Here is an 83,814-nt window from a genome sequence, read left to right as displayed (position 1 = left end):
GGCTCCGACGACACCGGCTCCGACCACACCGGCTCCGACCAACCCGGCCCCGACCACCCCGGCCCCGGTGGCTGCTGGCGCCCTGGTCGAGTCCGCGCGCGGACCGGTGTCGGTGCCCTCCGCAGCGAAGCCGGGGAACACCATCACGGTCACCGTCGGCCGCGCCTTCGCCGGTGACCCGGTGAATGTCTGGCTGCACTCCACCCCAACGCTGCTGGCGTCCACGACGGTCAGCGCCGCGGGTACCGTGCAGGTCGTCATCCCGGCCGGCACGGTGCCGGGCGCGCACCGCATCGTGGTTGTGGCCGAAGACGGCACGCTGATCGGCTGGGACGACATCCTCGTCAGCGCCGCTGGGTCGCAGGCCGCGTCCGGCACGCTGGCGAGCACGGGCGTCAACCTCGCCCTGCCCGGACTGCTCGCGCTGCTCCTGGTACTCGCGGGCGGCACCGTGCTGGTGCTCCGTCGGCGGGGTGCGGCCGGGTAACGACCCGCTCCGCAGCAGCATCAGTCCGGCGGTCGCACCCACGAGGGTGCGACCGTCGGACTCCCTCTATATCGGCGCAGGGGCATCCGGCACCGACTTGCAGATACCCCGAGGGGTATAGCAGACTGGGGTCATGACCCAGAACCGATACGTCATCATCGGCGGCGTCGCCGGCGGTATGTCCGCCGCCACCCGCCTCCGTCGCCTCGACGAGAACGCCCGGATCACGGTGTTTGAACGGGGCGGCCATGTCTCGTTCGCCAACTGTGGCCTGCCGTACTACCTCGGCGGCGTCATCGAGGAGCGGTCCAGCCTGCTGCTGCAGACGCCGGCCTCGCTCGCCGGCCGGTTCAACCTCGATGTGCGGGTGCACACCGAGGTCATCGGCATCGACAGCGCGGCCCAGACCGTGCGGGTGCGCGACCTCACCACCGGACGGGAGTCGACCGAAGCCTACGATGCCCTCGTGCTCTCACCCGGCGCATCGTCAGTGCGACCGCCGCTGCCCGGCGGCGAGCGGATGCTCACCCTGCGTGACATCGACGACGTCGACGCTGCCATGGCCGCCCTGACCGTGGCGCCGCGAAGCGCCCTCGTCATCGGCGCCGGCTTCATCGGCCTTGAAATGGTGGAGAACCTCGTGCACCGGGGGTTGGACGTCACGCTGGTGGAGCTCGGCGACCAGGTGCTGCCACCGCTTGACCCCGAGATGGCCGGCCCGGTCGCCGAGCGGCTGCGGGCCGCGGGCGTCAGTGTGCGCTTGGGCACCCAGGTCGCCGAGCTCGGCGCGGACACCGCCACCCTCAGCGACGGCAGCGTCGTCGCCGCCGACTTCGTGCTCGCCGCGATCGGCGTGCGGCCCGACACCGCTCTGGCCCAGGCCGCCGGGCTCACGATCGGCGACCGCGGCGGCATCGCGGTGGATGACCAGTTGCGCACCAGTGCCCCCGGCATCTACGCCATCGGCGACGCTGCGGAGAAGACCGACGCGATCTCCGGCGAACAGCGCCTCGTTGCCCTCGCCGGCCTGGCCAACCGGCACGGCCGTCTGGTCGCCGACGTGATCACCGGCAAGACCATCCGGGTGCGCCCGGCCCTCGGCACCGCCGTGGTGGGCATGATGGGACTCACCATCGCCGCCACCGGCTGGAACGAGAAGCTGCTCGTGGCCCGCGGCCGCACCATCCGGGTGATCCACACCCACCCCGCCTCGCACACCGGCTACTACCCGGGAGCGGAGTCGATGGCGCTCAAACTCGTTGTCGATGCCGACACCGACGCGATCCTCGGCGCCCAGGGTGTGGGCGGCGACGGTGTTGACAAGCGCATCGACGTGATCGCGACGGCCATGGCCGGCGGCATCACGGCATCCGAACTCGCCGACCTCGAACTGGCCTACGCGCCGCAGTTCTCCTCGGCCAAGGACCCGGTGAACATGCTCGGCTACGTGGCACTGAACGCCGCCGAGGGGCTGACCCCGTCGGTGCAGTGGCACGAACTCGACGCGGCCCGCGCGGCCGGCGCCACCCTGATCGACGTGCGCACGGCGGCGGAGTACGCGGAGGCCGCGATTCCCGGTTCGGTCAACATTCCGCTCGACGACCTTCGTGCCCGTCAGGCCGAGCTGCCCGAGGGGCGGCTGATCGTGCACTGCAAGGTGGGCCAGCGCGGCCACACCGCCGTGCGGCTGCTCGCCCAGCTGGGCCGCGACGCCGTGAATCTGGACGGCGGCTACCTCACCTGGGCCGCGGGCACGGATGCGGCGCGCACCGACCGCGACAGCGCCGCCGCGCTGCTGCCGGCCTGAGCCGCGACGTGCCACTTGAGTCCCCCTCCCGGCGCCTGAACGGGCCCCAACTGGCACCTCACTGATGCGTGACGCAACGAGTTGCCGCATTCGGCCCTTCCCGGGCACGCGAAGGGGCTGTTATCGGCAATTCGCGGGTGTGTGATCCCGCGAGTTGCGCACAAGTGCCCCTCGGCGCTCCTGCAGGGGGCGTTTGCGGCAACTCGCGGCGGGGATGCCCGGCTCAGCCGGCGGCGGACCAGCGCACCGGCACCGCCAGCTTGGCCTGCGCATCGTCGCCCGCGGTGCCGGCCGGGGCGCCGATCTGCTCGAGCAGGCGCTGCATGGCCAGGCGGCCGAGCTCCTCGCCGTCGACCTCGATCGAGGGCGCTCCCTGCAGACCGAGGGCGGCCACGACACCGTCGTCCGCGCTCACCACTACGTCGCCGGGAACCGTCAGGCCGCGAGCGTTGAGCCCGAAGATGAGCCCGAGCGAGATCGACGCCGCATAGGAGATCACGGCGGTCGCCCCCGAGGCGACGACGGCCTCTGTGGCCTCCACTCCGGAGGCGACGGTGGCCGGGTATGGGCCGAGCACGGTGAGCGAGCAGCGGCCGGCTGCCGCATCCTGCACCGCCGTGATGCGTTGCGCATTCTGCCAGGACCGGTCCGGACCGCCGACGAACGTGATCGAGGTGTGCCCCCGGTCGATGAACCCGCGGGCCAGCGCGCCGAACGCCGCGGCGGTGTCGGCGGAGACCGAGGGCAGGCCGTCGATCTCACGGTCGATCAACACGCTCGGGATGCCGGCCGTTGCGGCGGTGACGACGTCGTCTTCACCGCGGGGTGCCGCGATGAGAAAACCGTCGACCTGCCTGGACAGGGTCTCCAAGGCGGCGACGTCGGTGGGGGAGTCCAGGCCGTGCACGGCGATGGTCAGGTGCAGGCCGGATGCGGCCGCCTGCTCCTGCGCGCCGCGGATGATGGGGGTGAAGAAGCTGTTCTCCAGGGTGGGCACCACGATGGCCACCAGCCCGGTGCGGCCGCCGGCCAGGGCCTGGGCGGTGCGGTTGGGTACGAAGCCCAACTCCCGCGCCGCGTCGAGGACCCGGGCGACGGTGGCCGGCGACACCAGCGAAGGCTTGCTCAGGGCACGCGACGCGGTCGCCTTGGAGACTCCAGCGTGCTGTGCGACGTGGTCCAGAGTTGCCACTGAGGTTCTGCCTAACTGATCGAGGTGACCACGGAGGTTTTACGTGGTCGTAACATTCGTGGCCCGAACGGGGGCGCTATCTGCCCTAGGTTGGAATGAAACCGGTTGCACAACCGGTTTCATTCCCTCCTAGTATGCCGAAGGTTATCCCTGTATGTCTCGAAAACCAGCACTACTGCTCATACCGGGTCTGGTGTTCATTCTGTTCGGTTTTGCCATCCCATCGGCAATCATGCTGCTGGCGCCGCCGTCGACCGACACTGCTGACGTCTTCGCGCGGTTCGGGGCGATGCTCACCGATCCGTATGACCTGGCGATCATTTGGCGCACGGTGCGGATCGGCGTCATCGTCACCGTCGCCTGCGTCGTGCTGGGCTTCCCGATCGCCTACCTGCTGGCTCGCTCCACCTCCCGCTTCGCCGGGATGTGGCTGGCCCTGGCCATCTTCCCGTTGCTGCTGAGCAACGTGGTGCGCACCTTCGGCTGGCTCGTGATCCTCGGCAGCCAGGGTGCCTTCGGCCAGCTGCTCGTGGTGCTCGGCATCACCGACCAGCCGCCGCAGCTGCTCTACACCGAACTGGCCATCGTGCTCGGCCTCATCCAACTGTTCCTGCCGCTGGCCGTGATCTCCTGCTATTCCGCCGTGGCCCAGGTCGACGCCGGTCTCGACCACGCCGCCAGGGGCCTGGGCGCCACCAAGTCCCAAACCCTCTGGAAGATCGTGATCCCCCTATCCCGGCCCGGCATCCTCATCGCCGGCACCCTGGTCTTCGCCGGTGCGACGACGGCGTACACCACCCCCTACCTGCTCGGCGGCTCCAGCCAGCGGATGCTCTCCACCCAGCTGTTCTCCTACGCGAGCGTCAGCGTCGACTGGGCCGCGGCATCCGCCACGGCGCTGATGATGACCCTGCTGGTGTTCATGGTCTCCGGGCTCTCCTCGTTGATCTCCCGTAAGGCGGGGGTGACCTCGTGAAGGGCCGTCCGATCCTCGGCACCCTCGCGGTGCTCGGCTACATCATCATGATCGTGCCGATCCTGTTCGTCGTCTCCACCGCCTTCACGGCCGGCGACGCCCTCACCTTCCCGCCGCAGGGAGTGTCGCTGCGCTGGTTCGGCGAGGCCCTGGCCTATCAGCCGTTCGTCGGCGCCCTGCTGTCGAGCCTGCAGCTGGCCGTGGTGTCCACCGCGCTCGCGCTGCTGCTCGGCGTGCCCGTCACCCTGGCCATCCAGCGCGGCAAGATCCCCGGCAAGTCCCTCGTCGAGGGCCTGTTCCTGTCACCGCTCGTGGTGCCGGAACTCGTCGTGGGCCTGGCGCTGTACCAGCAGATCATGATCGGGCTGCACCAGACCTCGTTCGTAGCGCTGCTGGTCGGCCACACCGTGCTGTTGCTGCCATACGCGGTGCGGGTCACCGGCGCCTCACTCGCCCTCGCCGACCCGGCCGTGGAGGAAGCCGCCCGCGGCCTCGGCGCTACGCCCCTCCGCACCTTCTTCTCCGTGACGCTGCCGCTGCTGCGACCGGGCATCTTCTCGGCCGGCCTGCTCAGCTTCGTCACCTCGTTCAACAACGTGCCGCTGTCGCTGCTGCTGCAGAGCCGCCAGTTCCGCACCCTGCCCGTGACGATGCTCGACTACGTGCAGCAGTCCTATGACCCGATGATCGCGGCGATGTCCACGCTCATCCTCGCCGGCACCGTCGTCATCGCGATCGTCGCCGAGAAAACACTCGGATTTGCCAAGATCTTCGGAGGAATCAACAAATGACCACTGCGGCCGAATTCACCGGGGTCACCCAGGCGTACGGCGACACCGTCGCCGTGGACAACCTCAACCTCCAGATCGAACAGGGCAAGCTCACCACCCTGCTCGGCCCCAGCGGCTGCGGCAAGACCACGACACTGCGGATGCTGGCCGGGTACATCACCCCGAGCGCGGGCACCATCACCATCAACGGCGCCGACGCCACCCGGCTGCCGCCGGAGAAGCGCAACCTCGGCATGGTCTTCCAGTCCTACGCCCTGTTCCCGCACCTCACGGTGGCCGACAACGTGGGCTTCGGGCTGAAACTGCGCAAGGTCCCCGCGACCAAACGCCGCGAGCTGGTGATGGCGAACCTCGACCTGGTCGGCCTCGCCCACCTGGCCGACCGCAAGCCCAAGGCCCTCTCCGGCGGCCAGCAGCAGCGGGTCGCCCTGGCCCGTGCCATCGCCATCAGCCCGTCGCTGCTGCTGCTCGACGAGCCGCTGTCCAACCTTGACGCCAGGCTCCGGGTGCAGATGCGCAGCGAGATCCGGCGCATCCAGGGCGAAACCGGCCTCACCGTGGTGCTCGTCACCCACGACCAGGAGGAAGCCCTGGAGATGAGCGACACCATGGTCGTGATGCGCGCCGGCAAGGTCATGCAGACCGGTGCCCCCGCCACGGTGTTCACCGCTCCGGCCAACCGGTTTGTGGCCGACTTCCTCGGCTACGAGAACTTCCTCACCCAGAGTGACGGCAGCCTGCTCACTGTGCGGCCAGAGCACCTGCGGGTGGCCGCCGCCGGCGTCGTGCCGACGACCCCTGGCCTCACTGTCGCGGCCGTGGTCAGGGAGTCTGTCTACCGCGGGGTCGACCACATTGTCACCATGACGGCCACGGATGCCACCGGCACACCGATCACCCTCGTCTCGACCACCCGGCGGGACACCCTCACCGCCGACGCCGGCTTCCAGCCCGGCGACCTCGTCACAGCTCAGGCGCGCGACCACGAAATCGTGCGCCTGACCAGCGAGAACTAACTCACAGCCCCCTTGCACCACCTCACCAAAGGAATCCCTATGTCCCACGCATTCCCTCGCCGGCGCACCGCGGTTCTCGGTCTCGCCTTCGTCGCCACGGCCGCCCTGCTGGCCGGCTGCTCCGCGACCCCCGCCCCCACGGCCACCCTCGAACCCGGTGAGGCTGCCAGCGGCACCATCGTCGTGAGCACCTTCCCGTTCGGTGTCGAGGAGTTCCAGCAGGCCATCGTCGACCCGTTCGAAGAGGCGACCGGTATCACCGTCGAGCTGGACACGGGCAGCAACGCCGACCGGCTCTCCAAGCTCGAACTGAACGGCGACGCCTCCGGCATCGACGTGATGCTCATCTCCGACTACTACGCCGCGCTCGGCCAGTCCAAGGACCTCTTCGCCGAGGTCGACGAAGCCGAGGTGCCCAACCTCGCCGCGATCAGCGACTTCGCCAAGGAAGCCCAGTACGACGGCCCCGCCTACAGCTACCAGCTGAACGGCACCCTGTACCGCACCGACCAGATGACCGCGGCACAGGCTGCAGACTGGGAGACCTTCGGCGACCCGGAGTACGCCGGCAAGATCGCCATGCCCGACATCTCGGTGACCGCCGGGCAGCTCACGGTCTCCGGCATCGCGGATGTCTTCGGCTCTGACCCGTATGACGTCGACGAGGCGTTCAGCACGATGGCCTCCTGGAACGACAACGTGCTGCAGTACTACACGTCCTCGACCGAGGTCTCCAGCCTGCTCAGCCAGGGCGAGATCGCCGCGGCGCCGGCCCTGAGCGGCTTCGCCACCAGCCTGGTCGCATCCGGGGCCCCCATCGCCTGGACCGCCCCGGCCGAGGGCAAGTTCATGGCCACCAACCGGGCCATGATCCCCGTCGGCGCGCCGAACACCCCCGCGGCGAACGCGTTCATCGACTACCTGCTCTCGGTCGAAGCGCAGACCTCCTCCGCCGCGATCGTCGGTGACCTGCCGGTCAACCCGGGCGCCACGGTTCCGGCCGAGCTCACCGAGATCGCCGGAGAGGCCGCGACCGACCCGATCGGCGACGGCTACAGCACCCTCGACATCGACACGATCGTCAAGAACCGCACCGCGTGGGTCGACAGGTTCGCCCGCGAGGTCTCCTCGCTGTAACCGGCGACACCCTAAGCAGCGGCGGCCGCCCGACCCCCCGGCGGGCGGTCGCCGCCCCCATTTTCTGCAGAACCGCCCGATCACCCCGTTTCAGTAATCACCGTGAAAGCCATGACGCTCATCGACACCCCCGCAGCCACCGCCAGCTACCTCGCTCGCGTGCCCAAAACCGACCTGCACTGCCACCTGATCGGTACCGTGCGAGCCTCGACCTTCGCAGAGCTCGCCCGCCGCGAGAAGCTCGTGCTGCCCGACAGTGCCGAGGCGATCTTCCGGGACATCAACTCCCTGCCGCCGGACCCGTCGCTCTACGCCGACACCCGCATCCCCGTGCCGATGGGGCGCAGCGCCGACGAACCGGCCACGTCCTACTCCCTGTTCAAGGCATCCGAGTGGGTGGTGTCGGTGCTGCAGAGCGCCGAGGACCTCACCCGGATCACCTACGAGGCGTTCGAGAGCGCCCACCGCACCAGCGCCACCCGGCACCTGGAACTGTTCTTCGACTACCTGCCGCCGCACCTGGAGAAGCTGGGCTACCGCGGCGCCGTCGAGGCCTACGCCGACGGCATCCGGATGGCCGAACGCGACTTCGGCATGACCGGCCGCATGATCGCCGGCATCGACCGCAGCAAGAGCGGCGAGCACGCCCTGCACCTTGTGCAGCAGATCGTGGACAACCCGCACGAATACGTGGTGGGCATCGGCCTGGACAACCTCGAGACCGCCGGCCCGCCGGAACGCTTCATCGACGCGTACAGACTCGCCGGGGCCGCCGGGCTGGGGCGCACCGCGCATTCCTCCGAGCACGCACCGGTCGCTGCGAACACCATCACCTGCCTGGATGCCCTGGGCTGCGACCGCATCGACCACGGCTACTTCGTGCTCGAAGATGACGCCGTGGTGGAGCGGGTGCGCGCCGACCAGACACCGTTCATCGTGGCGTTCACCACCTCGCGCCGGTCCTGGCGGCCGTGGCGCCAGGCGTCGATCAAGGCCATGGTGGATGCCGGCCTCAACGTGATCCTCTCCTCGGACGACCCGGGGATGTTCCCGACGACCCTGGCCCAGGAGTACGAGATCGCGTCGACTTCGCTGCAGCTGGACAACGCCACGCTACGCTCCATGTCGCTGGCCGGGGTCGAGGCCTCCTGGCTGCCGGAGCCCGACAAGATGCTGCTGCGTGAGCGCTTCGTGCGCGAGTTCGACGCCCTCGACCAGGAGCACACCCACTAGCTGGCCCCCTCTATCTCCGCGAGCTGTGAGATAAGCCCCAAAAATCTCCAGGTTTCGGTGCTTTTCTCACAGCTCGCGGCCGTTAGGTGAGGTCGCGGAGGCGGGCGGAGAGGCCGCCTCCCGCGGCGCCCTTCCGCTCGGAGGTGATCGCAATTACGAGCATCACCGCGCCGATGGTGGCCAGGGTGATCCACCACAACAGCGGATTGATCGTCTGCCCGATCTGCACGGTGAACACCACGATGACCTCGATGGGCAGCACCGCCAGGCTGATCACGAACGGGGCGGCCAGGCGCCGGGTCGAGCCGATCAGGATCGCGGTGAGCGCGAGTGACATCACCAGGATCGCCCGCCAGGTCTGCGGGTCGGTGCCGGTGGCCAGGACCGACGGCAGGAACGTGATGATGATGCCCGGAGCCAGCAGCCGCCACGAGCCGGCGAAACCGGCCGGCCAGGAGCCGAGCGTGGCCGGGACGGCGCGCGCGCCCGGGCGCATCCCGATGATGCCGGCGCCGAGCAGGGCCAGGCCGAGGGGAAGCGAGAACGCCTCGACGCGCAGCTCCCGTTCGCTCCAGCCCGCCACAGCCGTGCACCAGGCCAGCACGAACAGAAACCACACCGGCGGCAACGACACCGCGCCGGTGCGGGCCCTGGCCGACACCACGAGCATGAAGCCCAGCATCGCCACCATGAGCAGCACCAGGGTGCCGATCGAGAAGGCGTCGGGCCGGATGGCGGTGATCGGCCCGGCGACCAGGAACGCCGTGGCCGCGGCGTACCGCCACCGCGACGGGGCCGTCGGGGACGGGGCTGCCGGGGACGGCGCCGCGTCGCCCGGGAACAGGAGCCCGGCGACGACCGCGAGCAGCGTGGCCGTGGCACTGATGAGCAGCACGGGAAGCATCACACCGGTCTGTGGGGTGGCGGTGAGGTCGTCCATGCCGAGGCCCCAGCGCATCGCCTGCACGGCACCCGCCGCCGCGGCCAGGGTGGCCACCACGGCAGTGGAGCCGATGAGGCTGCGGAGCCCGATCAGGCCGGTCGGTACTGTGCCGGTCGGTACTGTGCCGGTCGGGGACGTGTAGGTCGGTGCCGTGCCGGCCGAAGCCGTGCCGCTCCCGGCGGTGGCGCGGACTATTGTGAACCCGATCACCACGAGTATCAGTGCGGCGGCCAGCAGGCCATAGGCCCGCCACGGCGTGACCGCCCCGAAGCCCGCGGACCCGTTGGTGCCCAGCACCAGCAGGCTCGGCACCACGGCCAGGGCCAAACCGGTGGTGGCCAGCATCTGGCCGGGCCGCCCCCTGGCCACGAGGATCGCGCCGACGATGACCATCGCGAGCGCCGGCGGCAGCACGTACGGTTCGATCACCTCGATGCCGCGGATGGCCCACACGCACCAAAGCGCGCCGGTCCAGCTGGCGCCGGCCGCCCACCAGGCGGACCGGCGGCCGGTCTGCAGCGCGTTGACGGCCGCTCCCACTCCGAGGATCACGAGCACGAGCACCGTGGTGGACAGGCCGGCCGCGGTGCGCACGAGGGCGAGCAGCACGGCCAGCACGCCGGTAACCGCGGCGGAGGCCTCAATCCAGCGGCGGCAGGCATCCGCCTCGAGGGTCGCCAGGCCGCGTCTCTCAAGCGCGTGCGTGATCGGGCCGGTGGCCGCGAAGGTGCCGGCGACGATCAGGGCGATCAGCGGCAGGACCACCGGTGAACCGCTGGTGGCCAGCAGCTGCGCACCGAGGCAGACCACGACCACCGCGAGCGAGGGCACCAGCAGGCCGGCGGCGAAGGATCGCAGCGGCAACGTCAGGCCCAGCCGCCGGCTGGTCATCAGGGTGAGGGCGAGGGCGAAGGCCACGCCGGTCGACAGCGCCGTCCAGCCGCTGCGCACCAGCAGCACACCCACCACCCCAGCGACGAACGGCACCGCGCTGACCAGGAGCACGGCGTACCAACTGCGCGGGGTGAGCCACGTGGTGAGAGTGGCGGCGAGGGCGCAGAGCAGGCCGAGGGTGGCGGTGAGGCAGAGCACCGCGATGCCGTCGACCCGCGCGAGCGTGAGAGCGGTGGCCACGATCACCAACGCATACGCGTAGCCGAGGCCGAGGTACACCGGCCGCCACCGCGCGGGCAGGGTGCGGGCGAGCGCGGCGACGGTGAGCACGGCGGCGGCGCCGACCCACACCGTGGTCGCTTCCTGCATCCAGCCGGTGACCGCCGCCAGCAGCAGCAGTAGGTGGGCGCCGACGCCCACCACACGTCTGATCGCCGCTGGTGCCGCGGCGAGCGCGGGGACGAACAGCAGACTCCCGATGAGCACGCCGGCGAGAACGAGGCCGACGACGGCCTGGCCGGTCAGCGAGAAACCGGCCCAGCCGGCAATGGTGAGCAGGGTGAAAACGCCCATCCACAGCGCCAGGCGGACCGGCGTCGACGGCGCCGCCGTCAGGGTCGGTCCCGGTACGGATGCCGGTGCCGCAGCGCTCTCGCGGCTCACCAGCGCGACCGCCCAGGCCGTCAACGCGAAGGCGGCAAGCGCGACGATCGAGGCCAGGCCGAGGTTCTGGGCGACGAGTCCAGCACCGTAGCCAGAGGACGTGGCCGAGCCGGCGCCAAAGGCGAAATCACCGCTGGCCGGATACGGCGAGTCACCGACCGGGTAAGCGCCGCTGACATGACCGGCCCAGCGCAGGGGCGCGAACAGCGCGCCGGACAACTGCGTGACCGCGGTCACCAGGGCGGGGGTCGCGACCAGAACCAGCACCGTGACGGCGCCGGATGTGAGGGCACGGCGGCGGGCAACGGGGCTCGAGCGCAGTGCGGCCAGCCCCACCAGGGCGACCCCGGCCGCCACCGGGATCAACGCCAGGTACCAGGCGGAGTCACCGAAGGTCACGGCCAACGGCAGGATCGCCACCGCAGCCACCGCGAAGGAACCCGCCGCGAAGCTCCAGAGCCGCGGCAGCCCATACCGGCTGCCGAGGGCCGCCACCACGGCCAGCACGGCCAGGATGCCCGCGTATCCAACGATCTCTGAACTGGCGGTGGTGAGCGACAGCGACAGCAATTGCAGCAGAGCGGCGAGCACGGCCACCGCCTGCAGGGTGGTCATCGTGTGGCGTTCGGCCCCCAGTGCGGAGCCCAGCCGGGGGGAGAGGCGCGCGAGCACGGGGTGCAGGCCGAGCGCCACGACGGCCACGCCCAGGCTGCCGAGCATCGCGCTCCAGGTGCTGCCGCCACTGCCCAGCAGCCCGGGGGACAGGGCCAGGCCCACGACCGCCGCCCACAGCCAGACCCGCACCCCGGAGCGGGCGCCCAGCCCGAACAGCACCGCGGAGCCGGCCAGGGTGCCGAGAGCGGCGAAGGTCCACCCGCTCGCCGGCGTCGGGGCCAGCTGCACGAACGCCCAGACGTCGAGGGCGAGGAACACCACACCCAGGGCCGCCACGGACTCGGCCGAGAAGCGCAAGCCCCGCCGGGCGAACAGCCAGGCTCCGCCGAGGAAGACGACCGTGATGGCGGCGGTGATGCTCGTGCGCACGGCGAAGCTGGTGAGGTCGGGATTGAGGAAGGTGAAGACCAGAGCGGCCACGGCGAGCAGGGCCGCGCCGGCGAAGGCGAGCACCGACTGCACGCTCACCTGGGCACCCGCATCCGGAGCGGCCGAGAGAACCGCCGCCGGCACGCCGAGTGGTGAGCCCGAACCGGACGGTGCCGCATTTCGCTGCGGCACCGTCTCGCTCTGTGGCGGGGGAGTGCCCACCGCAGGCGTGCCGGCCGGCCACACCGTCGGGATCCGCTCGATCAGGCGGTCACGCCCCCGCAGCGCTTTGACCACCCGGCCGCTCGCCGACACCAACTCGCCGCCCAGCGGACCGCTCAGATCGGCCCCGCAGCCCGGGCACCACTCGTCGGTCAGCCGAGCGTCACATCGGGGACAAATCCGCCGGTCCTGCAGATATCGAACGGCAGCATCGTTCCAGATTTTCCCCATGGCCGCAGTCTAGGTGGCCGCTATTCACTAAAATGAGCGTGTGACGGATGCGACGCAGCACGCCCGGGTGCCGATTACGCGCATCGTCGATGAGGGGTTGCTCATCGCGCTCTCCTCGGTTCGGATGGCCGTCAAGAACGACATCATCGTCGCGGGCCTCGCCGAGCACGCCGATTACGACCTGGCCAGGTTCGCCGATTCGGCCCACCGCGAGCTTCTCGCCCTCGCCCGGGAGAACCGGGAGTCCGGCGAGCGGGTGCGGGCGCAGCGCAAGGAACTGACCTCGATGACCTGGCGCTTCGACCTGACCCAGGACCAGCTGATGGACCTGCGCAAGCTCAAGCTGCGCCGGCAGGTGCACAAACGCCTGGCCCTCGCCCTGGCCGCCGTCGCCGACGACGAGGAACAGGTCGCCCGCCTCGTGCTGGACGCCCAGAAAGCCGCCAGCAACGAGCTCCAGGACGCCATGCACACCCGCCTGATGCGACTGTCGATCGACCCGCTGGACCCCGAGTATCAGCGTCGCCGGGCCGAACGCACCGAAATGTTCGTACTCGTCGACCTGGCCCTGCTCAAGCTCAAGGCCGACGAAGCAGCCGGTCAGGGCCCCGGCGACTACTGACCGTTTGCGGATGCCGCGTACGGCGACGCCGCGGCAGGTCACGGCCGCCGTTTCCCGGTCGCCGGGGCGACTACGGTTGAGGAGGTCCGGGGACGGGCCGGCGAGAGAGGAACAGGCACGAGTGAGTGACATTGCGGGTGAATTAGCGCGGGTGCGGGGCGCCTTCGACCGACCCACCCTGAGGCTGCTCGACCGCAAGTGGGCGCCGTTCGTGCTGGCGGTGTTCAAGTCCTCGTTCAGCCGCGACCGCCGCAGCGTGCAGGCCGACAGGCTGCACACCCAGGTGGACGCCTACCTCGCCGACCTCCGCTCCATCGGCAGCGAGGTTCCCGGCAAGAACGGCCGGGCCCTCTGCGTGCAATGGATGAACGACCAGTGGCTCTACCGGGAGACCGGGGACGACGACGAGGAGCAGTACTCGCTCACCTCCCACGCCCTCGAGGCCCTGCTGCTGGTGGACGGGCTCTCCCGCGACCGGGCGCTGATCAGCGAATCCCGGCTCACCACCATCGTCGACACCGTGCGCCACCGCGCCACCCAGGCGAACCCGGACCGCGACGAACGCATCCGCCGGCTCGACCTGGAAATCGCCGAAAAGACCGCCGAACGCGACCGTCTCGCCACCGGCGGCGAGATCGCCGCGGCCTCGAACGATGCGATGCACGAGGGCTACGCCAACCTGATCGACCTGATCACCCAGCTGCCCAGCGACTTCAAGCGCGTCGAGGAGTCCGTCGCCGGCATGCACCGGCAGATCGTGAACGACTTCCGCGCCGAGGAGCGGCCGATCAGTGAGGTGCTCGACGAGTACCTCTCCAAGACGGATGCGCTGATGTCGTCGACCGCGGAGGGCCGCGCGTTCGAGGGCGCCTTCGTGCTGCTGCGCAACGATGCCCTGCTCGCCGAGCTCAAGAACGACCTCGAGTCGATCATGCTGCACCCGTTCGCCCTCCAGCTCAGCGCCGCCGACCGGCGCAGCTTCATGGGCACCGTCAGCCTGATCCGCAAGGGTGTCGACGACGTGCTCACCCAGCGCAACGGGCTGACCACCACCCTGCGCGAGCACATCGTGAACCACGACGTGGTCAAGGACCGCGAACTGGAACGGCTGCTGCGGGAGATCAACAAGGAACTCGCCGTCTGGATGGAAACCGCCGGGCCCCGCTCCACGGTGACCGCCGAGCTGATGCCCGGCACCCTGGAGCTTGAGCACCTGCGCGAACGCTTCTACGACCCCGGCGCCCACAAGGCGCCGCCGCCGCTGGAAGACGTCTCGGCGTTCGCTCCGGAACCCCCCACCCTCGATGCGATGCGCACGCAGGGCGGCCCGCTGCTGGCCGAGCTCCGCGACGCCATGGTGACGGCCTTCACCGCCAACGGGGCCGCATCCGTCGGCGACGCGTTCAACAGCCTCGAACCCATGATGCGCCGGCCGGTCGAGATTCTCGGTCTGCTGCAGATCGCCACCCAGGTCGACGCCGTCGACCGCACGGATGACGCGGCCGCGACGGAGAGCGCCGGGACCGGGAACTTCGAGACCGAGAACTTCGAGACCGTGCGGCCCGATGGCTCCCGCCGCACCTTCAGGGTGCCGCGCATCACTTTGACCGACGACGACACCGCGGCCCTGGCCGCCCTGAACTATGGATCTGATCATGACTGACAACGTGACCGACGACGTGACCGCCGAGCCCGCCGAGGAGCAGGGCGGCGCCCCGAGCTTTTCGCTCTTCGAGGGCGACGAGGGCGGCCTGACCGTGGAGCAGCGCCGCACCCTGGTGCTGCTGCTCAAGCACCGCTACATCTCCGCGGCCCTGCAGCCGGCGGAATGGCGCACCCTGCTGGCCTCGCAGAGCCTGCTCAAGTCCCGCCTCAACGACCTGTTCCTCGATCTGCACGTCGACCTGCACTACGAGGTGGCCTTCAAACGCCAGGCCGTCGGCGAGGGCGGCGACAGATTCCCCACCCTGCTGCACGACGTGGCGTACACCCGCGAAGAGACCATCCTGCTGGTGCTGTTGCGCCAGCGGTTCCGCAGCGAACGCGCCAGCGGCGTGGACATCGTCATCGTCGACCGAGACAATCTGGTCGAGAACGTCGCGCACTTCCGGCCGGAGCACGCCACCGACAGGTTCGGTGACGCCCGTCGCGCCGCCGCGGCCGTGGACAGCCTCGCGAAGGCGCGGGTGCTGCTCAAGACCAGCGACCCCGACAGGTTCCGGATCTCGGCCGTGATCGAGGTGCTGCTGCCCATCGAGCGGCTCGGCGAGCTGTGGGAGTGGCTGGTGGAGCAGAACGGCCAGGAGTTCCTTGAGCCGGAGCCCGGGTCATCCGAACTCGCCGACCCCGCCCTGGAGGCCGTCTCATGACCGATTCCCCGCTGTTCCACATGGACGGTGCCACCGAGGGAACCACCCAGTGGCGCGCCGAGTCCTTCCAGATGGTCAACTGGGGCGGCTTCCAGGGCCACCACGAGGTGGACTTCGCCGCCAGCGCCACCCTGGTCTCCGGCGCATCCGGCACCGGCAAGTCGAGCCTGCTCGACGCCTACCTGGCACTGATGATGCCCTCGGACACCCCGTTCAACGGTGCGTCAAACGACGCCGGCTCCGGGCGCGCCCGCAGCGTCGACCAACGCAACCTGATGACGTACCTGCGCGGCAAGACCGACTCCAGCCGTGAGGCCGACACCGGAGCGATGCACGACCAGGTGCTCCGCGGCGCCGACTCGGCCACCTGGGGCGCGATTGCGATGACCTTCATCGACGACAACCAGCGCCGCTTCACGGTGCTGCGCGCCTACTTCGTGCCCCGCGGCGCGACCAAGTTCGCCGACGTGACCATGAAGATGGCCACCCGCGACGGCCGGCTCGACCTGCGCGAACTCGCCGACGTCACCGAGGCCCGCTTCGACAAGCGCGCCCTGAAGAACCGGTTCAGCGACATCGACGTGTTCGACACCTACGCCGCGTTCTCCCAGACCCTGTACACCCGGCTCGGCATCGGCGCCAACGGTGAGGGCGGCAAGGCGCTGCGGCTGCTGGCCCGCATCCAGGCCGGCCAGCAGGTGAAGACCGTCGACGGCCTCTACAAGTCGATGGTGCTCGAAGAGCCCGCCACTTACGCCGCCGCCGACAAGGCCGTCGACCACTTCGAAGATCTGGAACGCTCTTACGGCGCCATGGTCACCGAGGCGCAGAAGGCCAAGGTGCTCGAACGCCTGCCCGAACTGCACCGCGACTACGAGACCGCGACCGAGAAGGCCGACCTGATCGATCGTTTCGGCGTGCACCGCGAGGGCGACACCCCCTTCGTGCTCTGGCAGCTGCTCACCGAGCACGGCCTGCTCGATACCGCCGCCGACACCAACCGCGCCCGCCGGCGCGACAACCAGGCCCAGCACGGCGCGGCACGGGATGCCGAGACCGAGTTGAAGGTGCGGATCGCCGACCTGGTGCACCAGCAGCGCGACAACGGCGGAGACGCTCTCGCCGGCCTGCAGACCGACCTCGACGTGCTCGCCAGCAAGCGTGATGACGTGGCCGCCGAACGCGCCAGGTTCGACGAGCGCATCGCGCTGATCGACACGCCCATCGAAACGGCGGATGCCTTCGCCGCCGCGCAAACACAGGCCGAGACATTCCTCGCCGGGTTCGCCGCCACCGAACAGGAGCTCGACCTGCAGCGGGTCGGCCTGCAGCGCACCGCCTACCCGCTCGAGGAACAGATCCGTACCCTCAAGGGGGAGCACAGCTTCCTCAAGGGCCGGGCCAGCCTGGTTCCCCAGCACCTGCACAACGCCCGAATGATGATCGCCGAGGCTGCCGGGATCCCCGCAGAGGAGCTGCCGTTCGTGGCTGAGCTCATCGACATCGCCCCCGGCGAGGACTCCTGGCGACAGGCCGCCGAGGTCACCCTGGCGTCGGTCGTGCGGGTGCTGCTCGTCGACGAGACGCGTCTCGCCGCGCTCGGCGCGGCCATCGACCCGCTGCACATTCCCGTGCGTATCCACTTCGAGGGTGTGCCGCTGCACCCGCACCAGCAGGTGCACCCCGACCCCCGCAACGTCTCCGGCAAGCTGGTCTTCAAGGACTCCCTGTTCAGCCGCTGGGTGCAGGACCGCGTGCAGACACCGAGCCTGGACGCACTCTGCGTCACCGGCCCCGCCGACCTCGCCGGCGAGGGTTCCAGGGTCACTCAGAGCGGACAGACCCGCAACGGCAAGCGCGGCGCACACGGTTGGAACAAGGACCAGCGCTCGATCATCGGCTTCTCCAGTGGGGTGCGCCTGGCCGAGATAGCCGAGGAACTCGCCGCGCTCAAGGAACGCGCCGACGACCTGGCCGGCCAGGCCTCCGCCATGGCCGGGCGGATCATCGCCCTGCGGCGCCAGAAGGATGCCCACCAGCACGTGCTCGACACCGCCTGGGCGGCCATCGACGTGGCCGGAGCCCAGGCGCGCATCGGCGCCAAGGAGGCCGAGCGGGAACGCCTGCTCGCCGGCAGTGACGTGCTGCGCGGGCTCCAGGACGAAGAGGCGCGCCTGTCGGCCGAACTCGAGACCGCCCAGAAGCACAAGCACGAGACCGAGCGGGAGGCCGCGGTGCTCGGCGAGGAGCACGCCGCGATCGTGGACCGCCAGGACGTCGTGAACGACAGGCTCGAACGCATCACCGCCGACGAATCGGTCACCCTGCCGGACGACCACGCCGCCGTCCTCGACGCGCAGTTCGCCGCCGTCAGCGACAGCGCCGAGCTGGCCACGTTCGCGAACGGTGTGAAGCGCCTCCGTGAGCGGCTCACCGAGCAGTCCAGCCAGGACCGTGACACCGCCCGCAGCGCCAGGGACACCCTGATCGGCATCTTCGAGACCTTCCAGAGCCGCTGGCCCGACCCCAACATCGGCGTGGCAATGGAGTCCTACTCCAGCTACAGCGACATCCTCGACGCCGTGTACACGCTCGGCCTCTACGAGCGCCGGCAGGAGTGGAAGCGGCGACTCTCCGCATGGAGCGGGCAAGACCTCGTTCCGCTGGTCGGCGCCTTCACCACCTCGATCGAGGAGATCGAAGACCGGCTGCGGCCGATCAACGACATCCTCAGGACGCTGCCGTTCGGTGCCGGGCGGGACCGGCTGCAGATCTCGCTGCGCCGACTGCACCAGGACGACGCCTCGGCCTTCCGCAAGGAGCTCAAGCTGCTCTCCTCCGGTTCCACCGAGGAGTTCACCGACGAGCAGACCGAGAGCCGGTTCACCCGGCTGCAGGCGTTCATGAACCTCATCCGCCGGCCGGACGAGCTCGACATCGCCGGCCCGGGGCGTGCCGGCGCCGCCCGGCACGCCGCCAGGGCCGACTCGGATCGCGACCTGCTCCTCGACGTGCGCAGGCACGTGGAGATCACCGCCGTGCGCACCACTCCGGACGGGGTGGAGGTGAGCACCTATTCGTCGCTCGGCGGCAAGAGCGGTGGTGAATCGCAGGAGCTCGTCGCGTTCGTCGTCGGAGCCGCCTTGCGGTTCCAGCTCGGCGACGAGAGCCGCACCCGGCCGCGCTTCGCCCCGGTCTTCCTCGACGAGGGCTTCGTGAAGTCGGACTCCGAGTTCGCCGGCCGGGCCGTCGCGGCCTGGAAGGGCCTCGGCTTCCAGCTCATCGTGGGATCGCCGCTCGACAAGGTCACCGCGCTGGAACCGCACATGGACCTTGTGCTGTCGATGACCAAGAACACCACGACGGGCTTCTCCTACATCACCCCGCTGATGTCGCCGGAGCCGACGGACGCCGAGCAGGCCGAACTCGACAGAAGCGTGGCCTGACCCGCGCGCCGTGCTGGCCGGGCGCCTGAATTCGGCTTACGCTGGCCCGATGGTGTCAGTGCAGGATCTGCGACGCTCCGATGGCCGAGTGCTCCGTGTGCACGACAGCGCTGGGAGCCCCGGCCTCGCCGGGGATTCCGGGACGACCGGCTACGACGGCGGCGGGTTCGGAGACTCCGGCACGCCGGGCGAACCGTCGGCGGCGCGGCTCACGGTGCTCTGGCACCACGGTTCGCCGCAGACCGGGGCGCTCCTCGAACCGTTGCTCACGGCGGCGGCCCGGCGAGGCATCCGTCTGATCTCGTACGGACGGCCCAGCTATGGCGGGTCGACGCCGCTGCCCGGCCGAACCGTCGGGTCGGCGGCGGCGGATGTGGCGGCCATCGCCGACGCCCTGAACCTGGGACGGTTCGCGGTGATGGGCGCCTCCGGCGGCGGCCCGCACGCCCTGGCCTGCGCGGCGCTGCTGCCCGAGCGGGTGATCGCCGCCGCCTGCCTGGCCGCGATCGCGCCCTTCGACGCCGACGGCCTCGACTTCTTCGCCGGCATGGCGTCGGATGGCGCGCTGCGCGCCGCCCGCGCCGGCCGGCCGGCCCGCGAGCACTACCAGGCGACCGCGGAGTTCGATCCGGCGAGTTTCGTGGAGCGGGACTACGCCGCGCTGAAGGGCGATTGGGCGCCGCTGGGAGCGGACGTGGGGGAGGCTTCGGCGGCCGGCCCCGACGGGCTCATCGATGACGATATGGCGTTTGTGGTGCCGTGGGGATTCGACGTGGCGGCGATCTCGGTGCCCGTGCTCATCGCTCAGGGCGGCCGCGACCGGGTGGTGCCGCCCTCGCACGGGGCCTGGCTGGCCCACGCGATCCCGAACGCCGAACTCTGGGATTGTGCCGACGACGGCCACATTTCGATCCTCACTGAGTGCGCGCCGGCGCTGGACTGGCTTCTCGCGCACTCCTGAGCCCGGGGCGAGTCCCGCAGGCCGTAATCTGTGCAGATGATCGGTCGACGAGGCAGCGATACTCAGGCGTGGAACGCGAACGTCACCGTGGACGGTGTCGACGCCGTGATCCAGGGCCCGCACGGTCCCATTCCGGTGCGCCGGTACGCGCCGTCGGCCGGCACCGCTCCGATGGGCACGGCGCTGACGGGGACCGCGCCGATCGTCTGGGTGCACGGCGGCGCTTTCGTCAAGGGCGGCCTCGACCTACCGGAAACCCACGAGGTGGCCCGGGCCCTGGCCGGCGCCGGATTCACCGTGATCACCGTCGACTACCGGCTCGCGTCGTTCCCGGGGCTGAACCGGTTCGGGCGGGTGTCCGCGCCGGCCCGCCGCATCCACTATCCGGTGCCGGTCGACGACGTCGTCGCGGTCGTAAGGGCAGTGCAGGGCGAGTTCGGCGACGGGGTGATCCTGGGCGGCGCGAGCGCGGGCGCCTGCCTGTCGGCCGGCGCAGCGCTCCGACTGGCCGACGACGGCGCCGCGCCCCTGTGCGGTGTCTTCTTCACCTACGGCCTCTTCCACGCGAGCCTGCCCGCGCGCTCGCGCGAGGTGCGCAGCCGGCTGCGCGGCCGACGCAAGTTCACGCACACGCCACTGCTGCTCAACGCGGTGAACCGCAACTACGCCGGAAGCCGGGCCGCGCTGGCCGAGGCGCACGCGTTCCCCGGCGGCCACCAGCTGCCCGGCTTTCCATCCGCGCTCGTGATCGACGCTGAGAGCGATTCGATGCGGGCCTCCGGCGAACAATTCGCCAGGGAACTCGTCGCGGCCCGGGTGCCCGTCGAGTACCACGTGCTGCCGAACACGTCGCACGCCTTCCTCAACCGGCCGCTGGACCCCGGCTTCGCCGAGGGCATCCGCTTGATCGCAGCCTGGGCCCGCCTGCTTGAGCGCGGTCGGTCGGAGGGTTAGAGGTTCGGCAGCACGCTCACAGCCACGACGAGGACGACGATGAGAGCGTGGATCGCCGCTAGCGAGGTCAGCACGATCTGCGTGACCCAAAGGCCGAGCGAGCGCGCGGGGAGCACGAGCAGGTAGGCGAGCAGGGTGAGGAAAACCCCCACGGCCGTGAGCGGGAAGATCCACACCATCCAGTAGACCAGAGCCGCCATCGGTGCGGCCGGTCGGCTGCCCGAATCGCTGTTTGCCACGTTGAAAGCATTGGCACCGGCGATGCCGGCGATCACCAAGACCAATACGAAGACAACGGCCGGCACCGCGTGGACCCAATAGCGGGATCGGCGGGCAGGGTGGACGACTGGCGGAGAGGGGTGGGTCATGATTCCTCAGGCTAGTGGCACAGCCCATCGCCAGAATCTAAGTAAAAAATACTAGACATGATGTCTGGTTGGGCATACATTCATCGTGTCAACAATCTTTCACACGCCGGACGCCGTCCGACGTCGAGGCAGGGAGCCGCAGATGGCAAGCGAAGAGCAACGCGCCTGCATCATGGCCGTCGTCACAATAGTGGCGTACGGCATCTATCTGGTCCTGGTGCTGGGCGCCGCAGCAGGTGCCCCACTCGAGGAGGCGGCCTACATTCCCGCGATGCTGTGGACAATCGTCGGCTCGATCGTCGCGGGGATCGTACTGAACATCCTTGCGGCTATCCTTTCGCCCCGCGAGGCGGGCCGGAAGGACCAGCGCGACAAGGAGATCCACCGGCTCGGCGAACACATCGGCCAGTCCTTCGTGATTCTCGGTGCCGTGCTGGCGCTGGTGTTCGCCATCACCGGCCTGGATGCGTTCTGGATCGCCAATGTGATCTACCTGGCCTTCGTGCTCTCGTCGATCCTGGCCTCCGTCGCCAAGATCATCGCCTACCGCCGGGGATTCCAGTCATGGTGAAGGCGACACGCGTGACCAACAACATCCGCGGCCTGCGCTTCGAGCACGGCGAGATGACCCAGGCCGCGCTGGCCGACCGGGTGGGAGTGACCCGGCAGACCATCATCGCTATCGAGCAGGGACGATATTCGCCCTCTCTCGAGGTGGCGTTCCAGATCGCGCGGGTGTTCAATCGACCACTCGACGACGTGTTCCAGTACCCCGCAACACCCATCCCCACTCGACCTGGAGGCACATCATGAGGGCCATCGTCCACGACACCTACGGCTCGGCCGACGTTCTGCACCCCGCCGAGATTGAGCGGCCGGTCGTCGGCGCCGACGACGTGCTCCTGCGCGTGGAGGCCTCGAGCCTCAACATCGGGGACTGGCATCTGATGGCAGGACTGCCCTACCTGGTGCGCCCCGCCGTCGGCCTGCGCGCCCCGAAGACCCGGGTACGGGGCATGGATGTCGCGGGTCGCGTCGAGGCCGTCGGGGCCAACGTCACCCGTTTCACGCCTGGGGATGAGGTGTTCGGCGTCTGTGAGGGATCCCTGGCCGAATACACGATTGCCCAGGCCGACAAACTCGAGCCCAAGCCGCCTGCCCTGAGCTTCGAGCAGGCCGCGGCCGTGCCGACCTCGGCCGTCACGGCGTTGCAGGCGCTCGCCCCGCTGCGGGCCGCCGGCCCGGGGGAGCGGGTGCTCGTGATCGGGGCATCCGGGGCCGTCGGCGGCTACGCCGTGCAGCTGGCCAAGACGTTCGGCGCGCAGGTGACGGGCGTCGCCAGCACCGCCAAGCTCGACTACGTGCTCTCGCTCGGGGCGGATGTGGCCGTCGACTACACCCGCGGCGACATCACCCGGTCTGGCGAGCGCTACGACCTCGTGCTCGAAACCGGCGGCAACCGGTCGGTCTCGTCGCTGCGCAAACTGCTCGCGCCCCGCGGCACCCTCGTGCTGGTCGGCGGCGAAGGCGGCGGCCGGGTGACCGGCGGTTTCGAGCGGGCCCTGCGGGCTCTGCTGCTGTCGCCGTTCGTGACCCAGAAGCTCACCGGCCTGGTCTCGATTGTGCGCCAGGACGACCTGCACACCCTCGCGGGGTTGCTCGAGAGCGGGGCGATCGCGCCCGTCATCGACCGGGTGTATCCGCTCGCCGAGGCCGCCACGGCCATGCGCCGCCTCACCGACGGCAGCATCCGGGGCAAGGTCGTCGTCACTCCCTGAGGCACAACGCGTATGATCCGGCACCATGGACATGCGACTGGAATTAGTGCCCCTGCCCTGCGCCGATGTCGACCGCAGCAAGGCCTTCTACGCGGATCGAGTCGGTTTTCACATCGATCACGACGTGGAGCCGGGTGACGGCATGCGCGTCGTGCAACTGACTCCGCCCGGATCTGCCTGTTCCGTTGTGATCGGTGTGGGCATCAGCGCCCCGGATGCGCCGCCGGTGCAGAACCTGCACCTGGTCGTGGATGACGTCGAGGCCGCGCGAACCCTGCTCCTCGGCAACGGCGTCGAGGTGTCGGACGTCAGCGACATGGGCGGCGGCGTTCGCTACGCCTTCTTCAGCGACCCCGACGGCAACTCCTGGGCTCTGCAGCAGATTTCGTCGACGGAGCAGGCTTCGAGCAGGTCGCAGCGGGCCGAAGCCTCCTAGGCCGCACCGCCGGGGACGCCGAGCAGCCCCGCGGCCCTGCGCAGTTCGGTGCTCGTGTCCTGAGCCCACCGGTCGAGTACGCTCTGCGCGCGGCCGCGCGCCGGACCGGTCAGGGCATCAATTAGCGGCCGCACCACATCGATCGTGAGCGGGTCGAGGAGGGCGGGCAGCTGCGCGGTCCGCAGGAAACCCTCGATGCGGGTGAGGTCGGAGGCGCGCAGCATCCGCACCTGGGATTGCAGCAGCACCACGGCCGCCAGCCGGCGCTCGTAGACCGGCACTGCCCAGAGCTCGGAGCTCAGCGCCGTGATGTCGTCGTGGCCGAGGCCGGGATAGCGCCGGCCGGCATCGCGGACCGTGCCGCGCACCGCGCCCACTGACGCGCCGTAGAAGGCGAGCGTCCCGCCCAGCCGGGCCCGATCGGCGTCCGCGCGCTCCCAGGAGCTTTCTCGCTGCAGGGTGGCGTCGATGAACTCGCCGGCAGCACTCATCTGTCTATTCTCGCCGATCCGCGCCGAGGAGATCGTTGTGCACGCGCCCCGCGATCTGGGAGGCTGGTCGGCATGACCGATGCCGACATAAAAGCAGACCTCCGCCGCTACCTCCAGGAAGGCCGGGAAGCACTCGTCTGGAAGCTTGAGGGACTCAGCGAGTACGACATCCGGCGGCCCCTCGTGCCGACCGGCACCAACCTGCTGGGACTGGTGAAGCACATGGCCGGGGTCGAGGCCGGCTACCTCGGTGCGACCTTCGGACGGCCGTTCCCGGAGCCGCTGCCGTGGCTGGACGACGACACCGAGGACAACTCCGATATGTGGGCCACCCTCGACGAGTCTCGCGACACGGTCGTCGACCTGTACCGGCGGGTGTGGGCGCATTCCGAGGCCACCCTCGACGTGGTGCCCCTGGATGGCATCGGCCGGGTGGCGTGGTGGTCGGAAGGCCGCGATGTGGTCTCCCTGCATCTGATCCTGGTGCACCTGATCAGCGAGACCCACCGGCACGCCGGCCATGCCGACATCGTGCGGGAACTGATCGACGGTGCGGCCGGACTGCGAGCCGGTAACGACAATTTGCCCCCGGCCAGCCCGGACTGGTGGGCCGGCTACCGGGACCGTCTGGAGCAGTCCGCCCGCCAGGCCTGAGGCGATTCGTCCGGGGGACTCGACTGCGGCGTTCGCCGTTCGGACGCCTAAGGTGGACTGCGCCTGAAAAGGCAGCGCTGAACCGCGCCCGAAACCGAAGGACGATGCCACCCGTGTCGAGAATCTCTGCCCGCCGGACCCTCCTCGGCGCGAGCGCCGGCCTCGCCCTGCTCGCCCTCACCGCCTGCACCGGCCAGCCCGTCGCCGGAGCCGGCTCGGGAGCCGGCGCCGCACCGGCGGGCGACTCCGGTCGCACATACGCCCTCGTGGTGCACTCGGTGCCCGGCGACGCGTTCTGGGACGTCGTGAAGACCGGAGCCGAGGCCGCCGGAAACCGCTACGGCGCCACCGTCACCTACCAGGGTGACCCCGACGTGCAGAAGCAGAGCCAGCTGATCGAGACCGCGATCGCCGCCAAGGTCGATGGCATCATCGTGTCGATGGCCAACCCCGAGGGGCTTCGCGGTGCCATCACGGATGCCGTCGCCGCCGATATCCCGGTCATCACGATCAACTCCGGCGCCGAAGAGTCCGCCGCGCTCGGCGCCATGACCCACATCGGCCAGGGCGAGTACCTGGCCGGTCAGGGAGCCGGCAGCAAGTTCACCGAGGCGTCGGCGAAAAAGGTCATCTGCGTCATCCACGAAGCCGGAAACGCCGGGCTCGAGGACCGCTGCTCCGGGGCCGCGGACACCCTCGACGGCAGCCTGACCAACCTGCAGGTCGACATCGCCAACGTCGCGGAGGCCCAGAGCACCATCACGAGTGCCCTGCTGGCCGACCCCAGCATCGACGGCGTGCTCACCCTCAACTCCGCGGTGGGAGTCGCCGCCGCGCAGGCCGTGGCCGAGGCCGGCAGCGATGCCCAGATCGGCACCTTCGACGTCTCGGCCGACGTCACCAGCCTCATCACGGACGGCAGCATCCTCTTTGCCGTGGACCAGCAGCCCTACCTGCAGGGCTACCTCCCGGTGGACTTCTTCGAACTGTTCTACACGAACGGCAACGTCGTCGGCGGCAGCCAGCCGGTGTACTCCGGGCCCGGTTTTGTGACGAAGGAGAACGCCGAGCAGGTGGCGACGTTCGCCGGCAACGGCACCCGATGACGATGTTGACCACGCCGGGTGCCGCCGCGGAGTCCACCGCGGACGAGCGGCTGGCGCGCACCCATCCGGTGGTGCGGCTGCTGCGTCGCCCCGAGATCGGCGCTCTCGTCGCGGCCCTGGCGATCTTCGTCTACTTCTCCGTGGCGACGGCGTCGTTCCTGTCACCGGCGGGCGTGGCCACCTGGCTCTACTCCGCGTCGCTGTTCGGCATCATGGCCGTGGCTGTGGCGATGCTCATGATCGGCGGCGAGTTCGACCTCTCGGCCGGCGCCATGACCGGCACCACCGGACTGCTCGTCGGTGCGTTCACCACCCAATGGGGCATGAACCTCTGGTTCGCGATGCTGCTCGCCCTGCTGATCGCCCTCGCGGTCGGCGCCTTCAATGGATTCCTCGTCGTGAAGACCGGCATCCCGAGCTTTATCGTCACGCTGGGCACCTTCTTCATCCTGCAGGGGCTCAACCTCGCCGGCACCAAGCTCGTCACCGGCCAGGTCGCCATCCAGGGCATGACCCTGGTGCCCGGCTTCGAGGCCGGCAAGGCGATCTTCGGCTCGACGATCCCGGTTTTGGGCGTCAATCTCAAGGTGTCGGTGTTCTGGTGGCTCGGCATCACCGCCGTGGCCAGCTGGATGCTGCTGCGCACCCGGTACGGCAACTGGATCTTCGCCATCGGCGGGCAGCTGCAGAGCGCCGTGCAGACCGGTGTGCCGGTCAAGCGCACCCGGATCGGGCTGTTCATGGGCACCGCGGCGGCCGGCTGGCTGGTGGGCATGCTCTCGCTCTTCGACGTGGCCACGGTGCAGGCCACCACGGGCATCGGCCAGGAGTTCATCTACATCATCTGCGCCGTCGTCGGCGGCTGCCTGCTCACCGGCGGCTACGGTTCCGCGATCGGCGCCGCCCTCGGCGCCCTGATCTACGGCATGATCCTGCAGGGCATCGTGTTCGCCCAGTGGGACAACAACTGGCTCAAGGCCTTCCTGGGCGGGATGCTGCTGCTCGCCGTGCTGGTGAACCTCTCGGTGCGCCGCCAGGCGGGGGTGCGCGCATGAGCGCCGCAGGAGCAACCCAGGCAGCGCCCATCCTCGAGGTGCGCGGAATCGGCAAGGTCTACGGCTCGGTGATCGCGCTCAGCGACATCTCCACCTCGGTCGGCGCCGGGGAGGTGCTCTGCGTTCTGGGCGACAACGGGGCGGGCAAGTCGACCCTGCTCAAGGTCCTCGCCGGCGTGCACCCGCATTCCTCGGGCGAGGTCCTGCTCGACGGAGCCGCCGTGCGCTTCACCGGCCCGCGCCTCGCGCTCGACGCCGGCATCGCCACGGTCTACCAGGACCTGGCGATCGTGCCGCTGATGCCGGTCTGGCGCAACTTCTTTCTCGGGGCCGAACTCAGCGCCGGGATCGGCCCGTTCTCCCGCCTCAAGGTTGCCGAGATGCGTGCGATCACGCTCGCGCAGCTGGGCCGGATGGGCATCGACCTGCGTGACGTCGACCAGCCCATCGGCACCCTGTCCGGCGGGGAGCGGCAGTCCGTCGCCATCGCCAGGGCCATCTACTTCGGCGCCAGGGTCGTCATCCTCGATGAGCCCACCTCGGCGCTCGGCGTCAAGCAGGCCGGCGTGGTGTTGCGCTATGTGGCGCAGGCCCGGGACCACGGTCTCGGTGTGGTGTTCGTCACCCACAACCCGCACCACGCGTACCCGGTGGGGGACAGGTTCCTGGTGCTCAACCGCGGGGCCAGCCTGGGCGAGTTCGACCGTAAGGGCATCACCATCGACGAACTGACCCGGCTGATGGCCGGCGGTGCCGAGCTGGACTCACTGGCCAGGGAGCTCGAGCGGAGCTGACCCTGCCCCGGGCCGCCCGCAGCCGCGCGGCCTCATCCGTTTCGGACGATTCCAGAGCGGCGCCATCGGCTGGACGCGGATTGATTGCTACCGTCTGCGGCGTGAGGCCGACGTGCCGAAGAGGTGCGCCTGCCGAACATGAAGAAACCGGAAACTCGAACACCAACAGGGCCCAGCCCTGGAAATGGAGCGATACCTATGGCCACAGGAACAACACCGGTACTGGATGCGGCGGCCGAGATCAACGCTGTCTCGCTTGACCGCACCGACCTGGACCCGCGCACGCTGATGATCGCCCGGATTGCGGCCCTGGTGGCCGTGGATGCACCGGTCGGATCGTACTTCATGCACATCGGACCGGCAGCGGAGGTGGGACTCACCGCCGAGGACGTCGAGGACGTTCTTGTCGCCGTTGCCCCGATTGTGGGCACGCCACGGTTGCTGTCATCGGCGCGCAAGATCGTGGAGGCCTTCGACCTCGCGATCCAACTCGACTCTGAGGGCGACACCCAGTAAGACAGAGTTCACCGATCCAGTGAGGAGCACCACCAGTGAAAAAGCCCATCGTATTCATGGCCCTGCTGGTGCTCCTTGCCGGATGCGCGCCCGCTGACGACGCCGGTCCGTCGCCGAGCAGTACCGCGCCATCGGCCACCCCGACAGACGGCCAGACGGCATCGCCGCCGACCGATGAGCAGGTCACCTGGGCCGGCAAGGTCTGCAGCGACGTATCGACCGTGCAGACCGACGTTCAGGGGCTGGCGACGGCGGCGGTCACCGGCGGCGATTCGGTGGGGACCGCGGTGTCCAACCAGATGGACACTGTGTCGGCCTCGGTGAGCGCACTGGGCGCCACGGTGAAGTCGCCACCGGAAAACCTCGGCGACGATCCGGAACTGCTGGCCGTGCAGGACTCGATCGACACCGTCGACACCTCCTTGAAGACCCTCCAGACGAGTGCCAGTGCCGTGGAGGGCACCAGCGGGGCCACCCTGGTCGATGCTCTGGCGACGCTCGTCGGCGACACCGGCACCGTGCTCTCCGACGTGGGTGCCGCCGCGCAGACCATCACGACGGCCACCCAGGACACCTCAAGCACCTTAGGCCAGGCCTTCCGTGCCGCACCGGAGTGCGCCGACCTCACTTCCTAGCAGGGCGGGGCGGTACGCACGTCGTGCCCCTTCCGTTGGTTGAGCTTGTCGAAACCCGGTGACCTGGCCTGCATGTCGTGCCCCGTCCGTTGGTTGAGCTTGTCGAATCCTGGTGACCTGGCCTGCGGAATGTTTCGCGGGATCTCGACAGGCTCGATCAACGACGTGGGGCGTTCTGCATGTCGTGCCCCGTCGTTGGTTGAGCTTGTCGAAACCTGGTGACCTGGTTCGCGGAATGTTTCGCGGGATCTCGACAGGCTCGATCAACGACGTGGGGCGTCCGCGAGTTGCCTAGCGAGGGCGGATTCAGGGAAATCTCAGGATGCCGCGGGAATGAAACGCGCGCCCAGACGTTGACTTGAGTCGAGGTCACTCAAGTTTTGGGTTTCCTCCTCGCTCAGATTCCCCAGGAGGTTTCCTTGCCTACATACTTCGGCCCGACCGGTTCCGAAAACGGTTCGTTCGACGAATTCCTGGCCCGCTACCTGCAGGGTCAGCGCCAGGCGCAATCCGGCCGCCCCATCGAGATCACCCGGCTGCTCAGCCGCCGCACCCACGAGCTCCTCGTGCAGGCCGCCCAGTTCGCCGTCGACCACGGTCACGCCCACGTGGACGCCCTGCACCTGCTCCGCGTCATGGTGGAGCAGGAACCCGCCGCCTCGGCCATCCGCCGTGCCGGTGGCGACCCGGCCGCCATCGCGGCCGCCGCCGAAGAGCGCCTGCCCGAGTCCAGCGACCGTGAGTCCCAGTCCGCGCCCGGCCTGACCCCCTCGGCCCAGCGCGCCCTGCTGGATGCCCACCAGGTGGCCCGCGCATTCGGCTCCACCTACATCGACCCGGAGCACCTGTTCTTCGCCTTCGTCGTGAACCAGGATTCACCCGCCGCCCGCGTGCTGGCCGAATCCGGCGTCACTGCCGAGTCGCTGCAGGCCGGCGCCGAGCAGGCCGATGCCGACGAGACGCAGGCCGGCACCACGGCCGGCGGAAGCACCTCTGACACCCCCATGCTCGACACCTACGGCATCGACCTCACCGAACGCGCCCGCTCCGGCAAGCTTGATCCGGTGATCGGCCGCAGCGACGAGATCGAGCAGACCGTCGAGATCCTCTCCCGCCGCACCAAGAACAACCCGGTGCTGATCGGCGAGGCCGGCGTGGGCAAGACCGCCGTGGTCGAGGGCCTGGCCCAGGCCATCGTCGACGGCCTAGTGCCAGAGCAGCTGCGTGGCAAGCGTGTCATCGCACTCGACCTGCCCGCCATGCTCGCCGGCACCCGCTACCGCGGCGACTTCGAAGAGCGGCTCACCAAGACCATGGACGAGATCAGCGAGCGAAGTGATCAGATCATCGTCTTCATCGACGAGCTGCACACCGTGGTCGGTGCCGGCGGCGCCGGCGAGGGCGGTATGGACGCCGGCAACATCCTCAAGCCGCGCCTGGCGCGCGGTGAGCTGCACGTCGTGGGCGCCACCACCCTCAATGAGTACCGCAAGGTCGAGAAGGACCCGGCCCTCGAACGGCGTTTCCAGCCCGTGCGGGTGGGCGAGCCCAGCATCGACGATGCCGTGCTGATCCTCGCCGGACTGCAGGGCCGCTACGCCGAGCACCACTCGGTGCGTTACACGGATGCCGCGATCCGCGCCGCCGTCGAGATGAGCGCCCGGTACATCCCGGACCGGTTCCTGCCCGACAAGGCCATCGACCTCATCGACCAGGCCGGCGCCCGTGCGCGGCTCGCGCTCGGCTCCAGGGTCGACATCGACGGGCTCCGCGAGCAGTTGACGGGACTCGAGACCGCGAAGACCATCGCCGTAGCCGCCGAGGCCTACGAAGAGGCGTCCCGGCTGCGGGACGAGTCCGAGTCGTTGGCGGAGAAGATCGAGGCCGCCGAGACTGCCCAGGGCGCGGACGCTGGTCGCCCAGCACCGTCCGCCGTGGTCGACGAGGCCGAGATCGCCGCGATCATCGCCCGCGCCACGGGCATCCCGGCCAGCCGCCTCACCGCGGGCGACCGCGAACGCCTGGTCACGCTCGAGGACGACCTGCACCAGCGGGTCATCGGGCAGGACGACGCGGTGACCGTGATCGCCAAGGCCGTGCGGCGCAACCGCACCGGCATGGGCGACGCCTCCCGGCCGGTGGGCAGCTTCCTGTTCCTCGGCCCCACCGGGGTCGGTAAGACCGAGCTGGCCAAGTCGCTGGCCGAGTCGCTGTTCGGCGACGAGAAGGCCATGCTGCGCTTCGACATGAGCGAGTTCAGTGAGCGCCACACCGTGAGCCGCCTGGTCGGTGCTCCTCCCGGCTACGTCGGTTACGACGAGGCCGGCCAGCTGACCGAACACGTGCGGCGGAACCCCTACTCGGTGGTGCTGCTCGACGAGATCGAGAAGGCGCACCCGGATGTCTTCAACCTGCTCCTGCAGGTTCTGGACGACGGCCGCCTCACCGACGGCCAGGGTCGCACTGTGGACTTCCGCAACACCGTGATCATCATGACGTCCAACATCGGCTCAGAGGTGCTCGCGAGCCGCAGCGGAGCGCTCGGTTTCACCGCCGACCTCGACGGCGCCGGCAACGGCTTCGGCTCGGAGAAGGCGCTGCGGGACCGGGTGATGGCCAAGCTCCGCGAGGCCATGCGGCCCGAGTTCCTCAACCGCATCGACGAGGTCGTGCTGTTCCGCAAGCTGGATGCGCCACAGCTCCGACAGATCGTGCGGCTGCTGCTGAACCAGACCGAGGCCAGGCTCGCCGCGCAGGGACACGCGCTCACCGTGAGCGACGCGGCCGTGGACTGGATCGCCGAGAACGGCTACGAGCCCGAGTACGGCGCCCGGCCGCTCCGCCGGGTCATCCAGCGCCAGCTCGACGACCGCATCGCCGACCTGCTGGTGGCGTCGGAGATCGGGGACGGGTCAGTGGTGGCCGTGACGGTAATCGACGGCACCCTGCAGGTGGCGGCCGAGCCGGCGCGGATGCCGCTGGCGGCGTAGCCGTAGACGGAAAACGCCCCGGCCGGACCTTGACGGGTCCGGCCGGGGCGTTTCTGCGTTCGGCCTGTTCGTTGACCTGCAGGTGCGTTGACCTGCAAGTTCGTCGACCTACAGGATGAAGAGCATCTCCTGGTAGGTCGGCAGCGGCCAGAGGTCGTCGGCCACGATGCCCTCCAGCACGTCGGCCGCGGTGCGCACTGCAGTCATGGCCGGCAGCAGGGCGTCCCTGGCGTGCTCGGCCTCGGCCAGCGCGCCGTTCCCGGCAGCGGTGTGCCCGGTCTCGGCAGCCAGCGCATCCTTGAGCACGGCCAGGGCGGTGCGCAGCGTGGAAATCGGTCCACTCACCTCCAGCAGGGCGGCGATGTCGGCATCTCCGCCGGCGGCCTTGACGGCGCCGACATTGATCGCCACCTCGGTCTGGTGCCGCATCGCGGCCGGCAGGATCTGGGTCGAGCCGATCTCGAGGGTGAGGCGGGCCTCGACGCCGATGGTCAGCGCGTACTGCTCCAGGCCGATCTCGTAGCGGCTGTGCATCTCGCGGTGGTTGAACACCCGGTACTTCTCGAACAGCTCCAGGGCGGATTCGGTGATCAGCTCCGGCAGCGCATCCAGTGTCGTCCGCAGGTTCGCCAGCCCCCGCTTCTCGGCCTCGATGGGCCAGGAGTCCGCGTAGCCGTCGCCGTTGAACACGATGGCGCCGTGCTCGGTGATGATCTGGGTCAGCAGGGCCTGCACGGCGGTGTCGAAGTCGGTGCCGTCCGCGACGGCCGCCTCCAGGTCGGTGGCGATGTAGTCCAGCGACTCCGCCATGATCGTGTTGATGGTCACCATCGGGCCGCTCACCGTCTGCATCGAGCCCGGCGCGCGGAATTCGAACCGGTTGCCGGTGAAGGCGAACGGGCTGGTGCGGTTGCGGTCGCCGGGGTCGGTCGGCAGCTGGGGCAGCGTGTCGACACCGATGATCATGGTGCCCTTGTCCTTGGAGGAGGTGGCGGGACCCTTGGCGATCTGCTCGAAGACATCCGCCAGCTGGTCGCCGAGGAAGATCGAGATGATCGCCGGCGGGGCCTCGTTGGCGCCGAGGCGGTGGTCGTTGGTCGCCGAGGCGACGGAGACCCGCAGCAGGCCGGCGTACTTGTGCACGGCCCGGATCACTGCGGCGCAGAAGACCAGGAACTGGGCGTTGTCGTGCGGGTTGTCGCCGGGGACGAGCAGGCTGCCGAGCTGGTTGTTGCCCAGCGAGAAGTTGACGTGTTTGCCCGAGCCGTTGACACCCTGAAACGGCTTCTCGTGGAAGAGGCACTCCATGCCGTGTTTCTTGGCGATGGTCTTGAACGTGGTCATCAGCAGTTGCTGGTGGTCGGCCGCGATGTTGCCGCGCTCGAACATGGGCGCGATCTCGAACTGGCCGGGCGCAACCTCGTTGTGCCGGGTCTTGGCGGGGATGCCGAGCTTGAACAGCTCGCGCTCGGTGTCCATCATGAAGCCCAGCACGCGCTCGGGGATGGCGCCGAAGTAGTGGTCGTCGAACTCCTGGCCCTTGGGCGGCTTGGCGCCGAACAGGGTGCGGCCGGAGTTCAACAGGTCGGGGCGGGCCAGGAAGAAGTGCCGGTCGACGAGGAAGTACTCCTGTTCCGGGCCGCAGAACGCGACGACCTTGGCCGGCTTGACGTGGCCGAAGAGGCGCAGGATGCGTTCGGCGTGTTCGCCCATCGCCTGCTGCGAGCGCAGCAGCGGGGTCTTGTGGTCGAGGGCATCACCGGTCATCGACACGAAGACGGTGGGGATGCACAGGGTGTTGCCGTTCGGGTTCTCCAGAACGTAGGCGGGGCTGGTGACGTCCCAGCCTGTATAGCCGCGGGCCTCGAAGGTGTTGCGTAGGCCGCCGTTGGGGAAGCTGGACGCGTCGGGCTCGCCCTGCACGAGGGTCTTGCCGGCGAACTCGGCCAGCGCGGTGCCGTCGCCGACGGGTTCGAGGAAGCTGTCGTGCTTCTCAGCGGAAAGGCCGGTGAGCGGGTAGAACACGTGCGCGTAGTGCGACGCGCCCTTTTCCATCGCCCAGTCCTTCATGGCGCTGGCGACGGCGTCGGCGACCAGGGGATCCAGCATCGCACCGTGCTCGATGGTGGCCATGACCGACTTGTAGACGAGCTTGGGCAGCCGCTTCTGCATGACGACGCTGCTGAACACGTTCTCGCCGAAGATCTGGCCGGGCGTTTCGGCGTCGGTGAAGCTGACGGCCGGGGGCACATAGGCCTCGACATCCCTGATTGCCTGCAGACGCATGGCATTTCCACTCATGTTTACCCCTTTATCCGGCCTCTTTCCGCGACGAGGTGCGGAATCCGGTGTGCCAAATATAGGGAGCCTGTGTTCCGGGGACATTTCGGCCGCGTGACGGATTGGGTTTCCTCGCTCTCCCGATTGGGGGGTCGAAACCCAGCCACACCATCAGCGGCTAAACTGGTCGTTTGATTTGAGGGGTGTTTGAGTGGTTGATACGGAGCTCGCGCGCGAACAGGACTATGTCGCGACGCTGTACGCGCGTCTCGATGCGTTGCAGCTGGAGGCCGAGGCCCAGCTGAAGGCCGTGCGGATTCTCGACGTCGGCGGTAACCATCAGTCCCGTTCCGAGCGCGACACCTTCGCCCGCACCTACGAGGACCGCATCGTGCAGCTGCGCGAGGTGGATGACCGCCTGGCCTTCGGCCGGTTGGAGACCGCCCCCGAGGAAGACGGCGCACCCGTGTACCGGTACATCGGCCGGGTGGGCCTGCGCGACGAGAATTTGCAGCCGATCCTGCTCGACTGGCGGGTGCCGCAGGCCAGTGCCTTCTATCAGGCCACCGCGGCGACGCCGCTCGGCGCCCGCGCCCGCCGCCACCTGCTTTCCAGCGGCCGCCGCATCATCCGCATCGAAGACGAGATTCTGGATGCCGCGCTGCTGGAAGGCGACACCGCCAACCTGCACCAGGGCGAGGGGGCGCTGCTCTCCGCGCTCACCGCGCAGCGCACCGGGCACATGTCCGACATCGTCTCGACGATCCAGGCAGAACAGGACCGCATCATCCGCTCGGAGCTGAACGGCGTGCTCGTCGTGCAGGGCGGCCCCGGCACCGGCAAGACCGCCGTGGCGCTGCACCGCGCCGCGTACCTGCTCTACACGCACCGCGACAGGCTGCAGAACGCCGGCGTGCTCATCGTGGGACCGTCCACCTCGTTCCTGCAGTACATCGAGGCGGTGCTGCCGTCGCTCGGCGAGACCGGGGTGGTGCTCGCCTCGGTGGGCCAGCTGTTCCCCGGCGTCGAGGCCGGCCACGAGGACGCGCCCGCCGCTGCCGCGCTCAAGGGCCAGACGTTCATGGCCGACCTCATAGCGCGGGCCGTGAAGTCCCGCCAGAAGGTGCCGGCCGCCGCCCAGAAGCTGCTCGTGAACGGTGACACCCTGGTGCTCAAGCCCCAGTTGATCGAGGCCGCGATCCACCGCGCCCGGTCCGGCGGGAAGCCGCACAACGAGGCCCGCGTCACCTTCGTCAAGCACGCCCTGAACGCGCTGGCCCGCGAGTGGCTCGAGCAGCTCAAGAAGCAGGGCCGGTCGATGGACGACACCGACCTGCCGATGCTGCGCGAAGACCTGCGCCTGGCCGACGACGTGCGGGTGGCCTTGAACACCGCGTGGCTGCCGCTCACCCCGCAGAAGCTTGTGCAGGACCTCTACGCCCGGCCGCAGTGGCTCGAAGAGCTCACCCCGCGCTGGCGTGCAGCGCAGCGCGCGCTGCTCTACCGGCCGCGGGACGCCGAGTTCACGATCGCCGACGTGCCGCTGCTCGATGAGGCCGCCGAGCACCTCGGCGAGTACAGCGCCGTCGACGCGGCGCAGAAGCGCGAAGCCAAGGAGCAGCGGAAGCGCGACATCGAGAACGCCGAGCTGGCGATTGCGAACATGGACGTGAAGGGGCTCGTGAACGCGAAGGCCCTCGCCGACAACTTCGCCGAACTCGGCGACCGGGCCACCACCGCCGAACGGGCCGCGCTGGATCGCAGCTGGACCTACGGGCACGTCATCGTGGACGAGGCGCAGGAGCTCTCGCCCATGCAGTGGCGGCTGCTCATGCGCCGTGGGCCGCGCCGGTCGTTCACCATCGTGGGCGACATCGCCCAGGCCGCTGCGGCCGCGTCGGCGGACAGCTGGCGGGAAGCCCTTGCGCCCGTGCTCGAGGCGTCGTTCGAGGCCGACCGCTGGCGCCTGGAGGAGCTGACGGTGAACTACCGCACCCCCAGCCAGATCGCCGAGGCAGCCGAGAAGATGGCGGTGGCGCACGGCCTGCCGATCACAGCATCCCGCACGGTGCGCGCCAGCGACTGGCCGGTCGCGATCGTGCCGGATGCCGTGGACGCGCTCCGGCAGGAACGCGCCCTGGGCGTGGGCGGCACCGTCGCGGTGATCGTGGTGGAGGAGCACATTTTTGCCCTCGCTGCGGCCCTCGACGCCGAATTCGGCGACATCGTCGGCCGCGGGGCGCTCGGTCTGCTGCGGGATGTGGCGTTGCTCACCCCGCAGGACTCCAAGGGCCTCGAATTCGATGCCGTGATCGTTGTGGACCCGACCGCCATCGTTGCGGCCTCCGAACGCGGAGCCGGTGCGCTCTACGTGGCCATGACCCGGGCCACGCAACGCCTGTACCTGGTGAGCGACGGCCCGCTGCCCGCGGGGCTGGGCGACCTGCCCTAGCGTCCGGGCGCCGGTGAGGGTTCCGGCGACTTCGGGCAAACTATCCCTTCGTCGCTTGGCATAGGGCATTTTGCGGCGACTCGGCGGAGCCGAACCCGCTCAAGTGGCGGGCGGTCAGGCGGCGGGCAGCCGCAGGGCCCGGATGGTCGCGAGCAGCGCTTCGGACCTGACGGATGCCGGGCTGCGGATGGCCTGGATGGACGCACCGTGGATGAGCGCGACGACAGTCGCCGCGAGGTCGTCGCCCGAGACGGCTTCCGCGGCGCCGCCCGGGGTGCCGGCCGCGCCGGCCACCTCGCGGCAGACCGGCAGGAACGCCTCCAGGTAGCGGCCGAAGGATGCCTCGATGGGGTCGCGGAACAGGTCGTCGCGGCGGGAGAAGTAGAAGGCGAAGAGCAACTCGACGCCCGCGTGGTGCTCGACCAGGCGTTCGAGCTCGACCCGGACCATCCGTTCGAGGCGGTCCCACGGTGCCAGGGCGGCCAGGCCCGGATCGGTGAGCGCGTCGAGGGTGCCGTCCAGCAGTACCGCGAGCAGGGCCTGGAGCAGGCCGTCCTTGGACTGGAAGTGGAAGAACACCAGACCGGGGGAGATGCCCGCCGCGGTGGCGACGCGTCGCGCGGTGACGGCATCGAGGCCGTCGGTGAGGGCGATCTGATACGCGGCAGCCAGGATGGCGTCGCAGCGCTCCTGTTCGGGCAGTTTGGGTCCGCCCATGGGTCAGTCGTTCTGCTTCGCGGTGCGCTGGGCGGCACGGTACTCCCGGAACGCCTTCCAGGCGCCCGTTGACCAGAGTGCCCAGAGCACCAGCACGGGCTGGAACAGCAGCCGGATGGTGCGGTCGAGGTCGGTGTTCAGCCCGAACGAGTCGGTGTGGGTGACCAGCTGGGAGATGTTGCCGGGGAAGATCGCGACGAAGAAGGCGGCCACGATCCAGCCGACCTGCACGCGGTACCGGCCCAGCGCGAGCAGCGCCGCACCCAGGATGATCTCGACGACGCCAGAGGCAACCACCACGAAGTCGCCCTCCAGCGGCAGCCAGGTGGGCACCTGGGCCAGGAACGCCTCACGGTTGACCGTGAGGTGACTGATGCCGGCCAGCAGGAGGAAGGCGCCGAGGACCAGGCGGAAGACGGTGCGGAGAATGGTGGTGTGAGTCTTCTGCGGGGTGAGGAGGGTCATGTCTCCCACCCTACATTGATCACCGGGTCAATGGCTTGTCGGGGCTTCGGCCACCAACGCGGCCACCTCGGCATCGGTGCGCGCCTCGAACACGCCCCACATCATGTGGGTCGGTCCGCTGCCGTCGCTGCCGGCCCTGGCGGGGCGGCTGATCCACCGGTTGGCGGGCGCCGCCGCGCCCAACGCGGCGAGGGAGGGGGCGATGACGGTCTTGCGCAGGGTGCCCGCGACGACGCTGCCGTCGCTGCCGAGCCGCCAGCCGCGGCTCGCGGCCAGCACTTGGCCCACCTCTTCGTCGGTCAGCCAGCGGGAAAAGCTCCGACCGGGCGGGTCGATTCTGGTCAGCTTCATGAGGACAACACTAATCTCGCCGCCGGGAGGTACTCAGGCCGGGACCAGGGCGAGTTCGGCCTCCAGCCGTTCCACGTCGACCCGGTGGCAGAGCTCGGTGGCCGGCGTCATCGCCGTGGCGCTGCCGGCCGCCACCGCGGCGCGGAAGGCCGTAGCCGCGTCGTGGCCCTGCGCGATGCGCAGCACGAACGCGCCGAGGAAGCTGTCACCGGCGCCGACGGTGCTCTGCACCTTCACCCGCGGAACCGGCAGCCGCATCACGCCGGATGCTGAGGCCAGCACGGCCCCCTCACCGCCGAGGGTGAGGGCCACGAACTCGGCGGATCCTCGGGAGACCAGGGCGCTCGCGGCGGCGATCTGGCTCTCCTCGGTGTCGAGCGTGGAGCCCACCAGCTCGCCCAGCTCGCGTCCGCTGGGCTTGACCAGGAAGACTCCCTCGGCCAAGGCAGCGGCCAGGGCGGGCCCGGAGGCATCCACCACGCAGCGCGCGTCGTGGTCGCGGGCCAGACGGGCGACCCGGGCATAGAAGTCGTCGGGCGCGCCCGGCGGCAGGCTGCCGCTGGCCACGACGTAGCCGCCGCGCGGGATCGACTCCGCCACGCGGGCGAGACAGGCCCGCCACTCCGGTTCGGTCACCTCCGGCCCCTGCAACACAAAGCGGAACTGCTGGCCGGTGGCCGTTTCGTCAACGGTGAAGCTCTCCCGAGTGCTGCCCGCGATCGGCACGACCAGGGTGGGGATGCCCTCCGCCTCGATCAGCCTGCGGTAGGCCTCGCCGGTCGGTCCGCCGGCGGCATAGATGGCCAGCGTCTGGCCGCCGAGGCGCTGGATGACGCGGGAGACGTTGATGCCGCCGCCGCCCGGGTCGAGGCGGGAGAGTCCGCAGCGCATCTTGTGCTCGCCGACCACGTTTTGCGTCGAGGTGCTGACATCGAGGGCAGGGTTGACCGTGAGAGTGAGTATCGGCCGCAGCGTTGTCGACCTGGGAGCATCCATGTCCCCAGCGTAGGACCGTGAGCGGATCGGCGCCCCGGCGGCGTAGGGTGGCGGCGTGCAGAACACCCCGCGCCAGACCTACACCGCAGCCCAGGTGCGTGAGGCCGAAGCCCGGTTCCTCGCGCAGGGGGTTCCGCTCATGACCCGGGCGGCCCAGGCGCTCGCGACCGAGGCGGCGGCGCTACTCAGGGCGCGGCGCGGCGGATCGGATGGGGGAGCAGTCGAGGGCGCCCGAGTGCTCGTGCTGGCCGGCTCCGGCAACAACGGCGCGGATGCTCTCTTCGCCGCGGAGCTGTTGGCCGACCAGGGTGCCGGCGTGTGCATCCTGCCCACCAGTGACCGCCTGCACCGCGAGGCGCTCGAGGCCGCACTCGAGCAGGGCGCCGACCTGCGACCCGTGGACGAACTTCCCGAGGTCGTCACGGGTCTCGCCCGTGCGGCCGACCTGATCCTCGACGGCATCCTGGGCACCGGGACCACCGGCAGCCCGGCGCTGCGTGGGGCGGCGCGCACCACCGTGGCGGCGATCCTGCCGGCCCTCACCGGTGAGCATCCGCCCCTGGTCGTGGCCGTGGATCTGCCCAGCGGCATCGGTGTGGACGACGGCAGCGTGCCGGACCCCACGGTGCTGCGGGCCGACCTGACGGTGACCTTCGGTGGGTGCAAGACCGGGCTCGTCACGCGCCCGGCGGCCGACTATGCCGGCCGGGTCGTCGTGGCCGACATCGGCATCGGCGACGAGCTGGAGCGCATCCGCCGACGTGACCTGGGCTAAAGCGCCGGGGGCACGGGCTCCGGCAGAACACCGACCGCGGCGATCACCCGGGCCCGCAGGTTGTTGCTCCGCTCGGTGAATCCGCGTTGCCGCCGTACATACTCGGCCTTGCCGGCCGGAGTCTCGATGGCGACCGGGGCATAGCCCCACTCGGCGAGGTCATAGGGGGATGCCTGCATGTCGAGCTCGCGGATGTCGCGGGCGAGGTCGAAGCAGTCCAGCAGCAGCTCCCCGGGAATGAGGGGGCCGAGCTTGAGGGCCCACTTGTAGACGTCCATGCCCGCGTGCAGGCAGCCGGGTTGTTCGAGCTGGGGCTGGTTCTCGCGGCTCGGCAGAACGGGGTGGGCCTGCTCCGAGTTGAGGTCAACGGCCGCGGGGGTGAAAAAGCGGAACGCGTCGAAATGCGTGCAGGCGATCCGGTTGGTTTCCACGACAGTGTCGGTGTCGCCCTGGCTGAGCCGGAGCGGTGATTCGTGGCGGTGTTCACCCTGGCTGGGCTCGCCGTGCTTGTAGACCATGGCCCACTCGTGCAGGCCGAAGCAGCCGAAGTTTCCGGCCCGCTGCGCGGTACGGCCCAGCAGGGTCACGATGAAGCGGATGCTCCGCGCGTTCTTGTCGACGAAGCCCGCGTCGTCAACGAGCACGTCGTCTCCGTCAGCGCGGTACCACTTCCACGAGGCACGGTCCTCGGTCGCCGCCTCCTGCAGCACCACGTTCGCGCCGGGGTGCCACCGCCGCAGCAACCCCGGCCGGAACGGGTAGTAGGTGAAGAGGAAGTCGTCGACCGGGTGGGTTCGGCCGGTGCCGGCGCGTTCGCGCCGACCCAGCGTGGCGGCATCGGCGCGGTCCTGGTGCCGCCGCTCCAGTTCGCGCCAGTCGCCGGCCGCGAGGGTCGTGGGCGCGGTTCTGGGGGTGATCTGCACTCTTCGAGGGTACCCGTGGCCCCCGGGTCAGAGGGCCGGCACCCTCTCGCCCTCGAGCGGCGCCTCCGGCGGGGTGCCGTCGCCGAACGGGCGTCCGCCCAGCGCCTCCCGGCCGTGCGCGGTGAGCCATCCCGACGCGTCCGGCCCGGCGGGCACGATGCCGGTGGGATTGATGTCGCTGTGCGTCACGTAGTAGTGCTTCTTGATCTGCTCGAAGTCAATGGTGTCGCCGAAGCCCGGCGTCTGGAACAGGTCGCGGGCGTAGGCCCAGAGCACCGGCATCTCGCTGAGCTTGTTGCGGTTGCACTTGAAGTGGCCGTGGTAGACCGCGTCGAACCGGGCGAGCGTGGTGAAGAGGCGGATGTCGGCCTCGGTGATGGTGTCGCCCACGAGGTAGCGCTGGTTCGTCAGACGCTCTTCGAGCCAGTCGAGCCGCGCGAAGAGGGTGCCGTAGGCCCGCTCGTAGGACTTCTGGCTGCCGGCGAAGCCGCACTTGTAGACGCCGTTGTTGACGTCGTGGAAGATCAGGTTGGCGACCTCGTCGATCTCGGCGCGGAGGGCGACCGGGTACAGGTCGGGGGCGCCGGGCCGGTGGTAGTCCACCCACTCGGTCTCGAAGTCCAGGGTGATCTGGGGGTAGTTGTTGGTGACAACCTTCCCTGAAGGCACGTCCACGATCGCCGGTACCGTGATGCCCCGGGGGTAGTCGGGGAACCGGGCGAAGTAGGCCTCCTGGATGCGTTCGATGCCCAGCACCGGGTCGACGCCGTTCGGGTCGAGGTCGAAGGTCCAGCTGTTCTTGTCGTGGGTGGGTCCGGGCAGGCCGAGGGAGATGACCCGCTCCAGGCCGAGCAGCCGGCGCACGATGGCGGTGCGGTTCGCCCACGGGCAGGCGCGGGCCGCGACCAGGCGGTAGCGGCCGGGTTCAACAGGCCAGCCGTCGCGGCCGTCAAGGGTGATGCGGTCTTCGATGTAGTTGGTGTCGCGATCGAAGTCCTTGCCGGGCTCCACATAGCTGGGTGTCAGCGTGCTGGGGGTGAGGGTCTCGTTGCTCATGGGCTCCACGCTACGGGAAAGAACCCGTGCGTACGCATAGAGTTTCCGGCCCTAGGCCTTGCGCACACGCGCAGTCCCGGCTATTCACGACCCTGTACTGATCCCGCGTCGCCGGCAACAGGCCGCCCCACTCATGCCCGGAAAGGACCATCGACATGGCTGAAACCGAACCGCCCACCCTCGCGCCGTGGGAGGAAGACGAAATTGACCGAGCCAATGCATCCGGGCTCACCCCGGTTGTCTTCGTACACGGACTCTGGCTCCTCTCCAGCAGTTGGAAGCCGTGGCGGGAGTTGTTCGAGGCGAACGGCTTTACGACGCTCGCGCCCGGCTGGCCCGATGACCCGCGCACCGTGGCGGAGGCCTATGAGGCGCCGGAGGCCTTTGCCCACAAGATGGTGCAACAGGTCACCGACCACTACCTCGAAGCAATCTCGCGGCTGACGCTCACGCCCGCGGTGATCGGGCATTCGTTCGGCGGTCTGATCGCCCAGAAGCTGGCGGGGGAGGGTGTCGCCTTCGCCACCGTCTCGATCGACAACGCACCCTTCAAGGGCGTGCTTCCTCTGCCGGCCTCGGCGCTCAAGTCGGCATCTCCGGTGCTGGGCAATCCTGGCAACCGTGGTAAGGCAATCTCGCTCACCTTCGAACAGTTCCAGTACGGCTGGGCCAACAACCTGGATGAGTCCGAGGCGAAGCACCTGTACACCGAATACCACGTGCCGGCGTCCGGCGCCCCACTGTTCCAGGCCGCCGTGGCCAATTTCAACCCGTTCGGCGGAGAGACCAGAGTGGACACCAAGAACCCCAACCGCGGGGCGCTGCTGGTGCTGGCCGGCGAGAACGACAACACGGTGCCTCTGGCCATCACCCGGGCGAGCTACAAACTGCAGGCCAAAAACGAGGGCATCACCGAGATCACCGAGATTCCCGGCCGGGGTCACTCCCTGGTCATCGACAGCGGATGGCGTGACGTGGCCGAGCCGGCCCTCGCCTTCGTGCAGCGGTTCGACCGGGTTTCGACCAGGTGACTCGCACAACTCGTTGACCGTCGCAGAACGGAGTGCAGCATGGGTGAGCGGCTTCCGATCATCTACGTGCGGGGATTCGCCGGCGGTCAGGGGGCGATCGATGCCGCCGCGGATGACCCGTTCTACGGCCTCAACGAGGGATCCGTCCATGTGCGGGTGGGGGCCAACGGCACACCGCAGTTCTACCAGTACGAGGGGCCGTTGATCCGGCTGGTCAAGGAGCAGGGCTACGACGTGCGCATCGAGGGCAGCCAGCAGCGGGTGCTGCTCGACGCAGAACCGGGCACCCTGCGCGCCGACTCGGTGTGGATCTACAGGTTCTACGATGCCGCCGCAGGCACCTTCGGGTCACCGTCGCAGGCGTACGACATCCGCACAGCTGCCCAGGGGCTGGCCGATTTCATCGCCCTGGTGCGGAAGAAGTCCACCGGCCACCCGCCGGTGTACCTTGTGGCGCACTCCATGGGTGGCCTGATCTGCCGCACCGCGCTGCAGGTGAACCTCAAGGACCCCCGCGCATCCGTGTCGAAGCTGTGCACCATCGGCACCCCACACGGTGGCATCGACCCGCAGCTGGGCGGACCCATCGGCGGGTGGATCCTCAACACCTTCGGCCCCCAGGGCTCGCGGATCTTCGCGCCCGAGTACATGCTCGAGTACCTGTACCCGGCGGATGCCCCCGGGCCGGCCCGGGGCGACACCCGTCGGCTGAGCGGCGCCTTCACCCCGGACCGGGTGCTGAGCATCGTGGGCACCAACGCGCGTGACTACGACGTGGCGCTGGGCCTGTCGAGTGCGGTCATGGGCGTGCAGAGCGACGGCCTCGTGGCGATCCGCAACGCCTATGTGGTGGGCTCGGCCCGGGCCTACGTGCACCGCTCGCATTCGGGCCGGTATGGCCTGGTCAACTCGGAGGAGGTCTATCAGAATCTCAAGAGGTTCCTCTTCGGCACCCTGCGGGTGGAGATCGGCCTGCGGGGACTGGCCTTCGAGGAGGCCAGGGTCTGGCAGGCCGAGGTGCGTCTGGCAATCAGACAGCTGCCCGTACTCATTCACGAGCAGACCGCCGACCACTATTGCCCGGTCGATCTCAACGCCGAGGCGAAACGCATCCCCACACCGATGTCGCCCGTGCCGCTGATCACGGTCTTCCTGATCCCCAACCCGCGCAACGTGGCGCGCTACGCCCTCGATGTGACGTTGCTGTCGTTGGAGGAGCGGGGCGGGATCTTTGGGTTCGGTGAACACCTTGAACAGATCGGCGATTGGCAGGACTCGCTGATCGTGGAAGTGGTGCTCAGCGAGGACGGCGCGCTGACCCAGATTCGGTGGGAGTGGAACAGCACCCTCACCGAACGACCGGGCATGGCGGAACTCTCGAACACCCTCGATTGGGCAGCGGGACGCAGCGCCGACGGCAGCTGGCATCCCGTCATACCGCTGCCCAACGTGGCCGCACGGCTGTTGGGCGATCAGGCGAGTCTGGCCCTCGCCGTGACGCATTGGAACTGACTCGCCGGTTCTGGCCGTACTGGGGGTACCCGGCACCTTAACGCGAGGCAAACAGCGGCGAGCGGGTTTGGTGCCGCCCGCGGGCTCCGGTATTGATTTTGTATGAGCTCAGAATCTCCGCCGGCAGCCCGTGAACTGCACGCTGACCGGCCTGTCAGCCTCGGCGAACTCGCCTCGCCCGCCCGGCTGATACCGGCAGACACCCCGCTGGCCGACATCGACCGCACCTTCCGGGCCGAGCGCCAGCTCCGCTCCCTGGTCGTGCACGACGGTGAACGATACGCGCTGTTGTCGCGCGAGCACGTGGAGTACACGCTCACGGGGCGACTCGGCTACGGTCGGGGATTGCACGTGAGGTCAACTGCGGCGCAGATGGTGTCGGGGACCTCCTTCTCGCTGCCCGGAAACCTCGAACTGGGCCACGCCGCCCAGCGCATCCTTACGCTGCCGGAGGAGTCCCGGTATCGTGACGTGCTTGTGCTCACCGATTCGGGGCCCGGCGTTGTCTCGGTTTCCCAGTTGTTCGAGCGGCTGTCGTCCGACTTTCGGTACGCCGCTCTGCACGATCCCCTCACCGGACTCGCCAACCGCCGGCAGCTCGAGGAACGGGGGTCGACGTTCACCGCGGACGAACTGGCCGGCGTGGCCGTGGTGTTCATCGACCTGGACGGGTTCAAGGCCGTCAACGACACGTTCGGCCACCGTGCGGGGGATGAGGTGCTCGTCGGATTCGCCGACCGGCTGCGGAGTCTGGTGCGTCCCACGGACGTTCTGGCCCGGTTGGGCGGCGATGAATTTGTGGCGCTGCTGGTGGACGTGACGGAGGCGCAGGCGCTCGGGGTCGCGGACCGGGTGGTGCTCAGCGCCGCCGCTCCGTTCGCCAGCGACGGCCACCTGCTGCACCTATCGGCGTCTGTGGGTGTCTCGATGGCCGTCGACGTGGTCGATGAGCTGGAGCTGAGTCAACTCGACGCGCTGCTGAGGCACGCTGACGGAGCCATGATCAAGGCCAAGCAGGCCGGCAAACGCCAGGTGGCCAGGCTCGACGGGCAGGGCGCCGCGCCGATCACCCGGAACGCGCTCATCCGCCGTCGGCTCACGGCGGCGTTCAAATCTGAGGCCTTCGCGTTGAACTATCAACCGCAATTGGACCTCGTCACGGGGGAGTGCGCCGGCGTCGAGGCGCTGCTGCGCTGGCACGACAGGGTACTGGGCGAGGTGTCGCCGGCTGAGTTCATCCCGATCATGGAGCTGTCCGGCGACATCCACCGCATCGGTGAATGGGTGATCGACCAGGCGTGTGCGCAGGCGCGCACGTGGCTGGATGCCGGTGAGTCACGCTGCATCGCGATCAACGTATCGCCGCTGCAGCTCGCCGCTCGCACCCTGGTTCCGCAGGTGCTCGCGGCACTCGCCGCCCACGGGGTGCCCGCGGAGCTCTTGCAGGTGGAGATCACCGAGGGGTCTGCGATCACCGACCTGCCGCGGGCGATCGGCCAGCTGCAGGCGCTGCGAGAGGCGGGCCTGAGCATCGCGCTCGACGACTACGGCACCGGGTACTCGTCGCTGGCGATGTTGCGCGATCTTCCGCTGACCACGGTGAAGATCGACAAGACCTTCATCGACACGATCGAGGACTCGCCCCAGGATGCGCTTCTGGTGGGCGGAGTCATCGACACGGCCCACGCGCTGGGCCTGCGGGTGACCGCGGAGGGGGTGGAGCGTCCCGGCCAGTTGCACCTACTTCGGGCAATGGGCTGTGACACCGCCCAGGGCTACTTGATCTCGCGCCCGGTGCCCGCACATCTGCTCCCGGCGGCGGTGCCGTGCTGATCGGGGCGAGTTCATCCGGGCGCACACCTCGCGCATCGGAGCCGACCGGTCGATAATCGGCAGGGTACGCAGACGCACCTTCCCAACACCGACGGCACGGGCTCTGGGGTCCGGGCGGCGAGGAGACCCATCATGAGCACCAAACTCAACCCTTACCTCGGATTTCGCGACAACGCCAAGGAGGCGATGGAGTTCTACCACTCGATCTTCGGCGGTGAATTGACGCGCAGCACGTTCGCGGAGTTCCAGGCCAGCGAGGACCCGAGCGAGCAGGACAAGACCATGCATGCGGCGCTCACCACCCCGAACGGCCTGTCGCTGATGGCGGCGGACACCCCCAACGCCATGGAGTACAAGCCCGGCAACAACTACTCGGTCTCGCTCAGCGGCGAGAGCGACGACGCGGCAGTCTTGCGCGGCTACTGGGACAGGCTTGTCGACGGCGGTTCGGTGACGATGCCGCTGGAGGTAGCGCCGTGGGGAGACAGTTTCGGCATGTGCGTCGACAAGTTCGGGGTGGCCTGGATGGTCAACATCGCGGGGTCTGCCCAATAGGGCTCCGACCCCTCCGTATCGCCCACCTCGGGGAGATTTGGTTTTGGCGCCACGCTCACCCGAGACAATGACCGGTGTCGAAGGGAGCGCCACGTGGAGCCATCCGACCGGTCGAGAATCCCGGCACTGATACTCCGTCCGCTCGCCGCCCCACCGCCATCCAATCGGTTCGGCGCCTGGCTGATGCGCAACCAGGTGCACCCGGTGGGCCCGGAGACGGCCGACCCGGGCGGATCGACACACTCGTGGTGGAAGGTGATGTGCCTCACCGGCGTCGACTACTTCTCGACACTGTCGTACCTGCCGAGCATCGCCATCGTCGCGGCCGGAGCTCTGTCGCCGCTGGCCACGCTGGTCATCGTGGTGTTGACTCTCCTCGGAATGCTGCCGATGTACCGGCGGGTGGCGGTGGAGAGCCCGCACGGGCAGGGCTCCGTGGCCATGCTGGAACGCCTGCTGCCGTTCTGGCGGGGCAAGGTGTTTGTGCTCGTGCTGCTCGGATTCGTGGCCACCTCCTGGATCATCACGATCACACTCTCATCAGCGGATGCGACGGTTCACCTGCTGGAGAACCCTGCCGCGCCCGAATTCCTGCGTGGTCTGGCCGTTCCGGTCACCATCGGGTTCCTGCTCGTTCTCGGCGGAGTGTTTCTGCTGGGCTTCCGGGAGGCAGTCACGATAGCGATTCCCCTCGTCGGTGTGTTCCTGCTCTTGAACGGCATCGTGATCGTGGTGGGCCTGGTCGAGGTGGTCGCCGAACCAGACGCCTGGGCGAACTGGCTGGGCGCGCTGCGCCTTGACGAAGGAGGGCCCGGCGACATCCTCGGCCCGGTTCTCCTCGCCTTCCCCCTGCTGGTGCTTGGACTGTCCGGCTTCGAGACCGGGGTGAGCATGATGCCTCTCGTCGCATCGCGCGGCCAGACCCCTGAGGAGCGGCTGGCCTCCCGGGTGCGCAACACCCGGAGGCTGCTGACTCTGGCAGCGCTGATCATGAGCGTCTACCTGCTGGCGAGCAGTGTCGTCACGACGGTCTTGATTCCGGCCGAGGCATTCGACGAGGGCGGGCCGGCGAACGGCCGTGCGCTTTCGTACCTGGCGCACGAGTACATCGGTAACGGCTTCGGCAACGTTTATGACCTCAGCAGCATTTTCATTCTGTGGTTCGCCGGGGCGTCAGCGATGGCCGGCCTGATCAACATCGTGCCCCGGTACCTGCCGGGGTACGGGATGGCGCCGGAGTGGAGTCGCGCCGTGCGGCCCGTCGTTCTCGTCTACACCGGGTTGAGCATCCTGATCACCATCGGATTCCGGGCGAGTGTCGATGCGCAGGCCGGCGCGTACGCCACCGGCATCCTGGCGATGATGGTCTCCGCCGCGGCGGCTGTCACGGTGTCCGCGGCCCGGCGCCGGGAGCGCTGGGGCATCGTGGGCTTCGGCGCGCTCACGATAGTCCTGCTCTACGCCCTCGGCGCGAACATCATCGAGAAGCCCGACGGCATCATGATCTCGGCGCTGTTCATCGGCGGCATCGTTCTGGTGTCCCTGGTCTCCCGGGTCTCGCGTACGACGGAGTTGCGTGTGGAGGGGGTCGAGTTCGACGAGGCCGCGCGCCAATTCATCGCCGATTCGATCGCATTCGACGGGGCGCTCAACATCGTCGCGAACAAGCCGCAGAGCAGCGGTCATGGCTCGTACGCCGAGAAGGAGAACGAGCAGCGCGGGATGAACCCGGTGCCCGGCACGGCCGACGTGCTGTTCCTTGAGATTGAGGTGGTCGACCCGTCCAGTTTCAGGGACACCCTGCATGTGCGCGGGGTGGAAGTGGGCGAGTTCCGGGTTTTGCACGCGCGGAGCCCGGCGGTGCCGAATGCCATCGCGGCGATCCTGCTCGCCCTGCGTGAGGCCACCGGGCTCAGACCGCACGCTTACTTCGAGTGGTCGGAGGGCAACCCCGTCGGTCACCTGCTGCGGTACCTCCTCCTCGGGCAGGGGGACACGGCCCCGGTCGTGCGCGAAATCCTGCGTGAGAGTGAACCGGATGCGGCCCGTCGCCCCGGTATCCACGTCGGCGGCGGCTGAGCCGCCTCCCCGTCGCCCCCCTCTCGTTGGTCGCGCGTGTCGAGACCTCGTGACGTGCCTACCTGTCGTGCCCATCTCGTTGGTCGCGCGTGTCGAGACCTCGTGACGTGCCTACCTGTCGTGCCCATCTCGTTGGTCGAGCCCATCTCGTTGGTCGAGCTTGTCGAGACCTCGTGACGTGCCTGTCTGTCGCTAGAACGGCGGGTTCTCGGGTACCGGTGGTGTCGGCTTCCGGGCTGGCCGGTGCCGCGGCGCCATCAGGTAGCTCTCATCCGCCGGCCGCTTCCGGGTTTTCGGGCCTACCACCGGTGGCCGGGGCCGGGGTGGTCCCATCGGGTTGGCCGGGTCGGTGCGATAACTGCGTTTCCCCGGTGAGGTCCAGAGCAGGATGCCGCCGGGTTCCTGGGTCACCCGCCACTGCGACAGGTGCTTGAGCCGGTGGTGCGGTTCGCAGAGGTGGGCGAGGTTGTCGCTGTCGGTGTTGCCGCCGCCGGCCCAGGGGTCGGTGTGGTCGACGTCGCTTGTGACCGCCGGGCGGGAGCAGCCGGGGAAGCGGCAGGTCTCGTCGCGCACCCGCAGCCATTTCTTCATGGCCTTGGTGTTCTTGTGCTGGGTTTTGCCCAGCGAAAGCACCACCCAGGTCTCCGGGTGGGTCAGCAGCCGGGTGAAGCTCGGTGCGTGTCCGGCGATCTCCCTGGCGGCCTCGGGGGAGATCGGCCCGTACCCTTCGAGGGTGGCGGGTTCCTCGTCCAGGCCCAGCAGGGTGAGCACCGGCACGGTCACCATCACCGTGCCGCGGATCCCGGCACCCATCCCGTCCGGGGTGATGCCGTCCAGCAGCAGCGCCCGGGTGATGTCGGCGCGGAGCTGGTCGAGGGAGCGCCTTTCCTGCTCCTCATCCGCGTCTGAGTCGGCGCCCGCTGGCGTCGGGTCACCTGTCTTTTTCAGGCTTCCGGCCATGCCGTTGATCCGGTCGTAGGCGGCCTTGGTGTCGTGCGCGCTGCCGTACCAGTGCAACCAGCCCATCCCATCAGGGGCGGCCTCCCAGTAGGAACGACGCTCGGCGAGGGCGTTCTTGTTGCGGATCACGATGGACTCCGGATGCANAGAGCGCTCTTGTTGCGGATCACGATGGACGACGGGTGTTGCTTCTCCCGCAGTCGGCGGGCCTTGTCGCGGAATCGGCCCACCGGCATCCGCTTCGCTTCGGAGAGGACGGCTTCTTCAAACGCCGCGTGCTCCTCGTCGGGCAGGGTGCGGAGCTGGTCGAGCAGGGTGGTGGCGTGCCGGTAGCTGATCTCGCCGTTGGAGAAGGCGTCAAAGGTGGCCGGTGCGTAGGAACAGAGGAACCGGGCCTCGTCCAGTTGCCGGTCGATGGTGCGTTCGGCCACCCGGGTCAGGCACGCGGTCTCGCTCACGATGGTGCGCCGGGCGACCTCGTGGTCGTCCCACCGGTTGTGGGCGGCCGCACGGGCCCGATCCTCGGTCATCGTGGCGGCGTTGATGTCGGCGCGGCGGATGTTCTCCGGGTTGCCGTGCAGCCGGGACGCGACCTGGGGTTGCTCGCTCCAGTCCTGCAGGTCCAGCAGGTGTTCGATACGGCGGGCCTGGGCCTGGGCGATGAGGCGGTCATCGGCCGCGATCAGTTCGGTGTGCCTGATCAGATCGGTCTGGACCTGTGCGTCCAGGGTGGGCTCCGGAGAGTAGTCGTCATCGTCCGGAGCGGGCGGTGGTGCCTGGTCGGGGCTACTCATAGTGAGATCGTCTCACCTACCACCGACACTGCACCCGCCCGGCGACGACCTCCGCGAACCGTGAGAAAAGCCCCGAAAATCGCGAAATCCTGGGGCTTAACTCACAGTTCGCGAGACCAGATCGGGTTAGGTTGGGCGCATGGCGAGTGAAGCTACGGAGCTTGTTGTCGCTGGGCCACACGGCGAGAGGGTCATGCGCGTTTCCAGCCCGAGCCGGGTGCTCTGGCCGGAAGCGGGAATCACCAAGCTCAACCTGGCCGAGTACCTCGTGGCCGTGGGGGAGCCGTTCGTCGCGGCAAACGGCGACCGCCCGGTGTCGCTGCAACGCTTTCCGGGCGGCATCGGCGGCGAACAGTTCTTCTCGAAGAACCCGCCCAAGGGCGCCCCCGAGTTCATGCGGGCGGTGCCCGTGGTCTACCCGAGCGGGCGCATGCATCCGCAGCTCGTGATCGACGAACCGGCCGGCGCCGTCTGGGCCGCGCAGATGAACACCGTGGTCTTTCACCCGTGGCCGTCGCGGGCGGAGGATTCCGACAACCCCGACCAACTGCGCATCGACCTGGACCCGCAACCCGGCACCGACTTCGACGATGCCATCCCGGTGGCCATCGAGCTGCGCACGGTGCTCGCCGAGGCGGGTCTCACCGCGTTCGTCAAGACCTCCGGAAACCGCGGATTGCACGTCTTCGCCCCCATCGAGCCGACTCGCGAGTTCCAGGTGGTGCGGCACGCGGTGATCGCGGCCGCCCGCGAGGTCGAACGGCGGATGCCGACGACGGTGACCACGAACTGGTGGAAGGAGGAGCGCGGAGAGCGCATCTTCGTGGACTTCAACCAGGCGAACCGGGACCGCACCATGGCCGGCGCCTACAGCCCGCGCGCGCTGGCCCACGCGCCGGTATCGTGCCCGATCACGTGGGACGAGCTGGAGAACACCGACCCCAGGGCGCACACCATCCTGACCGTCCCCGAGCGGCTACGCACGACCGGCGATCCGTGGGCCACCATGCACGCTGAGCCGGGCCGCATCGACACGTTGCTCGACTGGTGGGAACGCGACCTGGCCGACGGCCTGGGCGAGTTGCCGTTCCCGCCCGACTATCCCAAGATGCCCGGCGAACCGCCGCGCGTGCAGCCCAGCCGGGCCCGGCACGACCCGTAAACGCAGCACCACCCGTGAACGCAGGCACGACTCGTGGCGCAGCATCCAGCGTCTCCGCCCTGCGACGGATGTTGCCCGGCCGGATGCTGGCTAGCGTTGCAGCCATGAGCACACCAGCCATGAGCACTCCAACCCTCAGCGACCCGGACTTCTCCACCATCCCGGCGGCCCCGCCGTTTCCGGACCGGGTGCCGTGGACCGCGGTGGTGGTCTTCGTGCTCATGGCCTGCGGCCTCGCCTGGCTGGTGGCCCTGCCGCTGTGGCTGGACGGCAGCGGCCTGGCCAACCCGCTCGCCGCCCTCCTGCTGCCCGTGATCATGTTCACGCCCGGCATCGCCGCCCTGTTCGTGGTGTTCATGGTGCAGCGCCCGCGTCCCCGTTCCATCCCGGAGTACCTGGGCCTGTGGCCGTTGCGCCCGCTCAAACGCACCATCTGGATGACCGTGGTCGGCATCTTCGGCAGCGCCCTGCTGGTGATCGCCGGCGTGTTCCTCGCCGCGGCGCTCGGGCTCGTGCAGCTCGACCTGGTGGACTTCTCCGGCTTCGCCCAGGTGCTGCAGGATGCTGCTCCCGCCGGCGCACCCTTGCCCGTTCCGGTCGGGGTCATCGTGCTGCTGCAGTTGCTGACGATCCCAGTGGCCGCGATCTTCAACGGTCTCTTCGCGCTGGGCGAAGAGATCGGCTGGCGCGGCTGGCTGCTGCCGACCCTGCGCCCGCTGGGCACCTGGCCGGCGTTGCTGATCAGCGGCGCGGTCTGGGGCTTCTGGCATAGCCCGCTGATCCTGCTCGGCTACAACTTCGCCCAGCCCAACCTGCTCGGTGTCGCCCTCATGATCGGGGGCTGCATGTTCTACGGCGTCCTGATCGGCTGGCTGCGTCTCCGCACCGGCTCGGTGTGGCCGGCGGTCTTTGCGCACGGCGCCTTCAATGCCGCCGCGGGCTTCCTGTTCCTGGTGGCCGTGGACGGCCCCTCCGCCGATCCTGTGGCGCTCGGCCCGCTGGGCTGGGTGGCGTGGGTCGTAATGGCCGCGGTCATCGCGGTGCTCGCGCTCACCGGACAGTTTCGGATTCAGCCTGCCCTGCAGCGTCGATCCGCTAGGCCGTGACCCGCTCGTAGCTCACGAAGCGGTAGCGCAGCCCAGTGCGAGAGGTCAGCCAGTCGGTGACGGCGGTTTGTGTGAAGGCAGCATCAACGCCGGGAGCGACGGTGTCGCCCGCGGCGTCGAGGTCCACCTCGGTCACTTCGAGCCGGTCGGCCAGCGGCATCGACTGACGGTAGATGTCGCCGCCGCCGATGATCCAGACGGCTGCCGGCGTGGCGGCGGCCAGCGCCTCGGCCAGGGAATGGACGACGGTGGCGCCCTCAGCAGCCCAGTCCGGCTGACGGGTGATGACGATGTTGTGCCGTCCGGCGAGTGGACGGAACCGCTCCGGGAGCGAATCCCAGGTGCGGCGGCCCATGATGACCGCGCCGCCCTGGGTCAGCTCCTTGAACCGGGCCAGGTCTTCCGGCAGGTGCCAGGGGATGCTGCCGGCGTCACCGATGACCCCGGTGACAGCCTGCGCCCAGATCAGGCCGATCGGCGCGGCAGCCTCAGACGGCAACGGGAGCCTTGATCGCCGGGTGGTGCACGTAGTCGACGACTTCGAGGTCTTCGAACTCGTAGTCGAAGATGCTGTCACGCTCGGTGGTGATCTTCAGCTGGGGCGCCGGGAACGGGCTGCGGCTGAGCTGCTCGGTGACCTGCTCGAGGTGGTTGGAGTAGATGTGGCAGTCGCCACCGGTCCAGATGAAGTCGCCGACCTCGAGGCCGGTCTGCGCGGCGACGAGGTGGGTGAGCAACGCGTAGCTGGCGATGTTGAACGGCACGCCGAGGAACAGGTCGGCGCTGCGCTGGTAGAGCTGGCAGGAGAGCTTGCCGTCGGCCACGTAGAACTGGAACAGGGCATGGCAGGGGGCGAGCGCCATGTCGGGGATGTCGGCGACGTTCCAGGCCGAGACGATGATGCGCCGGGAGTCCGGGTCGGTCTTGAGAGTCTCGATGACCTGGGCGATCTGGTCGATGTGACCGCCGGCCGGGGTGGGCCAGGAGCGCCACTGCACGCCGTAGACCGGGCCGAGTTCACCCTGTTCGTCGGCCCACTCGTTCCAGATCCGCACGCCGTGCTCCTTGAGCCAGCCCACGTTGCTCTCGCCGCGCAGGAACCAGAGCAGCTCGTAGGCCAGCGACGGGAAGTGCACCCGCTTGGTGGTGATCAGCGGGAAGCCCTTGCTGAGGTCGAAGCGCAGCTGGGCGCCGAACACGCTCAGCGTGCCGGTGCCGGTGCGGTCGGCCTTGGTGGCGCCGGTTTCCAGAACCAGGCGCAGCAGGTCTTCGTAGGGAGTGGCGATGGAGCTGGGCTCGGCTGGAGTGTTCATCGGTTCAAATCTACAGCGTGTGCGGGCAGTGCCAGAAGGGAGCCGTCACATCCGGTGCCCTGGCCCCCATACTCGGTAACATGGGGCGGTGAAGCCCTTTCTACTGCTGGCGACCCGTTCCGAGGATGAAGCCGCCGACGACGAGTACGCCGGCTTCCTGGCCGCCGGCGGCCTGCTCCCCGAGCAGTTGCACAGGGTGCGCCTCGAGGCCGCACCGATGCCGCCGATCGCCCTCGCCGACTACTCCGGCGTGATCGTGGGCGGCAGCCCGTTCAACGCGAGCGACCCCGACGAGACCAAGTCCGCGGTGCAGCACCGCGTCGAAGGTGAACTCGCCGGCCTGCTCGACGACGTGGTGGCCCAGGACTTCCCGTTCCTCGGCGCCTGCTACGGCATCGGCCTGCTCACCAGTTACCTCGACGGCGTCGTGGACGACACCTGGTCGGAGGTGGCTGGACCTGTCGTGGTGAGCCTGACCCCGGCGGGTGTCGCCGACCAGCTGTTCGGCCGGGTCGCACCGACCTTCGAGGCCTTCGTCGGGCACAAAGAGGCCTGCACGGTGCTGCCCACGGGTGCGGAGCTACTGGCCACGGGGGAGGACTGCCCGGTTCAGGCGTTCAGGATCGGCCGGAACGTCTACGCCACCCAGTTCCACCCGGAACTCACCCAGGCCGGCATCCTCACCCGGCTGCGGGTCTACCACGACAACGGCTACTTCGAGCCGGATGCCTACGACGAGGTGATCGCCGCCATCGACGCCTCGATGGTGACCGAGCCGGCCACCATCATGAAGGCCTTCGTGGAGCGGTTCGGCACTCCCGGTTAGAGCAGTTTGCGCGCCGTGGCCCACGCCGTGAGCTCGTGCCGGCTGGAGAGCTGCAGCTTGCGCAGCACCGCGGACACGTGGGTCTCCACGGTCTTGGGGGAGATGAAGAGCGCGCTGGCCACCTCTTTGTAGGCGTAGCCTCGGGCGATCAGCCGCATCACCTCCTGCTCCCTGGCCGAGAGCCTGTCGAGTTCGTCGGTGGTCGCCGCGGTTTCGCCGGCGACCGCGCCGAACGCGTCGAGCACGAAGCCGGCCAGGCGGGGCGAGAAGACCGCGTCCCCGCCGGCCACCCGGCGGGCGGCATCCGACACCTCGGCCCCTGACGCACTCTTGGTGATGTATCCGCGCGCGCCGGCCCGGATGACCGTGACGACGTCGTCGGCCGCATCCGACACACTCAGGGCCAGGAACAGCGTCGACGGGGCCTGCGGAGCGGCGGCCCGGATCACTTCGGCGCCGCCACCGCCGGTGCCGCCGGGCAGGTGCACGTCCAGCAGCACCACCCGCGGCTGGGTGGCGACGACCACGGCGATGGCCTCATCGACCGTCGCCGCCTCGCCGAGCACGCGCAGCGCCGGGTCCAGCTCGGAGCGCAGCCCGGACCGGAAGATCGAGTGGTCGTCGACGATGACGACGGTGAGGTCGCAGGGAATGCCGGCGACGGTGGTCGGGTCGGTGGTCGGGTCGGTCATGGGGTGTCTTCCTGGATGTCGAGGGGGAGGGAGAGCCGGATCTCGGTGCCGGTGCCACCCGGGCCGGGGCGCACGGAGGCGGTGCCGCCGGCCCGCTGCATGCGGGCCAGGATCGATTCGCGCACACCCATGCGGTCGGCCGGGATGTCACCGATCGAGAAGCCCGGCCCCCGGTCGGTGACGCTGACCTCGATGGCGGTCGGCGACGACTCCACGTACACCGACACGCTGCCGCCGGCGTGCCTGGCGGCGTTGAGGATGGCTTCCCGCGCGGCCGCGAGCAGCGCCTCGGGCACCTCACGGTCGACGGTGCCCACAGAGACGACATCGACGTGCACGGCGAATTCGCGTTCGACAGTGGTGGCGATGCCGCGCAGCTCGGCGGCCAGGTCGACCGGGCCGTTCGCTGCTCCGGTGAACAGCCACTCCCGCAGGTCGCGTTCCTGGGCGCGGGCGAGCCTGGCGGCATCCGAGTGCGGTCCCGCCTTCTGTTGGATGAGAGCGAGGGTCTGCAGCACCGAATCGTGCAGGTGCGCGGCCATCTCGGCTCGACCGGCCTCACGCTCACGGGCCGCGCGCTCATCGGACAGGTCGCGGGTCAGCCGTACCGCCCAGGGGGCGACGACCACCGCGACCCCGACGAGCACCGACATGGCCGCCACGATGACGGTCCAGACGTTGGGGCTCTCACTCGTGATGAAGAACAGCAGGATGCCCAGCGCCACCAGGACCAGCGCCCCGAGGGCTCGCACGAGCATGCCGGAGCTGCGGGGGCCGGCGCCGCTGCGCAGCTCGGCGAACTGGCGCCAGGCCAGCCCGGTGCCCGCCAGCGCCACGATCGCGGGGATGATGGCGTCCAACGGCAGGTCGGCGCCGAGCCGGTTGGCGATCAGCGCGCCGGCGGTGCCGACGAGCGCGAGCCCCAGCAGGATCTCGGTGACCGGCGCGCGACGGGGCTCGCCGGTGACGGCATCCGCTTCTGCGCCGGCCGTTGCGACAGCCGGACCTGGTGTCAAGCCGGCGGACGGGTCGGCCTGCGGGTTCCGGTTGTCGGGCAGCGTCGTGTTGGCGCCGGTGAGCGCGGCCTTGGGCAGCCGGTCCCCGCGCGGGTCGCTGCCGGCCGCGCCATCCGCCGATTCGTCGGGGGTCGTGGCCCACAGCCAGCCGTAGAGCAGCACCCCGGCGCCGCCGCACAGGGCCAGCACGAAGGTCACGGTGCGCACGAAGGTGACGGGCAGGCCGGAGTGCCGGGCGAACCCCGCGCACACGCCGGCCACGATGCGCAGGCGCGGCCGCACGAGGTGCCCGGTGAAACGGGGATCGGTGGGACGCAGCTGGGTCACAGCACCATCCAAGCACCCATGGGGTGCTCGCTCGCACCCCGAATCGCTTCGTCAGGGTGGAATCAGGGTCTTCCCCCATGGCCGGCCGCGCCGCACGGCAGCAAGATGGAGTCATGACCGAGACACCGTCCTACAACCCGCCGCCGGCCCCGTACGGCGCTCCCAGCGCCACCCGGCCGCCACAGGCGCCGGGCGGCACCGCGTTCTTCGACTGGGTGCGTGGCCTCGGCTTCGTGCGTGGCCAGGACCGCTGGCTGGCCGGCGTCTGCGGGGCCGTCGCGGCACGCACGGGACTCGACCCGTTGATCGTGCGCGGTATCGCCGTTGTGATCGCCATCCTCGGCGGCCCGATCTTCTTCCTCTACGCGGTGGGCTGGGCGTTGATGCCCGATGAGTCCGGTCGCAGCCTGGTGGAGCAGGCCGCCCGGCAGGTCTTCGAACCGGCCATGATCGCCGTCGGTGTGTTGCTGTTTTTCACCTTCGTCCCGTGGATGCAGGGAATCTGGTGGCAGGGACCGCCGGAGATCTGGGGGATGCCCGGTTGGCTGGAGGTGCTGTTGCGCACCAGCTGGGCCATCGGGCTCACCGCGGGCATCATCGTGCTGGTGATCTACATCGCCAAGCGGGTGCCGTCACCACGCAACCAGCCGGCTGGCGGCAAGGCTGCCGGGGGGTACCAGCCGAGCAGTGCGTTCCAGTCGGGCGCAGCGCCGCAACCCGCAACGGCGTCTCAGCCGGACACAACGCAATCGGACGCAACGCAGCAGTCGGCCGCTCAGCCCGAGTCGTCGAGCGCGTCCCAGCCGACCCCGACCGCGACGTTCATCCCGCCGGTTCCGCCGGTGCCGGAGCCGCCGACCCCCGCCGGCCCGTCGCTCTGGGACGACCTGACCGGCAAGACCACCGCGGCTGCGCAGTATGGGACTGCGCCGTACGGCTCTGCGCCCTACGGTTCGGCTTCCACCGGCTCCGCCGCCCCGTACGGGACTGACCCCGGCCAGCCTGCCCCCGCAACCAGCTTCGACCCCCACAGCTACCGTGCGAGCCAGCGCCGCAAGCAACTCGGCGCCGGCTTCATCTCGGTCGTCGCCGGACTCGCCCTCAGCGCGGGAGCCGTCGCGGCATCCTTCGTGGCCGACGGGGCCTGGTCGAACAGCGCCTTCCTGGTGGGCGCCTCCGCCGCGCTCGCCGTGATCGCCCTGGGCATCGTCGTCGCCGGAGTGCGGGGCAAGGAGGGCGGCTGGCTGAACTTCTTCAGCATCGTCCTGGCCGGCGCCATGGCCTGGACCGCCTTCATTCCCGTGGGAACCGACGTGGTCCCCTTCGGCGATCCCACCTGGCAGTACAGCACCAGCAGCCCCACCGGCTTCGCGATGTTCGCCGGCGCACCCGTGATCGACCTGACGGATGTCGACACCGCGCCGGCCAGCGCCGACCACACCGTCGACGTCTGGATCGCGTTCGGCGACGTGGAGCTGGTGCTGCCCGACAACCGCACCGTGGCCGTCGAGGCCAGCAGCCTCGCCGGCGGAGTGGACTACACGGGCATTGACGACCTCGACCGGGGCGGCGTGTTCTTCCACGACTCCCGCGTCGTGGCCGAAGGCACCGGCACCGGCGTCACGACGGTCCGGGTCTGGACACTCTTCGGCCAGGTCACCATCGATCAACCGGCACTGCGCTAACCGGCACTGCGCTTACTAACAGCCTGCGAGGAGAACACCATGACCGACCCGAACAGTCCCACCGAAACCACGCCACTGAAGACCACGCCGGATCCAGTTTCCGCAACGCCTGACCGGCTGCCCAGACGACGACCGCTCTTCGCGACCATCTTCTGGGGCGCCCTGATGCTCGCGCTCGCGGCTTTCATGGCGGCCCGGGAGCTGGTGCCGGGCGGATTCGATCTGGTCACCTGGCTGCTCACGGCCGTCGTGGGCATTGGGCTCCTGCTCGTGGTCGCTGGCATCGTCGCCGCCTCCCGTCGTGCCGGCTGACGCGCACCCGGACTAGGTGGCGATGAAGGCCAGGATGTCGGCGTCGAGGGCGGCCCGGTAGTCGCCGTAGATGCCGTGCGGGGCACCCGGGTAGACCTTGAGGGTGCCGTGCTTGACGAGCTCGGCAGTCTTGAGCGCGGCGGCCCCGATCGGAACGATCTGGTCGTCGTCGCCGTGGGCGATGAAGATCGGCACATCCAGGGCCTTGAGGTCCTCGGTGAAGTCGGTCTCCGAGAACGCCTTCACGCAGTCGTAAGCCGCGGCCAGGTTCACCAGCATGCCCTGGCGCCAGAAATCGTCCTTCGCGCCCTGCGACACCGAGGAACCCGCGCGGTTCGCGCCGAAGAACGGCTCGGTGAGGTCCCGGAAGAACTGGGAGGCATCCGCCAGGACACCGGCCCGGATCTCGTCGAACACCTCGATCGGAGCGCCATCGGGGTTGCTGTCGGTCTTGACCATCAGCGGAGGAACGGCTCCGGCGGTGATGACCTTGACCACCCGGCCGGCGCCGTGCTGGGCGGCGTAACGCACCACTTCGCCACCACCCGTGGAATGGCCGATAACGACCAGGTCGTGCAGGTCGAGGGCCTCGACCAGCTCGGCCAGGTCCTGGGCGTAGGTGTCCATGTCATTGCCCGTGTAGGTCTTGGACGAGCGGCCGTGGCCGCGGCGGTCGTGCGCGATGGCGCGGTAGCCGGCGTCCGCCAGCAGCTTGAGCTCGACCTGCCAGGCATCGGAGCTCAGCGGCCAGCCGTGGCTGAACAGCACCGGCTGGCCGGTGCCCTGCTCGGTGTAGTAGATCTCGGTTCCGTCGGTGGTGGTGATGTACGGCATAGGTGGCGTGTCCGTTTCTCGTCGGGGAGCCGGGATCCAGATACGGCCGGCGTTGGCGATCATGCCCCAGTACGGCGGCGAGATCCAGCCCCGGCGCCGAAGGTTCGGCTCCTTTTCTTCTGCCGTTTCTCCTGGCGCCACTCGACCCGGGGCTATACGACCCTGAACACCTTGCTGATCACGGGTTCGGCATCCGTCAGCTGCCAGTCGGGCTCGCCGAGGTGCTTGCGGACGGCGGGAACCAGCGTCTCCCAGTAGTCGCGGTGCACGGTGCGCCAGTGCTCGAGCGTCGGCGCTTCGTGCTGCGCCTGCTCGAGGGTGACCTCGCGAACTGTGGTCTCGACCACCTCGAGGATCTCGAGCACGGCGACCCTGGTGTTGCCGGAGTCGACGAGGGCATAGTGGGAGCCCACGGTGGGCAGTGCCTCGTCGGTCATCTCGTAGGCGACCCGCAGGTTGGACGACCCGGTCTTCGCCCCCGACATGACCAGGGCCACCATCAGTTCGCGGAACTCGCTCGGTTCGCCGAATACAAGAGGGGGAAGGGTTTCGATATCGGCGATCATGGTGGCTTTCTTGCGCGGGCGCCCGCGTCTGCGCGCGCGAGAGTAGATCACCAGCATAAGCCTGACTTGGAGCTCTGATTCTCGGGCGCGTCGCGCGGGCGGTGCGCCGGTGGCATGATGCGACTAATGCGCGTCGCCGGTTCCGGTGCCCGCGCGACGACGATGGGAGAAAACCATGGCATCACGGAAGTGGAGCGAGATGAACGGGGGCCAGAAGTTCGGCGTCGTGGCAGGGGCCGTCGTGCAGCTGGTGCTCGCGGGTCTCGCCTGGAGCGACCTGGCGCACCGGCCGGCAAAGAAGGTCAACGGCCCCAAGGGGGTCTGGGCCGCCGTAATCGCCATCAACTACGCCGGCCCCATCGCCTACTTCGTGGCCGGCCGCAAGGACTAGCCGGCGACCCGAGCGGTTAGGTGTACCAGCTGGGCTCGGGCACCTCGTTGAGTAGCACGTACTGGCCCACCTCGCGCTTCTTGTAGGCCGCGGGGTCGTGCAGGCTGTGCGTGCGCAGGTTCCGCCAGAAGATGTCCAGGCCCACCGAGTTGGCCGACGCGCGGGCGCCGGTGAGCTCGTAGATCTTGCTCGTGGTCTCGAGGCCGTCCTCGATGGCCCGCAGCTTGGCGGCCGCGATGAGCACCGCGATCTCGCCGCGGCGGCGTTCGGTGAGTTCCTGGCGAGGCGCATGGAGCACCTGGCTGATCTCGGCGCCGGCCCGGTCGGCGATGGCCTCGTCGGCCCAGAGCTTGGACTGCAGCTGGCCGTAGCCCTCCAACAGGTACCACTCGTCGGTGGCGCGCTCCTTGTTGTCGCCGCCATACGGCCAGGCCCGTGTGGTCGTGCGGGTGTACGCCGACGCCGTCTCGATGGCGCCCTGGGTGATGCCCAGGTAGAAGTTCGTGAAGACCAACTGGATGGCCGGCACGTTGAGGGTGTTGTAGATCAGCGGCTGGAAGACCTTTTCGACGAACCCGGCGGCGGCGGCCCAGGGCACCCGCACGTCGCGGATCTCGACCGAGCCGGACTCGGTGAGGCGCTGGCCGAGGTTGTCCCAGTCGCCGCCGAAGACGATGCCGGGCTGGTCGGTGGGCACGATCGCGAAGATATGGGTCTCGGTGCCCGCCAGCACCCCTTCGAGCACGGTGAGGTCGGCCACCTCGCCGCCGGTGGAGAAGGACTTGCGGCCGCTGAAGACCAGCTCGTCGCCGTCTTCGGTCACGGTGAGGTCGGAATCGCGCGGGTTGACCGCACCGCCGAAGAGGTAGTTGTTGGCCGTGTAGAGCTCCTCCACGGCGAGGATCTGCTCGTCGGTGGCGACGAGCCGGGCCGCCCAGGCCCACAGGTAGTGGTAGCCCAGCAGCTGCCCGATCGAGCCGTCGCCGCGGGCGATGACGCGGATCACCTGGTAGGCGGTCTCCCAGGTCTGCCCGCCGCCGCCGTGGGCGACGGGGCCGAGCAGGGTGACCAGGCCGGAGGCCTTGAGCAGGCGTACCTCCGCGTGCGGAGACAGGTTGGCGCGGTCGCGGTCGACGGCGTCGACGATGAGGATGTCGGACACCTCCCGTGCCCGGTCGAGCCAGCCCTGCGGCGTGGTGGGGGCGGCCGCATCCGGCCAGCGGTTGTCGAATGCGGAGGTTACGGGGGAACTGAGCGCGGTGTCGGTCATCAGAGGTCCAATCGTGGTCGGCAGCGGATGCTCGAGGTGGCGCGCAGGCACGACGAATCAGCGGCACTGGTACTGCCGCTGCGATCGTCCCGGCCCGTTCTCTCGAGGTGATGCAACCCTAGGCACGCCGCCGGCGGCCCGGTGGAATGCGACCCGACGTTACGTCACACCCCGTCATCCGGCCGGTTAGTCCAGCACGTCGCCGAGGTCGTAGGCGATCGGCCGTTCCAGCTGGTCGAAGGTGCACGACCGGGCGTCCCGGTCCGGACGCCAGCGCTCGAACTGCACGGTGTGCCGAAACCGCTCACCCTCCATGTGGTCGTACCGCACCTCGAGCACCCGGCTGGGCTGCAACCGCACATAGGAGGTGTCCTTGTTCGCCGAGAACCGGTTGCGCTCGGTCTCCCCGGTGACCACGGCGCCCTCCTCGTCGTGCAGCACCAGCGGTTCCAGCTCGTCGATCAGCCGCAGCCGCCAGGCGTCGCTGAACGCGGATGCCCCGCCGACGCTCTGCAATTCACCGTCGTCGTCGTAGAGGCCGAGCAACAGCGATCCCACGCCGCTGCCGCTCACGTGAACGCGGTAGCCCAGCAGCACGACATCCGCCGACCTGTGGTGCTTCACCTTGAACATCGACCGTTTGCCCGGCGCATACACGGCCGCGAGCGGCTTGGCGACGATGCCGTCCAGCCCCGCACCCTCGAACTCCACCAGCCACCGGCGGGCCAGGGCCACGTCGCGCGTGGTGCGGGTGAGGTGGATCGGGTCGCCCAGGGCGCCGACCAGGTCTTCGAGGGCCGCCCGGCGTTCGACGAACGGGGTGTCCAGCAGGCTGTGACCGCCACGGGAGAGCAGGTCGAACGCGACGAAGGTGGCCGGAGTCTCGTCGGCGAGCCGGCGCACCCGGCTGGCCGCCGGGTGGATGCGCTGTGACAGCTGCTCCCAGGAGAGGTGTTCGCTGCCGGGTTCTCCGGTGCGCAGCACGATCTCGCCGTCGAGGACGCAGGCCTCCGGCAGCAGATCTTCGAACGCGTAGGTGAGTTCGGGAAAGTACCGGGTGAGCATTTTGGATCCGCGGCTGGCGATGCTGCTGCTGGTGCCGTCGAAGGTGACGATGCTGCGGAAGCCGTCCCACTTGGGCTCGTAACTGAGCCCGCCGGGCACGCTGTCCGGTTCAGGAACCGTGTCGACGGCCCTGGCGAGCATGGGGGAGACGGCTGTTGCGACTGACATGCCCGCAGTCTGGCCCGCTTCGCCGCTGCTGCACACCCTCGCTGCACATATTCTCAGTCGGCTGGGCGTCCATGCCACTGGAGGCATCCACGGGTGAGGAAGATGGAACCATGACTGAGCGCCCGAGTACGACCAACTTCCGCCGCGCCCGTGACCAGCTCCTCGAACTGCGCAGCGACCACCGTGGCGCCTCCGCCGCCTTCGTCTGGCCGGACGTCGGCGACAGCTTCAACTGGGCCACCGACTGGTTCGACGTGATCGCCACCGGCAACGACAAGACCGCCCTGTGGATCGTCGAGGAAGACGGCCGCGAACTGAAGGTCAGCTTCGACGCCATGGTCATCCGCTCCGACCAGGTCGCCACCTGGCTCGTGCAGCACGGCGTCGCCAAGGGCGACCACGTCATGCTCATGCTCGGCAACCAGGTGGAGCTCTGGGAGACCATGCTCGCCATCCTCAAGGTCGGCGCGGTCATCCTGCCCACCTCCACGGTGCTCGGCACCTCCGACCTGGCCGACAGGGTGCTGCGCGCCGGCGTGCAGCACGTGATCGCCAACGCCGAGGACACCGCCAAGTTCGCCGGCGTGCCCGGGGACTTCTCCCGCATCTGCGTCGGCGAGCCGACCGCCGGCTGGACCGGCTACGCCGACTCCCACCGGGCCGCGGCCGGCAAGGTCGACGTGGCCGTGTCGTCGACCGACCCGTCGCTGATCTACTTCACCTCCGGCACCACGAGCAAGCCCAAGATGGTGGTGCACAGCCAGACCTCGTACCCGGTCGGCCATCTCACCACGATGTACTGGCTGGGCCTCCGCCCAGATGACGTGCACCTGGCCATCAGCTCGCCCGGTTGGGGCAAGCACGCCTGGAGCTGTTTCTTCTCGCCGTGGATCGCCGAGGCCACGGTGTTCATCTACAACTACTCGAGGTTCAACCCCGCCGCACTGGCGCACCAGTTGCACCGCGCCGCCGTGAGCACCTTCTGTGCGCCGCCGACGGTGTGGCGCATGCTGATCCAGGCGGATGTCGGCGCCAAGCCGGACAGCCTCCGCGAGATCCTTTCGGCGGGCGAACCGCTCAACCCCGAGGTCATCAATCAGATTCAGCGGGCCTGGGGCCTGACCATCCGGGACGGCTACGGCCAGACCGAGACCACCGCGATCGTGGGCAACGTGCCCGGGTCGGTCTTGTTAGCCGGTTCGATGGGGCTGCCGCTGCCCGGCGTGGCCGTGGTGCTCGTCGACCCGGTCACCGGAGCGCTCACCGAGGAGGGCGAGATCTGCCTGGACCTCAGCTCACCCGCGGTGAACCTGATGTCCGGCTACCACGGCGACACCACGCGCAGCACCGAGGTGCTGCGCGACGGCTACTTCCACACCGGCGACGTCGCCATCCGCGGCGAGAACGGCTATCTCACCTTCATCGGCCGCACCGACGACATCTTCAAGTCCTCCGACTACAAGGTCTCGCCGTTCGAGGTGGAGAGCGTGCTGATCGAGCACCCAGCCGTGATGGAGGCCGCCGTCGTGCCAGCCCCCGATGACACCCGGCTGAACATCGCCAAGGCCTATGTGGCCCTGGCGGCGGGCTGGGCGCCGGATGCCGAGACGGCCCTGGCTGTGCTGCGGCACGCCCGCAACGGCCTGCCGCCATACATGCGGGTGCGTCGGGTGGAGTTCTTCGAGCTGCCCAAGACCAACTCGGGCAAGATCCGGCGGGTGGAGCTGCGGGCGCGGGAGAACGAGGCCGCGGCCGCGCACGTGCGGTTGGCCGACGAGTGGCGCGATGACCAGTTCCCGGAGCTGAAGAAGCGCTCGTAGCCCTGGCCGGCCCAGCGGTGCGGGCGTTCGGCGGGTATGTTCCCCGTAGAGCGCCACCCTGCCCTGCGACGGGAGCCCAGATGAGTCAGCCGACCGAAGTCGTCCCCCAGGCCGTCCTCGACCGGATCCGGAATTTCTCCGATCCGCGTCAGGAATGGCGGCGACTGTTCTCCGAGCTGTACGGCACCTTCCTCCTGGTGCTCGTGGCCGCGGGCGGCGGCATGATGAGCCAGGCTTTCCCCGGGGTGATCAGCCGGACCGCCGCGGTCACCGCGCCGGGGCTCATGGTGCTCGGCGTCATCCTGTTCATGGGCAGGGTCTCCGGCGCCCACCTCAACCCGGCGGTCAGTATCGCCTTCGCCCTGCGCGGCGACTTTCCCTGGCGGCGGGTGCCCGGTTACATCGTCGTGCAATTGATCGGGGCTACCCTCGCCGGCCTCTTCCTCACCGCCGTGATCGGGGTGTCCGCCAGCTACGGATCGAACTACCCCGATGGGGACTACTCGGCGTGGGCAGCGTTCTGGATGGAAGCCGTGTTGACACTCGGGCTCGTGAGCGTGATCCTCGGCACGGCCTCAGGGGCGCAGAACGTCGGACTGTTCGGCGCGTTCGGTGTTGGCGCCTACATCGCGCTTGCCGGTCTCTGGGGCAGCCCGATTTCCGGAACGTCGATGAACCCGGCTCGTACCTTCGGCCCCGACCTGGTCGCCTGGGATTTCACCGACTACTGGGTGTATCTGGCCGGCCCCGTGGCGGGAGCGGTCGTTGCGGTCGGCGTCGCCTACGTGCTCAGGGGCAGGGGTGGCGGCAGCGCCGGCTCGGCCGCGGCCCAGGGAGCCCTGTTCACCGAGGTGCAGGAAGGCGACCGTTAGCCGTTGTGGTGGGCCTGCGCGGCGGATGCGTGAGCGGAACGATCCCGCGCAGCGTGGCGTGGCGCGGGGGTGTCAGACCCCGCCTGTTCGGCCAGACGTCGCACCGCCCGCAGCGGGATCGGCAGCCAGGACGGCCGGTTACGGCTCTCGTAAATGCTCTCGTAGATGGCCTTGTCGAGTTCGAACGCGGCAAGGAGGGGCTCCTGGCCGTCCAGTGCGGTGCTGCCCTCCTGGTGGTAGCCCAGCAGGAAGGCCGCCCGGGCGGTCGTGGCCCACTCGATCGCGGCGGGCCCTGCCGAGGGGTCCCGCATGGCGATGGTCGCGCCGACGTAGTCGAACGAGCGGAGCATGCCGGCCACATCGCGCAGCGGGATGTCCGGCAGCGAACGTTCGGCGAGCGGGCGCAGCGGCTCGCCCTCGAAATCGATCAGCACCCAGCCGCGACCGGGCACATCGAGCACCTGGCCGAGGTGGTAGTCGCCGTGGATGCGCTGCAGGTGCGGCCAGGTCGCCGCCTGCGCCCTGGCGAAAACGGCCTCGATGGCCTCACGGTGCGCGGCCAGCTCCGGCACCTCCCGTGCGGCCAGGCGGTAGCGTTCCCGCATCGTCAGGCACAACTGGTTGATCACGTCGGGGGTGGACGCCACTGTAGGAAACACCCGGTCGAGATCCCGGTGCACGGCGGCCGTCGCGACGCCCAGGGCGTGCGCCGGCGCACTGAAGTCGGTACCGGTCGCGGCGGCGTCCAGGGCCACCCGCCAGGCGTCTTCGACCCCGGGCAGGAATTCCTGGGCGAACACAAGGTGGCCGCTGTGGCGCGTCGGCGAGAGCGGGGTTGTCCACTCGCCGGAGACCGCGCCGATCGGCTGGGGAACAAACTTGGACCCGGCGCCGGCGAGGGCAGACTGCACCGAGACATCCGGGTTCGAACCGGCGGCGATCACCCTGAACACCTTGACGATGACCGGGCGGCCGGGCCGGCCGACCTCGTCGGCGATGTCGAGGATGATCGAGGTGTTGGACTGCTCGCCACTGAGCACCCGACTGGCCGTGACGGTGTGACGGCTGAGGTCGGCCGGCCCGTCGACGAGCCCACCGCCCGACGCCTGGTGCACCCGCAGCAGCTCCCCGCGCGCGGCGACGCCGGCCGGGTCGTCGGCTGAAGTCGACCCGCCGGTGGCGATGAACCCGAGCAGCGCCGCGGCGTAGGCGGGGTCGTGCGGGGCGTCGTAGAGATAGCGGGGGAGTCCGTCGGTCCCGCGCGTCTGGCCGATGAGCGCCGACGCGTCCGGCAATGGCTCCGTGCGCTCGGTCACGGGCAGCTGGTAGAGCGTGGAGAACCTGCTGGCCGTGTCGAGCACCAGGTGGCAGGCGATGCGCACCCCCGCCTCGTCGGTCGGCAGCGCCCACTGCCCGATGCTCCGCAGCACCGGGCTGTGCGCCTTGCCGGCAAACCAGCGCTGCTCGCCCACCCAGCCGTCGAGGGCCGGGGTGAGGTCGATGCCGGTGCCGGCGCTGGCGTGCTTCATGTGGTTCAGCGTAGCCGGACCCGCTACCGCCCAGACGCCGAACGAACCTTCGTGACGGATGCGCTCAGCAGCGACACGACGACGGTGTCGTTCTTGGTGGCCTGCTGCCCGATCTCGGTGAAGCCCAGCCTGTCGTGGAAGGCCAGCGACTCGGGGTTGGCCGGCCGCAGGTTGACCTCGCAGAACACCACATCGGTGGGCAGGGCACGCGCGGCGTCGAAGACAGCCGAGTACAGCCGGGCGCCGAGGCCGCCGCCGCGGTGGCCGGCCGCCACCACGATGCGGTCCACATAAAGAAAGGTGCGGGCACGGCCGGAGAAATACCGGTAATTCTCGCTGGCGTAGTCGGCGCCGGCCGCGAACAGGATCGCGAAGCCGAGCACAGTATCCGGCTCGGCATCCGCCACCACGGCGATCGCGCTGTGGCTCGCGGCGATCAGCGCCGTCAGGTCGTCGGCGTCGAGGTCGTTGACGGCGGGTACGGCCGCGCTGTTGAGGGCGAGCAGCTGGGCGGAATCCGTGTCACGGACGGGACGCAGGGAGAGCGACGGGGTCATCCTCCGACGCTAGTCGATCGGTCGGCGTCGCACTCCTAGCCGCATCTGATGGAGAGCAGTACGTTGCGGCTGCAGGTGTACGGCGTTCCACGGTCAGGAGGAATCATGCGCGGGCGTGAAGTGGTCTGGTTCAATTCGATCGACCTGACGGACATCCCGCAGGTCGGCGGCAAGAACGCCTCCCTGGGCGAGATGGTGCGCTCGCTCTCGGCCCGCGGCGTGCGGGTGCCCAACGGCTTCGCCACCACCGCGGATGCCTACCGCGCATTCATCGAGGCCAACTCTCTGGAACCCGTGATCCGCGAGCAACTCGACCGCTACCACTCCGGTGCCGCGTCGCTCCGCGAAACCGGCCAGAACCTGCGGGAGGCGTTCCTGGCCGGCGAGTTCCCCGCGGCCATCGCCGACGACATCCGCGTGTTCTACCGCACCCTGTGCAGGGACGCCGAGGTGACCAACCTGCCCGTCGCCGTGCGCAGCAGCGCCACCGCCGAAGACCTGCCAGACGCCAGCTTCGCCGGCCAGCAGGAGACCTTCCTCAACGTCAGCGGCGAACGCGACCTGCTCGAGGCCTGCCGGCGCTGCTACGCGTCGCTGTTCACCGACCGGGCCATCAGCTACCGCGAGGTGAAGAAGTTCGACCACCTCGACGTGGCCCTGTCGATCGGGGTGCAGCGGATGGTGCGCAGCGACCTCGCCGGTTCCGGCGTGATGTTCTCCATCGACACCGACACCGGCTTTCCGGGGGCTGCCGTGATCAGCGCGGCGTGGGGCCTGGGTGAAACCGTCGTGCAGGGCGCCGTCGACCCCGACAAATACCTGGTCTTCAAGGCGCTGCTGGGCGAAGAAGACTACGAGCCCATCATCGAGAAGACCCTGGGCCGGAAGGATCGCAAGATGACCTACGCGGAGGGCGGCAGCGCGCGCACCCGGGTGATCGACACCCCGGAGCGGGAACGCCGGGCGTTTGTGCTCGGCAACGCCGAGATCGTGCAGCTCGGGCGCTGGGCGGCCATCGTGGAGCACCACTACGGCCGGGCGATGGACATGGAATGGGCCAAGGACGGCCTCACCGATGAGCTGTTCCTGGTGCAGGCGCGACCGGAGACCGTGCACTCGCAGAAGAGCCTGACCCGGTTCTCGGTGAGCCGCCTCACCGAAAGCGGACCGCTCCTGGTCTCCGGTGTGGCCATCGGCGACAGCATCGCCACGGGGACGGCCTGCGTGATCAGGGACCCCGCCGACATCGAGAATTTCCGCGACGGCGCCATCCTGGTCACCGAGATGACCGACCCGGACTGGGTGCCCATCATGACCCGGGCGGCCGGCATCATCACCGATCACGGCGGCCCCACCAGCCACGCCGCCATCGTCAGCCGCGAACTCGGCGTGCCCGCGGTGGTCGGCACCCGCAACGCCACCGAGGTACTCACCGAGGATGCGCCCATCACCATCTCCTGCGCCGAGGGCGACGAAGGATTCGTCTATGCCGGCATCCTGGCCGCCGAGACCGAACAGATCGACCTGGGCGCCGTGCCGATCACCCGCACCCAGGTGATGGTCAACATCGCCAGCCCGGCCGCGGCCTTCGAATGGTGGCGGCTGCCCACCGCCGGGGTGGGGCTGGCGCGGATGGAGTTCATCATCAACAACCTCATTAAGATCCACCCGATGGCGCTGGTGCATCCGGAGCGGGTCACCGACCCGGCCGTGCAGCGCCAGATCAGCGAGCTCACCCGCGGCTACGACGACCTCGGCGAGTACTTCGTGAACACCCTGGCTCTGGGCATCGCCAAGCTCGGGGCGCCGTACTACCCGCACCCGGTGATCGTGCGGCTGAGCGACTTCAAGTCCAACGAGTACGCGCACCTGATCGGCGGCGACGTCTTCGAGCAGGCCGAGGAGAACCCGATGCTCGGCTTCCGCGGGGCATCCAGGTACTACGACCCCAAGTACGCCGAGGGTTTCGCCCTGGAATGCCGGGCGCTCAAGCGCGTGCGCGAGCGGATCGGCTTCAGCAACGTGATCGTGATGGTGCCGTTCTGCCGCACCACCACCGAGGCCGACAGGGTGCTCGCGGCGATGGCCGAGAACGGTCTGGTGCGCGGTGAGAACGGGCTGCAGGTGTACATGATGTGCGAGATCCCGGCCAACGTGATTCTGGCCGAGCAGTTCGCCACCAGGTTCGACGGTTTCTCGATCGGCTCCAACGACCTCACCCAGCTGGTGCTCGGCGTCGACCGGGACTCCGGCGACCTGGCGGCGCTCTTCGACGAGCGCAACGAGGCGGTGACCCGGATGATCAGCGAGGCCATCGACAAGGCGCACGCGGCCGGTATCAAGATCGGTATCTGCGGCCAGGCGCCGAGCAACCACCCCGATTTCGCCGAATTCCTGGTGGGCGAGGGCATCGACTCGATCTCGCTCAACCCGGATTCGTTCCTGAAGACCGTGCACCGTATCAAGGAGGCCGAGGTGGCGGGAGCGGCCGGCGTATGGCCCACGTCCGCCCGGGTGACGATGTGAGGCCGGGCGTTGGGTGCTATTCGCTGTCCTCGTCGCCGCGCAACTGGGCACCGTCGAGCACGGCGCGTTCGTAGTCGGCCTCTGCGGCGTCGGCGACCTGCCGGGCCGCGATCACGCGCTCGCTGATCCGGTGCTCGACGGCCTCGGCCATCGCCACCTCATCGGGGGAGGCGTTGGCCAGCAGGTCCTCGAGAACGTCGGGATCACGATGCATGGCCTCGATCGCGGACACCTCGGCACGGGCCACCGCCGCCCGGCTGCGCAGGAAGGTGATTCGCGCCTGCCACCGGCTGTTCTTCTCGTGTTCCTGGCTGGTGTCGCCCTCGTTCTCGCTCACGGTGCCTCCCTTGTCGGTGGGAGCCTAGCGCCGCATTCCGGCCTGCGGAATGGACCGTCAATCGTAGGCGCGTAGCAGCTGCCAGCGGCCGCCGCCGTCGTCGTGCTGGATGTCGAAGACGAGCGAGGTGCCGTCCTCTGCGGTGCCCTGGCAGCGCCACGCGGCCACCGGTTTGGGCGGGTGGGTGAGGAAGTGCAGCAGCTCGTCGGGCAGCGACACCGACGCCGTCAACGGCGTGGGGGTGTCGGTCACCCTGAACCGGCGGGCACGCCAGACCAGACGAACCGGAGAACCCTCCGGCGAGACCCAGACCGCGACGGTTTCGTTAATCAGACTCATGGCACATCACCTCAACAGATAGAACATATGTTCGAAGTTTACCCCTCGGGGTCTGACATTGCGAGATCGGGCCGACCCGATCCGGACGACTCTTCGTGCGATCGCCGGCCCGGGTGCACAATCGTCGGAGATTGCCCTCATGAGCCCCACCCCAACGAAGGAGTCCACCATGCAACCGATCACCCCGTGCCTCTGGTTCGATGACAGGGCCGAGGAGGCGGCGTTGTTCTATGTGTCCGTCTTCCCCAATTCCGAGGTCCTGAACGTGTCCCGCTACGGCGAGGGCGGCCCGATGCCCGCCGGTACCGCCCTGGTGGTGAACTTCAGGCTCGACGGGCTCGACTTCCAGGCTCTCAACGGGGGCCCTGGGCATCCGTTCACCGACGCCGTCTCGCTCTCGGTCACCGCGCCTGCCCAGGACGACATCGACAGGTTCTGGGACCTGCTCACCGGCGACGGGGGGACTCCCGGCCCGTGCGGCTGGCTGACGGACCGCTTCGGCCTCAGCTGGCAGGTCGTGCCGCCGGTGCTCGGCACCCTGTTGGCAGACCCCGATCCGGCCGCGGCCGCCCGTGTCATGGAGGCCATGTTGGCCATGAGCAAGCTCGACATCAGTGCCCTGCAGGCCGCCAGGGACGCCGGCTGACCGACTCGGAGGCGGCTCATAACCGAGGCATAACCGAGGCATAGCCGACTCATAGGGGCGTCCGGCTAGATGAACATCGTTGCGTTACCGACTGTTCATTTGGAGGACACCATGCTGCAGGCCGCGATCATCCTGATCGATCTGCTCTTCATCAGCCTGCTCACGTTCGGGCTGTATTTTCCGCGTCACCGACGCCGTGACCTCGTTGTCGCGTACCTCATTGTCAACGTCGGGGTGCTGGCCGTGGCGCAGGTGCTCGCGTCCAGCACCGTCGGCGTCGGCCTCGGTCTCGGTCTGTTCGGGGTGCTGTCGATCATCCGGCTGCGCTCGAGCGAGATCGAGCAGCACGAGGTTGCCTACTACTTCGCGGCGCTGGCCATGGGGCTGCTCGCCGGCCTCAGCGCCGAACCCACTGTGCTCACCGTGCTGCTGATGGCCCTGATCCTCGCCGTGGTCTACGTCGGCGACAACCCCCGCCTGTTCCGCAGCTACCGGCAGCAGAGCGTGGTGCTGGATGCCGCGTTCGCCGACGAGTCCGACCTCATCGTGCACCTCGAAGGGCTGCTCGGCGCCCGGGTGCACGGTGTGTACGTGCGCAGCCTCGACCTGGTGAACGACACCACCCTCGTCGACGTGCGCTACCAGGTGGGCGCGGCGCGCACCCTGGCTCCCACTCTGGTGCCGGTTCTGCAGGGCACGGGCCGATGAGCGCCGTGCCGACCGGCGTGGTGCTGGACGTGCCGCTCGCGGGCCTGGACACCATCGGGCTGGCCGAGCTCACCGAACGGGCCGGCCTGCTCACCCGCATCGACCGTAAGTACGTACTGCCCCGCTCGGAGCTGGACGCGGTGCTGGCGGGCCTGGACCCCGGTGTGCGGGTGCTCGACATCGACGGGGTGCGCTCCAGCGCCTACGAGTCGGTGTACTTCGACACCCCGGAGCTCACCAGCTTCCTGATGGCGGCGCATCCGCGCCGGCGCCGCTTCAAGATCCGCACCCGCACCTACGTCGACTCCGCCCAGAGCTACCTCGAGGTGAAGACCCGCGGCGGCCGGGGAGCGACGGTCAAGGACCGCCTGCCGTATGCGATCGACGACAGGGCCACGCTCACCAGCGAGGGCCGAAGGTACACCGACGCCGTGCTCGGCGAGGCCGACATCACCGGCGCCGAGGGGCAGGACCTCGTGCCGACCCTCACGACCCGATACCGGCGCACGACCCTGTTCCTGCCGGAATCGAGCAGCCGGGCCACGATCGACACCGGCCTGTCCTGGTCGACGGAGCGCCGGGCGAACGCTCCGCAGCGCCGGCTCGACCGGCCGGGGCTGGCGATCGTGGAGACCAAATCCGGCTCCCGGGCATCCGCCGTCGACCGGATTCTCTGGGCCAACGGCCATCGCCCGGCCACCGTCTCGAAGTACGGCACCGGCATGGCCGCATTGCGCAGCGACCTGCCCGACAACAAGTGGGCACCGGTGTTGCGCCGGTACTTCCGCTAGGCGCCAGCGCCTGCCTTGTTTTTGACTGACCCCACCGATTGGAACGACGCCATGAAGAATTCGCCCCAGACCCCCGCCGCCCGCGTGCTGCCGTTCCTCGTTACCGCGGCCCTGTTGACCGGCTGCACAGCCGTCGCCTCGACCACGGACTCGACGGACACCACCTCCGCCGGCACCGCCGCGGTCGCCATCGACGAGTCGACCACAGCCGCCGAGGTGCTGGCCGCCAACCAGGAGACCCACGACGACGCCGACGACTACGAGTGGGACGCCGCCGTCGTCGTGCAGATCGCACTGGACGGCGAGAGCGCGTCGGCCGACAACGGCGCCGTGACCATCGCCGGCAGCACCGTGACTATCACCGCGGCCGGCACCTACGAACTCAGCGGCACCCTGGACGACGGCCAGATCGTCGTCGCCTCCTCAGGGGAGGGCACCGTGCGCCTGATCCTCAACGGCGTCGAGATCGCCAACTCCACAGGTGCGGCCCTCGTGGTGACCGAGGCCGACGAAGCGATGATCGTGCTCGCCGACGGCTCCAAGAATTCCTTGGCCGACACCGACACCTACGGCGAGGATGCCGACGCGAACGCGGCGCTCTACAGCGCGGCCGACCTCACCATCACGGGCAGCGGGTCGCTCGACGTGACCGGCAACGGCAACGACGGCATCACGAGCACGGATGGCCTGATCATCAACGCGGGCACCGTCACGGTGACCGCGGTGGACGACGGCATCCGCGGCAAGGACTACCTGGTGGTCGACGGTGGCACCGTCACCGTGACCGCCGGCGGCGACGGCCTCAAGGCCGACAACGAAGAGGACGTCACCCGGGGCTACCTCGCCCTCACCGGCGGCACCGTCGACGTGACCGCCGTCGGCGATGGCCTGCAGGCGGTCACCGACGTGGTGTTCGCCGGGGCCGACGTCACCGTCGAATCCGGCGGCGGCCACACGGCGACCGTCTCGGAGGACACCTCGGCGAAGGGCGTCAAGTCTGGTGTGGTCACCGTGATCGACGGCGGCACGCTCACCGTCGACGCGGCGGATGACGCCCTGCACTCGGACGGCACCGTGCGGATCGCCTCCGGCACGGTGACCCTCGCGGCCGGCGACGACGGCGTGCACGCCGACACGGCGCTGGACGTCATCGGCGGCGTCACCACCATCACGACCTCGTATGAGGGTCTGGAGAGCACGACCATCAGCATCGGCGGCGGCACGGTCTCGATCACCGCCAGCGACGACGGCATCAATGCGTCCAGCGGCAGCAGCACCACCACCGATACCGCCGAGGCTCCCGCTCCAGGCGGTGGTGGCGGCGGCATGGACGCCGACGGCGGGGAGACCATCACCCTCACCGGCGGCACCACCACGATCGACGCCGACGGAGACGGCTTCGACTCCAACGGGTCGGCGACCATGAGCGGCGGCATCCTCGTCGTCAACGGGCCGACCAACAGCGGCAACGGCGCCCTCGACGTGAACGGCGCCTTCACCGTGACCGGCGGCACCCTGCTGGCCGCGGGCAGTGCCGGGATGGCCGTGTCGCCCGACGCCGGGTCGGCGCAGTCGTTCGTGGCGGTCTCGCTCGATTCGGTGCAGGCCGCCGGCACCACCGTGCAGCTGGTGAACAGCGCCGGCGACGTGGTGGTCGCCTTCGAGTCGATCAAGGACTTCCAGTCCGTGGTGTTCTCGTCAGATGAGGTGGTCGACGGCGAGAGCTACAGCGTCTACGTGGGCGGAACGGCGTCAGGCCAGATGGCCGCGGGTGTCTACAGCGACGGGGACTATGCCTCGGCCGCCAACACCAGCAGCGCCACGGCCGGGGTGGCCGCCACCGGCACGATGGGCGGCGGCGGCGGGGGACCGCGCTGACCGGCCACGAGGGGGAGAGCGCGGTGGGGATGACGGGGACCCGCGGCGGCGCTACCATCGCGGCATGATTCGCATCCTGTTGCGCGCGCTGGTCTTTCTGCTCTCGGCGGCCCTGGGTCTGTGGGTGGCGTCGCTGGTGCTGTCCGACCTCACCGTGACGCCGAGCGGATTCGTGACCGCGGTCGTGGTGTTCGCCGTGACCCAGAGCGTGCTCTCGCCGTTCCTCGCCAAGGTCGTGGCGCGAGGAGCGCCGGCGTTCCTGGGCGGCATCGGCCTGCTGTCGACGTTCGTGGCGCTGTGGATCGCCTCGCTGTTTCCCGGCGGACTCACCATCGAGGGTTGGCAGACCTGGATCCTGGCCGCGCTGGTGGTCTGGCTTATCACGGCCCTGGCCACGCTCCTGCTGCCGCTGGTGTTCCTGCGTGAGGCGAAGGACAAGCGCGGCGAGGCCGCCCGCCCGACCCCCTGACGCCGGATGCCGACGGCGGGCTCAGGCGCGGCGGAGACCCACCGCGGTCAGCGCCAGGCAGCCGGCGCAGGCCGCGGCCAGCAGCGAGAGCATCAGCGGGTAGCTCGCGAACTCGGTCAGGCTGGCGAAGAGCACGGGGAGTAGGAAGCCCACGTAGGTGAGGCTGTAGTACACGCCGGTGATGCCGGCCAGGTCGGTGGGGGTGGAGATCCGTTGGATCTCGACGAGGCCCGCGACCACCGTGATGCCGTAGGCGGCGCCCAGCAGGACGCCCGTGATCAGTGCCAGCACCGGGGAGAGCGTGACGGCCGTGCCGACGGCGCTGAGGATGCCCGTGAGCATGAGTCCCATGCCCACCAGGATGGCCCGGCCGTTTGTGATGGAGTTGAGCCTGGAGACCTGGGGTTGCACCAGGGCTCCGGTGCCCAGGGTGACCACGGTCAGGAGGGTGGCGAAGGCCAGGTTGAGCTCGCCGAGCTGCGACTCCACGAGCTTGGGCATCATGGCGTAGGCGATGCCCGCGGCACCGAACACCCACGGGGCGGTCGGCAGCACCACCCTCAGGAACCGGCGGTGGCCGGCCAGCGGCACCTGCAGGTCGAGCCACAGGGAGGAGTGCGCCCGGCTGCGCGGCACGGTCTCCGGTGTGCGCAGCAGACGGGGCAGGATCAGCATGCTCAGCACTATGTGCACGGCGTAGGGGAGCAGTGTGGGCAGCGGGCCCCACTGGGCCAGCACGCCGGACACCCCGGCGCCCAGGCCGAAGCCGACGGTCAAGGTGAGGGCGGGGCGCCGGGCGCCGGCGGTGGGCCGGGCGACGAGGTCGAACGGGGCGCTGGAGAGTTCCTTGATCCACGCGGTGCCGACCGACATCGCCACGCCGACGCTCAGGCCGGCGAGGAACCGGCCCAGGCAGATGACGACCTCGCTGGAGAACCCGAGCCCCAGCAGGATGCTCGCCACGATGCCGGCGAGGACCCCGGCGACCACGAGGGGCTTGCGGCCGTGGCGGTCGGAGAGGGCACCGGCCAGCAGCAGGCCGGGAACCAGGCCGACGACGTAGAAGCCGAGGAACAGGTCCGCGGTCACCGTGGAGTAGTGGCCGAGGGTCTCGTACATGTGCAGCAGCGGGGTGAAGTGGTTGCCGCCCCAGGCCATGACGAACAGGGCGGGTGCGGCGAGGTGCCACGGGGGAGTGGCGCGGGGAGTACGGCGGATGGTCATGGTGCTTTCTGTTCGGCTAGAGCATCCGGGGCAGGCGGTGGCCGGATTCCAGGTGGGCACGGAGCGCCTGGTCGTAGGCGGCGGTGTCGCCCACCCGCAGGTGCTCGGCCAGGAGGCGGTGCTCGGCGATGAGCCTGTCGATGCTGTCGGGGTCGCGCGCGGCCACCCTGTGCACCAGGCGTTCGAGCCGGGGGCCGAGGCGGGAGTAGATCTCGTCGATGACACTGTTGTGCGTCTCGTCGACGATCCGCGAGTGGAAGCGGTGATCGGCACGGGCGTAGGCCAGGAGGTCTCCCGCGGCCGCGGCATCCGACTGCGCCTGGATCAGGGCACGCAACTCGGCCTCGACGGCATCGATCTGGGCGGGGCGCTCGCCGAGGAGCTGCACGGCCTTCGTCTCGAGCAGGATGCGCACCTGCAGGAGTTCGGCGGTCTCGGTGTCGTCGACCGCGGTGACGATGGCGCCCTTCTTGGGGAAGAGCCTGAGCAGGCCGGCCGACTCCAGCGCGAGAAAGGCCTCCCGCACCGGGGTGCGGCTGAGTCCGAGGGACACGGCGACATCGCCCTCGGTGATGAGGGCGCTCGCCGCGAGCTCGCCGGAGATGATGGCATCGGCCACGTGGGTGTACGCACGCTCCACGGCTGAGGAGCCCACCGTGCGGGAGCCTGGTGATAACTGCATTCCCCCATCGTATCGAGAAACCGGGCTGATAAATGCATCAATAACCTCAACACGCGTCGGCGGCGGCTCGCCGGAGGCCTCCCGGCCGCCCGCAGTAGAGTTCAGGGATCGTGAGTCGCTGATGCCTCGCCCCGAAACGAGTGGAAGAGCACCTGATGACCGACCGAACCATTGTGATCACCGGCGCCAGCGACGGCATCGGTGCGGCAGCCGCGCGAGCGTTGGCCGCGACCGGTGAGCGCATCGTCATCGTCGGGCGCTCGCCGCAGAAGACCGAGGCGATCGCCGCCGAACTCGGTGCAGACCACTTCATCGCCGACTTCGGCCGGCTCGCCGAGGTGCGCACCCTCGCCGCCGAACTCCTGCAGCGCTACCCGCGGATCGACGTGCTCGCGAACAACGCCGGCGGCATCATGGGCAACCGCGAGATCACCGTCGACGGCCACGAGAAGACCTTCCAGGTGAACCACCTGGCTCCGTTCCTGCTCACCACCCTGCTGATGGATCGTCTGCTCTCCAGCCGGGCGTCGGTGATCAACACCTCCAGCACCGCCAACCGGTTCGGCCACCTCGACCTCGACGACCTCGAGAACGACCGCAAGTACTCGCCCAACAACGCCTACGGCGACGCGAAGCTCGCGAACATCCTCTTCACCCGCGAACTGCACCGGCGCTACGGTTCACGGGGCCTGGTCACGGCGGCGTTCCACCCGGGTGTGGTGGCCACGAGCTTCTCCACAGGCTCCACAAGCATCATGCGGCTGGTCTACCAGACCGCCCTCAAGCGCATGCTCATCACGCCGGAGAAGGGCGCGGACACCCTGATCTGGCTGGCGAGCACGGCCGCCGGGGTCGACTGGCAGTCGGGCGAGTACTACGAGAAGCGCCGGGTGCACTCCACGAACCGCCAGGCCACGGATGCCGGCCTCGCGACGGCGCTGTGGGAACGCAGCATCGACATGGTCGCCACCGACCTGCTCCCGCAGGGCGGCGTCCTGTAACGAGCGGGTCAGGCGATCCTGGTCAGCGCCGTGAACGACATGGTCGCCGATTGCCCGTTCTGGCAGGTCTGGTAGAGCAGGTCGTAGCCACGGGGAATGTCGGCGGTGCTGTGCCTGTCGGCGTTGAGCATGACCACGATGCCGTCCACCCTGTAGGTGCCGGCGTGCACACCGGTGAGGGTGATCACGGTTCCGGCGTCGTCCGGAAAGTCCTTGCCGCCGCAGGACCAGTGCTCGGCGATGGTCGGCACGTCCTGGTAGTGGGCGGTCACGTCCACGGAACCGGTGCACTGGTCGAGCTCTGCGGTCCAGCCCGTGGCGTGCACGTTGTTGGAGTACCGCTCGCGCAGGATCCGGTCCTGCTCCGCCTGCCACTCGGCCATGGCCGCGGTGACGGCCGCCACCGGGGCGGCGAGGTCCTCGGCGACGCCGTCGACGCCGGTCGCGGCGCCGAAGTCGAACGCGGCGAGGACGCGGGCGTGCTCGCGCACGCCGGCACCCATCTCGAAGAGGGAGGTCGGCGCCGCCGAGGACGCCGCGGTGCTCTCCGCTGCCGTGAGCTCCCGGGCGGCCGCGCTCAGGCTCGTGGTCGCGGTGTCGATGGCGTCGGCCAGCGCGAGGCGGGGCTGCTCGGCGAAGACCTTGCCCTCGCTCGCGGTCAGGGTGGCGATGGCGTCATCGAGGGCGCTCTCGCCAGCGGTGACGGTTCGCACGGCCGCGGCCTGTTCGTGCTGGAAGGCGGCAGCCGCGGCATCGTATTCGCCCTGGGCCGTTGACAGGGAGACCGCCCGCACGACCAGGGCGATCAGCAACAGCAGCACGAGGGCGACGGCGGCCACGATCATCCGGGCACGGTTGCCCGTCGCCCACCGCGCCGGTGGGAGGCGTGGGCGAGACGAGTCTCGAGCATCCTCTGAAATTCGTGCCACCCCGCTTCGTATGCGTGCTGGTCGTGTCGCACGTCCGGTGACTTGAAATACTACCGACCCGGTGTTAGGACCAGACCGATGATTCACATCGGCACCTCGGGCTGGAGCTACGACCATTGGGAGAACGTGCTCTATCCCGCCGGCCTGCCCGCGGCCAAGCGGCTGGCTTCCTATGTGGCCGCGTTCGACTCTGTCGAGCTCAATGCGAGCTTCTACCGGTGGCCCCGGACGACCGTGTTTGCGAGCTGGTACCGCCGGTTGCCACCGGGGTTTCTGATGTCGGTGAAGGCTCCCCGGGGGCTGACCCACGCGAAGAAGCTCTATGCGCCGGAGCTCTGGGCAGACCGGATCGGCGCGGGCTGGCACGAGCTGGGCGACCGGCGCGGAGTGCTTCTTGTTCAGCTGGGACCCGGCCAGGCCCGCGACGATGCGCGCCTGGACTACTTCCTCGGTGCCCTTCCGTGGTGGATCCGGGTGGCGGTGGAGTTTCGGCACGAAAGCTGGCTCGACGACGGGGTCTTCGCCCTGCTGGAGCGGCACGGAGCCGCCTACTGCGTGATGAGCGGGGCGGGGCTGCCCTGCGTGCTGCGCGCCACCGCGCCGTTCGTCTATCTCCGGCTGCACGGGCCCGCGCACGACTCCCTCTATGCCGGGTCGTATTCCGACGCCGACCTGCGGTGGTGGGCCGGCCGCATCCGCGAGTGGTCGGCACAGGGGCGGGAGGTGTTCGCCTACTTCAACAACGACGGCGACGGCAACGCGGTGCGGAATGCCTGGGCGCTGCGCGCGGAGCTCGGGGTGTGACCCGTGCCCGATGCCCGCACAAGGCCCCTAGCGCCCGGGGCGAGGGTGAGATATGCAAAGCGGGGGCAGGGCAGAAAATTGCGCTGCCGACCTTGCCAAAGAGCAGGTCACCGTGAAATCACCTGCATAGAATTGTGGCCCGGGCGCGGTCTGACGAGTGGGCGCGTCGATGAGGCACCGGTCGACGGTGCGTATCCAGCAGAGGTATCCATGACCATGATCGACGTCGCGTCCACAGTTGTCACCGAGCTTTCCGCCGTGCTCTCCAGCGCGCAGATCGTGACGGGCCCCCACACCGAGAGCAACCGGCGCGACCAGTCCGAGGGCACCCTGAGCGGCGAGCCGCTCGCCGTGGTGTTTCCGGCCAGCACCGAGGAGGTGGCCGCCGTGGTCACCATCGCGGCCGCCCACCGCATCCCGATCGTGCCGCAGGGAGCCCGCACCGGACTGGCCGGCGGGGCCAACGCGATCGACGGCGCCATCGTGCTGAGCACCACCCGGCTCAAGAAGATCCTGGTCGTCGATGCCGCGAACCAGACCGCCACGGTGCAGGCCGGCGTGCGCACCATCGCGCTCGCCCGTGCGGCCGAGGCCGTCGACCTGTTCTACCCGCCGGACCCCGGCTCGTGGCGCGCCTCGACCATCGGCGGCAACGTGGCCACCAACGCCGGCGGGATGCTCTGTGTCAAGTACGGCGTCACCGGTAACTTCGTGCGCCAGCTCACGGTGGTGCTCGCCGACGGGTCGATCGTGCGCACCGGCCAACGCACCATCAAGGGTGTCGCCGGCTACAACCTCACCGCGTTGCTGGTGGGTTCGGAAGGCACCCTGGGCATCATCACCGAGATCACCGTGGGCCTGCTGCCCAAGCCCGGTGCCCCCTCCGGTGTCGCGGCGACCTTCGCCAACACCGCGGATGCGTTGGCGGCCGCCAACACCATCGTCGCCGGCGACCGCAGGCCGAGTGTCGTCGAGTTCCTCGACGGTTCCTGCATCGCCGCGATCAATGCCTTCGATCCGGCCTCGACCCTGCCCGCCGGGGCCGGCGCGTTGCTGCTCGTGCAGTCGGACCAGATCGGCCAGGCCCACGACGACGTCGAGGCCTACGCCGAGGTGCTGCGAGCCGCCGGAGCCGGCGAGGTCACCATCGCGCATGACGCCGAGTCGCTCGAGCGGCTGATGAGCGCACGGCGTCTGCTGCACCCGGCCGTGCAGGCGGTGCGCGGCGGCTGCCTGAACGAGGACATCACGGTGCCACGTTCCGAGCTGGGCGCCCTGTTGCGGGGCCTGGCCGAGATCTCCAGGGAACTCGACGTGCCGATCAGCACCGGCGGCCACATCGGCGACGGCAACCTGCATCCGGTGATCGGCTACGACCCCGCGGTGCCCGCCGAGATCGACAAGGCGCACGCGGCGTTCGCCAGGGTGATCGACCTGGCCATCTCGCTGGGCGGGTCGGCGTCGGGGGAGCACGGCATCGGTGTGCTCAAGCGGGCACACCTCGATGACGAGCTCGGCCCGGTGCTGCGCGACCTGCAGCTGCGGGTGAAGGCGGCGTTCGACCCGCACTCGATCCTCAACCCCGGCAAGAAGCTCTAGCGCGGCGGTCCTGCGCGCGGGGTCTGAGCGCCGGTCGAGACCGGGAGAACTGACTTCGAGAACGCACCAATCTCGTTGGTCGAGCTTGTCGAGACCCCGCGAGCCGTTTCCAGGAACGCGCCCATCCCGTTGGTCGAGCCTGTTGAGACCCCGCGAGTCGACTTTCGAGAACGCATCAATCTCGTTGGTCGAGCCTGTCGAGACCCCGTGAGCCGCCCTCAAGAACGCACCAATCTCGTTGGTCGAGCCTGTCGAGACCCCGTGAGCCGACTTCGAGAACGCGCCCATCTCCGCTGGTCGAGCTTGTCGAGACCCCGCGAGCCGCCCTCAAGAACGTCCCAATCTCGTTGGCCGAGCCCCGTGAGCCGACGTCGAGAACGCATCAATCTCGTTGGTCGAGCCTGTCGAGACCCCGCGAGCCGTCTTCTCCAGCGTGCAAAAAACTACGATGTTGACTCGTTAAATGTTGAGATTCCCTCGCATAAATCTTCGATTCGTGAGAGAATGGGGCTATGGACGACGAGCTGGATAGTGGCTCCACCGCACCGACGGGAACCTCTCCCGCCGGTTCGAATCTTCACGACTGGAACACCGCCTTGGCCGCTCCGGCGCCGGATGCGTCCGGCATAGATGCCGCCCACTCGGATGCTTCCGGCTCGAATGCCGCCAGCCTAGTTGGCGCCACTGATACGGAGTCCGGTCGCGGCATCGGCAACGGCACCGGCCCGGCCGGTCGCCGCCCGTCCAAGCCGAAGCCCGAGTGGCGGGATCCGGCCGAGCTGCCCGGGGTGCAGCGTGCTCATACCGGGGTCTTCGGCGAGAAACTGCAGGCGCTGGACGACGCGGCGCGCCTAGTGCGTGCGGTGATGGATTCCATCGACGTGAATGCGTTGAGCGACCCGGAGGTGGTCGCGCTGACCCAGATGGTGGAGCGGACCGGCCGGCCGGTGGATGCCGCCCGGGTGGCCACCGCGACCGTGGTCGGTTACCGGTCCCGGTCCGCGCTGGGCACCGAGTCGTTGGCGTGGCGGTTGGGCACCTCGCACCAGACCGATCTGCTGAGCCGGCTGACCGGCACGTCGGTCTGGGAGATGAAACGGCGGCTGGTCCTGGGTGAGAAGGTGGCCCCGCGGATGTTGGGCGGCATAGTGCGGGAGCCGGAGTTCCCCTTCGTGGCCGCGGCGTTGACCGCTGGCGAGATCGGTATCGACGCGGCCGAGGCCATCGTGACGGGCCTGGCCGACTACAAGGTGCACGGCCGTTTCGACGCGAACCAGACCCAGGTCGATGGCGGGGAGGCCGCCCTGGTGGAATCGGCGACCGGATCCGTCTTCGGCCGGACCCCCGGCCCCGGCGATACCGACACCGGCACCGATCCGGTCTGCACCGGCCCGATCGCTCGCCTCGGCGCTTCGGCCGGGTTCACCTTCCCGGCGGACCGGATCCGGGAGATGGCCGCGACGTGGCAGGCGGTGCTGAATCCCGACGGGGCCGCCCCGAACGATGCGGTTTTTGAGGCGAAGTCCACCTTCTCGTTTGGCAAGCTGGCCCAGGGGCTGCACCCGCTGCGCGGTGGCGTGACGCCGGAGCTCAAGGGCATCATGCAGACCCTGTTCGACTCCTTCCTGTCCGCGCGCAGCGCACCCGCGTTTCCGTCCGCAGAGGAACAGCAGCGCATCGAGGCCGGCGAACTGGTGCCCGGCGAGATCCTCGACGAACGCGACGGCGGCCAGAAACGCGCCGACATCCTCCGCGGCATCCTCGTGCAGGTCGCCCAAGA

75 protein-coding genes and 1 pseudogene (1 of these 76 only partly in view) are annotated in these 83,814 nt (G+C 69.3%); 49 read left to right on the top strand and 27 right to left on the bottom strand.

Features of this window, described 5'->3' with window-relative positions; genetic code table 11:
• Positions 1 to 487 (top strand): annotated as a pseudogene (locus tag CXY76_RS12650) (cell wall protein); the annotation flags it as partial.
• Positions 488 to 620: 133 nt separating this feature from the next.
• Positions 621 to 2,294 (top strand): FAD-dependent oxidoreductase, encoded by a 1,674-nt coding sequence (locus CXY76_RS12645; protein WP_104164964.1) that lies wholly within the window; start codon positions 621 to 623, stop codon positions 2,292 to 2,294.
• Positions 2,295 to 2,517: 223 nt separating this feature from the next.
• Here the strand turns inward: CXY76_RS12645 and CXY76_RS12640 are convergent, their stop codons facing one another.
• Positions 2,518 to 3,486: a LacI family DNA-binding transcriptional regulator gene (locus CXY76_RS12640; RefSeq protein ID WP_104164962.1), complete on the bottom strand. Its 969-nt coding sequence runs from the start codon at positions 3,484 to 3,486 to the stop codon at positions 2,518 to 2,520.
• Between the two features lie 154 nt (positions 3,487 to 3,640).
• On the opposite strand from CXY76_RS12640, the gene CXY76_RS12635 reads away from it, so the two are divergent.
• The 5 genes from CXY76_RS12635 (at position 3,641) to CXY76_RS12615 (ending at position 8,639) form a co-directional block, all read left to right on the top strand.
• Positions 3,641 to 4,462, top strand: a complete 822-nt coding sequence (locus CXY76_RS12635; RefSeq protein ID WP_104164960.1) for an ABC transporter permease — start codon at positions 3,641 to 3,643, stop codon at positions 4,460 to 4,462.
• Complete coding sequence (locus tag CXY76_RS12630) at positions 4,459 to 5,253, top strand: ABC transporter permease (protein ID WP_233199783.1); 795 nt, start codon at positions 4,459 to 4,461, stop codon at positions 5,251 to 5,253. The genes CXY76_RS12635 and CXY76_RS12630 overlap by 4 nt, the downstream gene beginning before the upstream one ends.
• Positions 5,250 to 6,269: an ABC transporter ATP-binding protein gene (locus tag CXY76_RS12625; protein ID WP_104164958.1), complete on the top strand. Its 1,020-nt coding sequence runs from the start codon at positions 5,250 to 5,252 to the stop codon at positions 6,267 to 6,269. The genes CXY76_RS12630 and CXY76_RS12625 overlap by 4 nt, the downstream gene beginning before the upstream one ends.
• Positions 6,270 to 6,308: 39 nt before the next feature.
• Positions 6,309 to 7,406: a PotD/PotF family extracellular solute-binding protein gene (locus CXY76_RS12620; protein WP_104164956.1), complete on the top strand. Its 1,098-nt coding sequence runs from the start codon at positions 6,309 to 6,311 to the stop codon at positions 7,404 to 7,406.
• 111 nt (positions 7,407 to 7,517) lie between these two features.
• Positions 7,518 to 8,639 carry a hypothetical protein gene (locus tag CXY76_RS12615; protein ID WP_233199781.1) on the top strand — a complete coding sequence of 374 codons (1,122 nt, stop codon included), beginning with the start codon at positions 7,518 to 7,520 and terminating at the stop codon, positions 8,637 to 8,639.
• An 82-nt stretch (positions 8,640 to 8,721) separates the two neighbouring features.
• Here the strand turns inward: CXY76_RS12615 and CXY76_RS12610 are convergent, their stop codons facing one another.
• Positions 8,722 to 12,636: an SCO7613 C-terminal domain-containing membrane protein gene (locus CXY76_RS12610; protein ID WP_146073451.1), complete on the bottom strand. Its 3,915-nt coding sequence runs from the start codon at positions 12,634 to 12,636 to the stop codon at positions 8,722 to 8,724.
• A 40-nt stretch (positions 12,637 to 12,676) separates the two neighbouring features.
• Between CXY76_RS12610 and CXY76_RS12605 the strand changes: the two genes are divergently transcribed.
• The 6 genes from CXY76_RS12605 to CXY76_RS12580 all read left to right on the top strand — a co-directional run bounded on the left by CXY76_RS12605 (position 12,677) and on the right by CXY76_RS12580 (position 20,988).
• The gene (locus tag CXY76_RS12605) at positions 12,677 to 13,258 is read left to right on the top strand and encodes a hypothetical protein (RefSeq protein ID WP_146073450.1); all 582 of its coding nucleotides are present in this window, start codon (positions 12,677 to 12,679) and stop codon (positions 13,256 to 13,258) included.
• A gap of 121 nt (positions 13,259 to 13,379) precedes the next feature.
• Positions 13,380 to 14,921 (top strand): DUF3375 domain-containing protein, encoded by a 1,542-nt coding sequence (locus tag CXY76_RS12600; protein ID WP_104164950.1) that lies wholly within the window; start codon positions 13,380 to 13,382, stop codon positions 14,919 to 14,921.
• The gene (locus CXY76_RS12595; protein ID WP_158253898.1) at positions 14,914 to 15,627 is read left to right on the top strand and encodes a DUF4194 domain-containing protein; all 714 of its coding nucleotides are present in this window, start codon (positions 14,914 to 14,916) and stop codon (positions 15,625 to 15,627) included. Before CXY76_RS12600 ends, CXY76_RS12595 begins: the two co-directional genes overlap by 8 nt.
• On the top strand, positions 15,624 to 19,073 hold the full coding sequence (locus CXY76_RS12590) for an ATP-binding protein (protein ID WP_104164945.1): 3,450 nt from the start codon (positions 15,624 to 15,626) through the stop codon (positions 19,071 to 19,073). Before CXY76_RS12595 ends, CXY76_RS12590 begins: the two co-directional genes overlap by 4 nt.
• A gap of 49 nt (positions 19,074 to 19,122) precedes the next feature.
• Positions 19,123 to 20,034, top strand: a complete 912-nt coding sequence (locus CXY76_RS12585) for an alpha/beta fold hydrolase (RefSeq protein ID WP_104164943.1) — start codon at positions 19,123 to 19,125, stop codon at positions 20,032 to 20,034.
• Positions 20,035 to 20,070: 36 nt separating this feature from the next.
• Positions 20,071 to 20,988 carry an alpha/beta hydrolase gene (locus CXY76_RS12580; RefSeq protein WP_104164941.1) on the top strand — a complete coding sequence of 306 codons (918 nt, stop codon included), beginning with the start codon at positions 20,071 to 20,073 and terminating at the stop codon, positions 20,986 to 20,988.
• Here the strand turns inward: CXY76_RS12580 and CXY76_RS12575 are convergent.
• Entirely contained in the window at positions 20,985 to 21,227 is a 243-nt protein-coding gene (locus tag CXY76_RS12575; RefSeq protein ID WP_158253897.1) for a hypothetical protein, read from the bottom strand. The genes CXY76_RS12580 and CXY76_RS12575 overlap by 4 nt on opposite strands.
• A 271-nt stretch (positions 21,228 to 21,498) precedes the next feature.
• Between CXY76_RS12575 and CXY76_RS12570 the strand changes: the two genes are divergently transcribed.
• Genes CXY76_RS12570 through CXY76_RS12555 form a run of 4 tightly spaced genes read left to right on the top strand, consistent with a single transcriptional unit; the run spans position 21,499 to position 23,570 of the window.
• Positions 21,499 to 21,927 carry a carbon starvation CstA family protein gene (locus CXY76_RS12570; protein WP_104164936.1) on the top strand — a complete coding sequence of 143 codons (429 nt, stop codon included), beginning with the start codon at positions 21,499 to 21,501 and terminating at the stop codon, positions 21,925 to 21,927.
• On the top strand, positions 21,921 to 22,169 hold the full coding sequence (locus CXY76_RS12565) for a helix-turn-helix transcriptional regulator (RefSeq protein WP_104164934.1): 249 nt from the start codon (positions 21,921 to 21,923) through the stop codon (positions 22,167 to 22,169). The genes CXY76_RS12570 and CXY76_RS12565 overlap by 7 nt, the downstream gene beginning before the upstream one ends.
• Entirely contained in the window at positions 22,166 to 23,134 is a 969-nt protein-coding gene (locus CXY76_RS12560; RefSeq protein WP_104164932.1) for an NAD(P)-dependent alcohol dehydrogenase, read from the top strand. Before CXY76_RS12565 ends, CXY76_RS12560 begins: the two co-directional genes overlap by 4 nt.
• A gap of 25 nt (positions 23,135 to 23,159) precedes the next feature.
• Entirely contained in the window at positions 23,160 to 23,570 is a 411-nt protein-coding gene (locus CXY76_RS12555) for a VOC family protein (RefSeq protein WP_104164929.1), read from the top strand.
• Here the strand turns inward: CXY76_RS12555 and CXY76_RS12550 are convergent.
• Entirely contained in the window at positions 23,567 to 24,061 is a 495-nt protein-coding gene (locus CXY76_RS12550) for a DNA alkylation repair protein (RefSeq protein WP_104164927.1), read from the bottom strand. The two genes, CXY76_RS12555 and CXY76_RS12550, sit on opposite strands and share 4 nt — an antisense overlap.
• 72 nt (positions 24,062 to 24,133) lie before the next feature.
• On the opposite strand from CXY76_RS12550, the gene CXY76_RS12545 reads away from it, so the two are divergent.
• The 7 genes from CXY76_RS12545 (at position 24,134) to CXY76_RS12515 (ending at position 31,811) form a co-directional block, all read left to right on the top strand.
• On the top strand, positions 24,134 to 24,715 hold the full coding sequence (locus CXY76_RS12545; RefSeq protein WP_104164925.1) for a DinB family protein: 582 nt from the start codon (positions 24,134 to 24,136) through the stop codon (positions 24,713 to 24,715).
• Between the two features lie 113 nt (positions 24,716 to 24,828).
• Positions 24,829 to 25,821, top strand: coding sequence for a sugar ABC transporter substrate-binding protein (locus tag CXY76_RS12540; RefSeq protein WP_233199778.1), 993 nt, complete (start codon positions 24,829 to 24,831; stop codon positions 25,819 to 25,821).
• On the top strand, positions 25,818 to 26,876 hold the full coding sequence (locus tag CXY76_RS12535) for an ABC transporter permease (RefSeq protein ID WP_104164921.1): 1,059 nt from the start codon (positions 25,818 to 25,820) through the stop codon (positions 26,874 to 26,876). The genes CXY76_RS12540 and CXY76_RS12535 overlap by 4 nt, the downstream gene beginning before the upstream one ends.
• A complete protein-coding gene (locus CXY76_RS12530; RefSeq protein WP_104164919.1) occupies positions 26,873 to 27,670 on the top strand; it encodes an ATP-binding cassette domain-containing protein in 798 nt (265 codons plus the stop codon). The genes CXY76_RS12535 and CXY76_RS12530 overlap by 4 nt, the downstream gene beginning before the upstream one ends.
• Positions 27,671 to 27,868: 198 nt before the next feature.
• On the top strand, positions 27,869 to 28,186 hold the full coding sequence (locus tag CXY76_RS12525; protein ID WP_104164917.1) for a carboxymuconolactone decarboxylase family protein: 318 nt from the start codon (positions 27,869 to 27,871) through the stop codon (positions 28,184 to 28,186).
• A gap of 35 nt (positions 28,187 to 28,221) precedes the next feature.
• Positions 28,222 to 28,821, top strand: a complete 600-nt coding sequence (locus CXY76_RS12520; protein WP_146073448.1) for a hypothetical protein — start codon at positions 28,222 to 28,224, stop codon at positions 28,819 to 28,821.
• A gap of 419 nt (positions 28,822 to 29,240) precedes the next feature.
• The gene (locus tag CXY76_RS12515; protein ID WP_104164913.1) at positions 29,241 to 31,811 is read left to right on the top strand and encodes an ATP-dependent Clp protease ATP-binding subunit; all 2,571 of its coding nucleotides are present in this window, start codon (positions 29,241 to 29,243) and stop codon (positions 31,809 to 31,811) included.
• Between the two features lie 108 nt (positions 31,812 to 31,919).
• On the opposite strand, the gene CXY76_RS12510 is transcribed toward CXY76_RS12515, so the two are convergent.
• The gene (locus CXY76_RS12510) at positions 31,920 to 34,112 is read right to left on the bottom strand and encodes a glutamine synthetase III (protein ID WP_104164911.1); all 2,193 of its coding nucleotides are present in this window, start codon (positions 34,110 to 34,112) and stop codon (positions 31,920 to 31,922) included.
• Positions 34,113 to 34,302: 190 nt separating this feature from the next.
• Here CXY76_RS12510 and CXY76_RS12505 point away from each other — a divergent pair, with 190 nt between their 5' ends.
• Positions 34,303 to 36,543 (top strand): UvrD-helicase domain-containing protein, encoded by a 2,241-nt coding sequence (locus CXY76_RS12505; RefSeq protein ID WP_104164909.1) that lies wholly within the window; start codon positions 34,303 to 34,305, stop codon positions 36,541 to 36,543.
• 114 nt (positions 36,544 to 36,657) lie between these two features.
• Here the strand turns inward: CXY76_RS12505 and CXY76_RS12500 are convergent, their stop codons facing one another.
• Genes CXY76_RS12500 through CXY76_RS12485 form a run of 4 tightly spaced genes read right to left on the bottom strand, consistent with a single transcriptional unit; the run spans position 36,658 to position 39,072 of the window.
• Entirely contained in the window at positions 36,658 to 37,260 is a 603-nt protein-coding gene (locus tag CXY76_RS12500) for a TetR/AcrR family transcriptional regulator (protein WP_104164907.1), read from the bottom strand.
• Between the two features lie 3 nt (positions 37,261 to 37,263).
• Positions 37,264 to 37,725, bottom strand: a complete 462-nt coding sequence (locus tag CXY76_RS12495) for a hypothetical protein (protein ID WP_104164905.1) — start codon at positions 37,723 to 37,725, stop codon at positions 37,264 to 37,266.
• A 27-nt stretch (positions 37,726 to 37,752) separates the two neighbouring features.
• A complete protein-coding gene (locus tag CXY76_RS12490) occupies positions 37,753 to 38,076 on the bottom strand; it encodes a hypothetical protein (protein ID WP_104164904.1) in 324 nt (107 codons plus the stop codon).
• A gap of 33 nt (positions 38,077 to 38,109) precedes the next feature.
• The gene (locus tag CXY76_RS12485) at positions 38,110 to 39,072 is read right to left on the bottom strand and encodes a 1-phosphofructokinase family hexose kinase (RefSeq protein ID WP_199190290.1); all 963 of its coding nucleotides are present in this window, start codon (positions 39,070 to 39,072) and stop codon (positions 38,110 to 38,112) included.
• A gap of 55 nt (positions 39,073 to 39,127) precedes the next feature.
• Between CXY76_RS12485 and CXY76_RS12480 the strand changes: the two genes are divergently transcribed.
• On the top strand, positions 39,128 to 39,847 hold the full coding sequence (locus tag CXY76_RS12480; protein WP_233199776.1) for an NAD(P)H-hydrate epimerase: 720 nt from the start codon (positions 39,128 to 39,130) through the stop codon (positions 39,845 to 39,847).
• Here CXY76_RS12480 and CXY76_RS12475 read toward each other — a convergent pair.
• Positions 39,844 to 40,770, bottom strand: a complete 927-nt coding sequence (locus tag CXY76_RS12475; RefSeq protein ID WP_104164902.1) for a 3-methyladenine DNA glycosylase — start codon at positions 40,768 to 40,770, stop codon at positions 39,844 to 39,846. The genes CXY76_RS12480 and CXY76_RS12475 overlap by 4 nt on opposite strands.
• 27 nt (positions 40,771 to 40,797) lie before the next feature.
• Complete coding sequence (locus CXY76_RS12470; RefSeq protein ID WP_104164900.1) at positions 40,798 to 41,826, bottom strand: glutathione S-transferase family protein; 1,029 nt, start codon at positions 41,824 to 41,826, stop codon at positions 40,798 to 40,800.
• Between the two features lie 155 nt (positions 41,827 to 41,981).
• Here CXY76_RS12470 and CXY76_RS12465 point away from each other — a divergent pair, with 155 nt between their 5' ends.
• The 5 genes from CXY76_RS12465 (at position 41,982) to CXY76_RS12445 (ending at position 48,836) form a co-directional block, all read left to right on the top strand.
• A complete protein-coding gene (locus tag CXY76_RS12465) occupies positions 41,982 to 42,857 on the top strand; it encodes an alpha/beta fold hydrolase (protein ID WP_104164898.1) in 876 nt (291 codons plus the stop codon).
• A 39-nt stretch (positions 42,858 to 42,896) separates the two neighbouring features.
• Positions 42,897 to 44,369 (top strand): hypothetical protein, encoded by a 1,473-nt coding sequence (locus CXY76_RS12460; protein ID WP_104164896.1) that lies wholly within the window; start codon positions 42,897 to 42,899, stop codon positions 44,367 to 44,369.
• A 102-nt stretch (positions 44,370 to 44,471) separates the two neighbouring features.
• Entirely contained in the window at positions 44,472 to 46,202 is a 1,731-nt protein-coding gene (locus CXY76_RS12455; protein WP_104164894.1) for a bifunctional diguanylate cyclase/phosphodiesterase, read from the top strand.
• A 132-nt stretch (positions 46,203 to 46,334) separates the two neighbouring features.
• On the top strand, positions 46,335 to 46,757 hold the full coding sequence (locus tag CXY76_RS12450; protein WP_104164892.1) for a VOC family protein: 423 nt from the start codon (positions 46,335 to 46,337) through the stop codon (positions 46,755 to 46,757).
• 183 nt (positions 46,758 to 46,940) lie between these two features.
• Positions 46,941 to 48,836 (top strand): amino acid transporter, encoded by a 1,896-nt coding sequence (locus CXY76_RS12445; protein WP_369826140.1) that lies wholly within the window; start codon positions 46,941 to 46,943, stop codon positions 48,834 to 48,836.
• A 192-nt stretch (positions 48,837 to 49,028) separates the two neighbouring features.
• Here CXY76_RS12445 and CXY76_RS12440 read toward each other — a convergent pair whose 3' ends face one another.
• Positions 49,029 to 49,925: an HNH endonuclease signature motif containing protein gene (locus tag CXY76_RS12440; RefSeq protein WP_104164888.1), complete on the bottom strand. Its 897-nt coding sequence runs from the start codon at positions 49,923 to 49,925 to the stop codon at positions 49,029 to 49,031.
• 804 nt (positions 49,926 to 50,729) lie between these two features.
• On the opposite strand from CXY76_RS12440, the gene ligD reads away from it, so the two are divergent.
• Positions 50,730 to 51,752 (top strand): non-homologous end-joining DNA ligase, encoded by a 1,023-nt coding sequence (gene ligD / locus CXY76_RS12430; protein WP_104164884.1) that lies wholly within the window; start codon positions 50,730 to 50,732, stop codon positions 51,750 to 51,752.
• A gap of 104 nt (positions 51,753 to 51,856) precedes the next feature.
• Positions 51,857 to 52,858: a CPBP family intramembrane glutamic endopeptidase gene (locus tag CXY76_RS12425; protein ID WP_233199774.1), complete on the top strand. Its 1,002-nt coding sequence runs from the start codon at positions 51,857 to 51,859 to the stop codon at positions 52,856 to 52,858.
• On the opposite strand, the gene CXY76_RS12420 is transcribed toward CXY76_RS12425, so the two are convergent.
• On the bottom strand, positions 52,848 to 53,357 hold the full coding sequence (locus CXY76_RS12420; RefSeq protein ID WP_233199772.1) for a dihydrofolate reductase: 510 nt from the start codon (positions 53,355 to 53,357) through the stop codon (positions 52,848 to 52,850). The genes CXY76_RS12425 and CXY76_RS12420 overlap by 11 nt on opposite strands.
• Entirely contained in the window at positions 53,347 to 54,171 is an 825-nt protein-coding gene (locus CXY76_RS12415) for a thymidylate synthase (protein WP_104164880.1), read from the bottom strand. Before CXY76_RS12415 ends, CXY76_RS12420 begins: the two co-directional genes overlap by 11 nt.
• Before the next feature lie 88 nt (positions 54,172 to 54,259).
• Between CXY76_RS12415 and CXY76_RS12410 the strand changes: the two genes are divergently transcribed.
• A complete protein-coding gene (locus tag CXY76_RS12410; RefSeq protein WP_104164878.1) occupies positions 54,260 to 54,997 on the top strand; it encodes a glutamine amidotransferase in 738 nt (245 codons plus the stop codon).
• On the opposite strand, the gene CXY76_RS12405 is transcribed toward CXY76_RS12410, so the two are convergent.
• A complete protein-coding gene (locus CXY76_RS12405) occupies positions 54,994 to 55,689 on the bottom strand; it encodes a response regulator transcription factor (protein WP_199190289.1) in 696 nt (231 codons plus the stop codon). The genes CXY76_RS12410 and CXY76_RS12405 overlap by 4 nt on opposite strands.
• A complete protein-coding gene (locus CXY76_RS12400; RefSeq protein ID WP_233199770.1) occupies positions 55,686 to 57,032 on the bottom strand; it encodes an ATP-binding protein in 1,347 nt (448 codons plus the stop codon). Before CXY76_RS12400 ends, CXY76_RS12405 begins: the two co-directional genes overlap by 4 nt.
• 113 nt (positions 57,033 to 57,145) lie before the next feature.
• On the opposite strand from CXY76_RS12400, the gene CXY76_RS12395 reads away from it, so the two are divergent.
• Both CXY76_RS12395 and CXY76_RS12390 read left to right on the top strand, forming a co-directional pair.
• Positions 57,146 to 58,717, top strand: a complete 1,572-nt coding sequence (locus CXY76_RS12395; RefSeq protein WP_158253896.1) for a PspC domain-containing protein — start codon at positions 57,146 to 57,148, stop codon at positions 58,715 to 58,717.
• A gap of 39 nt (positions 58,718 to 58,756) precedes the next feature.
• Positions 58,757 to 59,029 carry a hypothetical protein gene (locus tag CXY76_RS12390; RefSeq protein WP_104164874.1) on the top strand — a complete coding sequence of 91 codons (273 nt, stop codon included), beginning with the start codon at positions 58,757 to 58,759 and terminating at the stop codon, positions 59,027 to 59,029.
• Positions 59,030 to 59,041: 12 nt separating this feature from the next.
• On the opposite strand, the gene CXY76_RS12385 is transcribed toward CXY76_RS12390, so the two are convergent.
• Together CXY76_RS12385 and CXY76_RS12380 are read right to left on the bottom strand one after the other, a co-directional pair.
• On the bottom strand, positions 59,042 to 59,863 hold the full coding sequence (locus CXY76_RS12385; RefSeq protein WP_104164872.1) for an alpha/beta fold hydrolase: 822 nt from the start codon (positions 59,861 to 59,863) through the stop codon (positions 59,042 to 59,044).
• 152 nt (positions 59,864 to 60,015) lie between these two features.
• Entirely contained in the window at positions 60,016 to 60,429 is a 414-nt protein-coding gene (locus tag CXY76_RS12380) for an ASCH domain-containing protein (RefSeq protein WP_158253895.1), read from the bottom strand.
• A gap of 175 nt (positions 60,430 to 60,604) precedes the next feature.
• On the opposite strand from CXY76_RS12380, the gene CXY76_RS12375 reads away from it, so the two are divergent.
• Positions 60,605 to 60,820 carry a PLDc N-terminal domain-containing protein gene (locus tag CXY76_RS12375; RefSeq protein WP_104164869.1) on the top strand — a complete coding sequence of 72 codons (216 nt, stop codon included), beginning with the start codon at positions 60,605 to 60,607 and terminating at the stop codon, positions 60,818 to 60,820.
• A gap of 16 nt (positions 60,821 to 60,836) precedes the next feature.
• Here the strand turns inward: CXY76_RS12375 and CXY76_RS12370 are convergent, their stop codons facing one another.
• The gene (locus CXY76_RS12370; RefSeq protein ID WP_104164867.1) at positions 60,837 to 62,090 is read right to left on the bottom strand and encodes a monooxygenase; all 1,254 of its coding nucleotides are present in this window, start codon (positions 62,088 to 62,090) and stop codon (positions 60,837 to 60,839) included.
• A gap of 186 nt (positions 62,091 to 62,276) precedes the next feature.
• Positions 62,277 to 63,323 (bottom strand): ATP-dependent DNA ligase, encoded by a 1,047-nt coding sequence (locus CXY76_RS12365; RefSeq protein WP_104164865.1) that lies wholly within the window; start codon positions 63,321 to 63,323, stop codon positions 62,277 to 62,279.
• A gap of 110 nt (positions 63,324 to 63,433) precedes the next feature.
• Between CXY76_RS12365 and CXY76_RS12360 the strand changes: the two genes are divergently transcribed.
• Both CXY76_RS12360 and CXY76_RS12355 read left to right on the top strand, forming a co-directional pair.
• A complete protein-coding gene (locus tag CXY76_RS12360; RefSeq protein WP_104164862.1) occupies positions 63,434 to 65,143 on the top strand; it encodes an AMP-binding protein in 1,710 nt (569 codons plus the stop codon).
• Positions 65,144 to 65,223: 80 nt separating this feature from the next.
• Positions 65,224 to 66,015: an MIP/aquaporin family protein gene (locus CXY76_RS12355; protein ID WP_104164860.1), complete on the top strand. Its 792-nt coding sequence runs from the start codon at positions 65,224 to 65,226 to the stop codon at positions 66,013 to 66,015.
• Here the strand turns inward: CXY76_RS12355 and CXY76_RS12350 are convergent.
• The gene (locus tag CXY76_RS12350; RefSeq protein WP_158253894.1) at positions 66,012 to 67,544 is read right to left on the bottom strand and encodes a phosphotransferase; all 1,533 of its coding nucleotides are present in this window, start codon (positions 67,542 to 67,544) and stop codon (positions 66,012 to 66,014) included. The two genes, CXY76_RS12355 and CXY76_RS12350, sit on opposite strands and share 4 nt — an antisense overlap.
• A 23-nt stretch (positions 67,545 to 67,567) precedes the next feature.
• The gene (locus CXY76_RS12345; RefSeq protein ID WP_104164858.1) at positions 67,568 to 68,101 is read right to left on the bottom strand and encodes a GNAT family N-acetyltransferase; all 534 of its coding nucleotides are present in this window, start codon (positions 68,099 to 68,101) and stop codon (positions 67,568 to 67,570) included.
• A 105-nt stretch (positions 68,102 to 68,206) separates the two neighbouring features.
• On the opposite strand from CXY76_RS12345, the gene ppsA reads away from it, so the two are divergent.
• Positions 68,207 to 70,627, top strand: a complete 2,421-nt coding sequence (gene ppsA, locus CXY76_RS12340) for a phosphoenolpyruvate synthase (protein WP_104164856.1) — start codon at positions 68,207 to 68,209, stop codon at positions 70,625 to 70,627.
• A gap of 16 nt (positions 70,628 to 70,643) precedes the next feature.
• On the opposite strand, the gene CXY76_RS12335 is transcribed toward ppsA, so the two are convergent.
• Positions 70,644 to 70,964 carry a hypothetical protein gene (locus CXY76_RS12335; protein ID WP_104164854.1) on the bottom strand — a complete coding sequence of 107 codons (321 nt, stop codon included), beginning with the start codon at positions 70,962 to 70,964 and terminating at the stop codon, positions 70,644 to 70,646.
• Between the two features lie 57 nt (positions 70,965 to 71,021).
• Positions 71,022 to 71,303 (bottom strand): hypothetical protein, encoded by a 282-nt coding sequence (locus tag CXY76_RS12330; protein WP_104164852.1) that lies wholly within the window; start codon positions 71,301 to 71,303, stop codon positions 71,022 to 71,024.
• A gap of 139 nt (positions 71,304 to 71,442) precedes the next feature.
• On the opposite strand from CXY76_RS12330, the gene CXY76_RS12325 reads away from it, so the two are divergent.
• The 5 genes from CXY76_RS12325 to CXY76_RS12305 all read left to right on the top strand — a co-directional run bounded on the left by CXY76_RS12325 (position 71,443) and on the right by CXY76_RS12305 (position 75,795).
• Positions 71,443 to 71,949, top strand: coding sequence for a VOC family protein (locus CXY76_RS12325; RefSeq protein WP_233199768.1), 507 nt, complete (start codon positions 71,443 to 71,445; stop codon positions 71,947 to 71,949).
• Between the two features lie 111 nt (positions 71,950 to 72,060).
• Positions 72,061 to 72,657 (top strand): DUF4956 domain-containing protein, encoded by a 597-nt coding sequence (locus tag CXY76_RS12320; RefSeq protein WP_104164848.1) that lies wholly within the window; start codon positions 72,061 to 72,063, stop codon positions 72,655 to 72,657.
• Positions 72,654 to 73,448: a polyphosphate polymerase domain-containing protein gene (locus tag CXY76_RS12315; protein WP_104164846.1), complete on the top strand. Its 795-nt coding sequence runs from the start codon at positions 72,654 to 72,656 to the stop codon at positions 73,446 to 73,448. The genes CXY76_RS12320 and CXY76_RS12315 overlap by 4 nt, the downstream gene beginning before the upstream one ends.
• 51 nt (positions 73,449 to 73,499) lie before the next feature.
• Positions 73,500 to 75,326: a carbohydrate-binding domain-containing protein gene (locus tag CXY76_RS12310; protein ID WP_104164844.1), complete on the top strand. Its 1,827-nt coding sequence runs from the start codon at positions 73,500 to 73,502 to the stop codon at positions 75,324 to 75,326.
• Between the two features lie 64 nt (positions 75,327 to 75,390).
• Positions 75,391 to 75,795, top strand: a complete 405-nt coding sequence (locus CXY76_RS12305) for a phage holin family protein (RefSeq protein ID WP_104164842.1) — start codon at positions 75,391 to 75,393, stop codon at positions 75,793 to 75,795.
• Positions 75,796 to 75,816: 21 nt separating this feature from the next.
• Here CXY76_RS12305 and CXY76_RS12300 read toward each other — a convergent pair whose 3' ends face one another.
• Together CXY76_RS12300 and CXY76_RS12295 are read right to left on the bottom strand one after the other, a co-directional pair.
• Positions 75,817 to 77,019, bottom strand: coding sequence for an MFS transporter (locus CXY76_RS12300; RefSeq protein WP_104164840.1), 1,203 nt, complete (start codon positions 77,017 to 77,019; stop codon positions 75,817 to 75,819).
• Positions 77,020 to 77,035: 16 nt separating this feature from the next.
• Complete coding sequence (locus tag CXY76_RS12295; protein WP_104164838.1) at positions 77,036 to 77,701, bottom strand: GntR family transcriptional regulator; 666 nt, start codon at positions 77,699 to 77,701, stop codon at positions 77,036 to 77,038.
• A gap of 155 nt (positions 77,702 to 77,856) precedes the next feature.
• On the opposite strand from CXY76_RS12295, the gene CXY76_RS12290 reads away from it, so the two are divergent.
• Positions 77,857 to 78,702, top strand: a complete 846-nt coding sequence (locus CXY76_RS12290; RefSeq protein ID WP_104164836.1) for an SDR family NAD(P)-dependent oxidoreductase — start codon at positions 77,857 to 77,859, stop codon at positions 78,700 to 78,702.
• A gap of 8 nt (positions 78,703 to 78,710) precedes the next feature.
• Here the strand turns inward: CXY76_RS12290 and CXY76_RS12285 are convergent, their stop codons facing one another.
• Positions 78,711 to 79,547, bottom strand: coding sequence for a hypothetical protein (locus tag CXY76_RS12285; RefSeq protein ID WP_146073446.1), 837 nt, complete (start codon positions 79,545 to 79,547; stop codon positions 78,711 to 78,713).
• Between the two features lie 162 nt (positions 79,548 to 79,709).
• On the opposite strand from CXY76_RS12285, the gene CXY76_RS12275 reads away from it, so the two are divergent.
• From CXY76_RS12275 to CXY76_RS12265, 3 genes are all read left to right on the top strand, one after another.
• Positions 79,710 to 80,435, top strand: a complete 726-nt coding sequence (locus tag CXY76_RS12275; RefSeq protein ID WP_104164830.1) for a DUF72 domain-containing protein — start codon at positions 79,710 to 79,712, stop codon at positions 80,433 to 80,435.
• A 210-nt stretch (positions 80,436 to 80,645) separates the two neighbouring features.
• Positions 80,646 to 82,034, top strand: a complete 1,389-nt coding sequence (locus CXY76_RS12270; protein ID WP_199190288.1) for an FAD-binding oxidoreductase — start codon at positions 80,646 to 80,648, stop codon at positions 82,032 to 82,034.
• A gap of 512 nt (positions 82,035 to 82,546) precedes the next feature.
• Positions 82,547 to 83,814 carry the 5' portion of an HNH endonuclease signature motif containing protein gene (locus CXY76_RS12265; RefSeq protein WP_104164829.1) on the top strand. Its footprint extends 535 nt past the window's final position, so only the first 1,268 of its 1,803 coding nucleotides appear in the window; it begins with the start codon at positions 82,547 to 82,549; its stop codon lies off the right edge, out of view.

Origin of the sequence: Cryobacterium sp. N22, assembly GCF_002929555.1 — a bacterium.
GTDB lineage: Bacteria > Actinomycetota > Actinomycetes > Actinomycetales > Microbacteriaceae > Cryobacterium.
This window is presented reverse-complemented; position numbering and strand designations above follow the sequence as displayed.

Coding starts and splice junctions, on each gene's coding strand:
- CXY76_RS12645 (WP_104164964.1), top strand. CDS start 621: ATGACCCAGAACCGATACGTCATCATCGGCGGCGTCGCCGGCGGTATG.
- CXY76_RS12635 (WP_104164960.1), top strand. CDS start 3,641: ATGTCTCGAAAACCAGCACTACTGCTCATACCGGGTCTGGTGTTCATT.
- CXY76_RS12625 (WP_104164958.1), top strand. CDS start 5,250: ATGACCACTGCGGCCGAATTCACCGGGGTCACCCAGGCGTACGGCGAC.
- CXY76_RS12620 (WP_104164956.1), top strand. CDS start 6,309: ATGTCCCACGCATTCCCTCGCCGGCGCACCGCGGTTCTCGGTCTCGCC.
- CXY76_RS12615 (WP_233199781.1), top strand. CDS start 7,518: ATGACGCTCATCGACACCCCCGCAGCCACCGCCAGCTACCTCGCTCGC.
- CXY76_RS12610 (WP_146073451.1), bottom strand. CDS start 12,636: ATGGGGAAAATCTGGAACGATGCTGCCGTTCGATATCTGCAGGACCGG.
- CXY76_RS12595 (WP_158253898.1), top strand. CDS start 14,914: ATGACTGACAACGTGACCGACGACGTGACCGCCGAGCCCGCCGAGGAG.
- CXY76_RS12590 (WP_104164945.1), top strand. CDS start 15,624: ATGACCGATTCCCCGCTGTTCCACATGGACGGTGCCACCGAGGGAACC.
- CXY76_RS12585 (WP_104164943.1), top strand. CDS start 19,123: ATGGTGTCAGTGCAGGATCTGCGACGCTCCGATGGCCGAGTGCTCCGT.
- CXY76_RS12580 (WP_104164941.1), top strand. CDS start 20,071: ATGATCGGTCGACGAGGCAGCGATACTCAGGCGTGGAACGCGAACGTC.
- CXY76_RS12570 (WP_104164936.1), top strand. CDS start 21,499: ATGGCAAGCGAAGAGCAACGCGCCTGCATCATGGCCGTCGTCACAATA.
- CXY76_RS12565 (WP_104164934.1), top strand. CDS start 21,921: ATGGTGAAGGCGACACGCGTGACCAACAACATCCGCGGCCTGCGCTTC.
- CXY76_RS12560 (WP_104164932.1), top strand. CDS start 22,166: ATGAGGGCCATCGTCCACGACACCTACGGCTCGGCCGACGTTCTGCAC.
- CXY76_RS12555 (WP_104164929.1), top strand. CDS start 23,160: ATGGACATGCGACTGGAATTAGTGCCCCTGCCCTGCGCCGATGTCGAC.
- CXY76_RS12550 (WP_104164927.1), bottom strand. CDS start 24,061: ATGAGTGCTGCCGGCGAGTTCATCGACGCCACCCTGCAGCGAGAAAGC.
- CXY76_RS12545 (WP_104164925.1), top strand. CDS start 24,134: ATGACCGATGCCGACATAAAAGCAGACCTCCGCCGCTACCTCCAGGAA.
- CXY76_RS12535 (WP_104164921.1), top strand. CDS start 25,818: ATGACGATGTTGACCACGCCGGGTGCCGCCGCGGAGTCCACCGCGGAC.
- CXY76_RS12530 (WP_104164919.1), top strand. CDS start 26,873: ATGAGCGCCGCAGGAGCAACCCAGGCAGCGCCCATCCTCGAGGTGCGC.
- CXY76_RS12525 (WP_104164917.1), top strand. CDS start 27,869: ATGGCCACAGGAACAACACCGGTACTGGATGCGGCGGCCGAGATCAAC.
- CXY76_RS12510 (WP_104164911.1), bottom strand. CDS start 34,112: ATGAGTGGAAATGCCATGCGTCTGCAGGCAATCAGGGATGTCGAGGCC.
- CXY76_RS12500 (WP_104164907.1), bottom strand. CDS start 37,260: ATGGGCGGACCCAAACTGCCCGAACAGGAGCGCTGCGACGCCATCCTG.
- CXY76_RS12495 (WP_104164905.1), bottom strand. CDS start 37,725: ATGACCCTCCTCACCCCGCAGAAGACTCACACCACCATTCTCCGCACC.
- CXY76_RS12490 (WP_104164904.1), bottom strand. CDS start 38,076: ATGAAGCTGACCAGAATCGACCCGCCCGGTCGGAGCTTTTCCCGCTGG.
- CXY76_RS12485 (WP_199190290.1), bottom strand. CDS start 39,072: ATGGATGCTCCCAGGTCGACAACGCTGCGGCCGATACTCACTCTCACG.
- CXY76_RS12470 (WP_104164900.1), bottom strand. CDS start 41,826: ATGAGCAACGAGACCCTCACCCCCAGCACGCTGACACCCAGCTATGTG.
- CXY76_RS12465 (WP_104164898.1), top strand. CDS start 41,982: ATGGCTGAAACCGAACCGCCCACCCTCGCGCCGTGGGAGGAAGACGAA.
- CXY76_RS12460 (WP_104164896.1), top strand. CDS start 42,897: ATGGGTGAGCGGCTTCCGATCATCTACGTGCGGGGATTCGCCGGCGGT.
- CXY76_RS12455 (WP_104164894.1), top strand. CDS start 44,472: ATGAGCTCAGAATCTCCGCCGGCAGCCCGTGAACTGCACGCTGACCGG.
- CXY76_RS12450 (WP_104164892.1), top strand. CDS start 46,335: ATGAGCACCAAACTCAACCCTTACCTCGGATTTCGCGACAACGCCAAG.
- CXY76_RS12445 (WP_369826140.1), top strand. CDS start 46,941: ATGCGCAACCAGGTGCACCCGGTGGGCCCGGAGACGGCCGACCCGGGC.
- ligD (WP_104164884.1), top strand. CDS start 50,730: ATGGCGAGTGAAGCTACGGAGCTTGTTGTCGCTGGGCCACACGGCGAG.
- CXY76_RS12425 (WP_233199774.1), top strand. CDS start 51,857: ATGAGCACACCAGCCATGAGCACTCCAACCCTCAGCGACCCGGACTTC.
- CXY76_RS12415 (WP_104164880.1), bottom strand. CDS start 54,171: ATGAACACTCCAGCCGAGCCCAGCTCCATCGCCACTCCCTACGAAGAC.
- CXY76_RS12405 (WP_199190289.1), bottom strand. CDS start 55,689: ATGACCGACCCGACCACCGACCCGACCACCGTCGCCGGCATTCCCTGC.
- CXY76_RS12395 (WP_158253896.1), top strand. CDS start 57,146: ATGACCGAGACACCGTCCTACAACCCGCCGCCGGCCCCGTACGGCGCT.
- CXY76_RS12390 (WP_104164874.1), top strand. CDS start 58,757: ATGACCGACCCGAACAGTCCCACCGAAACCACGCCACTGAAGACCACG.
- CXY76_RS12385 (WP_104164872.1), bottom strand. CDS start 59,863: ATGCCGTACATCACCACCACCGACGGAACCGAGATCTACTACACCGAG.
- CXY76_RS12380 (WP_158253895.1), bottom strand. CDS start 60,429: ATGATCGCCGATATCGAAACCCTTCCCCCTCTTGTATTCGGCGAACCG.
- CXY76_RS12375 (WP_104164869.1), top strand. CDS start 60,605: ATGGCATCACGGAAGTGGAGCGAGATGAACGGGGGCCAGAAGTTCGGC.
- CXY76_RS12370 (WP_104164867.1), bottom strand. CDS start 62,090: ATGACCGACACCGCGCTCAGTTCCCCCGTAACCTCCGCATTCGACAAC.
- CXY76_RS12365 (WP_104164865.1), bottom strand. CDS start 63,323: ATGTCAGTCGCAACAGCCGTCTCCCCCATGCTCGCCAGGGCCGTCGAC.
- CXY76_RS12360 (WP_104164862.1), top strand. CDS start 63,434: ATGACTGAGCGCCCGAGTACGACCAACTTCCGCCGCGCCCGTGACCAG.
- CXY76_RS12355 (WP_104164860.1), top strand. CDS start 65,224: ATGAGTCAGCCGACCGAAGTCGTCCCCCAGGCCGTCCTCGACCGGATC.
- CXY76_RS12350 (WP_158253894.1), bottom strand. CDS start 67,544: ATGAAGCACGCCAGCGCCGGCACCGGCATCGACCTCACCCCGGCCCTC.
- CXY76_RS12345 (WP_104164858.1), bottom strand. CDS start 68,101: ATGACCCCGTCGCTCTCCCTGCGTCCCGTCCGTGACACGGATTCCGCC.
- ppsA (WP_104164856.1), top strand. CDS start 68,207: ATGCGCGGGCGTGAAGTGGTCTGGTTCAATTCGATCGACCTGACGGAC.
- CXY76_RS12330 (WP_104164852.1), bottom strand. CDS start 71,303: ATGAGTCTGATTAACGAAACCGTCGCGGTCTGGGTCTCGCCGGAGGGT.
- CXY76_RS12325 (WP_233199768.1), top strand. CDS start 71,443: ATGAGCCCCACCCCAACGAAGGAGTCCACCATGCAACCGATCACCCCG.
- CXY76_RS12320 (WP_104164848.1), top strand. CDS start 72,061: ATGCTGCAGGCCGCGATCATCCTGATCGATCTGCTCTTCATCAGCCTG.
- CXY76_RS12315 (WP_104164846.1), top strand. CDS start 72,654: ATGAGCGCCGTGCCGACCGGCGTGGTGCTGGACGTGCCGCTCGCGGGC.
- CXY76_RS12310 (WP_104164844.1), top strand. CDS start 73,500: ATGAAGAATTCGCCCCAGACCCCCGCCGCCCGCGTGCTGCCGTTCCTC.
- CXY76_RS12305 (WP_104164842.1), top strand. CDS start 75,391: ATGATTCGCATCCTGTTGCGCGCGCTGGTCTTTCTGCTCTCGGCGGCC.
- CXY76_RS12300 (WP_104164840.1), bottom strand. CDS start 77,019: ATGACCATCCGCCGTACTCCCCGCGCCACTCCCCCGTGGCACCTCGCC.
- CXY76_RS12295 (WP_104164838.1), bottom strand. CDS start 77,701: ATGCAGTTATCACCAGGCTCCCGCACGGTGGGCTCCTCAGCCGTGGAG.
- CXY76_RS12290 (WP_104164836.1), top strand. CDS start 77,857: ATGACCGACCGAACCATTGTGATCACCGGCGCCAGCGACGGCATCGGT.
- CXY76_RS12285 (WP_146073446.1), bottom strand. CDS start 79,547: ATGATCGTGGCCGCCGTCGCCCTCGTGCTGCTGTTGCTGATCGCCCTG.
- CXY76_RS12275 (WP_104164830.1), top strand. CDS start 79,710: ATGATTCACATCGGCACCTCGGGCTGGAGCTACGACCATTGGGAGAAC.
- CXY76_RS12270 (WP_199190288.1), top strand. CDS start 80,646: ATGACCATGATCGACGTCGCGTCCACAGTTGTCACCGAGCTTTCCGCC.